This is a genomic window from Treponema sp. OMZ 788 (assembly GCF_024181245.1).
Taxonomy (GTDB): Bacteria; Spirochaetota; Spirochaetia; order Treponematales; family Treponemataceae; genus Treponema_B.
Genome location: NZ_CP051199.1, coordinates 2,364,528 through 2,479,870, shown reverse-complemented (window position 1 = coordinate 2,479,870; position 115,343 = coordinate 2,364,528). Strand labels below are relative to the sequence as shown.

Below are 115,343 nucleotides of genomic sequence, written 5' to 3'. Positions count from 1 at the left end.
GCTTTTGAAAAGTTCCTGTTTTTTTGCAGAGGGCTCTTCGTCTATTGCCTTTTCAAAAAGCATAAAGTTTTCAAAGATTACATCCTCGTCTTCGATGTTCTTTTTTAAGATATGAATTTGCTCTTCTTCTTTTAATTCGGCTGCGACAGCCTCTTGGTGCAGGTTTAAAAGATAGGGAAATTTTTGCTGCAAGAGGCTCATCGGGCTTTGAATAACGGCAGAGCCTGTGAGGTTTATTTCTAAAAAATCATCTTTGTAGGCATCGAATTTATCCGTATTAAAAAAATCGAAAAAACAGCCTTCTAAGCGGGTCATTTTGCGTAAGGGTGTAATCGGAATTTTTTCTACCCGTACAGGAAAGACTTGACTCTTGCAGTCTATGTCGACGGATAAAACAACCTTTTCGGCTGAACATTCATCGAAGGCATAGGTTAGAGGGGCTCCGGAATAGTACATTCTGCCGGTTACTTTTTGCATTTTGTGTAAGTGTCCCAAGGCCGTGTATGTAAAAAAAATTGAAGAGGGCAGGCGAGACATATTCCGCAGTACCTAAAAAGGCTCTTTCGGATGAGGAGCTTTCTCCGTTTAAGGTAAAAAGATGGGCAATCAAAACCGAAGGAATTGCCGGATCTACAACTTCTTTTAAGCGGCGGGAGGCTTCTTGAGCCATCTCGGATTGAGATGTCAATTTTAACTCCTCATTTTGGCCGGAAAATGAGCCTAAATGTAAAAAAGGCATTAAAAAAAATTGAACTTTTTCTCCATTTTGTGATATAATAACGGGTGAGCATAGTTTGCCGGTGTCTGAAGCAATGTGAATATTACTCGCACTTAAAATTTTAGAACCGAAGGCAAGCCTTTCGGCAGAATCATGGTTTCCGGGTATGATGAACACGGCTGTATCAGGACAATCCTTATGGACGGCGGATAAAAATGAATCGAAGAGGGCTACATATTCTGCAGGGGGAATTGAACGGTCGTATACATCACCTGCAATAATAAGAGCTGCATAAGCGTCTTTTAAAAGAATTTTATGAATATCATCGAGCATTTTTTTCTGTCTTTCGAGTTGAGGGGCTTCATATAGGCTTTTGCCTAAATGCAGATCGGCGGTATGCAAAATTTTCATACTTCTAATGTATGGGTATTTAAGGATTATGTAAAGGACCTTGTAATGAAAAACTACATAAAAATTGTTTTTGCTTTGTGCGGTATTGCTTTGGCGATCGGGATAGGAGGTGCAGCTTTTTTTATTGCTTCAAAACCTTCTTCGGATTTTCAGCTCAGAACAGATTATTTGCTTGAGTACAGATTCTATCTTGCAAGTTTAAGGGCGGATATGTACAGGACTGCAAGCAAGGATGGTGAATTTTCGGTTCAAAATCTTAAAGCAAGAATAAAAGAAACTACAAATTCTTTTGAAAATTTAAAAAAACTTTCTACAGCCGATAAAAACGATTCTAATTTAAAGTCCGCTTATAGTGATTATGAAGCTTCAAATAATAAGCTTTTTAAAAGCATAGAGGCTTGGAGGCAGGAGTTTGAGCTTACCGGCGATTCATCGGCTAACACTTTTTTGCCTGTTTTAAAAGAATTCGATGCCGTTCAAAATAGTTTTGAAAAACTGAAAAACGAATATAAAAACGGATTTACCCGTCAGGAAAAGCGGGCTAAGACCCTTGCTGTCCTTTTAATAGTTTTAGCCTGGGTCATCGGTGTATTTTTGACATGGCTCCTTTCTTCGGTCATATACAATATTTATATTGAAAAAGAAAAGGCAAAAAAAACCAACCTAAGACTTCATGCAGGGCCTAAAACAGCCGACAGGCAAATTTCTATTCCGGATAATACAAAGCAGTCCCAAGAGGAACACGATAAAACTATATTACAAAATTCCGCTCAGCAAACTTCTTTCCAAAAATCTTCTTATACGCAAGCGGCTTCTTATGCACAAACCGCTTCTGCCGTTTCTATAGAAGAATCTCCTGTTTATATAAAGCTGCAAAACGATTATAACGAATTAAAAGAAATGTCGGATGAGTTGAACGGCGCTTATAATGAGCTTCAAGAAAAGCATACTGAACTTGTTGAATCATATAAAGAACTTCAAACCGCTTTAAAGCAAGGCGATGAAAAAAAGGCTGAAAAATGCGAAACGGTAAAAGCCTTTTTAACCGATATACAGATGGATGCTGCCGAAGCTCAAGAAGATGCACAGGCGGCACAAGAACTTGTAGAAACATTCCAAGGCGGCCATAAACTGTTCAAGTCTACTTACGAAAAAATTGTTCACATAAATCAAAGTATTTCCGACATACAGGAAATGTCTGAGGTAATTGCAGGCATTGCCGAACAGACAAAGATGCTCAGCATGAATGCGGCCATTGAAGCCGCCCATGCAGGAGATGCCGGAAAAGGATTTGCCGTTGTAGCCGAAGAGTTGGGCCGCTTGGCAGCAGCTTCTGTTGAAAACTCCGCCGACATAGGAAAGACCGTAATTGATGTTGTAAAGAGTATTTCGTTTATGGCAAAGAGCAGCGAAGATTTGGATAAGGCATTTAACGATATAAACATAAAAACAAATCAGGTTTATACAACCGTTATGAATTTCTCCGATAGGATGGTCCAAACCTTCCAAAAAACCGACAGTGTTTTGCGAGGCCTTGACACAGTATAAGAATTATAGTATTATAGACAGATAGAAGAGTCGTGATACTCAAAATTTGCGGAGGTTCCTTTGTTGTGAAAGTTGTATATGATCAAAATCGTCCTATATATTTACAAATAGTCGAAAAAATAAAATGTAAGATTGTCTATGGAGAACTTAACCCCGGCGATAAAATTCCTTCAATGAGCGATATGTCGGTCGAAATGGATGTAAATCCTAATACTATGTTTCGTGTGTACAAACAGCTTGAAAGTGAGGGAGTTACCGAGGCAAAGCGAGGTTTAGGCAGTTTTGTAGTAGATGAAAAAGGTCTGGTAGAAAGATTGACCGAAGAGATGGCCGATCAGATTATCGTACCAGCAATTGAAGGATTGAGGAATCTAAAATTTTCTGATGAGCAAATAATTGCCTCAATAAAAGCAAGATTAGAATAAGTTTTTATGGGAGAAAAAATGAGTACAATACTTGAAACGGAGCACTTAAAAAAAACATACTTAGGAAAGAAAACAGCTCTTTATGATGTCAGTTTAAAAATTGAAAGCGGAAGAATATACGGTCTTTTGGGACCGAACGGTTCAGGCAAAACAACCTTTTTAAAAATAATTGCAGGCCTTATAAAACCTACAGCCGGAAATTTTAAAATATGCGGAAAAGAATTTGGTATGGATACAAAAAAGATTGTCGCCTTTTTGCCGGATAAAAATGTTGTATATCCTTGGATGACCTCCAAAGATGCCGTCAATTTTTATTCAGATTTTTTTGAGGACTTCGATAAAAACAAGGCCTTGGATATGCTGAAATTTATGAAGCTTGAACCCAATCAAACTGTAAAAACCATGTCGAAGGGTATGATTGAAAAGCTTAATTTAACCCTTACATTTTCGAGGGCTTCTAAGCTTTATATTTTGGATGAGCCTCTTGGCGGCACCGACCCTGTAGCGAGAGAGCAGATTATTAAAACCATAATCAAAACATGGACTGAAGAAAGTGCCATCCTGATAACGACTCATCTGGTATCGGATATAGAGCATGTATTTAACGATGTTGCCTTTTTAAAAGAAGGTGAAATTGTTTTGGAAGGGGATGCGGAAGATTTACGCAGCACCCGAGGAAAATCTATCTATCAAATCTATCTTGATGTTTTTGGAGTGTAAAAATGGGAAGAATTTTTAAATATGAAATAAGACGAAGACTTACTACTATTTTGATTTTAAGCGGAACTATGATAGTTTTATCGCTGGGTTCGATAGCCCTCTTGGGGATTTTTAAAACTCCTTTCGGCACAATGGGCACTACAGGGGGCCTTTGGCTCGGCTTAACATTTTTTGCTCTTTTTTTTATACCTCTTGTAATGTTTTTTACATGCAGCAACGGACACATCGATGAGCTTTTGTACAAAGATACCAATTATCTTATGCTGACAATTCCCATACGAAGTGAAGCTATATTGGGGGGCCGTATCCTCGCAGGTTTTGTGGAGTATTTAATATACACCCTTATAGCTGCCGTCTTTTTTATAGTGATAGGGGCTCAGCAAACTGTTTTTTACGGGGCCTCAGGGCGGACCGTCATATCGGTTTTAGGGGATATATTTTATCAGATATTTGCACAGAATTTTCTTCCATTTCTTTACGGCATCTTACTATTGGTTTCATCATTTTTACTTGTAGGAACAGCCTTTATGTTTGTTAAGGCCTTGACCCGTTCTTTTATAAGAAAAAAGATGACGGCTCAAATTATTGCAGTCATTCTTTTTGTTTTAATTTTTGAAAGAATAATAGCTTTTGGTACTTATTTAAGCACGGAATGGGATCTTGTGCAGTACATAGATCTAAGATTTGTGGTCTCCCAATATCAGCCCCTAGGACATATCCAGCCGATACCTGTTCACTTGGTTACAGTCATTATGACCATGCTTATTTCAGCCGGCTTTTTTGCAGCGACCAGCTGGTTATTCAATAAAAAGGTAGAACTTTAGCCGTTGATCAGGTCAAGGGCGCAAAGGTTTTTTAAGCTTGCTTCTATGGCTCATTCTTTAAGGCCTTTGCGCTCTTTACTCGTTTTATAAAGCTTCTATTTCTTCGATAGAAAGACCTGTCATCTTTGTAATCATATTTATATCAAAGGCTTCCAGTTTCATCATTTTTGCAGTTTCAAGCTTATTTTGGTAAGCACCTTGTGATATGCCTTGTGCTACACCTTCGCGATAACCCTCACTTATACATGATGCCCTGTCGTTTTCATATTTCATGCGGGAGTCATAGAGCCATTTTTCTTTCGGGCTCATTTCCATTACTATAATTTTATCATTTGCTTTTGCCATTACTTTAGAAGTTTCTGCCAGCATCTTTCTTACCTCCGGATTATCAGTTTCGATAAATTTAAGCCAGTTTAATAAGCGTTTTGTTTTATTATCCTTACACTGACCTTCTTTTAACAGCCTTGCCTTTTCAAGGTTTAATATATGTATCTCAAGTTTTGAAACTAAAGGCTCTTTTGTGTCTTGTTCAAGAATAACGTACTTATTATGCAAACGCTTATTTTTATTAAAGCCTTCCCCTATTAAGTTTATTGTAATACACTTTGGAAGTTTTGTATAGTCTTGGCCTTGTTTTACACCTTCATTATACATCTTAGACCAATAATACAAGGTTCTTTCAGGGAAATCAAAGTGCCATCTGTTTTGAATCTCAATATCAACAAAAGTCCCATCTTTTAGTCTTAGTTTTATGTCCAAAACTCCTAACTTTTCACTTAAGAGTTCCTTATGAAACTCCTTATCCAGAAGTTCCAGCCCTGCGATGGTTTCAGGGGGAATGTCTAATATACATTCCAGTAAGTCCTGAAGTACATCCTTGTTTTCTTCCACTCCGAATACACGCTTAAAAGCATAGTCGTTGCGGAGGGTTATTTTAAACGGTTGTGTCATATCAACCTCCATAAAATTTATTTAGAAAAAAGAAAAATTTTCCCCTTTCATAATTATTGTATGAAAAGTTTGTAATAGATAGTAAAATTTTTTATAATTATTTAGTAAGTGATAGTTGACTTTATTTAAAAAGTATGCTTAAATATCCATATGTTGGATATTGCTAACATCGAATATAATTTAGCTTATTCTTGTGCTCCTTGTTTGGCGGGGCTAAAGCCGTCAAATTTGATTTCAATTTCGGCAGAAGATTTTAAGCAGTTTTTTTTGCTTGATAAGGACTTGCTTGAATCAAAGGGGTTTTATTTAAGAGTTTTGTGCGCTTGCGAAAAGGGTGTGCAAATTCTTCTATACAAAAAAAAAGGCCTTAGAAGAATTGATTAGGGATGAGAGGGTGCAAGCAGCTCTTTTAATGTTCGGTTATGAGCCGGGGATGAGTTTGGAGGATATGCTTAACCTGTTAGCTTTAAAAATGCACAGCTCGCAGGCGGACAGACACTGTAAAAGATGCTGCACATTTCCGCATGAAATAGGGCTTTTTTTAGGTTATCCCGTATACGATGTTTTGGAGTATTACAGACGAAGGGGCGAAGGGTGTATTTTTTCCGGATACTGGAAGGTTTATGCCGATGCAGAAAAGGCTGCCGAAACCTTTGATCAATATAATGAATGCAAAAAGCATTTTGCTTTGCAGATAGAAAGGGGCTTAAGTCTTTACGATTTGTTGAGTGCTTAAGGCTCGATTAATTTTTAACCATCGGAGGTTTTTTATGGCAAAAATTGCTGTTATTTATTGGAGCGGAACAGGGAACACTCAGTCTATGGCAGAGTCCGTTATGGAAGGTTTAAAAGCAGGCGGAGCAGAGGCTTCTCTTTTTACCGTTTCGGAATTCGGATCAAAGAGCATTGATGATTATGACAAGATTGCTTTCGGTTGTCCTGCAATGGGTGCCGAAGAGCTTGAACCGGATGAATTTGAACCCTTCTTTGCTTCAATCGAAGGAAAATTGTCCGGCAAAAAAATCGCCTTGTTCGGTTCATATGAATGGGCCGGTGACGGGGAAGGCGGAGAATGGATGAGAAACTGGGAAGCCAGATCTAAGGATAAGGGAGCCGATTTATTTGAAGAAGGCTTGATTATCTATGATGCACCCACTGCCGCCGGAAAAGATAAATGTAAAGAATTCGGCGAGAGATTTTCAAAATAGGTCCTAATTGTTTTTCTAATTAAAAGAAGTAGTTTAAGCAATTGCTTTTTTATGGCCTAAAGAGGCAGCAGTTAGACTGCCGCCCTTTAGGCCTTTTTTATTTCTATTTTATAACCAAGATTTTTCTTACCTCGTCAATTTCGGGGCCTGCAATTCTTACAAAGTACATACCGCTTGCAACGGGATTCCCTCCGTTGTTTCTGCCGTCCCATGTAACAAAGTGGTCGCCGGCCGGTTTGTAAGAGCGTTCCAGTGTGCGTACCACATTGCCGTCCAAGGTCATAATCTGAATTGTAAGTTTACCGGGCTTTTTCAAGTGGGCTGCAATTGTTGCCGATTGGCCCTTATGGGGATTAACAACATTGTCAAAGATCGAAGCTCCTCCCCTCTGCTTTTGTACCCCTACTATGCGGAAATTCCAGACATCAAAGGACAGTATATTATTGTCCGGGTTTGAGTCTGTGCCTTTTAACCTGACACAAGGCAGCCAGCCGTCATATACATAAATAAATTGTCCTATCTTTCCTTTGTGTATGTACAGATCAGTTTCAGGAATAATAAAGTTCAGAAGTCCGCCTGTCTGAATACCAGTATAATCTTTTGCTGCTTCTGTTAACCGAGTTGCAAAATGATATAAGATATTCGTTCCCGGAGGGTAAGGTTCCGGGGTCGGTAAAGTCGGCAGCGGCAAAGGTTTAGGCGGCATACTAGCCGGTTCTTGCATTGTATTCGGATACCAGAATTTATTAGGAGCGGATGCAGTTACAGAAATAAAGTATAGCTTAGGAATGCCTGTAGTTCCTTTTGCTTCTGTAGGTATTGTAATATCCAGAGTTGTTAGCGGAGGATTAGAATCGGTATCAAAATTATAAAGAACGGTTGAGTTAAAAGCTTTTAAGGGTTTTACCATGCCGATTCCGATATCCGAAATGTGGTCTTTTGTTATATTATAGTCCGTATGAAAATACTTAAGTTGAACCCGATAAGGTTGATGCAGAATATCATCGGCTTGAATAGTATTTTTAGAAGGATCAGTATCCTTGTTAATTGTAATCTTCCATAAAGAATGTCCTTCGGGAACTTTTCCTGCGTCTACCTTTACAACATCATTTGATTGCAGCTTAGAAGCATAAGTATTTTTGCCGGGTGCTATGATTTGAAAAGCATTTTCTCCCAAAGCGGCAAATTCATCCTTAGTTAATTCAGTATGATTAAATAAAAGATAGATGTGACTATCACCTGGTTTTGCAAATGAGTTGACGATTTTCAAACCATCTTTTAAGAATATCCAGCCGTTTTCACTTGAAAACTCTCCGCCGATATTTGAGCTTTTATCAACAACATAGAAGATTACTCCGGTTCCTTTTATTGCTACTTTCCCTGTATCTATTTGCAAATAAGATCCTCGTGCCCCATCAGGCGATTGAGCTGTTTTAAGATGAATTTCAGAATTACCTGAGTCAGGACCTGTGATTGTCAAAAATTTGGGCGAAGAGCCTGATGTACCTGATAGAGTTAAATCTCCTGCAACTGTGATTTTATTGAGAATTTTTAGAGTTTTACCCCCTGCGTTTTCACAAGATAGATTGTGGAATTTTGTTTTGCCTGCGTCGCCTGTGCCGGAGATTGTGATATAATTTGTACCCCCTAATGTTACCGTATAGCCTGTTGTATCTGAACTTGTTGCATCGAATGTTCCGTTATTGGTAAATTGAGAGTTAATCTTCATATCGGATTTTAATTTGACTTCGGCTAATGTTTGTACAGTAAATTCTTTTGCCTCAATAGTATTAGTAGTTGTTCCTGTTTTGGATTCGATGTTTAATTTACCCTCCGCTTCCAGCTTATTGTAGGGGCCTTTCCAGATGTTTATGTCTTGTTCTGTAGTTTGATCATTGTTATAGTATACAACAGTTGTTGTAGCGGCACCCATATCCAAATGGATTTTATTTGCATCCGAGGCTGTAAACCAGTTTTTTTGAGCAGGGGTACCCTTTAGTTTAAGGGTACCTGCCGTAGTAAGTTTGGCCGTGAGGGTGCCCGACGTATATATAACATTATCGGCTAAGTCGAGAGCTGCGGTACCGCGCACATCCACTTCTTTAGCGTAGTAAGTTCCGCTTCCCAATACGGGACGATTTACGGTTGTTTTTCGGATTGTTACATATTGATTTCCGGTAGGCGCGGCTGACGGACGGGGCCGCCAGTTTCCGGGATTATCCCAATCGGTATTTGTTTCTCCCGTCCATGCAAGGTTTTTTACATCGGTAAAAATCCAGTTTTTCGGGTGTCCCGCCATTAAAAGAGGAAGTATTTCTTCAAAGTTTCCCGTAGGAGCGCTTTCGCTTGCCGTACAGGTATAGGTATTTGAATCCAAAGATGCTATCGGAAGATTTGTCGCAACGCCCAGCCATTTACAATTGTCGGGCGCGGAAGGGTTTTTATTTGCATTGATATAAATGGTGCCGCTATGACTTGTGTTAGGTGTTATAGTATAATTTCCGGAATCCGGCGGGCTTTCTTGAGCTGTTGCAATAGGATTTGTGCCCGACAGATTAAGCACATTGTTTGCAGCAGAGCCTCTCAGAGTTAAGTTTCCGTATACCGAGATGTTTTTGTTAAATCGGATTTGCCTTCCGCCCGCATTGACACAGACGAGGTTGTAAAATTTGGTGCCGGCTGCGGCAGAACTTCCCGTAATGTCGTGATTGCTGTCATTAGTCAAAGTTACCGTATATCCGGGCGGACTTCCCGTATTTCTTGCGTCAAAGCTCCCGTTATTGGTAAAATTCCCCTTAATCGTAATATCCGAGCCGAGTTTTACGCTTGCATTTTGATTTATGACAAGGTTGTTTATTTTTGAATTGGCGGAAAGCGTCTGCGTTCCCGTTCCGTTAAATGTAAGATTCCCCTGGTTTTGAATAAATTTTGAAGCGGTAAAATCACCGGAAACAAGTATATCTCCTATGTCGGACTGCAATCCGCTTGAGCCGTTTACACTTATATTGCGTGCCGTAATTTGTGCATTATTATCCCAACTACCCGTTACCGTAATATTTGCTGCCGTAATATTGCGGTTTCCCGTATCCATTGTTGTCAACAGATTTGTACTAAATTTAAGGTTATTCCCGTTTCCGATTATATAACCTTTATAAGTTTGAGAAGCTGTTCCCGTGTCTATTTCAAGAGTTGCAGACGGTGTTGTATGAGAGAAGGTAAACGTATTGTTTACAGTGAGCGACACACTTCCCGTTACCAGCTTATCCCTGTTGCGGGCTTGCAGCCTGTAATACGGCCCTCCCCAGATGTCGGCAGTTGAATTATCATAGTATACAACGGTTGAACCGTTTTCAAGCTTAATTTTGTCGACAGCAGCCGAAGCTGTAAACCAATTTTTTTGGTCAGCCGTACCTTTGAGTCTCAGTATTCCGTGAACGGTGAGCGGACTTCGTCCCGAGCTGTCGTCTATAACAAAACCGGCTATATCCAAACTTGCTTTTTCATCTATCGTAATGCTTTTTGCCTCACCTGCTTTTCTAAGTTTTGGATAATCGTGGGAAGGAGGAGCCGGTGACGGTTTTCGAGGAATTGTTACAACAGTATCCTTTCCCGGAACCGCAAGCGGAGGATTCCAATTGCGCCTGTTATGCCAATCGCTGTCGACAGTTCCCGCCCATTCTAAGGCTCCGTAATTCGTGAAAATCCAGTTGTCGGGTTTACCGGCTTGTATGTCAGTTGGTAATCCGATGGGGATGCTGTCTTTGGCCGTGTAGGTGCCGCCTGTAATGGCAATATCGGTTTCAACATTAAGAAATTGCCCCTTTGCCGTGTTTGCGGCCGTAAGTGCAATGTGCGGGCTTCCCGTCCCTACACTCGTACCGCCCGCTACAGTCAAAGGTGAGGCAGCCGACTGCCCTTCAAGTTTCAAGCTGCCCGTTACCGAAATGTTATTATTGATAGTAAGCTTTTTTATATACGAATCGGTACAGTCCAAATCTTTAAATTGAGTGTTTGCCGCAGCCGATGTTCCGGTAATGGTGATTCTTGTTGGGACCGTAACACCGCTTCCTATCGGTGTCGCTTTACCCAAGGTTACGGTATGATTTCCCGCAGCGAATATACCGTTATTTGTGAGTATCTCGGTTATTTTTATGGGCGAACCAAGGTTAAGGATTGAGCTTGAGCCGATTTCCAATTCCCGAATTTCCGAATCGGCATGTTGAGTGAAGTTTAGGTTTTGCGAGCCGCTTCCGTTAAAGTATAATTTGCCCCAATCCGCAAGATGAAACGTATGTGCCGTCATATTTCCATGCACTGCTATAGTACCGCCTGTGGCTTTCATATTGTGTATTGTCATATTGCCTTCAGCGGTTATGTTACCCCAACACCTCCAGTCATTTGTCCCGTTTACGGTAATATTCCCTCCGGAGCCTGAAACTTTTTTTGCCCTTATGCTGCTGTTTACGGAAGCAATATCACCGCTTACATTGAGATCTCCGTTTACCGTAACGGTTGCGGAATTATTTTGATCCCCTGCGTTCCAATTCCCATTGACGATTAGATTTCCGGTTGTAACGGTATTTGATGTCTTTATCGTACCGGTTGTACCGGTTCCGGTATTGGTAAGGGTTAATTGATAGTATGATGCACCTTCAAAGGCCTGTACATTTCCGTGATAAGTTTGCCCCTTGGTTGTAGTTATGGTAACCCCTGTATGATCGGTAATAAGGTCTTTATTTACAGTTAGTTCTTGGGCTGTCAAATTGTTTCTTGTACCGCTTATTTTCAGCTTTTCATAAGGACCTTCCCAGACATCATTGTTTGTGCTGCCGTAATATTCGACTGTGGAGCCGGATTTTAATATTATTTTATTATCAGGCTCAGGCACGGAAGAGGAGGGATCCGGAAACCAATTTTTTTGTACCGGAGTTCCCGTCAGTTTTAAGGTGCCTTCAACAATAAGCTTGGGTCTTACAGACCCGGTCGAATCACTACTGATTACACGGTCTGCAAGGTCAAGAAAGGCACCGCTTTTAATCTCGACAAGTTTTGCCTTTGCACTATCATCCGTCAGTTTGGGGTATTTGGGAGTGCTCCCCGTCAGTTGCGGAATAATTACAAGGGAATTAGTTGACGGTACTGTGCCGGAATCCCAGTTTGCCGCTGTACCCCAGTTTTGATCTCCTGCATTTCCGTTCCATATTTTAAGCGAGGAAGGAATTTCCCAGTTTGTAGAGCCGGGTGCTGCACTCTCTGTAATATAAAATTTGGCTCCCTCCTTTATAGGAATATTTGACTGTACGTCTAAGTAGAAGCCTTTTTTCGGGGAACCGTTATTCGGAGTGTGCGTATTTGTAAGTTCAATTTCACCCGCACCTTGCACTGTCAATTTTGATGCAGTGGAAGTACCGCTTATATAGAGGTCGCTTACTTTAATGTTATTGACTATTTTCAGCGTTTTACCGCCCGCACCGGTTAATTGCAGCTTATTAAAGCTTGTTTCGCCGTGGGTATTTGCGCCGGTCTTGCCCGTAACGGTTACGGTATTGGATGGAGGAGAGGCTGCATCAGGAACTAAGGTTACGGTTTTACCGTTTGCATCGAAGCTACCGTTGTTGGTAAAAGCTTTACCGATTTTAATATCCTGCTCCAAAGTCAGCTTTTTGCCGGAGTTTATTGTAAGGTTTTCGAAAGTTGTTACTGTATTTCCTGTTATTTTGCAATCGTTTCCGTCAAAAATCACAGTCTTACTGGTCGCGCCGGAGGCAGGTTCAAAGGTTCCACCATTGTTTAATGTATGAGTAATGGTAATATCCCGATTAAATGTACATTTTTTTCCATTGGCGATTGTTAAGTTGTAAAAGGCTGTAGCGCCGGTGCCTGTAATTTGGCTGTTATCGCCGGTGAAGGTTACGGTATTGTTAATCCCGTTTGCAAATGTTCCGTTATTTTCTAAATTTCCGCTTATGTTTATACTCTGGCTAAGATGCAAACCGCCGCCGGACGCTATGGTTACATTTGCAAAACTTGCTGAACCACTGCTTGTTACGGATGCACCGGTTCCCGTAAAAGTTACCTTAGACGAGACATCTGAGGTAATTTCACCGTTATTGTTTATCTGTCCGCTCACTGTAATATTTTCGCCTGACAGATGAACAGCAGTGTGGTACGGTAAGGTCAGTCCGACAAAATTCGTGTTGCCGCTGCCTTCTACTTTAGCAGGCGATCCGGCATATCCCCCAAAAGATACGGTATAACCGTTTGCGTTAAAGGTGCCGTTATTTGTAGATGTTCCTTTATTGTTTAAGGATTTTTCTATTTTTATCTCGGAATTCAGCTTAAGCTCACAAATATCGCCAGGCCATGGAGAAGGTTCTATAACCGCATCTTCTACCGATTGTATATTCTGAAGTGTAACAGTTCTTCTCTTGTTTGAGGGTTGTTCTTCTGTTAATGTGATGTTCGCTCCCGAAACTCCGGAAGGTTTGACCAGAGAAACCAGCGGTTTTGTTCCGCTTCCTTCTCCCGGAGTGGTACTTGTGTGCTGAACAAGGATTTTTCCCGGCTCTGTTCCCGAACTTACATTTTCGCTTATAATTCCGTTTGTGCAGGTAAAGGAAAACTGAGTATCACGCAGTGTGAGTGTAAGAACCGCATTTTCTTTTAATGTTAATGTCTTTACAGTTCTGGTTGTTACCATCCCGCTGATATTTATATTCGGTTGATTCGTCGTAAAAGGAATCTCAACATCATCGCCCAGACCCGGTCTTCCCGAAGGCGACCAATTGTCCGGCGTATCCCAATCGGTCGGTTTAGTCAAGTCACCGCCGACCCATGTTTTAATTTCCGCAAATCCCACCGTTATCACAAAAAGAGTATATATCAACATAAATAGAGTTTTTTGTAGTTTCTTCATAGGACAATTATACATCTTTTTTTGTGAAAAATCCAGTATAAGCTGTGGGGAAATTCAATGGGTAATTGGTAATGGATAATGCGTGGTTTGAATTAAGCAATCACACAGTTTTTTGGACAGGGCCGACTTTGTACTTCGCCCTTTGTTACAGTTCTTCTATTTCTTGAATGCTGAGGCCTGTCCCTTCTGCTATTTTAGCAATATCAATACCAAGCCGCTTAAAGGCTGCAGCAGTTTCAAGCTTATTTTGGTAAGCACCTTGTGATATGCCTTGTGCTACACCTTCGCGATAACCCTCACTTATACATGATGCCCTGTCGTTTTCATATTTCATGCGGGAGTCATAGAGCCATTTTTCTTTCGGGCTCATTTCCATTACTATAATTTTATCATTTGCTTTTGCCATTACTTTAGAAGTTTCTGCCAGCATCTTTCTTACCTCCGGATTATCAGTTTCGATAAATTTAAGCCAGTTTAATAAGCGTTTTGTTTTATTATCCTTACACTGACCTTCTTTTAACAGCCTTGCCTTTTCAAGGTTTAATATATGTATCTCAAGTTTTGAAACTAAAGGCTCTTTTGTGTCTTGTTCAAGAATAACGTACTTATTATGCAAACGCTTATTTTTATTAAAGCCTTCCCCTATTAAGTTTATTGTAATACACTTTGGAAGTTTTGTATAGTCTTGGCCTTGTTTTACACCTTCATTATACATCTTAGACCAATAATACAAGGTTCTTTCAGGGAAATCAAAGTGCCATCTGTTTTGAATCTCAATATCAACAAAAGTCCCATCTTTTAGTCTTAGTTTTATGTCCAAAACTCCTAACTTCTCGCTTAAAAGCTCTTTATGAAACTCCTTATCCAGAAGTTCCAGCCCTGCGATGGTTTCAGGGGGAATGTCTAATATACATTCCAGTAAGTCCTGAAGTACATCCTTGTTTTCTTCCACTCCGAATACACGTTTAAAAGCATAGTCGTTACGGAGGGTTATTTTAAACGGTTGTGTCATATCAACCTCCATAAAAATTATTTAAAAAGAGAAAATTTCTCCCCTTTCATAATTATTGTATGAAGAGCTTGCAATGGATAGTAAAATTGAAAAAAGAATTTATATTTTTTTGATAGATAATGGCTGCCCCTACCTCTGCACCCTTCCCGAAGCATCTCCTTGTGCGAGTGTTAAAACCTCATCGAATGAAACTTGGTTAAAGTCTCCGTTTATGGAATGTTTTAAGCAGGAGGCTGCCGAGGCAAAGTCGATCTGGGCTTGGGGTGAAAATCCTTTGAATTCTGCACAGATTAGGGCTGCAGCAAAGCTGTCGCCGCCTCCTAAGCGGTCGACGACCTGCATTGTGTATTTTTTACTGAAATAGGCCTTACCTTCCGTGTAGAGCATTGCAGACCAGTTGTTTTCGCTTGCTGATGTTGATTCCCTCAAGGTTATTCCTACCTTTTTAAAGCCGAAAGTTTTACACAGTTCTGAAGCAACTTCCTCATAGCCATTTTCGTTCAGCTTGCCTGAATTTACATCAGTATTTTTTGAGGTGATTCCGAAAACTTTCTCAGCGTCTTCTTCATTTGAAATACAGATATCGACAAACTCGCAGATACGGCTCATTGTTTTTTTTGCTTCCTCGGTGCTCCACAGTTTTTTGCGGTAATTTAGGTCGCATGAAACGGTAATTCCCATTGTTCTTGCCGTCTTGCAGGCTTCAAGGCAAATTTCGGCGGCGTTTTTGCTTAGGGCAGGGGTGATCCCCGTAAAATGGAACCATGAGGCTCCTTTGAAAATCTCTTTCCAGTTAAAGTCGTTTGGCGAGGCTTCGGCAATTGCAGAATTGGCCCTGTCGTATATTACTTTGGATGCCCGCTGAGAGGCTCCTTTTTCCAAAAAATAGATCCCTACTCGGGTTCCGCCGCGTATTATGCCTGAAACATCCACCCCGTACCGGCGCAATGAGTTTACTGCTGCCTGACCTATCTCGTGTGTAGGCAGTTTTGTTATGTATGCGGACTCCATTCCGAAGTTTGCTAAAGAAACTGCAACATTGGCTTCTGCCCCTCCGAAGACCAATTCGAGGGTATCGGCTTGAACAAAGCGGTTAAATCCTGAGGGCGAAAGGCGGAGCATTATTTCGCCCATCGTTATAACCCTCGGATTTTTATTTGAGGATGAAGGCTGCGGCATCTTTGATGTTTTTGAATCGGAAGATGATGCTGTTGTTTTCGGCTTGCGGGCATCTTGTACCATTTTTAAGGCAGTTGCGGCCTCTTCTTCTATTTTCTTAAAATTACCTGATTTTATAAGCTCTTTTGAAACCATCCAGCTGCCGCCGCAGGCAATGACCTTTGGGAAGGCTGCATATTCTGCAATATTTTCGGCACTTATTCCGCCTGTAGGCATAAATTTTATGTTAGGATAGGGGGCTGAAATGGCTTTTATAAATTTTAAGCCTCCGGCCGCTTCAGCGGGGAAGAATTTTACTGTGTTAAGGCCGAAACTCATAGCTTGTTCTATTTCTCCTGCGGTGGAAACTCCCGGAATTACCGGATATCCTGATCTAACGCAGTGTTCTACAACCTTAGGATTTAATCCGGGGCTTACGATGAACTTGGCTCCTGCAGCTGCGGCTTTGTCGGCTTGTTCAGGTGATAAGACCGTTCCTGCTCCAACAAGAAAGTCAGGAAAGTTTTTTGAAAAAATTTGAATTGCTTTTTCGGCTGCTTCAGTTCTAAATGTGATTTCGGCACAGAGAAGTCCGGCTGCAGACAGCGCCTTCCCCAGCGGAAGAGCATCTTTTTCATCTTCTAAAACTATGACCGGCACTATGCCTATTTTTTCGATTTGCTGCAAGATTTTGTCCATAAAAGCCTCTTTAAGTTGTAATTTACAAAGTATTCTAGCATAAATATTGTGATTTGTCACTAAAATATAAAAAACTATAAAATATTTCAAAAAAAACGCTGATAATTATAAAAGCTGTGTTGACATAAGTATAAAAAAATGTTAGGAGTTTAATATAATTAACAATTTAAGGAGAGACTTATGAAGAAAGTTGCTTTAGTTTTATTTGTTGTACTTGCTGCTTTATTATTTGCATCATGTTCAACAATGATGCCTGTTGCAGGTGCTACAGGTACTGTAGGAAGAAAAAACAGGTGAAGCTTCACAAGCTTTTGTTTTTTCATTCCCGTTAAAAGGTGAGGGCGGTGTTGCTCAGGCTGCAAAAAACGGCGGTATTACAAAAGTAGGAACAGTTGATATTCGTGTCGATTGGCCTGCAAGCCCTGCTATTCCTTATTTTATTGTAACGACTGTTGTTACAGGAGAATAAGCTATTATAGTTTTAACAACCTCACTATTTGTGTAGTGGGGTTGTTTTTTTTAGTGTTATGAAAAAATATTTTTTTATTTTAATACCTTTTTTAATGTTATTTTCTTCGTGCTTGACCGGTCCTTCAGGAAAAGAGAAGGTTATAACGGCTTATATGGAATCCGGTAATATGAAATATTACATACGCCCGGCAAAAATGATTTTAAATGATGAGAAGGATACCTCAAGCAGTGTAATGGCTGATTTTACTTATCAAATGAGAAAGCGGGATTATGTCTCGGATGCTTATTTTAATTTTACCTTGCACAGTAAAATTGATTCTTTTATATCAAAAGCTTTTTTTGTATTAGACAGTAAAGAAACTATAGAGTTATTTCAACTTGAAACTCTTGACAGAAATCTTTCAATGGGTTATATACGTGTTTCCACAATTCTAAAACAAGAAAAACTTAAAACTGTTTTAGAAGGGCTGCATAACGGTGAGGCGGTATTGAGGGTTGTTCTTGATAATGGTGCCGCAATGGAATATATACCTTCGAAAGATTTAAAAAACCGAATCCAAGAGTCTTTTTATAAATAATTAACTCACCTATTGACAATATCCGTAATTATTGTATCATTTAAAGAATACCTATATAATTATGGATATTTTTGTTATTTGCGAGATACTTACTTGTGGAGTAAGTGTGTGAAAAAAGTTTACTCTGATTTTTATATGCATCCTTTTTTTATCGTCGTGTATAAAGCGGGCCGAGCCTCTTTTGGACACTGTTGTAAAGGGTGTATTTGATGCTGAAAATATCGGTGTAGGCGATATACAGGTGCTCGAAGGCGATTGGATTTTTATTCCGAACAAATTTGTAGATCCGGCTGAAGATTTTGAAAATTATACCCGTTACGAAAATATAAATATGTCTTGGAATAGGTATGGAGATAATCTTCCCGTTTACGGATATGGAACCTATGCCGTAAAAATAAAGCATCTTTCTGAAAATGGAGTATATGCTATAAAAACGGCCACCGTGTCTTCTGCATGTATTGCTTATCTTGAAGGCAAGGAAATTTATAGAAGCGGTGTTGTAGGTACATCCCGCCAATCTGAAACTTTTGATTGGGATGCCCCGTTTATTACTCTTCCAACTATGGGAAAGGAAGAGGTAACATTGGTGTTCCATGTTTCTAACTTTAGCGATAATAAGACAGGATTTTTAAAGCCTGTAGAATTCGGTTTTTACTCTACATTACTAAACGCAAAAAATGCAAGTGTTTTAACTTTAACTATATTGGCCGGTATCCTTTTATTGGCTGCTGCATTTTTTATTTCGTTGTATATTTTTTATCCTAAAGAAAAACATTCTCTTTATTTCGGTTTGTTGGCGGCTAATTTTTGTTTAAGAATTTGCTGCTATGATGAGTTTTTACTTGCAACAATAATACCCGGCATGAGCGGTGAAGTTCTTTTTAAAATAGGTTATATCACTCTTTCTTTGGGCCTTATCTTTGCAGCCTTTTTTATACATAACCTTTTCAGCAAAATCAAAAGCCGATATTGGGTTCTTATGCTGTCTCCTGGAGTATTATATGTTATCATAAATATTTTCGCTCCTATGAGAGTTTCCGCAATGCTGCTTCAGCCGGCTCAAATATATGTTTTAGTTTTTGCTATTTATAATATCTTAGTTGTACTTAGGGCAGCTTTAAAAAAAGATACTTCTGCAATTCTGTTTTTAACAGGTTTTTCAATCTTCTTAATTTTAAGTGCAAGAGATATTTTAATTTCGAATAGGGTTATACAAGGATTTTTCTTGTCACATATCGGGGTCTTAGTTTTGCTTATTCCAATGGCTATTGTTGTTTTGCATAATTTTAGAGACAGCTCCAACAGAGTTATAAGAATTACAAAGCAGATAGAAGCTACAAACGAAGCCCTTGCTAAATTTGTTCCTAACGAGTTTATGAATTTTTTTAAGAAAAAGGCATGTCGATATTAAGTTGGGAGATAATATTTTAAAAGATATGTATATCGCCTTTATTCATTTAGGTATTTATACCGGATTGGAAACCGAAAAAGAAAGGCTTGAGCTTCTTAAAATTTATAATGAGACTCTGGCAAAGATTAATCCTGTTATTCAGACTCATAACGGGTTTATTGATAAGTATTTAACTGAAGGCTTAATGGTTCTTTTTCATGGCTCTGCATATGATGTAATCAAATGTATGCTTGAAATTAAATCCATTATTCAATTTGAAAATATGGACAGAGAAATAAGTAAGCTGCCTAAAATAGACCTTGCTGTCGGCATTCATTATGGAAGACTCATGCTGGGCACTATCGGAGAAGAAGAAAGAATGGACAGTACGGTTATATCCGATGTTGTCAATGTTGCTTCAAGACTTCATTTTTACGCTCTAAAAAAAAGGATCAATATTTTTATCAGTGAAGCAGTCAAAAAAAATGCGGTTAACCAGCCTTTAAATGAGGTTAAATTTGAATATAACGGCTTGGTAAGGTTTAGGGGAAAGGATGAGCCGGTTAGAATATACGAGGTAAAAAAATTATGACGGCCGAAAAGAAAAAGATTATTTTTAGGTTCGATTCCTTTTTGTTTTTTATTTATTCTTTTGTATCTAACTAATTTGCTTACACCTGCTTATAAACAAAAAATTATAAATTTGCAAGTAACAAAGGGTAAGGTTTCTATTCCTAGTACGGCTTCATCGGATTTGTCGCTTTTTTCTTTAAGCGGTGATTTTTATTATACTCCCAATCAGTTTTACTCCTTAAAAAACAGCTCTGAAGAAATGTATGCCAAAGTTCCGGGAGAGTTTTCGAGTAAAGAGTTAGGAAATGCTTTTGGTTACGGATCTTACGGCTTGGAATTATCCGGTCTTGATCCGGAAAGTCTTTACGCTGTTCATATTCCTCAAGTTTTTAACAGCTGCGGTATTATAATAAATGGAATTGATCTTGAAAGTCAAGGTCAGCCCGGTGTCAATAGGGAAACTGAAACCCCGGGGACTCGGTTTTCCCAAATAGCTTTTAGATCTTTAAAAGACGGCACGGCCAATATAGTAATTAATGTTTCCAATTTTTTTAATAGTAAAGGATATATTTCGGCTCCGATTATTTTGGGAAAGGCATCGCAAATAGGGGCTATGTTTAGAGGCACCCTGATTTTTTACGGTATCATATTTGCCATAACTTTTTCGGTTGCCTTATTTTTCTTTATGCTTTCTTTTTTTCATAAGCATTCTTCTTTTGTAATTTGGTTTTCTTTAACATCCATGGTGCTGGCTGTAAGAGGTATTTTCTTTTATCCTCATATTTTTATGATTTTGTTTCCTAATTTTCCATGGCGTCTTAATTTTATTATGAGGTATATTACTGTTCCTTTACCTATAATTTTATTTACTGTATTTATAAGCAAGGCGTTAAAATTAATATATAAAATTCCTTATATAATTATATTAGCAGTTTCAATTTTATATGCAATTTCTACTGTAGTTCTTCCGCCTGAGATTTCGGCTTTTTTATTATTTTATTATCAGGTCTTTGCTTTATTTTGTGTAAGCTATGTTATAATGCTCGCAATAATAGGTTTGAAAAAAAAGAAAAGAATTTTCCGTGTGGATATTTATTTCAACATCGGTGTTGTTCTTGTTCGGTGTTTATGACTTATTGGTTTCTTTAGGCATCATACCGGGAGAATTTTTTATTCAGATAGGAACGGTTTTTTCTGTTATTATATTGTCGATAATGGTATTGGATGATTATTCAGGTTCAATAAAAAAGATAGAAGATTTAAGTGTAGAAATGAAGCTTATAAATAAGTCTCTTATCCGTTTTGTTCCGGATCAAATTGTAGAGCTATTGAATAAAAAATCTATAATTGATGTTAAGCTGGGCGATAATGTTGAGCTTACAATGCCCATCCTATCTATAGATATAAGGTCTTTTACTCATACTGCAGAAAAACTGACACCAAATCAAGTTTTTGAATTATTGAATGAGTATTTTGCCTTGGTGGCTCCTGTTGTCCGCAAATATAATGGTGTAATAACTAAGTATTTAGGCGACGGTTTTTTTGCTCTATTTCCTGATGGAGCGGATTCGGCTCTTTCTTGCGGAATAGCCATACAAAAGGTAATTACCGATAACACTATTGCAGCTCCTAATTCTTCTCCTTTAAGGATAGGTATAGGAATCGATATGGGAGATATTCTTTTAGGAACCATAGGTAACTCTACCCGTATGGATAGTATTATTATTTCCAATTCTTACCATGTTGCGGAAGTCTTGCAGGAGTCGACAAAAAAGTATTCTTCATGTATTATTATTTCCGATAGAATTTACGAGGCCCTGAGTGATGGTTCAGAGCATTATATAAGGCCTATACAAAGAATTAAAAATTCATCCAGTAAGGAAACATTCTTGTATGAAGTTTATGACTGTGATGATGATTTGATTAGAGATTTAAAATACAGCACACAGTATTATATGGAAATTGCTTTAAAAACCTTATCGGCTCAGGGGGTGGAAGCCGCCGGTAAATATTTTGATAAGGTTCTGGATATATTCCCAAATGATTCTGTTGCTTTATATTATAAAAAAATGTTTGAAAAAATAAATGCACGATAAATTTTATTTTAAGGAGTAGTTTATGGCAAAGAAAGTTGTAATTGTAGGCGGCGTTGCAGGGGGTGCTTCCGTTGCTGCAAGAGTTAGACGCTTGGATGAAAATGCTGAGGTCATTATGTTTGAAAAAGGCCCTAATGTATCTTTTTCAAATTGTGCCTTACCTTTTTTCTTAAGCAGGATTGTTCCGGAAAGTGAAGATCTTGTTTTGATGACTCCGGAACAGTTTAAAAAGCAATATAATATTATTGCAAAAACATCCCACGAGGTTCTTTCGGTAGATCCGTCAAAAAAGACTGTAAAGGTAAAAGATTTAAATGCCGGAAAAGAATTTGAAGAGTCTTATGATGTGTTGGTGCTTTCACCGGGTGCTGCTCCTGTTGTTCCTCGGGCCATCCTTGGACATGATAAGCCCCATGTTTTTACCGTAAGAAATGTTGTGGATATTAAAAAACTTGATGATTATGTTACCGCTCACAATGTAAAAGACATAGCCGTTATCGGTGCAGGTTTTATCGGTATTGAAGTTGCGGAAAACTTTAAGCTTGCAGGTAAAAATGTTTCTCTTGTAGAAAAACTTCCTCAAGTTATGGCTCCCTTCGATTATGATATGGCCCAAATTCTTCATAAAGAAATACACGACAAGGGTGTAAACTTGGTTTTAGGTGACGGAATAAAAGAAATCGGAGATAACTTCATTGTTCTTGAGAGCGGCAAAAAACTTGATGCCGGTGTTGTAGTTATGTCTTTGGGTGTGCGTCCCGAAATTGCCTTAGCTCAAAGTGCAGGTGTAAAGCTAGGAGATTCCGGGGCTATTTTGGTTGATCATAATTACCGCACCAATATAGAAGATATTTATGCTGTAGGTGATGCTATCGAAGTAAATCATTTTATAACAAACAAAAAGACAAGGCTTACTCTTGCCGGTCCTGCTCAAAGACAGGCTAGGGCTGCTGCAGACGATATGTACGGCATTCCCCATAGAAATACCGGAGTTATCGGTTCTGCCGTTATTCAATGTTTTGATTATAATGCCGCATGTACAGGTCTTAATGAAAGAGAGTGTCAGGCTCAGGGAATTAACTATGACTGTTCTTATGTTATTCCGGGAGACAAGGTTGGCCTCATGCCTGATGCAAATCCCCTCTTCTTTAAGCTGATCTTTGCTAAGCCTTCAGGAAAAAATTTTAGGTGCACAGGCCATCGGTAAGGGAAATGTAGATAAGCGTATAGATGTTATAGCTTCGTTTATCATGCTGGGCGGAACTTTGGAAGATCTAAAAGAGTTGGAGCTTTGTTATTCTCCTATGTTCGGTACTGCAAAAGATATTGTAAACCATGCAGCTCTTGTAGGTTTAAATATTTTAAACGGTGTTTATAATCAGGTTCCGGTTACAATGGTGAGAGAGCTTGTCGAGTCAAATGCCTTTATTGTTGATGTGCGAGAGCCCAAGGAATTTGATGCAGGTCATCTTGTAAATGCTGTAAATATTCCTTTGAGTCAACTGCGTGAAAGAATGAATGAGATTCCGAAAGATAAACCCGTATATGTACATTGCCGATCCAGTCAAAGAAGTTATAATGCTCTTTGTGCTTTGAAGGGCAAGGGTTATAAAAATATAGTAAACATTATGGGCTCATTCTTAGGCATCAGTGTTTACGAATATTTTAATGATGTTAGTCAAAATAGAAAGCCGATAGTGACTAAATATAATTTTAAATAGGAAGAAGCTTTTGGAAGAAAAAAAAATACCGGCAAATGTAAAGGGGTTATCAAAATTCGATGTTTTAAATCTTGTAATAGGTTCTATTATCGGATGGGGCTCCTTTATTTTGCCGGGGACTCTTTTTTTACCTACTTCGGGGGTTATAAATACCGTCCTCGGTCTTGTGATAGGCGGCCTTTTTATTATTGTTATACAAAAGGCCTATCAGGTTATGCTGTATCATCATGTGGGCGAAGGAGGTGAGTTTTCCTATACCTTGGCAAATATGGGAAAGGTTCATGGGTTTATTGTAGGCTGGTCGTTAAGTCTTTGTTATTTGAGTATGATTCCTTTAAATGCAACCGCCTATGTGATTATACTGCGTAAGATTTTTGGGGAGGTGATTTTATGGGGCTATATGTATGATTTCGGCCCTACAAGTGTTTATCTTGCCGATATTCTTATCGCCTCCGCTCCCATTATTATTTTTACTATAATCAATTTAAGAGGGCTTTCATTAAGTGCAAAGATACAAAATATTATGAGCTCTGCCCTTGTGCTGATTGTTATAGTATTGTTTTTTATAATTATGGGTAAAAGCGATTTAAAGGTCTTTTCGGATAATTACTTGGGATTGGATAAAATATCCTTGGCAAAAACCGCATCGATAATAGCTATAATTCCTTTTTTGTTTGTGGGCTTTGATGTGGTTCCGCAAGTGTCCTGTGATTTGGGTTTTCCGCCATCTAAGACGCATTTGCCTACGATTATTTCCATAGTATTCGGCATTTTGCTGTACAGCCTTTTAAATATGATAGGAGCTTTTAGCTATGGTCCTGAGGAAGCGGCTAAGGTTGAGTGGGCCGTTGCCTCATCGGTTACAAGTACGACAGGCTCTATCGGTTTTTTCTTTTTGCTTATCGCAATTTTTTCGGCTGTTACCGGCGGTATAAACGGTTTTATGATAAGCAGCAGCAAATTGCTTGGTGCCTTATCCAATGAAAAATTGTCTCCGGCATTTTTGGGTAAAAAGAACGATAAGAATTTATATCCGAATGCAATTTTGTTTATTGCCGGGATAAGTTTAATAGGTCCGTGGATAGGAAGAGAAGTAATTATTTTGATTGTGGATATGGCCTCTGTATTGGCTGCCTTGGCCTATACCTATGTCGGTACGATAGGAATTAGAAAAGGCAAAAACTTATTTGAAAAAATAATGTGTGCTTTTTCGGGGCTTATCGGTTTGGTATTTATAGGCCTTCTTTTAATTCCCGGGTCTCCTGCACAGCTGACAAAGGAGTCAATGTTTTTTTTGATAGCTTGGACGCTTCTGGGCTTTTTATTTTATAGATTCGGTACTCGCCGAAATGAAAAAAGTAAAGAATAGTTTATAAGGAGTTACGTATGAAAAAAATCGAAAACATTATCGGTTTTGCAGTGCTTATTTTGAGCATTGTTTTGGGATCCGCTCTATTGAAGACGGATATGTTATTTTTTAGATGGGTTATAGGAATGGCCTTCGGTTATGTTTTGACCCGTTCTTTTTTCGGCTTTGCAGGAAGTATCAACAGAGCATATCGAACCGGCTCGACAAAACTTATGAGGGCTTTGATGCTGATGTTTGTACTTTCTGCAATTCTCACTTCAGCCTTTCTTATGTTTGGCGATGTTAAGGTTTATAACCTTTGGATTAACCCTATTAACTTGGGGCTAATTGTCGGCGGTATTCTCTTCGGTTTTGGTATGAGTTATTCTTCTTGCTGTGCTACAGGAACTCTTACTGACTTGGTTACAGGTTTACCGCGAGCACTTATTACTCTTCTATTTTTTGGAATAGGTGTTTTTGTGGGCTTCCCCCTTCAAGCCAGACAGTCTTGGATTAAGGAATCTTGGTTTAAAAGCGGAACAGGCCGCGGCGTTTTTTTACCGGACTTGTTTGCTTCTGAAGGAAAGAGCGGTTATTTAGGTGCAATTATTTTAACAGCCTTGCTTGCCGGTATTGTTGTTGTCATTTCATACATGTATGAAAGCAAAAGAAAAAAGAATAATCAATATTCAGGTGTAGGTTCAGAACAGGATCAGGATGCTGTAAAGGAACTTGATACTCATAATTATAAATTGTTTAGTGAAACAACTTATAAAAAAATCTTTGTCGAGCCCTGGTCTTTAACTATGGGTGCTGTTTTGCTGTCTGTTTTGTTTACACTTTTAATGGGAGTTACAAAGGCCGGTTGGGGTGCTTCAGGACCTTTCGGTTTTTGGTTTGGAAGATTGTTAAAGTTTTTTGGAATGAGTGTTGATTCCATTGTTGCCTTTACAGGAGGTAAACCAGGCCCTTATACAATGCCTTTTTTTGAGAATCCTTCTTTTGTACAAAATATAGGAATCATTGTAGGAACATTGATCTGCCTTCTTCTTGCAGGAAGCTTTACTGAGAGCTTTAAGTCCGAGTTAAAAATTAAGGCTAAAGATGTTTTGATTTTTGCAATCGGAGGTTTTGCAATGGGCTTCGGAACAAGGTTATCAAACGGATGTAATGTCGGTGCCTTGTATACCCCAATTGCAAACTTTTCGCTTTCAGGATGGATATTCTTAATTTGTCTTGTTGTGGGCGGTTCTTTAGGAAACTATACTCTCACAATGCTTAATAAAAAGAAATAAGTGAAAAAACGCTTTAGAATTTTTCTAAAGCGTTTTTTTTATAAAATTTTAATTTGGGTCGATAAGGGATTCTGCTAAAATTTTTAAGGCTTGGCGTGATACATTCCCATCGATTGAAACAGCTTCCAAAAAAAGTTTTTCCGGAACAACAGCTAGAAGGCAGTCAGTTACCGCTATGCTGTACCTGTTCTTTTTCCGTTTAAAAGACAAGCAAACTCTCCGAATAAATCTCCTTTTCCCAAATCTAAAATTTTATTTGATGTTGTAACTCTTACCGAGCCTTCTATTATATAATAGATTTCGCTGGATTCATCTTCGTAATTAAATATTACTTCTCCGGCTTTTATTTCGATCGCTTTTTTTCTATACTCTTTTGGCGGTTCTATAAAAATATGCCGTAAAAGTTGATTAAAAAATCCGGGAGCATCTTCTTTAGGTAATCTGTAAAGTTGCGAAATAACAAAGCTGTTAAAAAATTGATTAACATACATAAATTGGGCAAAGAAGACAAAGAAAAAAAAGAAAAACCAGACTTGGATTAAAACCAAGATCACATTTGTAAATATTCCGTAAACAATTGTAAATTTTGCAGTGGATCTAAAAAAAATAAAAAATATTTTTATAAAAAAATATGATAGGGTACAGCCCAGGGCTGAAATCCAAGCATTTTTAAATGAAGGTTTTACCGGAGGCATAAAATAATAAATTAAGCAGATAAAGAACTGCATAAGTAAAAGCGGAATAAAAATAAATAAATTTTTTAATAAAAAAACAATGTTGTTAGAAAAAACCGATTGAACTATGTTTATTCTAAAAACTGCGGAGCCCGTACTTAAAAGTATAAACAGCATAACTAAAAAAATAACTACAATCACCTCTCCTAAAATAACCGTTAGACTTGTTTTTATGGCTGTCTTTTTTGCTTTTTTACGGTATATTTTCCTTATGCTGTGCTGTATTGTTGTCAAAAAACGCCTTGCCATCCAAAGAACAAAAATTGTAACAATAAAATCGAAGGCCGAAAATGTATTGATGTTCAAAAGCAAGGAGAAAAAACGGTCTATATCCACCGTGTTTTCAAAAATCGAAAGGGCTCGGATTGCTGCTTTTACCTGTTCAGGAGTTTGCCTTAAAACTCTTAGTAAGATTGTTAATGTTAAGATAAAAAGAGGTATGGCCGACATTAAAAAGTTATAAGCACCTGCGGCTGCGTTTGTTAAAAGATCATTATTTGAGAAACTGACTATTGTGATGTATATTTTTTGATTAAAGTCATAGAGCCCCTTTTTTTGTGCTTGCACAACTCTTGCATACCAAGCTAAAAATTTTTGACTACCGCTTATTCCTCTTTTCAATTAACATTCTCCTATTTGGTATAATAATAAACTACTAACTGAGTTCTATCCCGCAAATTTAATTTTTCCAATATTGAAGAAACATAATTACGGACTGTTCCTTCACTTAAATTAAGGCGATTTGATATTTCTTTATTATTAAGTCCGTCTGCAACCAATTCCAAAATATCCGTTTCCCTATCATTTAAATCTTCCTTAAATTGTGCTCGTGCCGGTTTTGTTTGCGGGATTTTCGATATTATTTCCGAGTCGAAGACGATGCTCCCTGCACCGACTGCATTTAATGCAGGGATAAGAGAGTCGATGTTTTGTTTTAATATATAACCCTTGCATCCGAAGTTAATAGCCTTTGTAATATATTCTTCATCATTAAAGGTTGTAAGCAGTAATATTTTTGCATCCTTATGTTCAGCTAAAATTTTTTCACTTGCTTCTATGCCTGTCATATTTTCCATTCTTATATCCATTAAAAGAATGTCCGGTCTGTGCTCGTTAAATAAAAATACCGCCTCGCTTCCGCTTGAGCCTGTCGCAATAATATCGAAACCGTTAGCTTTTAATATTGTTTTTAGAGAAGAAACTACAAGAAAATCATCATCAACTATTATTATCTTCATTTTGTTTATCCTTTTTTATTTTCGGAAAAGTAATGTGGGTTTTAAATCCGTCTTCAGAATAAAAATTAACTGTACCCATATGTTTTTCTACAAAATCTTTTATAACTTTTAAACCTATTCCGTCATTAACGGGTTTACCTGAAAAACCGCATCCGTTATCCTGAAGTACAAGGGTGTAAAATGCAAGATGCTCCAATAAACTGATTCTGAATTCGGTTGCACCGCTGTGCTTTATTGTGTTTGAAAGGCTTTCTTTTACTATTGAAAAAATATCGTATTTTAATTCGTAAGGTATGGACTCCGCCTTATATGTTAATAGTATCTTAGGCTTTTTTGTATTTTCAGCAAGCCCTTCCAAACCTGTTTGTAAATTAAAAGAATCATTGTGCATATTATGCAGACACTCTCTTATTTCGGTCATTCCGTTTTCTAAAGCATTTTGTAAAATATTTAAGTTTTCTTTAACTTCTTGCTGGTTTGATATATACTTTAAAGCATTTACCTGTAAAATACCTGCACTAAGTGTATGTCCTATAGAATTGTGCAGGCTCCCGGAAATTCTATTTCTTTCGGCTAAAATTAAAACTTCAGCATTTTTTAAAACATCATTTTGTAAAATTCTTTCCCGTTTTTTTGCGTTTATTTTGCTTTCTGCTAATTTATCTTTGAGGTTTATTACTTCCATGGTTTTGGAAAGATATTGTCTTTGAACTTCGGAATAAAAAAAAGATTATAAGTGAAAAAATAAAAAAGATTAAATCAAAATTAAAAAAAAGACAGGGGATAAGAAGATATTTAAAAAATTGTTTTTGTGAGTTTTTGCAATTCGGATAATCTTCAAAATTTATAGTCATAATTATGGGAGAAAAAAATACAAGGTTTTTATCGAAGACTACTATCGAAAAAATAAAAATTAATAGAACAATGAATTTAATTTGCTTGCTCTGTATCATGTTATCCCAAAGCCCTATGGAGAAAAAAATAATAAAATATGGAATAGCATTAAAAGAATTTGTTTTTATAAATAAAAAAAGAGAACAAAAAAGACTTACCAAAAAAAATTCTAAAAATAAAAGCATATTACATCAAGTATCAATATTATGAGTATAATCTAAAATTTTTAAAAAATCAAGAAATCTTGATTTTATTGTTGACAGAATAAAAAACTAGTGCGATAATTATAAAATGCTAGGAGGTCTAAGTTGGATAAATATAATATAGTTAGCTTGGTTAAACAAAAAGAAGCTAAGATTATTCAAATCAGACGAGATTTACATCAGATTCCTGAGTTGCAATTATCCTTGCCTAAGACTGTAAGTTATGTCTGCAAGCAGCTTGATGAGCTGCAAATACCATATCATAAACTTGTTGACGGCAATGCTATTGTTGCAACTATTGAAGGAAAAGAAAAGGGCAAATGTATTGCAATAAGAGCAGATATGGATGCTCTGCCCATAAAAGAAAATACGGGATTGAGTTTTGCATCAAAGCATGAAGGGTGTATGCATGCTTGCGGGCATGACGGCCATACAGCTATGGCCCTCGGTGCATGTATGGTGTTAAAGGATCTGTCATCCGAATTTAAAGGCTGCGTTAAAATTTTGTTTCAGCCCGGTGAGGAGTATCCCGGAGGTGCTCTCCCGATGATAGAAGAAGGATGCTTGGAAAACCCAAAGGTTGATGCTCTCATAGGGCTTCATGCCGGTTATATTTATCCGGGCGTCGAAAAGGGAAAAATAGGTATATGTCCGGGTGCTTTTTTTGCTTCAATGGACCGTTTTCAAATTACGGTAAGAGGCAAGGGGGCTCATGGTGCATATCCCCATATGTCTGTAGATCCTATCCCGATAGCCTGCGAAATAGTTTCTGCTCTGCAAAAGATTATAAGCAGGGAACTTGCCCCTACGTCGAATGCTTTAATTTCGGTTTGTCAAATACATAGCGGTACTACTCAAAACATAATTCCGGATGAGGTTTTTATGGAAGGAACTGTACGTGCTACAGATGAAGATGTGAGAAAGTTTATGGCAAAGCGAATTGATGAAATTGCTTCAGGCATAGCAAAGTCATATAGGGCAGAAGCAGAAACCGTTTATGACTTTAAATATCCCGTCTTAATGAATGATAAGGATTTTACGGAATTCTTTGCTGAAAATACAAAAGAAATTTTGGGGGAAGATTGTATTCATGAAATTTCAATTCCGACAATGGGCGGAGAAGATGTTGCTTTTTTCCTTCAAAAAGTTCCCGGTACTTTTTTCGTTTTGTCAAATCCGATTATACATGATGGAGGAAAAATTTATCCTCATCACTCGGATAAATTTGACATTGATGAAAGTTTATTCTATAAGGGTACTTCAGCGGTGCTGGCTACCGTTTTAAAATATTTAGACTTAGGAGGTTTAAAATGAAGAATATACGATTGCACCTAACAGTTCTTGTGTTGGTTGTTATTTCGGAATTCATCGGAAAGTTTGCATTTAAGGTTGGGATAGGAACTATAGTTCTTTTACCAATGCTTTATGCTTTAATTCTCGGAATTTTAACGACATTAAAAAAGGTTAAAATATCCGGTGATAAAGAGATTAAAGATGCAGGAAGTCTTATAAGTGTTACTCTTATGCTTTTGATGGCTAAGTATGGAACAACAATAGGTCCAAGTATCTTGACAATTATAAAAGCAAGTCCGGCTCTTATTTTGCAGGAATTCGGAAACCTAGGAACAGTTATCTTGGGTGTTCCTATTGCCGTACTACTCGGACTTAAGAGGGAATCTATAGGAGGTGCACATTCTATTTCGCGAGAGCCCAATGTTGCTATTGTTGCAGAGCGTTATGGTCTCAATTCTCCTGAAGGTGAAGGTGTATTAGGTGTTTATCTTGTAGGAACGGTGTTCGGCACCATATTCATTGGTCTTATGGCAAGTATTTTGGCCTCAGCAACATTCTTACACCCTTATGCTCTTGCCATGGCTTCAGGAGTAGGTTCTGCTTCTATGATGACGGCATCAGTCGGCTCTCTTATAGAATTATTCCCTGATATGGCAGAAAATATCAAGGCTTTTGGTGCAGCAAGCAACTTGCTTTCGGGATTAGACGGAGTTTATATGTCGATATTCCTTGCACTTCCTTTCTCGGAATGGCTATTTAAAAAATGCTATAAAATGAAATATAAGGAAGATGCTCCTCTTCCGTCAGTTCCGGTTGAAGTTAGTGACGATCATTCAAATTAAGGAGGTTATTATATATGAAATTTAAGAATGCATTAATTGTTTTGCTTATAACGGCTTTTGTTTCTTTGGTAGGTAACTTCGTAGGCCCTAAAATAAATCCTCTTACCGCTCTACCCGGAATGCTTATTCTTGTGGGTATAGCTGCTGTAGGTATAGTGTTATCAAAAGTGATTCCCGGAAAAATACCTGCCGTAGCATATATTGTTACTATTGCTGCGATTATGACTATTCCCGGTGTTCCTTTTTCAAAGGAAGTATATGAATATACTGCAAAGGTAAACTTTCTAGCTCTTTGTACCCCGATTTTAGCCTATGCCGGTATTTATACCGGTAAAAACTTAAGTTCTCTTAAAAATACGGGATGGAGAATTTTTGTTTTGGCTGTTGCAGTTATGCTGGGAACCTATATCTTCTCGGCTTTAATAGCACATTTTATATTAAAAATTATCGGACAAATATAACAGGTATAAGTTTATAATCAAAATGTTTGGTGCTCCAATTCGATAGATTTGGGGCATTTTTATTACTTTCTATCCCATGTAAAGAACCTCATCGGCAAGGGCAGCGGCCTCGTCCTTGTCGTGGGTAACATAGACGGCCGTGTATCCCAAACTCTCCTGCTTGGCCCTAAGTTCTTTTCGTAAGTGCAGGCGGAGATCTGCATCGAGGGCCGAGAGGGGTTCATCAAAGAGGATGAGGGAGGGGCTCACTGCAAGGCTGCGTGCAAGAGAAACCCTCTGCTTTTCTCCGCCCGAAAGAAGATCGGTTTTGCGCTTTTGTAAGGCTTCTAAATGAAAAAGCTCGACAAGAGGGGCGATTGTTTTGCGGGCTTCCTTTTTGGACATGCCTTTAGAAACCAGCCCATAGAAGATATTTTCTTCAACATTGAGATGAGGGAAGAGGGCATAGTCTTGAAAGACCATTCCGATTCCGCGTTTGCCCGGAGGGATTCGGCTTATATCCTTTCCGTCTAAAACAATCTCCCCCGAATCCGGGGCGATAAGACCTGCGATTATTTTTAAAACCGTTGTTTTGCCGCAGCCTGAGGGCCCGAGGAGGGCAAGAGCTTTTCCCTTTTTTAATTCAAAGGAAATGGAAATATCTTTTTCGGTAAAATGTTTTTTTATATTTTTAAGCTGTAAAAAAGCTCTTTCGTGTTCCAATATCATTTTAAATTTATTTCTCCTGTAAAAAGAAAACAAAGCCGGTTATAAGGCTTAAGACGACTGCAACTGCAGAAGATTCTACAAAGCGGTATGAAGAAGCGTAGTCAAAAATCAGTAAGGCCAGATTGTTAAAACGCGGGATGTTTAAGACTATCGGCAAGGATGCATCTCCTGCACTTATGGCAAAGACAAAGGCTAGACTTGAAAAAATGCCCTTTTTGCACAAGGGAACTATCACCTTAAAAAAGGCCGTTTTTTTGTCGGGTGAAAGCAAGACTGCCGCATTGATAATATTTTGAGGAATGCGTAAAAGCGAGGTTTGTATCTGAGTCCATGCAAAGGGCCACGCAAGGGAGCTTTGTGCAAAGATTAAAATCAGTTCCGTTCCGTTAGGTCTTAACAAGAGCCAGCCGAAGCCGAGCATGACCGATGACACGGCCAAGGGCAGGTACGGAAGAAGGGCGTATATTCTTCTCCATTTATAAAAGACTGTAATGTATGCAAAGAACAAGGAAGCTGCGAGGCTTACAAAGGCTGTAAGAGAGCCGATTTTGATACTTGCCCAAAGAGCCGTCCAAAAGGTTCGGGATGAAAAAACGTTTTTCCATGCCTTAAAATAAAAAAATTTGTTAAAGATAGAAGTGTAATTTACATTATATGTGGAATGTAAAAAAATAGAAAACAGGGGCGCTATTAAAAAAAGAATAATTATAAAAATTGTAAGGCTGAAAAAGATTTTTTGCCTAAGGCCTTTTATTGCGGTGCGTTCCCTTATTCCCTTTAAGTTTTCGTTTTGTACCCTCATTTTTTTTTGTAAGTGAGAATAGATGAGGATTAAAATTAAGGCCGCAGATATTTCGGTAAGGGCTATCTTTGCTGCAAGGTTCATATCCAATTTTGTGCGGGCTGCCTTGTAAAGCTCGACCTCTAAGGTTGTGGTCGCAAGACCTCCGAAAAGAAGGATTATTATAAAACTAAAAAAGCAAAAGAGGAAGATAAGCAAAAAGGAAACGGCTATCGAATTTAAAAGGGCAGGAAAGGTTATGGTTTTAAAGATTCTAAATTTACTTGCTCCTAAAAGGAGGGCTGCATTAGGCTCATCTTCGCTTAAACGTTCCCAAACTTGGGCGATTGTTTTCATCGCAAGGGGAAAGTTATAAAATCCGTGAATTATGATTACCCCCGGCATCGAAAATAAAAAATTAATGGGAGGCTCATCTTGGTTTAGTAGACTCTTTAAAAACGAGTTGAGGATTCCGTTATTTCCAAAAAAGATTATAAAGGAAAGGGCGACGATTATTGCAGGCACGCAGAGGGGAACACTCGACAGGGCCATTAAAAATTTTCTGCCCCGAAAGTTTTTTCTTGCACAAAGGTAGGCCGCTGCAAAACCTACGGTGCAGGCAAGCAGGGCAGAAAAAAAAGCCTGAGAAACCGTAAAAACCGTTATCCTAAAAATATGCGAAAAATCAAAGGAGCTTTTTACTCCCGTAATATGCGAAAAATCAAATCGTGAAGAAAATAAGGGAACAAAGCTCAATATTAACGGAAGAAAAAAAGAAAGAAGTACAAGAAAAAAGATAAGGCCGCCGAGCGGCAAAACAAGGCCGCCTATCTTAGATAGGCGCTCTATCAGAGATAGGCTGCCGCTCGGTCTAAGGCCTTCTTGCTTATTTTTGTAAAACATTAATTACGGCGTTGACCGATTCGGTTTGATCTTCTGAAGGAATGCGCAAGATTTTTGCAGGTTTGGGAACATCCTTGTAAGAAACAGGAAGGGGAAGCCCCTTGATGACCGGATACATAAACTGAGTTTCGGGAAGAAGGCTTTGAGCTTCTTCAGTCAGCATAAAGTCGATAAAGGCCTTTGCTCCCTTAACATTAGCAGCATTAGCGGCAAGACCCATGCCTTCAATTTGAATGACATGGCCTTCTTCGAAAACCAATGGCCGGAAGCGGTCGGTCTTGTCATACAAAACATGGGAAGCCAAGCTGCTTGTATACGAGATAGCCATAGGTGCTTCTCCGGCTGTAAAATAGCCGTACCCTGTGCTCCACTTGGGGGCCATTGCAAAGATATTCGGCTTGAGGGACTTCCAAAAGTTGAGGTACTCATCACCAAAAACAGCCTTTGTCCACGCAACCATGCCTAAGCCTGTTGTACTTGAACTCGGATCCAAAACTACAATCTTTTTTGCATAGGAAGGATCGGTTAGTTCTTTTAAAGATGAGGGCTTTTTGATTTTGGCCCTTGTGTCGAACATAAATGCAAAATAGCCGTAATCAAAGGGGGTTAAAAGCCAATCTTCTGAGATAAGAACATCCGACTCTATCTTGTTTGCGGCCGTAGGTTTATAGGCTTTTAAAACATTTGCCTTGCGGGCTTTTTCGATAAGATGGTTATCGATACCAATGAGCACATCGGCTGTAGAAGTCTTACCCTCCAATATGGCCCTGTTTAAAACGCCTTCTTTGCAGACGACATATTCTACATCCTTGCCCGTTTTTGCCTTAAAGAGCTCTGCAATTTTCGGGCCTGGACCGTAGTCCGCAGCAAAGGATTTTGTCGTATAAACCACAACCTTTGTTCCGTCAGATTCTTTTGCACCGCCTGCAAAAAGAGCGGTACAACCGATAATTAAAAATGAGAAAATTAAAATAGAGCGTAAATGATTTTTCATAAGCTCCCTCCGCCGGTATTATCCGGATCAGGTAATAGGGCATCCGTGCGGACAGCCCTTTGCGGGTATGTTCTCAGCTTGTATAAGCACCCCGGCGAAAGCGAGTGTAGCATAAGAAGAACAAAAATTCAAGAGGAGGGGAATTGATAGACTCAGTTATTTCTTTAATTGTCATAAACAGCGGGATTGTTTTCCTGCTGCTGTCACCGTATCTCTATCGGGAGTGTCGGCGTGCCGATACCCTAAGCTCATTGTCGAGTGTATTTTCGATGTAGTCTATCGTCCTGTTAAATAATTGAATACTGTTCATCTTTTCTCCTGTATTATTATGGAAATTATATAAACAAAATACCTTACCGTCTCGATATTTTTTGTACAAATTTTATGGGATCAAACAAGTTTTATAAGTTAATTTTGCAGGTTAAAGCGGGTGTTATACGTTTATAAAATATAATAATACCAATTACTTTCATAGTTGGTATCAAAATTTTCTTTAGTGTCAAATTCAATATTTATTTTGTCTACATTTAATTTGTTATTAAAATCAAATTCTTTCAATGAAGAATAAATATAATTTTTTATCATCATTTCAATTCTATATTTTTCTAGTTTATTCGGAATTTGTACATTTGAATAAAAAAATACAACAACACGTGTATAAAATACTTTCTTTATTATCCAGATATTTTTATTATTTATTTCTTTTTTTAGGAAATTCAAATCTTCTGGTAAATTTTTATATATTCGCTCTAATTCTTCTCGTTCAAATGATGAAAAATAGGTGAAAAATCTTGCCTTATATTTATTTTGCAATTCAAATTCTTTTTCGGCTATATAAAAAGTAATTTCATTTTTTTTCTTATTATCAAATTTAATATTTTTTTCTTGAGAGTTATTTTCTAATTTTACTTCAAAACGAATCAGATTTTTGTTATTAGAATTTTTTATTAATGTAAATAAAATTTCATGTATATCTATGTTATATGTTTTAGAAATATATTCTTGAATTTCTTGATAATCTTCTTCTTTAATTTCACTGGTTATCAAAATTTCTTGCTTTACTTTATATTTTTTATAATAAATAACAAAAAAAATCGAAAGTACAATTAGAATCACTAAAAAATACATTTTTATTCCTAAAATCCAACGCACTGCGTTGTGCGTATAATGGGCGGCGGATAAGCTGCAAGAAGCTTTCAAAGCCTTTAGGCTTTTGAGCTTCGCTGTCAGCTTAATTCACGTGTTGGACGGCGCTGTGCGCCGGACGACACGCGGAGATTCCGCCGCCCGTTGAACGGGCGCGTATTTACCCGTTTGGGGTTTTCAGCGTGTTTTTGCGCAAAAGACGTATCGTTTGCGCCCTTTGTTTGCTGTTCCGCCCGCGGAAAAACAGCCGGTCGGCAATGGGCGTTTTGCATATCGGCGCTTTTGTGCATCTTCGTCGTCTATATAGTCTTTTAAGACTGCGCCGAATCGGTCAAAAAGATTTTCCGTTTCCATTTTTCGTGTACTCGGTTAAAAAAAGCGAATAAGCAGTTACCGCAATGTATTCAATATCGATATTTTTATAAAAACTCCGTTTTTTTCATCGTATATCCAATAGGGCATCTCTAAAAACCTTGTTGGATTTTTAGAGATGCCCGACGAGTTTTTCATAAGTCTTTATATATTAATGACTTATGAAAAACATCGCAAATTAAATTAAAGGGAGCCTCTAAAAAACTGATGTTTTTAGAGGCTCCCTTTAATTCTTCATTTTTAAAATCATCTTCATTAATTTCTATTTTAAAATACTCATAGTTTAAAGACCAACTATTTTTGTTGAAATTAAACTCCTCTTTTTTTAATGAATGCTGCATTAAGTTAGCTACTTTTCAATCTACCTCCTAGTGAGAAAATTAGAAAATTAATCAGAATTTGCAATCTCATCTGCATTCTCTTTCAAATAAACAAAGTCTAATTGTCTCGCCGCTTCAATATATTCGCTTAATTTATCTGATTTTATTTTATAAAGAACACTGAGTGCCATTATTTTTTGATACTCTTCAGCATAGGTATCACCCTTATATTTGTCTCTTTCCCAAAATTCAATCGCATACTGTTCTGCTTTTTTATAATCTATCTCACTTAAAGCACTTAAAGACATTCTCTGTGTATATTCATCATCTACATTTATATACTTGAATACCCAATCAGTAACTGAACTATCATCTTTATAAACTGGCAATCTTTTTACTAGCTGCCACTTCGCAGTTGTATAAATTGAATCTATACATCTTTCAATCAAATATTTAAACCATTCTTTATATGACGAAATAAAGTCAGCCAAATATTCGCATTCATTGTCCCTGGCTACACAATAAAGTATAGATTCTAAATCAGTTTCGGTAACATCTTTTACTTCTACATTCTTTACAAATGAGATTGCAGATTCTCTCATTCTATCAAAAGAAGGACCTAGAAATTCTCCATTATCAGTATCTTCAGTCATCTCAGAATAATGCTTATAAACCCATTCTTTGTATATTCTCACTTCTTTATTTAGTATTCGGCTGTATTTATTCAAACGCCCACCCCTAACATTTATTTGATATGAATTTTTTCATATTCTTCTCTTTAAAACTTAAATTTGTAACTATCATTTTTTTCTCTTCTTCATTTTCAATCTCTTTAGCTACAACACCAATTAACTTTCCCAATCAATGGATATGATTTTTGCATCTTCACCGAATTTTACGCAGAGTATTTCATCGCTTTCATCAGGTGCAATCATAAAATCCATTGCGATGTGCGGCTGTTCACTGTCAATCCATAAGTCTACATTCGTTACCGTCATTTTACTTACAAACTCGGTAATATCGCTCGGCAAATCTTCCAGTCCGCATTCTTCAATATGAAAGTCGATATAGTAGCTGTCATCTTTTAAATATGCTATAAGTGTTTTTCTTGCTTCTTTTATTTTATCATCTATGTTCTCAAGAAACTGTGCATAAAGGTCGAGTATGCCGGCCGGTACTTCTCCATTTTTATCGAACCAAAGACAGGTATCTATCCCCTGAATCTCTTTTTCCCAAATTACTTCCGCATCGTCTGTTATCGCAAGATTCAACTGACCGAAGTATTGATGTTCCATTTTTTTCATAACTTAATCTCCTATTATTTAGTATATCATGGGCACCTCTAAAAAGCTGTTTTTTAGTAACCATAACGGGCGGCGGATAAGCTGCAAGAAGTGAGAAAGCCTTTAGGCTTTTGAGCTGCGCCGTCAGCTTAATTCGCATGTTGGACGGCGCTGCGCGCCGGACGACAGGCGGATATGCCGCCGCCCGTTGAACGGACGCACTGCGTCCGTTCAACATTCGCTTAACCTGCATTTGCGGCTCCTCCGCAATGTCAGGTTGAAGCGGCTGTTAGGATATCTTATGTTCTTAATAAAACTTCCTCTTTTACTTTTGAATTAGTTAATTTAGGATATATTTTTATTTCTAGTCCCATTCCAATACTATCAATATAATCAATAAGTGTTGATAGCTTTATATCCTTTCTTTTTTCTAATCTTGAAACAGATGATTGACTAAAATTTGCAATCTCGCTTTGAGTAAGTTCCTGTAATTCTCTAATCCTAGCTAATTTGATTGAAAAATTTTCTCTTTCTGCTTTCAATTTTGCTTTATTTACTTCTTCCTCACTCATATATCTTTCCATCATTTCAAACGCATCTTTCATATTAACCTCCTAAATATATCCATATTTTTCAGCAATTTCTTCCGATCGTTTTATTAAATCTTTATAAAACTTCTTTTCATTTACACCTTTTTTATCCTCACCTATAAGCAAAATTGCTTTTCTTTCCTTATCAAAGAAAAAAGAAACTCTTAAAACTGTTTCAGAAGTTCGGCCTCTTAATTCTTTTAAATTTTTTATCTTCTTTGAACCATGGATAATATCCGCATATGGACGGTTTAATTCAGGACCATTTAATCTCAAAAGTTCTGTCAAATAGTACAACTCTGACATACTATCCTTATCCAAAGATTTATACCATTCTTCGTATTCTTCTGTCACATTAACTTTCCACATGTTTATATTATATGCATTACAGTGCATATTTGTCAATAGATAAATAAAAATATTTTAATATATCAAATAATTGTCTTTTATTACCGAATACCCTCATATACCTAAATTTTTATAAATTAAAACTTATATTATTGCTATTGTTATAGAATCTGATAATTTATAAATAAATGTTAAGTTTATTTATTAGTAATATTATACTCCATTCTTTCCATTGCTTTTGCATGAATTCTATCATGCCAGATCAATCGCCTCAGCACTTTTCTAATAGACCAATCTTCTTCATTCTTAAATACTCTATTTCCCTCTTCTTTGTATTTTTTTATTAATTCATCAATACAATTTTTTCTTCCTTTTATGATATCAAGATCAATATCGGCTTCTAAATCTACTTGTCCTAAGTAATATTTTTGTACATTACATATATGTTTATATTGTTCAAATATTGTAGAATATACATTTCCATAAAATGTTTTTCTTACTTTACTATCATCGATTACATTTTTGTTCTTACATTTGTTATATACAGCATCAACTTTTTTTGCGGATAAAAATGCTAACTCACATTCATGATAAAAATCATTCTCATTCTCATACTCTTTCTTCTCTATCTCAAGAATAATATCACTATCAGCGTCTTCAATCATTAAATCACTATGTACAATTACTTCCTCAATTTTATCAATCTCACTAACTTCTATATCCAACCATTGTTCATATTCTTTAATTTCTCTTTTGTATTTATTTCGTGCTTCTTCTATTGTTTTTCCTCGAACATAGGCACCAGGGAGATTTTCTATCCAACCAAGAAATCCTTTTCCATTAGTTTCATATACTACTTTCATATAAATATTTCTTTGCATTTAATATGTTTTTCTTTTTTGCGCGCGTTAGCGCGTCATCCTAACATTCGCTTAACCTGCGAGGCGTATATTGGCGCGAAACTTGCCGAGCGAAGCGACAAGCAAGTTTCGTGACAATAGCCGAGTCAGGTTGAAGCAGTTGTTGGATGCTCTTTATTTTGTATTCTATTCAAACTATCAATTATGAACCAAAGATTCCAAATCGCAAAAATAGTTATGATACAGACATTTATATATTTATTTAATAAGTACGGATATGCTTCTATAATTAATAACAGACCAACAAATAAACTCATAACCTTTTTAAGAATATTATTTTTTTTATTAAGACTCAGTATTATCACAATTGCTCCAATAATAAGAAATAATATATGTTGTGAACCAAAATATATACTTAATAACAATGTAATATTTGATTCAATTAATACTAAATTGTTTATTTGATAAACCAACCTTCCTTGAATAATCATTATGAATAATAATATTGGTATACATAAAAGAACTAATGCTAATAGTATAAGGTTTTTCTTACTACGATTAATTATTGGATTACAGATACTTAAAACAAAAAAGATACATAACGAAACAGTTGAAAAACATAAAGATTCATTTGAAAGCTGGATTGACAATTTATTATTTATTAACCATGTATCCATACTACTAGTAAAATCATACATAAAAAGACTATTAAACAAAAACGAAAATGTAAATAATGTTACAAAAATGATATATGCAATCACTAATTGCTTGATACTTTTCATTTCTTATTCCTTTATTTTCCTCTGCGCGAAGCGTCCATCTAACATTTGCTTAACTTGCGAACCGCAGGTGAGTCAAGTTGAAGCAGTTGTTGGAAGTCTTTTTTCTTTAATCAATGCTAAGACTAAATCATCATCAGCTCTAACGCTACTGAAATACTTGACATAATTATCATTATAAATGATTCCATTGCCATCTGGAATATAATTCCTTTTACAATATAATCTTTGTGCTTTTCCATAATTTTTTGTTAATCCAACACTAATACCAATTTTAGAATAACTTGCAAATACTAATTTTTCCGCCTCATCCATTAAACTGGAGGCAACACCTCTACCCTGATATTTCTCTAAAACATTCAAGTCCATGATTTCCGGAATATCATTTTCCCTAAAATAGGAATAATAGGATTCCCATTTAACCGTGAGATATCCAGCAAATTTATCATCAATCCAATACACCAAAACTATTCTTTGTTTATTAGTTTGTTCAACTAAATAATTCTGATATTGCTTTACCGGCTTATCCCAATTCTGTTTTTTAAATTCTTCGGAAATTAATTCACAGTCCTTGTTCTCAAGTATCGTTATTCTTGTTTTCATATATTTTCCTATTACTCTGCGCCGAAGGCGTCCTTCCAACATATATTATGCGTATCTTGATAATAAACCAAAAAAGAAGTTTTTTCAAGTATGGAAAGCGGGATATTTTTACTTAATTGGAGATAGTTAATTTTATTTACCCTTTGCGAATCTCAAGAGAGAGCTTGTGTGTCTTTGCGTTCCTTACGGTTAATTTTTGATTGGATTAACCGCTAAGATCGTTAAGGCCGCAAAGAATGTTGGATTTAATTTGTATATCATGCCTTTAATTAGACCTTGGTAATGTTTTTCGCACATTCTCTTAAAGTGCAACAAGGCTTGTCGCAATGTCAGGTTGAAGCGGCTGTTAGGACAAAATTTTTAAACCGTATTTTTTATAATTTGTAATCTGATTATCAACAGATAAAAAATAGTAATCAGACTTTATTGATTGCCAAATCATAATTCTATCAAATGGATCTTTATGCTCTATTGGTAATTTATAAAAAGTAATTAGTTCATCGTTTTGAAAAGACCTGCATTTAAAAAAACTATTTTCTACTTCTGCGTAGAATTCTTCCGGTTTTATTCCGTTTAACGATAATTTTCCCATATTAAATTTTATTGATATTTCCCATAAACTAGCCTGACTATAAAAAACTTCATTTTCATCGGCTAATAATTTATTATAAACCGACCGAGATATTTTACTTGTATCAATAAATGACCATAATAAATAATGTGTATCTAATAGGATTTTCATAAATTAATAAACTCTTCATCCGTAATAGCCCAATTTTCACTAAATTCAACTGTTGCTTTCCCTTCCAATGTACCGAGTTTCCTCATTTTTATCCTTTTATACTCTTCAATTGGAACAATTACCGCTATTGTTTCTTTTTTTCGGCCAAATGCTATTCCGATTTCGTTACCTAATTCCACTTCTTTCAAAAGTGCAGAGAAATTTGTTCTTATTTTCGCTACGGACAATGTTTTCATATAAGTATAGTACCATATATGTATAACATAGTCAAGTTGTACATGTTTTAAGAAATGCTATTTCAATGTTACATAGAGTTTTCTAACCGCTGTAAACAACAACTGCCCTTTGAAAATCTCTTAATCTATGTTATAATGCAATCATAAAATGTCCGCAAGGTTCCGGCAAAGAAGAGGTGATTATTTTGAGTTTCTTAAATATTTTTAATAAAACAAATAGAAAGGTAATTCCGTTAGCTTATTATTTGGATTATGAGCAAGATGGAGAGTACATTGAAGAAAATTTCAATGATGTAACACTTGCGGATCCTGATGACTTTCCGGAAGAGCTTTTTGAAAAAATAATAATTATGACAAAAAGACTGCACGAAATGGGTGTATATGAAGAAAAAGAGATTGTCAGATTTATCATTCCTAAAATGCTTGAAACTCTTGAAACAGGCGGAATTTTGTCGGGTGTTTCCATATCGAGTTTTGATACGGCAGGTATTGTTTTCGGAGAAAATTATGCAGGCTGGATATATAAGGGTGAAACAAAAAAAAGGGATGAACTTTTTTATAGAGTGCCGTATCAGTTAATTTTTTATCATAGCAAAAAAGAAGATAACTATTTTATTTGTAAAACAAAAGACAGACTTGAATTAAGACAAAACAAAGTGTCCGTTACAAATTCGGAAAACAAAGAGCATATTATAAAAAATACAAAAAGCATAAACTTAACCGAAATAGAGATGAAAGAATTAAAAGCTTCGTTTTCTATATTATTTATGTATATCAAAATGAATATTTTATTGAAGATGAAAAAGCTCGGCTACTCGGCATTTGCAGAAAAGATAGCGGAGCATTTTTGTGCTTCGACAACAAAAGATGAATTTATATCCTGTGTCAATAAATATTTTTCTTTAAGTATATCGAAAGAAGATGAAAATAACTTTGTGTATGAAAACCTCTCCTTTAAGGAATTTTTATCCGATCTTTTGATTAGAAACAATGACAGTTCGCCCTTGAGCTCTTCCTATGCAGGTATTATTAAATGGGCGGAAGAAAAAACCGGTATAAAAATCCGTCCTAAAAAAGAGTATCATGACCATATGGAATTTATAAGTCATCTTTCCGATATTCTTGCAGCTAAAAAGTACTATCTTTATTTTCTGATGAAAGAAGATGTTTTGCATAAGACTCATCTTTTAATTGCAAAACAAAAGCATATTTTTGAAAACAATTCGAATTTCAGTTATGAAATTACAGCCCTTAGTGAGGATTTAATAGACCGCTATGCTGAAGATATTTCGATCGAAAGAAAAGTAAGAGAAAGCGCGAAAATCTTTTATCATATTATCGGAGTAGAAAATATAGATACTATGATGATGAACATTATAGGAAACCGAGTATTGGATTATGCACTTTTTCAAAATTATTATTTATCGGTGGTTTGTTCCGATGAAGACATGGATATTTATGATATTTTGAGTGAACTTTTATCAAGATACGATATGCCCGATTTGATAAAAAATGCATCAGATTGTGATAGTACATTGGATGATCTTTATTTTTTAGAATTTGAAGCTGTGAATCCCGTGGACAGAGCTATACTTTATGCAGGTTTAATCAGACAAAATAAAAAGCTGCTGTATTCATTTGAAGCAGGAGATTATTTCTATCTTGGAATTATTGAAGATAATATCGAAACAAAAGAAAGCTTTATAAAATGCGTGGACAATCTTTTAGAAATGAAAGAAATTGAAAATTACGTTATCTATGATGGTGAAGACAAAGAAATGCCTGTAAATCTTCTTTCCGGAATGGACATAACAATAGACGGCGAACATATTTATACACAAGAAGAGTTAAAAGAAAAATTTTATAAAGAGAATGCAGAAAATATAAGCCAAGAAGAAGCTGATAAATATCTATCAAGAATTGCGATTAAAAAGCCTGAGGTTAAAATATGTGTTTCAAATTATGAGGAAGAACCGGAGTTTACAATAAAAGCGGAAAACGGGAAGTATTTTACAAATCTGGATTTGCTTTTTCAAATACACAAACAGTTGGTTGAAAAAATAGATTTTGCAAAAGTATTCGACGATAAGATATGTATTTTAAGTTTAAGATTAAGATTAAGCGTAGAAAGGGATAAATACTATCTTTTTTGGGATGCCGCATAGATGATGGACGATGATTATTTTGCGAATGATATTGAACTCGTATGCCGAATTGCAGGAGAACCGGATTGATAAACATATCCGGTTCTAAAAAATTAAGCTTCCGCCCAGGTTTTTCCGGCGTATTTCGGTTTCCGCTTTTGGTCTTCCGTCATGTCGAGGCCGAGGGTTCCGCCCGGGTTCATTATGTTGTTCGGGTCGAAGTGTTTTTTTAAGGCCTTAAAGATTTCAAAATTGGTCTTGCCTATGGACTCTTCAACCCAGGCTGCCGTCATCTTGCCGACACCGTGATGGTGGCTCATGGCAGCCCCTGCCTTCATTATATTGTCGAAGATGCCGTACTGGTATTCTACATATTCTTCCTTATTTTTAAAAAGGCCTATAAAGATAAAGTAGAGGTTGGCCCCTTGAGGATAGGCGTGGGAAAGATGGGTCATGCAGACCGTGTGAGGGCGGGATTTGGCAAATTTTCTTACCTCTTCGTGAACCCGAGGCATCATATCCCAGGTTACGCTGCATTCCATTGTGTCGATTATTACGCCGTAATCCTGCAAGGATTCCCTTAAATAGGGATCGGTAAAGCGGCCGTGCTCCCAGCCGTCCACCGGTTTGCCGGTTAAAAAAAGTCCGCCGTTTTGTTTGCATATACGCTTTACCTTTTTGAAAAGCTGCTTTGAAAATTCCTTATCGCCTTCGCTCCAGCCTAAAAAGAGGCAGCGCTTCATCGGCTTATATCCCATGAGGTTCATTGCGGTTTCTGCTATGGTGCCCTCTACTCCGTAGAGCTTTAAAACCATGTCGGTTTCTTCCGCATCCGAAAGCCTAAACACCGAAGGAAAGCCCGATTCGTTTTGCATAATCTCGCGGCAGGCCCTCATTCCGTCTTCCCAAGTTTTAAATATAAAGCTGAACTTTTTGCGGGTTTCAGGTCTGTATCTAAAAAACCGCAAGGTAACATTTGTAAGAATTCCAAAAGAGCCTTCGCTTCCCATCATAAGCTCATCGATATCGGGGCCGACAGCATGGGCCGGAAGTCCGTAGCTTTTAACTATACCGGCAGGCGTTACATAGGTTTGTTGGAATACAATATCCTTTATATTTCCGTAATAGGTGGAATTTTGGCCTGCTCCGCGGGTAACTACCCAGCCCCCCACGGAGGAGTACTCAAAGGACTGCGGGAAGTGTCCGCAGGTGTAGGCCATCCTTGCGTTGAATTCTTTTTGTGCATTGTTTAGGTGAGCTTCCAGTTGAGGTCCCGACATTCCGGCTTGAACCGTGATTGTCTGGTCTACCTCATTGAAGGCTAAAACCTTGTTAAAGTTTTTACGCATATCGAGGGAGATGCCGCCCTTTACAGCCTCAACACCCCTTGTAACGGAAGAACCGCCTCCGTACACATAGAGGGGAATCTTATGTTCATTTGCGTATGTTACGAGCTTAACGATTTGCTCATGATCGGAAGGGTATACAACAACATCGGCTATGTTTTCGAGGATGCCCTCACGGAGGCGGTAGGCATCGTACATGGTTTTTCCGTAGGCGACAGATACCCTGTCCTTAACGGCCGTGCTCACATCTGCCTCTCCGAAAATTTCTTTTAGGGCTTCAATGTGTTTTTGTTCTAGGTTTACCGGAAGGTTTTCGGGCAGGGCTTCAAGCCCTTCAAAACGCTTTTGTTTAAAGGCCTCATCTCCTATACCGAAGACGGTTTTCATATATTTATAAAGCCTTTCGTTAGGTTCTTTAAATTCGTTGGGGTTGCCCCACTTTGCCGCCTCTCTAAAAGAGCCCTTAGGCGGAGGTACCTGTTCCCAAACAGGTTTAAAATCCTTGTACCCGTATCTTTTTCCCATAAGTCATTCTCCTTTACTCGTTCATTTTTTTTGTTTCGGGATAATTTGTTACTCTTTGAATATCCTTGTAAATATCTTTTAGTGCAGGATATATTTTTTTGTATACGCCGAAGAGACCGTCATAAAGGGAGCGGTGCTCGGGGTTCGGTGTAAATTCTTTTTCGGATAGGACCATTTCCTTTACGGCCTCTTTGATTGAAGCATACTCGCCTATTCCTGCTGCCGTTATGATGGCTGCTCCTAAGGAGGAGGCTTCAGGTGTTTTTCCCCGCACAAGCGGCCGGTTTAAAATGTCTGCGGTAATCTGACAGATAGCATCACTTTGGGATGCTCCCCCTGAGGCAGCAACTTTTTCACATCTCAACCTTCCCTTGGCTTCGATTAATTCCAAGCCTTCACGCAAAGAGTACGCAAGGCCTTCGATAATTGCCCTGTATAGGTCATCTCGGCCATGGACATCGCCGAAACCTATGATGCTTCCTTTTGCATAACGGTCAAAGACGCTTGCTCCCCAGTAGGGCTGGAGCATAAGGCCTCTTCCGCCCGGCGGAGAAGCATGTAAAAGCTTATCCAAAATAACTTCAGGTATTATACCCTTAGATTCGGCGAGCTTACATTCTTCTTTGCCGAGTTCTTCCTTAAACCAGCTTATCATCCAATAGCCGCGGAAGATTTCCAATTCCGAAAGCCATGTATCTGGAAGAATGCCGCAGTAGGCAGGAAAGAGTTTTTTATATTCAAAGTATTTTTTTGAGCAGACTTCGATTGTGGCGGTTGTGCCGAAACTTAAAGAGGCCAGAGATGAATCTACTACGCCCACTCCAATAGTTTCACAAGCCTTGTCGCTTCCGCAAGCAACAAGGGGAATACCTTGAGGGAGTCCCAATTCTTTTGAAACTCCATCCGTTAGGGTGCCGATTATTTTTCCGCTTTCGGTAAGGTCATGCCGTTTTTCGTTTTCCAGGGGCATAAGAGTTTCTTCGATCGAATGTTTTTTTGCCCACGCTCTTTTTCGATTCACGAATGGAACATAACCGACCATCGAGGAGACGGCATCGCAGGCCTTTCCTGTGAGCTTATAAATAAACCAGCCCGAAAGAAAAAACATCTTCCATGTTTTATCCCAGATTTCAGGTTCGTTTTCCCGAAGCCAGTTCATCTTACAATTTGACTGAACTGTAACTATAGGATCGTAAACTCCGGCTGCATGAAATGCTGTTCGTACAAGAAAGTTGGGATGATAGGGACCGTGGGCTGTCCTGTTGTCGAGCCATACAATTGCGGGCCGCAAAACTTTTCCGTCTTTATCGACCAGAACTGTAGTAGCCCTCATTGAAGAGATGCCCATTCCTGCAATGTTTGCAAAAGCATCCGGGGCTTTTTCTTTAAGATTGGAAAGGCCTTCTTTTAAAGCATTCCAGTAAATTTCTACATCCTGTTCGGCCCATGCAGGTTGAGGGCTTGTGTGGGGTTTATAGGAAATACGGCTTGCCACCAAGATATTCCCCTTTAAGTCAAAGAGCATTGTTCGTAAACTTTGGGTGCCGCAATCGACCGTCAAGATGGTTTTCATTGGGATCCTCCTGCTGCGATTAAATCGGCTCCGCTTTCGGCAAAGTTTTTTATGATTATGTCGCCGGGCTTTTTTGAAGAGTCTGCTTTAAGCTTTCTGATAAGGTGCATATATTCTGCAAAGTTTTTTAAGGGAACTTCTTTGCTTGTTTTTACGGGGAGCCTAGGGAAGCCTTCTACCGAAGAGGCTATCGTGCTTGTAAGAATTCTCATCGGGCAGACGGCTTCCGATTTTCCGTATGAAAGCCCTTTAGGGCATTTATTGCCTGTAACGCTGATATTTTCTCCTTCGATTTTTACGCTCAGGCGGCAGCCCCTGGGACAGGCTGTGCAGATAAGGCTTTTAGTTTCCATTATTGACCCCCTTATTTTCCAATGAGGTTTTGATGCTATCCGGTGAAGTTTCGCTTAAAACTATTTCAAGCTTTTCGGCCCCTCTTAGTTTTTCGCAAGGCAAAATAAAGCGCTCCATTTCGGGAGGTTTAAGCTCTTCGTATTTACGCTCAAAGACGGTTTTGCCGCCACTCGTAGTTTCCGCCTCAGGGCTGTCCTCAAAGCAGACTTTAAGACTCACCGTAACATTTTGCATTTCTTCTGAGGCTCTAAAATAAAAGATGATAGAGCCCTCTGCCTCTGTGTCGATTTTTTGCGGAACAACATAGAGGATTTTTCCTCTGATATTTAAGGGCAAAAGTTTTTCCGCCCCGGTGCTAATATTTAAAGGGCAAGTTTTTTCTTCCCCGGCCCTCATGTTTAAAGCAAAATCGGCAGCGGCTTCTCCCGCAATTTTTCCCGATTCGGAAACGTAATCGACAAGGTCGTTTACATGCAGGGCGTTTCCGCAAGAAAAGAGACCCGCAATTTCCGTGTGCATAAATTGATCTACGATTGGTCCCTTTGTTCTTCCGTCTATAGGAACATTGAGGCTTGACAGTATATCGTTTTCGGGGATGAGGCCTACGCTTAAAATCAGGGTGCCGCAGGGAATTCTTTTTTCGGTGCCTGCAATCGGATGCATATTTTTATCCACTTGGGCAATCTTTACTGCCTCGACCCTTTCCCTGCCTTCAACCTCAATAACTGTTGTTGATAGATGAAGGGGTATGCCGTAGTCGTCAAGGCATTGCACGATGTTTCGGCTGAGGCCTGAGGGGGTGGGTTTGATTTCGTAGACCCCCTCTACCTTTGCGCCTTCAAGGGTGAGTCGGCGGGCCATTATAAGACCTATGTCTCCCGAACCCAAGATTACGCATTTTTTTCCCGCCGTAAGCATCGGCATAAACCCGTGAAGGTTTATGAGGGCCTGTGCCTGTCCTGCAGTAAAAATACCTGCCGGTCTTTCCCCGTGAATGTTTACCTGCCTGTCAGTCCTTTCACGGCAGCCCATAGCTGCAACAAGGCTTCTTGCTTTAAGCTCAAAAATTCCGTATTCGGGATTTGTAAATTCCATGCAGAATAAATCATTTTCTTTTTTTAGTTTGGTTAAAAAGGTAAAAAGAAAAATATCGATATTTTCTTTTGCCTCTGTCATTTCCTTATAACGCCATGCGTATTCGGGGCCGGTCAGCCTTTCCTTAAAACGGATTAGACCGAAGCCGTCATGAATGCACTGCTTTAAGATGCCGCCTATCTGCCCCTCTCTTTCTATAAGGGCGATTTTTAACTCAGGACTTTTTTCTGAGGCAGCCAAGGCCGCCGCCATTCCGGCAGGGCCTCCGCCTATAACGATGACATCATAGTCGTTAAATGCAAGTTGTTTCATTTTTCGCCTCCGCTAAAGGCTTCAAAGTTTTCTATCGGCTGAACAAGCGCGGAACCCTCTCCCTTCTTTGTGATCTTTTCAACGGGGATGCCTTTTTCTTCTGCAATAATTTTTAAGATATGGGGAGTACAAAAGCCTCCGTGACATCTGCCGGCTCCGGCTCTTACCCTTCTTTTAATTGCATCAAGGGTGAATACATTTAGAGGATTTTTTACCGCATCCCTTATTTCGCCCTCGCTGACCTCTTCACAGCGGCAGATGATTTTTCCGTATTGAGGATTTTTTTCGATTAAAGCTTTTCTTTCCTCAGTTTCCATTTCGGAAACAGGCTTCATAGCTTTTCTGATCGGCGAAAAATTCTCTTTTAATTTTACGTCCATTTTTTTCTTTAAAATTGAAACGGAAATCTTTACGATGTCCTCTGCAATAGCAGGAGCCGAAGCAAAGCCGGGGGACTGAATTCCTGCAGCGTGAACCAAGTTATCGACCCTCTCGGAAGCCTCGATAATAAAGTCTTCTTCCCATGTGCAGGCCCTTGTTCCGCTGTAATAGGTTATTATGTCGGAAGGTGAAACCTTTGAGTTTAGCTTTAAGTGTTTTTTTATTTCTTCAAAGGCTTCGGGCCTTGTAGAAAAATCCTCCCTATCCATAACCTCTACAGCATTCGGACCTATGAGGAGGTTGCCTTCAACGCAGGGCATTATGCCTCCTCCTTTTGAATGACCTTTCCGAAGCCTTAAAAGGCTCGGCATGGCGGAGCCTGTTTTTTGTAAGCCCTTTAGCCTCTTATCGAGAATGGCATCCGTTCCCTTGCGTGCATGGATCGAAAAAAATCTGTCGCCTGCAAGACCTGCAACCTTGTCTGCCCAAACTCCGGCAGCGTTTATTAAAAGTTTTGTACGGCAGGTTCCGCGGTTGGTTATAAGTTCTGTTACGGCAGTGCCTTCTTTTTTGACACCGATTAGGGCTGTGTTAAAAAAGAATTCCGCTCCGTTTTCGCAAGCGTTTTCGGCATAACAAACGGTAACCTTCATCGGAGAAGCAACTCCGGATGATGGAAGCCAAAAACCGCCGTAGTTTTTATCGGTCATAAAGGGATCTATTTTTTTTACTAGCTTGCGGGAGCGGTAGCCGTAATCTCCGTCCACTCCGTTTAGGCGGCATCTTCTTTTCATAAGCGGAACGAGCAATTTAAAAACCGGATGATAAAAAAGAAAAAAACTGCCGCAGCGGTTTATTTCAAAGCCCAGCTCTTCTGAAACCTTTGTGTACATTCTGTTGCCGCGTATGTTCAGCTTGCCCTTTATCTTTTTAGGACTATCTGCAAAGCCCGGATGAATCATTCCATCATTGTGCCCCGAAGCCTGCATTGCAACATCGCTTTCTTTTTCAAAGAGGGCGATTTTTAAATCATAGCGTGATAATTCTCTTGCGATGGCACAGCCTATTACTCCTCCGCCTATGATTACGGCATCAAAGTTCCTGTCCTCTAAAAGAGAATCTTTTATTTTCGGCAGGTGCATGGGTTTTTCCCCCTTGCCGTTTATAGTTAGATCGTTTACGACTCCCTTAAAACCGCAGCGGGCAGCAGCATAGCCTGCCGCAATCCTTTCTTCCATCGAGGAAACATCTCCTTCTAAAACAACGGATTTTACATCAAGGGAAATTTTAATCTTTTCGCCTAGCCTAAGCCTCTTTAATTTTTTTTGTAATGTTAAAAGTTTCTTATCAAAATTTTTGCTGTCCATGTGTACTCCTAGCTAAGATAAGCTCCTTCTCTATATGTTTCAGGTTTTGTTAATTGTATCATCATTTTTATCGCGGCCTCTTCATTTGCAGAATTTAAGGCGTTAAGAAAAAGTTTTTTGTATTCCGGAATTTTATCCGCATAAGAAAGCTTTTCACATAAGAATTGTTTAAATTGGTGTTTATAAATTTCTTTTGATGTTTCAAAATTAAGTAGAAAAATAGGACTATCGGATAAATCTATTAGTGTAAGGTAAAATTCAAAATCTTCAATTGCTGAGGTTTCAATGTTTTCCGGACTTGAAAAATGTATCTTATTATTTAAAGGTAGAAAAAAATGATAGCGTTCTTTTACCGATAAATTTGAAATTCTTTTTATAAGTTTTTTTATTATATGAGTTAAAATAAGCTGTCTGAATTCTACAAGTCCTTCTTCAATTTTTTCAGGCTCGGATATTTGCTTATTGCGATAGAGTTCGGTTAAAAGTCCGATAGATATAAATGAGGTAAAATCGTTTACTGTACAGCCGTGCCGCGGTCTAATTGTGATAAGCCCCTTGGTTTGCAAGCTGAGCAGGGCCTCATGTACTACCGGTCTTGAAACGCCAAAGCGTTCTGCCAATTCTCTTTCAGGAGGGAGATATTCTCCGGCTGAAAAGATTCCGGTTAAAATTTCGTCCTGAATAACCGATGCGATTTTTTCTTTTTTTAAACCTTGTTCCTCCGTTTTCATAACATTCCTCCCATAAAACTTTTTTTAGTCGTGGCCTTACCACCAATATGCTAGCACAGAGGTTTAAATTTGTCAAGTTTTATTTAGAAGATTTTAATAAAAAAGCGGCAGAGGCCTATAAAGACCTTCCTGCCGCCTTAATTATATTTTATTCAAATGCCTAAAAAACGATACCTTCGACAATCAATTTTTCGGAGAACAATACTTTCTTGTATTTTACAAAAAGAGTATCGTTGGATGCATTGATTTTATTTTTCACATAAACATCAATATCCCCCGATTTTATCAATTTGAAGTCTTCTTTATCTTTTTTAGGTTCTACCGGTGACACGACCGGCTGGGGTTCCCCAACGCCTCAGGAAGCACAACCTATTAGGTCAATAGTTATTGCCTTAGAATCGATTTTCTTTAAATAGTCCAATACCTTGGAATCAATATTTATTGTCATATAATCACTCCTTATTCAACGATGATTTCTTTTCTATTGTAAATTGTATCATCCAGCTCGCCTGTTCTTTTTGCGGCAATTACACCGGAAAGAAGAGAGTCGCTTACATTTAAGGCTGTTCGGCCCATATCGATGAGGGGCTCAATAGCAACAAGAAGACCTGCAAGTGTTATCGGAAGTCCCATTGAGGACAGGACTATGATTGCAGCAAATGTTGCACCGCCTCCTACACCAACGATTCCGAAGCTGCCTAAGGCTGTAATTAGGATAAGCTTTACAAGGAAGACTGGTGCCAATGGATTTATTCCCAATGTGGGTGCAATCATAACTGCCAACATTGCGGGATAAATTCCGGCACATCCGTTTTGTCCGATACTTGTACCCAAACTTCCTGCGAGGTTAGCGATTCCCTCGGGAACACCTAAGTTGTTTACTTGGTTTGAAATAGTCAGAGGAAGGGTTCCTGCCGAAGATCTTGAAGTAAATGCAAACATAAGGTTTGAAAAACTTTTCTTAAAGAATGTTATGGGGTTTAATCCTGCTGTAAGCAAGTATAATCCATGTACGATAAACATGATTATGATAGCAATGTAGCTTGCTCCGATAAATCCGATAAGTCTTAAAATTTCAGAGAAATTTGAAGTTGAGGTTATATTGATCATAAGGGCTAAAACGCCGTAAGGTGTAATACGGAGGACCATGCGTACAAGCCTCATTACTACATCGGAACACGAGTTAAGCCATTTGATAAATACATCTGCACTTTCGGAATTACTTCTCTTTAAGAATAATGCTGCAAAACCAAGCATTGCCGAAAAGAAAACTGTAGCCAATGTTGCGTTTGTTCCTTGACCTGAAAATGCGTAAAAGGGATTGATAGGGATAATTTCAAGGATTTGCTGCTGAATAGGCTTTGCCTCAAAGTCATGAAGCCTGCCTTCCATGGCCTTTCCTCTTGCAATTTCGCTTTCACCGGCTGTAAGATTTTCTGCTGACAAGCCGAATGCAGAAGTTGTAAGAGCTCCAACGAGTGCAGATATTGCAACGGTTATCATAAGAACAGCTAAAATTCTTCCTGCTGCTTTTCCGATATTTTGTTTTTGTGTAGCAATGGATTTTGTAATACTGACAATAATTAACGGGTAAACAATCATCCTAAGCAATCTTACATAACCGCTTCCTACTAAAGTAATCCAGCTCATAGCTTTTTTTATCAAAGCTGTATCTTTAATAGTAAGCTGCAATATTGCACCAAAGATGATACCAACTGCGAGGGCAGTAACAACACGGACATTAAAGCTCATATTAAGTTTCTTCATGTATCTAATTCCATACATGAGTAAGAGTGCTGCGGCAACAATGCCGACAATCCAGACTGTGTTCATAAAAAACTCCTAAGTGCGGTATTTTATCATAAAATAATACTTTTTTCTAGGCAATTTCAACTATTTTTTACATTCTATTGACAGCTTTTTTATTTTTTGATAAAATCCCTCCCGATATGGGCGGTAAGATCCATTTCAATGGAGGTGCAAGATGATTTATTCCTTAGTTACTACAAGCTGCAAATTTTGCCTTCCTCGTTTATTTTGATAACATCGGTTTTTCCGATGTTTTTTTTTGCATTTTTGTTTTTAACAGGAGTTTAAAATGGAAAACAAATTTATGGGGCGTTCATTGACGGTTATCGATGATCTATCAATCGATGAAAGAAAGTACCTTTTTGACAAAACAAAGCGTCTAAAAAAAGCCATTCAAGAAGATGATCAAAAGGTCATGGATGAATTTAGGATTAACGACAAAGACTTCGGTATCTATGAGGTTTTTTTGGAGCCAAGCACCCGTACAAAGGAATCATTTAGAAATGCAGCTAAATTTCATCAAGTAAAATTAAGCGATCTTGCAGTAGAATCATCCTCCTTTAACAAGGGAGAAAGCTATGCCGACACATTTAATACCCTTGCCGGTTATCAAAACAGCATCTTCATTGTCCGCAGTAAGGTAGAGGGTGTCTGCCGCTGGCTTGAAGATGAGGCTCAGGCCTTTTATCAAAGAAACAACTTAAAAAGAAAGCCTGCCTTTATAAATGCCGGTGACGGAAAACACGAACATCCTACCCAGGAGCTACTTGATGAATTTACATTTATCGAAGACAACAACTGGTCATTCGATAGTATTCACATAGCCTTGGTCGGCGACCTATACCACGGCCGTACAGTCCATTCAAAGGCCGACGGACTCAAAATTTTTAAGTCGGTAAAGGTTGACCTTATAGCTCCTCCTGAGCTTGCTATGCCCGATTACTACAAGGTAAGAATGCAGGAAAACGGTTTTACCGTAAGAGAATTCTCCTCCATAGAGGAGTACCTTGAACAATCCGAGACAGCTCTTATCTGGTATTTTACACGCCCCCAGCTTGAAAGAATGGGTGAACAGGTGTTAAAAAAACAAGACGAGCTGCGCCGCTCCATCACTTTCCGAAAGGAATTTATCGAAAAACTTCCTGAAAATACCCGCTTTTATCATCCTCTGCCAAGGCACCGCGTTCATCCGACTATTCCTACATTCTTAGATACAACTCCGCTTAACGGCTGGGAAAGGCAATCTATAAACGGAATGTATGTCAGGATGGTTCTATTGTCAATGATAGCAGGTAAAATAGGCAGCGACTATAATGGGCCTGAAGTTAAAAAATCATCAGCTTTTGAAGATGAAGATTATATTGTTGAAGTACCTGTCGGAAGCTCAAACGAAAGTAAGGTAGAAACCTTTTCTGAAGGAGTACGGCCTATCCAAAACGGAATAGTTATTGACCATATTTGCCGCGGAGATAAGCCGTCCGTAATAAGGCACCATATGTCCAAGATAATAAATGTTATGGGGCTTGAAGAGGGCCGAGGCGGAGAGTGGGTATCCACATCTACAAAGGATAAGGGCATCTTTAAAGGTATTATTTTCAGGCCGGGTGAGTACAATTTTTCAAGGGCAGACTTGAAGAGGCTGTCAGCTGTTGCTTCAAGCTGTACCCTTAATCTCATAAAAGACGGAAAGATTCAAGCAAAATACCGCACACATTTGCCGCCCCGAATTTACAACTTTGAAGATCTTATTTGTAAAAACGAGGCCTGTGTTTCACATCCTGCACAATCCGAAGGCGTTCCGGCTATTTTCTACCGCACTATCGACAATAGATATGCCTGCCAATACTGCGGAACAATCCATACCTTTAAAGAAATATGGGGCGAAAAAAAGAACTAAGTCCTATATCCGTTCCTATCGGCTCGAGGCTTTATAGCCTCCATGATAGGAATAGGTTTTTGGAAGGCATACCCCTGTCCGTAATCTATACCTATATCTTTTAAAATTGAAACTATCTGCTCATTCTCTGCATATTCCCCGATAGTATAAAGTCCCAAGTGGTAGCACATATCCCGCATTGTCTTAACCATTGAAAAATCTATGTAATCTTTATCTATGGATTTTATAAAAGATCCGTCTATCTTTACATAATCTATCGGAAGAGTCTTTAAATACGGGAAAGAAGAAAAGCCCTTTCCAAAATCGTCCAACGAAAAAGAAAAGCCTTGTTTTCTTAATTCGGTAACAAATTGAGATGTAGCTTCCAAGTTTCTTACTGCACAGCTTTCAGTTATTTCAAAACAGAAGTTGTGGGCGGGTACATTTAATGCCCTGCGGCTTTCAGCTATAAATTCTACAAGATCATTTGAAAAAAACGAGTCTGCCGAAATATTTATTGAAAATATTACATTGTTGTCCAATTGCCCCTTACTTAATGCATCTGCAAAAAAGGCAAAGGTATTTCTTATAACCCATTTATCTATTTCATATACGAGATTATATCTTTCGGCGATAGGAATAAATACATCCGGCATAATAATATGATCATCATGAGTTTTAAGTCTAATTAAAATTTCATACTTATGATGATGGAATGTATCTTTTAAAGGCATAATTGCCTGTGCATATAAAACAAAGTTGTCTTCTTTAAGAGCTTTTTGTATTGTGTTTAACCAGAATGAGATATTTCCTCTAGAAAAATTCGTTATGCCTGATGAGGACAAAAGTTCGTAACGGCCGCCTCCGTTTCTATAAGCTGTTGCACAAGCATCGTATGCATTCGATACTATCTCTTGGGAGTTTTGAGGTATCTTAGGAATATTTACGACACCCACACTAATTGAAATTGTCAGCTTTTTTTCGTTCCAAATAAAGTATTCACGGTTTATTTTGTCGATAAGGTTCTGCGTAAAATTACGAACATTCTCTTCGCTTCCGAAATAAAATATTGCAAATTCGTCACCTATTACATGCATAAGGGAATCTTCAGGCATGTTTGCCGATTTTATATGATTTAAAATCATAGAATATATATGCTGTATCAAGGCGTTTCCGGCGTAATATCCCCAAAGCTGATTTATTGTTTTAAATTTATCTATATCCAAATATAGAATGTAAACTTCCTCATCTTCAGTCATTTCAAGTGTGATTCTATCTATCTTTTGCGTCATTGTAAGAGAATTCAAGCTAAAATTTGCTTCGCCTTGAAGATGCGATTTTGCATTTTTTACTACAGAGTTAAAACTCATTGCAATTCTTTCAAGCTCATGACTTTGCACATCTAAAAAGTCGAATTTAATAAGCTCATTATTTTTTGCAGCCTTTTCCAGACGGTTTGTAATAGTTTCGATGGGTGATGCCAATCTTTTTGCAATCAATAGTGATAGAATACTTACAAAGATGATAAATATTGATGCAAATAGTATGGCTCTAAATTTCAATCCGTTTATGGGAGAGTACAAATCAGATGCCGGTATTGTAAATCCGACGATCCAGTCGGCTGTATCCGATTTTGCAAAGTAGAAAAATCTTTCGTTACCGTCATAATCTTTTACGGCCGGTAAAAATTTATTGTGTTCGCCGTTGAATTTTAATTTAGCTATATATTCTATAAAATCGTTTCCGCCTTCAATATCGTAAAGCTCTGTAAAGCTTTCTATGTTCATTTGGTATTTTTCATTAGGATGAGATAATATTTTGTAATCTTTTCCAATCAAGAAAGAGTAGCCTCCGTCATTGGTTTTAAATTTTTCTATAAGAGATAAGAGTTCATCTATCCTTATTTCTCCTAAAAATACCCCATCAATTCCTTTTTTTGTGGTAAATTGTTTCAAAACAGAAAAAGCTATTGAATCAGGTCTTGAGCTTATGCTGTGATACGGATTAGTGATTATGGTATTTCTAGTACTCTTTGCCTCTATATACCAAGGCCGTTTTCTGGGATCATAGGAGGAATCAGGTTTCCAACCTTGACCATTTGCAAAAACTCCCGTTTCAAAAAATACCGCATAATCGGTTTCCGGATTTAGTCTATTTAGGTTTACCAAAAATCCTGTGCATGATTCCTGATCCGTAATATCCATATAAACCAGTGTTTCTATAGTCTGCTCGATTACTGTCATTTTTTCAACCAGCCATTCGTCTATCTCTTGAGCTATAAGTTTAGCCTTTAATTTGTTTTTTTTGTTGAGATTTGTCGAAAAAATATTTGCTGCATAAAAAAAATTGAGGAATACCGAAATAATTATGAGAGCACTAAATACTATTGCATTTGAGAGCAAAATTTTTTGTTTTAGTCTCATGCCTGCCTCCTTCAATGGATGCTAAATTTTTTTAGCGTATCTATTTTATAAAAATTTGACATTAAGGTAAACAACTTAAACTGCTTTTCGTCATAACATTTGATTTAAAATAAATATGCTGTATTATTCTTGCTCAAACTATAACTAAATTTCAAAGTAAAAGTTACTTATTATCTTTAATTAAAGCAAAATCATTGATTTTTATCTAAAGACTCATGTTTGAGGCAGCCTAATGTATGTTTTTTTAATAAGTTATTCAAATCTTTGATAAGTTCTGCATGGCGGCCTGCTATTATCGTTAAATCTTCTTGACTTATATCATCTGTAAGAAATAATTCATAAGGAGTTGTATTGAGTGCATCCGTTATTTTTGATAAGGTTGCGGCTGATACCCATTTTTGCTTATTTTCAATTGCATTGATAAATGCAATTGAAACATCTGCCCTGAGAGCTAATTCCATCTGGGATATGTCCAACTTATGCCTAATCCTTTTTATATTTTTAGCTAAAATAGATGCATAGTCATAACTCATAATTAATAATACCCCAAAATTTGATGACAGCAAACAGCTAATGGTGTAATAAATTATTCTATCGGTTGAAAATGAGTTTGCGGTCTCTTGAAAATAAGCATAATTTTTGGTAATATATCGCGTGTCAATATTATCTAATTTTATTCGGTATATAAAAGAATTCTTTTATTCCTTGTTTTATTCAAGTGAAGAAGATGCGGGCTCTCAAAAAGCACTCCGGAATATCATTCAGGAACTAAAGCGGTGTAAGTATCCGGTATACCGTCACGATAATACCATCTTGGCCGGTTTACCCATCATCATCTATGAGCTTTACAGGATAAGCCTAACTTTTAAACATATTCTACGGGAATCCATATGCTCCAACGACATAAGACTTTCAGGCTTTTTTTTGGATAAACTTGTAGAATCTGCATTTACCGATAATCAAAAAATTCTAAAAGAGAATGTATCTTTCAGCAGCCGTATGGACAAAATTTCGGATCTGATGAGAGAGGATTTTGACCAAAAAATTAAGGAACAGACAAACGAATTAGACGAGCTTGTATTCTCGTTGACTGATCCTGTTTTTAAGGCTGTAGATTTAAAAATCAATAAACTGTTTGCCTTTTTTGATTTTTGCAGTTTTCAATTTAATACTTTCTTTGCTTATTTTGATCCGGGTTTTAATACCATCGTAAATACGGACTCCGTTCGTGAACATTATAATTTTGAAAATGTAGATGGCATGACGGTGCTGCAAGAGATTCTTGATTTGGATTATCTTATCCGTAATATATCTATAGATGAGCACTTGATAGATGGCATTTTATTCCTTAATGAAAATCTTCCTTCAGATAAACAGGTGGATGAGATTTTTATAAAAAAGAATTTAAAGAGTTTTTCTTCAAAGCTTGAAAACAGTCTGGGTAAAGATACACTAATAAATCTTGCAAAATTGATTAAAAAAGATCCTAAGTTTGAAGATAAAACAAAGTCGCCTCGTGTTTTTTCAGAAATAGAAGAATATAAAACACGGCTTATAACAAATTTTGGTGCAGATACAAAAAAAATTCTTAAACTAAGGCAAGATGTTCAAATGGCGTCGCTTATCAGCGGCCTCTTCGGCAATATCGACATCTTAAGGCTGGAGGTTTATAATGAAGAACTAAATACCAAAATTCAAGCCTTAACCAGTCTTTCGCTAGATTGGATACAGCCGTTGGAAATTTTAAAAACATATACAAAGAATTTTTTTGAGCCTGCCATAGAGCCTTTTTTGAGGGAGCTTTTGGTAGAGGGGCTTTTTGAGGACAAGAAAATGAAGTCGGACTTTGCGGCTGACTACTATTATTGTTCGGCTGTAGCCGAAAAAATAAATGAACTTGAAAAAGTGATGTACGGTAAAAATGAGTCCTCGATAGAACTCGTAAGAGGTTATTTAACAAGAATCGAGGCCGGGGGTGATTTCGAAAAACCCTTATCGAAAATTCTGGATGAGATTAACCTGCGTGCAAAAAAAATTTTTAGAAGAAGCAGGTAAGCATTATTTGAACTTACTTAAATTTTGTAATATAATAATAAAAGACACTTATAAGACAGTGCCGGAAAATGTGCATAATATAACGGCAATGATAAATTCTACAAAAAATAAAGATAGGTTTGCAGCATTTGCAAATGGAATGGAAAATTTTGAAAAGATGATAGAACTTTTAAAAAGATATGTTGTGATAGATATATCGGAGTTAAATGAAAAGGCAGGTAAAAATTATGAAACCCACTCCAAATGAAGATAAGATTTTGCATCAAGAAAAAGAAATTTTTGATTTAAAACAGCTATTGCAAATTTCAAAGAGCTTGAATTCCGTTTTGCAATTTGATCGTCTTATTGAAGCAATATTATATGTAGTTATGGCTCAGTTAAAAACCTTTGGAGCGGCAATTTTTACAAAAAAATCCTTTGACGATAATCTTTTTGTATTAAACAGAGATCATCACGGTTTTGATATATCTAGGGATATTCAATATTCTATAAATGTAGATCATCCTCTGATAAGTTTTTTGGATAAATCCGATTCGGGACACACACCGGATGAAATAAGCCGGCACATAAAAATAGACAAAATAGTAAAAGACTTATTTAGCCTAAGACCTTCGTTTTTTGTACCTTTAAAAGCAAAAAATAGAATGATAGGTTTTTTACTTTTAGGCGAGAAAATAGAAAGCTCCCATGAATTTACCGATTATGAAAAAAGCATTATCGAAAATATCGCATCCTTGGCTGCCATTGCCATAAATAACTCTCAGCTTTTAGAAATGACTACGACCGATATAATGACTCATCTAAAATTAAAGCATTATTTTTTTACATTGCTGATGGAGCGTTTGGATACTATTAATTCTTCAAGTTTTAAAAAAGACGCTCTATCTATTTTGATGCTTGATATAGATTTTTTTAAGCAGGTAAACGATACCTATGGCCATGCTGCAGGCGATATTGTTTTGGAAGAAGTGGCAAGGGTTATAAAATCTTGTACAAGGAATGCAGATACGGCTGCAAGATACGGTGGTGAAGAATTTGTAGTGATGCTTAATAATACGCCGTCCAATGCAGCTATGGCTATAGCTGAACGGATTAGAAAACTTGTAGAAGATAAGGTTATACTTTACAATGGGCAAAGCATCAAAGTCACCATTTCGATAGGAGTATCAAGTTATAATTTTGATCTTGAGCCTGCAAAGTCCATAGTTGAAAGAGCAGATAAGGCCCTATATGAATCCAAGCAAAACGGCAGAAATCGTGTAACATTATCCAAAAACAACTTGCCGAAATGTTAATAATTCTCGATATTTTATGGTATGAACTATTTACGAAAACCTTTTAAATATACTTATAAGAATGCCGTATTTGCCATAGCTTTGATAAATGCTGCCGTTTTTGTACTCACAAGCCTTTTTAGAAATTTAAGTGCATATTTAGGCTTGGTTCCTGTTCTTGTAATTTATGCACAAACATATTGGCAGTTTTTTACTTATCAATTTGTTCATGGTGACTTTTTTCATTTAACATTTAATATGCTTGCTCTATTCTTTTTCGGTGCTCCTGTAGAACGAAAAATAGGAACAAAAGAATTTCTACTTTATTATCTTTTAATCGGAACTATAGATGGAGCTTTGAGCTTTTTTGTCTATGCTGCAACCGGATTTTACAATATTACCCTTGTAGGTGCTTCAGGAGCAATTTTCGGGGTTTTGCTTTTTATATGCTGTAATTTATCCCAATTCCGTTATCTACCTTTGGGGACTGGTTCCTATTCCCGCTCCTCTTTTGATTTTAGGTTATGCCGTAATCGAGTTGATCAGCATCTTTTCTGTAGGCGATGGAATTGCGCATTTGACTCACTTTATCGGTCTCCTTGCAGGATGGGCTTATATAAGAATCCGTTTCGGAATAAAGCCTCTTAAAGTCTGGAATTCAATGGGAAGATAAAACCATCCGATAAGTAATCTATGAGAAAGATCATTGCAGTGCTTATTTTTTTTATAAGTTTTTCTCTATATGCGGATACTTATTCCGGGGCTTCCGGTAGTGATGCCCTTATTGTAAGGGCTCCTGTATGGGTTTTTGTAGATGAAGCTCCTAAATTAAAGGATGATGATAATAAACCGAAATTCACTCCGCCTAAAGAAGCCTTGCTTGAGCTTTCAGCCTATGTTCTTGCAGGTATGACCTACGGTTTGGAGTTTGTATATACTCCATCAGACAAAAAAGCGTAATGTAGAAGAGTACTTTGAGCTTAAAACAGTGTTTAAACCAAGTTCCGAAAACATAAAAGTTACCGACTTAAAGGTTCAGTATCCATATTGCTATTCGTGGGCCGAATACGGCATCCCTGAATCATATGCAGGACATTTTAACCTTTGGACAAAAAACGCTCATAAGACAATAAAGGGTAGGGGACATGGAGACCGATTTGATGAACTTCAAGGTGTTTATGATGCCTATACTGAGGCCGTGAAAAATGCTGTCCGGCAATATGCAAGAACATTTTTAAAAAATAAACCTAAGGAAATTCGAGGGGCTGTTTTGATAAAATCTCCTCCTCGTCTTTTTGTAGAATCCGGTCTGTTTAAGGCCGAGCTTGAACTTTACATCCAAATAGATGAAGTTATAAAATATACGGTTTTTTAACTTATGAATTTGATATCCGCACCAATGGCTGCAATAACTCATTCCGCTTTTAGAAGGCTGGTTGCCTGTTTTAAGGAGCCGGATGAGTATTTTTCCGAAATGATACATGCTCCCTCGGCTATATCCGGCGGAGGTTTTGAAAAATGGTATTTTAGGGCAAATCCGTCTCCTGAAAAACTCATCTGGCAGATTACAAGCCCTGAGGAGGAAGCCGCAGCATCCTGTATTCCTATTTTACTTCAATACGGAGGTTTAGGAATTGACCTAAATATGGGCTGTTGTGCACCTCAGATTGTGAATAGCGGGGCAGGTTTTGCATGGATGAAAAAGCCTATTTTGCAAACAGCTTCTTTGGTAAGAAATATCAAAAAAGCTGTTTTGATGTATGATGAACAAAAGTCCGGGCCTCAAACTGAACCAATCCGTTTTAGTGTAAAACTTCGTTTGGGTGAAACTGAAGATTATGAGCGGCTTTTGTCATTTTGTAAGATGTTGGTTTGTGAAGGTGTCGACCTGATTACCCTCCATCCGCGTACTCAAAAGCAAAAATATTCAAGGCCCTGTAAGCATGAGTACACAGCCCGTCTTTCCTCCGATTTACCGATTCCTGTATATGGGAATGGAGATATAAATTCCCTTGAAGTCTTAGAAAAAAATGCAGCACAATATCCTTGTGCGGGTTGGATGATAGGCCGTGCGGCAGTGCAAAAGCCGTGGATTTTTTATGAGCTTGCAAAGGGGCATTTAAAAAATGGAACAGCTGCCGAAATAGAAGAAAAAATCGAAATCGACTTATTAAAAACAGCGGAGTTGTTTTTAAATTTTTTACAGGAAGAGCAGCCCCAAGAATTTTATCTTACAAGGGCTCAAAGATTTTTTGCCTTTTTTTGCGATAATTTCAGCTTTGCCCATCACATAAAAAAGCCGGATTTTAAATTGTAAAAACCTTGATGATATGCTCCTTAATTTAAAAGCTTATTTTGAAGAAGTGCCTGAGGACAGACTGATAATGGTTTAGTGTTTTTTCATCAGTTGTTCTTCATAAAATATTGAGCGTTTTTCTATTTCGGCATTCAGTTTCTTTAACCCCTTTTCTTCCAGCAAAGTTTTTTCACCTGAAAAAAGGGAGCGGCCCAAACCGAGCCCGTTTGCATTGAATTCGATACCGAGACTTTCGACAACTGTTGGAAAAAGATCAAAGGTTGTAAAAAGCCGATTTTTGTTTTTGTCCGTTGTTTTTGCAGAATTTATAAAGGCATTGTAGGCATGTCTATCTTGTAATTTTACTATCGGAGGATACAGGTCTCCGCCCATGTATAAGTGATCTCCCAAAATAATGATTGTCGTATTTTCATAAAAAGATTGGGTCTTAGCCCATTCCACAAAGTCATGTGCTTTTTTTTGATGCTCCGGCATAAACATTGTGTATTTTTTCAAAATAGATATTAGGACATTTTTCATCTGCATACCCCCCGGGTGAATGTGTGTCGGCAGTAAAAAAGATATAGGCGAAAGGCTTATCTTCCTTTGAAAGTGCAACAATATCTTCCCTTGCAAATTGGTAAAGTTTTTCGTCCTCAAAACCCCACCATACATTGTACCCCTTAGGTATTCTTCCGGCTTCGACAAAATAAGAATAATCTTGAATCTTAAAATTTTTATGGCCGGTTAAAAAATTACCCAGACAGCCGAACCCCTTGTCGGCAGCCATACTGAACACAAGGTTATATCCGTTATCGTTTAAGAGGTCGCCAAGCCCGTAACCGCCTTCCATAAAATTATCTATTTTTATTGAGGTTGTGTTTAAGGATGAAATTTTAAAAGAAGATGAATCAAAAGAATGCAGATTTAAGATTAACGGCACGCCTAGGTTTAATGAGGTTAGGGAGGCGATTGAGTGGGATGTTCCGGTTACTTGTGTAACGCCTCCCAAATTTTCACTATGACTGAATGAAAGGTTTTGTTCGGCTATTTGCCGTAACTCAGGAATAAGATCATAGCGGGATAAGCCGCCGAATTCCTTTGATACGGCGCTTATTTCCATTGATTCAAGATAGAGTATGATCAGATTTCTCTTTTTTTGAGGAAAAGAAAATTCTACTTTTGCCGGGTCGATATAATTTTTTTCATAGAGGTCGGTAGGCGGGCTTAATTTGTAATAAGCATATTGAATATAGCCGAATTTATATTGACCATATCCTAAGAAAATTCCTAAATAGATCCATAAATAAAGACGAGGTCTCCTTATCAAAATAGGGAAGATACGGTAAGATTTTCCTTTCTTTGTTTTTAAAATAAATTTTACTTCTTTTAAGATGAAAATAATGTTTACCAGTGATATAACTAGCGGAATTACAATGGCTTTTAGGTAAAAGCTTAAAAGAACTTCGCTGCTTGTGCCGTCAATTGGTGTTACGGCGGTAAAGATTAGCTGATCTATTTGTGCATGAGGGAAGATTCCTAAAAGCCAAATTATCAGCATTATAAGAAAGGCATATAGAAGCACGAATAAGCTGCCTAAAAAAGCCTGTTTTTTCTTTTCTTTTTTATTTGTGAATACGATCTTTTCTCTTATAAACATAACACATCTTCAAAGTAAAAGACTAACCCGTATATTTGTCGAAATATCCTTGTATAAATATTATAGGTGTTCCCTTATCTCCGCTTCCCGATGTAAGGTCTGAAAGCGAACCGATTAAGTCGATCAGCCTCCTAGGTGTAGTTCCTTGAGACTCCATAGAGTCGATATGCGAGGAAGTTTCCTTTTGATGCTTTTCAATATATTCGGCAATTTTTTGCTTTTGTTCTTCTTCACTTAAGTCTTTAAAATTGTTGTCGGCAAGATATTTTAGTTTTACCTCATTCGGTTTTCCGTCCAAGCCCTTTGTGTAGGCGGGGGACACAACCGGATCGGCAAGTTCCCAAATTTTACCTATAGGATCCTTGAATGCTCCGTCGCCGTATACCATAACTTCAATTGTTTTGCCGGTTTTTTCTTTTATTATATTCTGTATCTTATCGACGATCACTTGTGCATTATGAGGAAAGAGTTTTATTCTGTCATCTCCCGACTTATTTGAACCAAGGAGTCCGTATTCCGAGTTAAAGCCGCTTCCGTTGACGGAGCTGCTTAAAATATCATCAAGGCCCAAAACGGTTTTCGCTCCAGCCTTTTTTAAAAGCTTTTTTGTTCTGTTCCGGGTATGAATGTCGCAGGCTAAAACCGAATCTGTGTATTCTATTATTTTTTTAGGATCATTGGATAGGATTACAAAAGATTCAGGATTGTGTTTCTTGATTATCGAGTCATAATATTCTATATAATCCATTCCTGTAAATTTGTGTTTGTGGTCGCCGAATTTGCTTCTAAATTCTTCACGAGTGAAAGAATTTGTCCACGGGTTTACATCGGAATCTTCAAAAACATCGGGATCAATCAGATGGTTGCCGACCTCATCACTCGGATAGCTTAACATGATGATGAGCTTGTTTTTTGAGCGGGCTATTCCTTCCAAACAAACAGAAAAACGGTTCCGGCTCAAAATCGGAAAGATTAAACCTATGCATGAGTCTCCGAATTTTGACCTTATGTCGGATGCTATATCATCAGCTGTTGCGTAGTTTCCCTGTGCTCTGGCAACTATGGACTCTGTAACGGAAAGAATATCTTTGTCATTTATCTTAAATCCTTCAGCCTTTGCCGCATTTAAAAGAGTTTCTGCTGCAATTGCAGCAATATCGTCGCCTTCCCTGATTATCGGAGCAATCAGCCCCCTCGATGTAGTTCCTACAAATTTCTTCATTTTGAACCTCAGTTAAATATTATATGGTCTTTTTTTTTGTTTGTCAATAAGTTTTCTAAAGACCTTGTTCTAAATACCGATAAGTTTAGGAGACACCTATTTTTATTTTTGGAGGGGGTATGAGTTATAATAGTCAGGCTGCAGCAGCCTATAAGGAAACAAGTGTTAAAACGGCAAGTCCGGGTTCTCTTATTCTTATGCTTTATACTGAGGGGATAAAAGAAATAAATTTAGCAATTTCTAAAATGCGTGTACCTAAAATTCCGGCAAAAGATATTGAACCAATCAATAATCACATAATCAAGGCTCAAGAGATTATAACTGAACTCATGGCTGCGTTGGATATGGAGATAGGAGGAGAAATAGCTGCAAACCTTCTTTCAATTTATTCATATTTTAATCAACAGCTTTTAACTGCAAATCTAAAAAAAGACTATAAACCCTTGCTGGATGTAAGCTCTATGATGCAGGAATTATATGATGTATGGAAACAAATTTTTTCTCAGTCTATACCTCAAAGGTCTGAGGTTTCTGTAGGCGTGAACATAGCCGGATAGAGGGGGTCTTATGAAACAAGCATTAAGCCGTCAAGAAATCGATCAGAGGGTGGCTGTTCTCAAGAGGTTTAAGGCCCTTTTACAAGAACAAAGGAAAAAATTCAGCGACTATCTTGTTGTACTTGAAACACAGGAGCGAAGCATCCATGAAGATAATATAGATGCCCTTGTACATCACACAGAGTTGGAGCAGTCAATAATCGGAGATATTTTTACAATTCAAAAAGTAATAGATCCGATAGAAGAAATGTACCGCTTCGGTATGCCCGATAAGGGTGATACCGAAGTTGTAAGGCTTAAGTCGGATCTCGATAGGCTGCAATCCCAAGTTATCGATCAAAACAAAAAAAACAGAGAGCTTTTGCAGTCAAGAATGGCAGATTTACGCCAAGAGATGATATCGATAAAACCGGACTACCGATATGCTTCACAGATTCTTACAAAGAAAGATCCTTCTTCAAGTTTGGTAGATATAAGTATTTAATTCTTATTCTTTAAGTATTCAATGTCTTCTTTTATGGTTTCTGCTCTAAAAGAATTAGGTGCTTTTTTTAAGGCCGCTTCAAGGTGCTCCAGTATGGTTTTAATAGGAGGATTTGGAAGGCGGGCATAAAATGTAGCTATATTGCATAAGGTAAGCTGCTCCTCGTCGGGGCTTAAAAGACCTGTTTGCAAGGTCTTTTTTAGCTCGGCGATTATTTCAGTGTACTTTTGCTGTTTTAATAAGGGTTCAATATTTAAGCTCATTCTTGCAAGTATAAATGAGCCCAATAAACCGCTTTCATTTGAAGGATCGCTTTCTATTCCTTCGTCAAAAAAGCTCCTGTATTTTTCTGAATCGACAAGATAAATTTTTTCAAAAAAAAGTATTGATGGCTTTTATTTTTTCAGGGCCGCTTACCTCATTTATATTTTTTCGTAAGGTTTCTACCGTTAGACTCTTTTCCCGCAGCTTATTCAGATGCTCTAAAAATGAAGAGGAGTTATTAATTTGCTCGGGAATTGTATCCGAATGATAAACATCTCCGTATTCGTTTATCAGACAGAGGTAAGGTACTTGTGTAATATTATAATCCGAAAAAAGAACATAGTTTTTTGCTAATTGGACTGAATCAGCCGAACTTTCTTCCTTTACTATATCTATATTATAAAAAATAAAATCCTTGTTTATCTTTGAAAACAGGTATCCGGTAAAAACATTCTCCAGCAATTTTTTACTTTGCGGATCGGTGTCTGAGGCACTAAAGAACATGAGTCCTTGCTTTTTTGATAAGACTAGGTCTTTTTCGATAGTGGAACCGTCTGTTTTCCAATCCTGTTGTACGCTTGAGCAGCTTCCAATAAGTATCACAAAAAAGACAAAGAGGTAAATTCTCATAAGATTTATAAATTTCATATTAACTCCCGCAAAGTAAATTTTATTTTAACATTCTAAACAAACTTAGAATAAAAGGCAAGGCCGTTTTTAACGAAATGTAGAGTAAAAAGCCGTATGCTCCGATTTGAAGAATTGAACCGGTTATGGCTACTAGTCTTTCTTTATTTTTCAGTCTGTAAAAAAGACCTGTTCTGCCGGCCCATGCTAAATATCCCGATGCTATTATCGGAATACTCATACCTAGAGACATGGCTATCGCTGCAAAGATGCCCAAGGCCAAGATATCAAGGCTTACGGCCAGCACCAAGACAAGCATGGCAGCCGGGCAGGGATAAATGCCGCTTATTAAAATAGCTCCGAGTTTAAGCTTTTTATGGTTTGAATCTTTTTTTGTATTTATATCCTTTACAGCATCTATTATTCCGTAAAGGGATAAAACTATTAAGATTAAAAAGGAAATTCCTTCCATGTATATCATTGCATTATTTGAGCGTGAGAGTATGGCTCCCGAAAGCCCCTTAAAAATCATCATGAGGATGATGGCCGCTCCTCCATGCATTCCTGCCAGAGCAAGTCCGGTAAAAAGAGGCTCCAAACCATTCGATTCTTTTGTAAGGTAAAAAGAGAAGATGATCGTTTTACGGTGTCCCGGGCCTGCAGCATGTACCAAGCCGTATAAGAATGAAATAGCCAGAATGGATACTAAAATATCAAAATTTTTATTTTCTTTCCAAGAGCTTATATAATCTCCCAGCTTTTGGTTCAATATACGCTGTCCATGCAATATGTTTTCTGAAGGCTGCCCTTGATATACGGGCACGGGAGAATTCTTTTTTCCTGTAAAGGGATTTGCAAATAAGAGGCTTATGTTAAGAGTAAAAAATACGATAAAAATTAAGCTTTTTCTCATAAGCGCTTTAGAACCTGATTCTTACTTCTTTGGGATAATAGGTATTAAGGCCGGGTGCCCATTTATAATATATTCTATTGTCATCCATTGCTCCCAAAGGGTTATAGTATACAGGATAGTTTTTATTTTCGATAATAGTGTATGAGGGCTGCACCAGGCTTTCATCATATATGAATTTTACGGCCGCATTTTTAGGATAAGTTATATCGCAATAAAAAGTATAATCGTAGCATGCTAAAAATATCTCTCGGCTTTTAAATTCACTTAAATCGATAAAAAACCTATAAGTAACAATACCGTTTTTTTGCCAAACGGAAAAAGATGCCTTTTCGATATGCTCAGGGGTTGTACGCCTTTCTCCATGCCTTATAAATGTAAAATAATAAAAATTTTCCGAATAACTAAAGGCGTTTTCATAAACATCGGCTGTTTCTGCAGCACTGAATACACCATCTCTGTTTATATCATAACCGCTGATTACATCTGCACTAAAAAATCTGTCAAAGGTCCATGTAACATAGGCTCCTTTTAAGTTTTTTCCTGCGAAAACAACTTCAAGGGAGCTTGTAAACCACATATGAGGATGAGTAAATGTGTTAAAATTTATAAAAATTAAAAATATAAATAACAGTATATTTTTTTTTGATTTTATCATATTTTTATTTTGCCGCCAAAACATAAAATTAGAACAAATATTCTTTGATATATGATACAAAAAAGTTCTTGTTTTGTCAAAGGAAATAGTGTATAATATCACTATGAATAAACGAACACATGTAGCAGGAACTATTACTTCCTCAAAAGAAGATTATCTTGAACGGATTTATGATCTATCTTTACTTGATGAACAAGTAAGGTCTATTGATGTTGCCCGTGCATTAAATGTTTCACGAGCGAGTGTTAATAAATCTCTTGGCGGTCTAAAAGATGACGGATATATAGAGCAAGAGCCTTATGGAACAATTACTTTAACAAAAAAAGGCAGAGCAATCGCAAAAGAAGTTCGTACAAGGCATAATGCTCTTCGAACATTTTTAACTGAAGTTCTTAATGTAGATTATGAAATTGCAGATATCGATGCATGCGAAATGGAACACGCAATCAGCAAACATACTGCAGATAAGCTTTATGCTTATTTAAAAAAATTGGGTATAACCGAAAAAGAAACCGATAAATAATTTATCTTACTTGCCACTTTCCGCCGATATTGACTATCCGTTTTGAAGGTAGTGAAAGTATACGGCCGTCTTCTCCCAATAAGGAGACCATTTGGGTAAGAAGGTTTACCTCGGTAATTTTAAAGACGGTGCCGTCATAGGGGAATCTAGCTCCCTCAGGCGGCATTGCCTTTCGGGCTTCTGCATACCAATCATATTCGTAAGAAAGACAGCATAAGAGCCTTCCGCACTGTCCCGATATTTTTGATGAATTGAGCGAGAGGTTTTGCTCCTTTGCCATCTTAATTGAAACAGGTTTTAGTTTATCGGTTACGCTATGACAGCAATAGGGCCGTCCGCAGCAGCCTAGGCCTCCTATAATTCTGGATTCGTCCCGAACGCCTATCTGCCTTAGCTCAACTCGCACCTTAAAAACTGCAACAAGATCTTTAACCAATTTTCTAAAATCTATACGGGTGTCTGCACTAAAAAAGAATAAAACCTTTGGTTCATCAAATAAAAAATGACAACCGATAAATTTCATTTCCAAATTATTTAATGCAACCTTTTCTTTAAAAATTTTGGCCGCTTCTTTTTCTTTTTTATGGTTTTCTTCCAAAATAATCTCTTCTTCAGCGTTGATTTTTCGGATAATTTTTACAACCTCATCAGGATTGGCATTGATTGGAGTTTTGACCGGGCCTCCGAAACGAGCAACATCATTACCGTATCGTGTAGGTACAAGAACAAAGTCTCCCGTATTAAATTCCTGACTCTCGGAAGCTATTGCATAGAAGCTTTCCTTCGAATAATCCAAATTAAGCTCATATAGGGGCTGAGGAAAATCGTTAGGATTCGAGCTTGTCTTTACAGGCCGTTGGTCATTATCTTCAAGAGATTCAATATCTTCTATATTTTCATTAATATCATAATCCATTATTACCCCGCTATGTAGTCAAGTTGACCAAAAGACCTTTTATTTCATCGAGTCTGTCTAAAATTTGCAGCTTTTCAAGTTGATTAAATAAAAGCTCTTGTGTTAGTTTATTTATTTTTTCATCAATAACCTTTACAATTACATAACTCTTCTGTTTTAACGGATTTAATCCGCCTGAAGTTACCGCTTTAACATTAAGCGAATGTTGAAGTGCAAAGTTTACAAAGCTTTTAACGGCTTTTTTATATTTGTTTATTGTTTCCGCATTTACATTTTCGGCCAAATTTGAGCCGCTGGAATAAACATCGTCCTGTAAAACGGCCAAAATATCGTCTACCGCTTTTTTTCTCTCTTCAGGCGTAAGACCTTCCAGTTTTTTTTCATAATCGGATTCTTCCGTCTCCTGAACATTATTGTCTAAAATTGCTTCCAAAAAAGTTTTAGGCTTTTTTAGCTTAGCCTCTTCAGTTTTGCGTGCTTGATTTTTTTGAATGTACGAATCTTTGGCGATTAGAGGTGCGGCAGTATTAAGAGCGGAAACATAGTTTCTTGTATCCACAGAGTTTCCCATGGGCTGCCTCACCTGGAATGAACAAGGGCCGAGGCTGCAAGCCCCTGCCTGTTTTTATATTCTTTTTCTGCCTTTTCAAATTCGGCTTGATTATCTACGGCAAAGCAGTAGCCATGTAAAAATACATCATCATCCAATCGTATTTTTTTTGTCAAAACCGAGCCTAAAATAAGGCCTGTTGACAAGACAACAACGCTTTCCGGAGCTATCACATCACCTTGAACCATTCCGCCTATAGTTATAGATTTTGCATGTATGTTTCCGCGGACTCTTGCATTCTCTGCAATTATAACCCTTCCGGGAGTTTTTATATCCCCGTTTATATCTCCGTCTATACGCAAAAATCCAGGTACACTTAAACTTCCGTTTACAAATGTTCCCGGGCCTATGATTGTGTTTATGGAAATATCGTCAATAAAATCGGCCATGACTATTTTTTTCTTCCGGTATTTTTTATGTTAAGATATTTCATAGGATCTACAACATCGGAACCTATGTGAACCTCATAGTGCAAGTGGGGGCCTGTAGAAATACCCGTGTTTCCTACATAGCCTATAACCTGACCTTTTTGTACATGCTGTCCTCGCGTAACTCTAAACGAACTTAGGTGAGCATATCTTGTAAAAAAACCGTGCTTATGTTTGATGATAATGTAGTTTCCCCAGCCCGAATCGGTTTCTACCGTAATAACCTGTCCGTCAGCCGTAGCCATAATGGGATCACCGGAGCGTCCCGTTGCAAGGTCTATACCGGTATGAATGTACCATTGACCCGTAAAGGGATGACGGTTTTGACCGAAGGCCATTGTTATATGTCCTATACCGCCCTTAATAGGCCAAAGACTGGGAATATCCGAAAAGAGGGCTGTTTGAGTGTCCATCAGCTTTGCCATTTCTTGAACCGGCTGAATTGTATCCTGCAAATATGCTGAAAGTTTTTTAAGCTCGCTGACTTCCCTTGCAGTTCCTTGGGCTTGCTCTTGTACATTGAAGAGGAGAGAAAGATCGCTTGAGTCATCGTTTTCAGCACCTGTTTCCATAATGGACTGTAAACCCAATGAGGTTAATGTAGAAGAAAGTGTAGACTGAAAATTCTTTGCATTTTTTAAAAGGTCGTTTGTTTCGTTTTTCAAAATATTAAGACTGGCCTGTGTTTTGCGTGTTTCTTCCTTTAAATTTGCGAGTTTTCTGGCTGAAGCTGCTGATTCTGCCGTAAACCAAAAAAATGAGGCTAAAATACCTACAAGAAGTATGGATACAAAAACAAGCGAAAAAATGCTTGCCTGAAAATTTACAATCCTTTTTTGAGAATGCGGAACAACCATGATGGTCAGCTTTTTGCGTCCGCCATTGATGAATTTCATTACACCCTTAGATACGCTTGTACAAAAAGCCTTAAAAAGCTCGTTAAAATAGCGTACCAAGTTGTTTTCTGCCCGTTTATATGTTCGTGTTCTTGACACTTTAAACTCCTCTTTTGACTATACCATAATTAAATAAAAAAAGTACAAATCAACATTCCAAAATTACAGGTACTGTCTCTCTCTTATCGGCTTTTTTGCCCAAAATATTTAGCACACAACCGACACAGTATTATATAATATGTAAGATTTTTTGTAAAGTCCTAAAAAATTATATAAGCCTAATTGTGTACAAAGACTTAAAAATATGCTATAATCTTCTATCTTTTTTTAGATAGAATTTCGGAGTAAATTATGGATATCAAAAACATTATCAAAAATCTTCATCCTCTTGAGGTTAAGGTTTTAAAAAATTTTAAAATAGGCGAGTATCTTGATAATAAAAAACTTGAGCTTAAACTTTCATATAAAGAAGGTCATGCAAATCAGGTTTTCTCGTGGCTCAAAATGAAGGGGCTTATAAAAGAAACCGACCGCAAAAAACATATATTTTTTGAACTTACAAATATTGGAACAGATTTTGCCGAGCACGGAACTCCGGAACAAAGAATTTTGCAGCTTTTAAAAGAAAAGGGCGAGCTGAAGCTTCCTGAAATTGCCGATGCCCTTAATTTGGAAAATAAGGATGTGGGTTCGGCCTTCGGTATTCTTTCAAAAGAAGGCGCCGTTAAGATGAATGAAGAAAAAAAGGCTTCCTTTGTGCAAGAACCTCAATCAAAGCGCTTTAAAATAACCGTAGAATTGCTTAAAAAAGGGCTTAAAACAGAAGGCCATATCATAGCTGAAGAAGACCTTGATGATGAAGAGCGGGAAATAATCAACTCAATCGCAAAAAAACGCGGAGCTTCTGACAGCCCCTATAAGATTGTAGAGCGGGACTCTGTTGTTTACGGGTTTACTGAAGATGTACCTTCGCTTCAGGAAGAGCTTGAAGCCGAGGGTATAACAGGGGATGAAACAGGTCAACTTACAGCCGATAGTTTAAAAACCGGCAGCTGGAAAAATCAAACATTCAGAAGCTACAATATCAATCTTCCGCCTGCGAGAATAGTTGCAGGAAGAACAAATCCTTACTGCGATTTTTTGGAAGGTGTAAAGGATAAGCTCGTAGGTTTGGGCTTTGAAGAATTTGACGGTCCGCTCGTAGAAACAGACTTTTGGAACTCGGACGCTCTTTTTATGCCGCAATTTCATGCAGCCCGCGATATTCACGATGTTTATTACATAAAAAATCCGACCCATGCAAAAAGCATTGAAGAACCATTTTTATCCCGCGTTGCCGAAGCCCATGAAACGGGCGGAAACACAGGCAGCCGAGGCTGGAATTATTCCTTTGACAGAAATTTTACAAGGCGGCTCTTGCTCAGAAGCCAAGGCACCGTTCTTTCAGCCCATCAGCTTGCAAAGGCAAAAATTCCCGGCAAATATTTCGGCATAGCCCGATGTTTCCGTTATGATAAGGTCGATGCAACCCACTTATCCGACTTTTATCAAACCGAGGGTATAGTCTTAGGTAATGAGGTTAATTTAAAAACCTTATTGGGAATACTCAAAATGTTTGCCGTCGAAATAGCAGGGGCTACCGAGGTAAAATATGTAGGCGGCTACTTCCCCTTTACGGAACCTTCTATTGAAGTACACATAAAGCATCCCGTTCTAGGCTGGTTTGAGCTTGGCGGTTCAGGAATTCTCCGTCCTGAAGTATCGAGAACAATGGGCGTTGATGTCCCCGTCTTGGCATGGGGAATCGGCATAGACCGAATGGCCCTCATGGCCCTAGGTTTAAATGACCTAAGAGAACTGTTCAGCTCTGACATTGAAGGAGTCAGGCTGAGAAAGTAAGAAAGATGTTTCTATGCAAATTTTTTATGATATTGATAAAGATTTTTCGGTAAATTCTTTTATCTCTTTTTCAAACATTAGAATCATTTTTTGCAGGCAGGCATCATGAGCGAATTCTTTACCGTATTCTGCGTATTTGATTTCCTGCCTTTTTCTTTCATCACTGTTATCCAGCCAATAGTCTATTTTTTTAGCAAGATCATCGGCATCTCCGGCAATAAACAGGCTTCTTTCATCCAAGGCAAACTGAGGTGTTGCCGATTGGGGGCTGTTTGCAATTATTGGAACTAAACCGCAAGAAAAAGCTTCTATACAGGATATTGCCTCAATTTCGGCATCGGCTGTATGTACATATAAATCCGAATAAGATATGATTTTTATCAGTTCGTCTTGTGTGCAAAAAGTAAAAATCGGCTTATTTTTAAGATGTTTTGATAGTTTTTCATATTTTCTTTTTTGAGGTCCCTTTCCCGCAAAAATTAACTGTATTTTTTCCGCATATTTAGATTTTGCTGCTGCGTGAATTAAAATTTCTTGTCTTTTTTCTTTTGATAGTCTTCCTATCATCAGTATTACGAATTTATTTTCAAACTCTTTAGGTTTAGCTGTTTTTTTATATGTAAATTGTTCTGCAACTCCATTCGAGATAACATGAGTTTCAGCATCATAACCATGTTCTTTTATCTGATTTGCAATAAACATAGTTGGACAGTGGATATGCCTGAAATGCTTATAAAAACTATTTTTCATAAGATAGTATAAAAAATCATTTGCTAATTTTGATTTGCCTAAACCTATGGAATAAGTAATATTTTGAGGCTGCACATGAAATGCTGCAGTGTGAGGTTTGTTAAGTTTTTGTGCTATCTCTAATCCTTTAACTGACAGGAAAAAAGGCATAACAAAATGAACTAAATCGGCCCATTTTATGGCCTCATACAGAACATCCGCATCGGGTTTAGCGAACATCATCCCTTGGCTTTTTATAAGCTTATCAAATACAGGAAATTTTAACTCATTGACTGTAAATTTATCCTCAGATTTTTTTCCTGTACTTATTACTCTTACATTACAGCCCATGTTAATTAAGCCGCTGACCAGTCTCCGTGCAGTAATTGTAGTTCCATTATTTTCAGCATCGTATTGATCTAAAACAACCAGTAGTTTATAGTCAAATTTTCGGGGGGGGGGTAGTATATATATTTTTTGTATTCATGTCTATAGCCTCTAAAAAATCAGGATTAATACTTACGATAAAAAAGCGATTTTGTCAATAGCATAAAAAAGCTGCCTATCTTTTTGAAATATATCTTAGTTAAATATAGACAAATCATAAAAAACAATTAGAATATAATTAGCTAAGATTATTTAGGAGAGATTTATGGAATGGTGGAATAAAAGAGTAATTTATCAGATATATCCCAGAAGTTTTTGTGATGCAAACAATGACGGGATGGGCGATATTCAGGGTATTATTTCAAAATTGCCTTATTTAAAAGATTTGGGAATAGGAGCAATTTGGCTTTCACCCGTAACGGCCTCCTCCGACTATGATAACGGCTACGATGTTTCCGATTATTGCGATATTAATCCGAAATTCGGCACAATGGACGATTTTAAGGCTTTATTAAAAGAAGCGGACAAGCTCGATATAAAGATTATTATGGACCTAGTTATAAACCACACAAGCGATCAGCATAGATGGTTTATCGAATCCAAAAATCCCGAATCTCCCTACCATAATTACTATGTTTGGCGGGAGCCTAGGATTGTAAAGGGCAAAAAACTACCGCCCAATAACTGGGACAGTCTTTTTTTGGGCTCCGCATGGAAGTATTGCGAAGAAAACGGACTCTATTATCTTCATCTTTTTACCGAAAATCAGCCCGATTTAAACTATAATAATCCGGCGGTAATTGAAGAAGTAAAAAAAATATTGAAATTTTGGCTTGATATGGGCGTTGCAGGTTTCCGCTGCGATGTTATAAACTGTATTTATAAAACTTCCTATGAAGATGCAAAAAAAAGGAGAATGAAGACGGGTAAGGAGTTTTACCTGTCTCAAAAGGGCTGTCACGATATTTTAAAAGAACTAAATAGAGAAGTTTTAAAACCCTACAAAGCCTTTACTGTCGGCGAGACCATGGATGTTTCACTGGAAGAAGCCAAGGATTTTACGCAAGATGAGTTGACTATGGTTTTTCCGTTTGAGCACCATACGGGTGTAGACTGCTGGTTTCAAATTCCTGTTTTTAAACGGAAATATAAACCCTTCCGAATGATTAGAATCTTAAAAAAATGGCAGACCAAGATGCCGTGGACACCTCTTTTCTTTGAAAACCACGATCAGGCCCGCTCCGTTTCACGATTCGGGGATGAAGGAAAATATTATAAAGAAAGCGTCAAAATGCTTGCAACCGTGCTTTTAACTCAAAAAGGAACGCCCTTTATTTATCAGGGGCAGGAAATAGGCCTACCCAATACCGATTTTAAAAGCATGGAAGAAATTGACGATATAGCCACAAAAAATATTTATAATATGCTTAGGTCTTTTAAATTCGGCAAAACAAGGGCTTTTAAAATGACTATGAATTATGCTCGAGATCATGCAAGGACTCCCATACCTTGGGATGATTCCGAAAATGGCGGCTTTTGTACTGTTAAACCTTGGCTTCGTCTGAACGAAAGATATAAAGAGATAAATGTAAAAAAGAACCTCTCCGAGACGGATTCTTGCTTTAACTATTACAAAAGGCTGATAGCCTTGAGGAATTCCGAAGAGGCCTTGCAGTTCGGCGATATAGAATTTGCCGATTTAGGAAAGGATGTTTTTGCTTATTACCGCAAAAAAGACGATAAAACCTTTTTTATTATTTCCAATATGTCGGGGAAGACTCAGAAGATAAGGGAAGAGGTTAGAGGCCTTCCGATTCTATTTAATTATAGGAATTTTAACCCTCAACAAAAGATGCTTCGCCCCTTTGAAACGGTTATTACAAGAATTTAAAAAAAATTTAAAATTTTACTATAAAGTCTAAAAAAAAACTACAAAATAGGTAGGAGGTCTTTTATGACAAAAAGATTTTTTTTGCTTGTTTTGTTGGTTTTGAGTTTATCCGCTTCTTGCAGCGGAATGATTGAACAGCCGGGTTTTGTTTCAATTTTTCTTGGAAATGATGAAAGGCTTATTCTCAAAGAATTTGAACAGTCTCAAAATAATGAGATAGGCCTTGTTTTTGAAGGAGCCGTTTCAGATTTACAGGTTTATGCCTTAAAAGAAAATAATCCTGAAGAAATTTTGTGTACGGTTGAGAAAGTTGAAGCTGCCGAATCATTTTCGGCTTTTAAGATTAGGCCTAGTAAAAATTTTACCATAGGCGAAGATTTTAAAATATGCGGAAAGGTTTCCGGAGGCATGAGTCAAATTCTTGATTTTGAGCTTCCGTTTAAGGGTGCAAATACCAAGCCTGCCGAACTGTCTTTTTCTTCCATGAAATTAGGCTCCACATCTAAACCGGGTTTTATAAAATTTGATGTAAAATCGGACGGAAATTTATTCGGGATAAAACTTGTAAATGCAGGGAATTCAAAGGAGCCGGACTTTGCTTTCCCTGCATTTGAGGTTAAAGCAGGAAACATCATTGTATTCTATTGGTTCTTACCTTCGGACGGCTCAGAGCCGGAGGACGGAATTTTAGTGTCTGCAGAATCTTGTGCAGCCCTTGAAGCCGGAGAAAAAGCTTTTTGTTTTTGGGGGCGTTTGCAAAAGTTTCAGCCTAAAAGAACAAATGCCGTTCTTATCAGGGAACCTAAAACCGAGGCCTTACAGGACGCGGTTTTGTTTAGACATCCCAAAGATGAGGATTGGGGGGTTAATGAAATCGAAAATGCCGTTTTAGAAGCTGTTGCAGCCGGATTATGGAAACCTGATGGAGATATTTTAAATGCGGTACAAGCAAATATCTCTCCCGCAAAGATGCTGAAAAGGCTTTCATACGAAAAAATCAATCGCAATGCTGAGGACTGGACTTTGACAAAATAAATTTAAAAAAAATGAATAAAAAACTTGACGGCTGAATATATGTATGATACAATTTTATCCGGCAGTTATCGGGTGTCTACTTTGCATTAATTAAGAATAAATTTTATAGTATGTTAATTAATCAATGGACAAAAAAAGCTGCAAGTTTTTAATATAGTTTTCTTAATAAATGGAGGTTTATTTATGAAGAAGAGAACATTGGCATTAGGTGTTTTGCTGATAGCATTATTTGCGTTTATTGCAGGCTGCAGCAAAACCGAAGAAAAAGGAGCTGCAAAAGCAGAAACAAAGGGTCCGGCATACCATATTGGTATTATGACCGGAACAGTATCGCAATCTGAAGATGATTTGCGCGGAGCTGAAGAGCTTATCCGCCTTTATGGTTCTGTAAAAGACGGCGGAATGATTCAGCACATCACCTATCCCGATGATTTTATGTCACAGCAGGAAACAACAATCTCCCAGATTGTAGCTCTTTCCGATGATCCCAAAATGAAGGCGATCATCGTAAATCAGGGAATCCCCGGAACAGCAGAAGCCTTTAAGCGTGTTAGAGAAAGAAGACCCGACATTCTCTTATTGGCCGGCGAGGCTCACGAAGATCCGCTCGTAATTCAGGCTGCTGCCGATATGATCGGAAGTCAGGACTTTATTTCCCGCGGTTATACAATTCCTTGGGCTGCAAAACAGCTTGGAGCAAAAAATTTCGTTCATATTTCCTTCCCCAGACACATGTCCTATGAAACATTGGGTCTTAGAAGGCAGATCATGGAAGAAGCTTGTAAAGATTTAGGCATTAACTTCTACTTTGAAACAGCTCCCGATCCCACAAGCGATGTCGGCACAGCCGGTGCCCAGCAGTTTATTCTTGAAAAAGTACCGCAGTGGATCGAAAAGTATGGAAAGGAAACAGCCTTCTTCTGTACAAATGATGCTCACACAGAGCCTTTGTTAAAGCAGCTTTTCGCTTACGGCGGTATGTTTGTTGAAGCAGACTTACCCTCACCTTTAATGGGTTATCCCGGAGCTTTAGGTATTGACCTTGCTGCAGAAGCAGGAGATTTCCAGAAGATTCTTAAGAAGGTTGAAAATTCCGTTGTAGAAAAAGGCGGTGCAGGACGATTCGGAACATGGGCTTACTCCTATGGATTCACCGTTTCGGCAGGTTTGGGCGAGTATGCTCGACGCGTTATCGACGGCGAAGCTAAGAAGGGTAATATGGCCGACTTAGCAAAAGCCTACGGAAAATTTACACCCGGAGCAAAATGGAAGAGCGGTGCTTACATTGATGCCAGCACAGGTGTTAGATCAAAGAACCAGGTTCTCTTGTTCATGGATACCTATGTTATGGGTCAAGGTTACTTACCCGCAACAGAGCAAGATATACCTGAGAAATACTTCAACATCAAATTTCAAAAATAAGACTTTGTAGTTGAATTTTAGGGAATCCTAACGGAGGGTCGGGACAAAGATCCCCGCCCTCCGTTTTTATTTTAAGGAACAATGCGGATTATGGACAATAATGAATTTTTTTTAGTTCTTGAAAATGTGACAAAAGAGTTTTCCGGAACACAGGTTCTTCAAGGTGTAAATTTTTCTTTAAAAAAAGGAGAAATCCTTGGCCTGGTCGGGGAAAACGGGGCAGGAAAGACTACCTTGATGAAAATCTTATTCGGTATGCCCGTTATAAATGAAACCGGCGGCTATGGAGGAAAAATTCTAGTCGAAGGAAAAGAGGTAAAATTCTCAAGCCCCTTTGATGCTCTTGATGCCGGTATCGGAATGGTTCACCAAGAATTTTCACTTATACCCGGTTTTTCTGCAACGGAAAATATAATGCTTAACCGGGAGTTGCAAACCCCTTCTATTCTTTCAGATTTATTTACCCCAAGATTAAGTTTGTTAAAGAGAAAGGAAATGAATGAAAGAGCTCAAGCCGTTTTAAATGAGCTTGGAGTTTCTATAGATGCACATACATTGATTTCGGAAATGCCTGTAGGACATAAACAATTTACCGAAATTGCGCGTGAGATTGATAGAGATAATGTAAAACTTTTGGTTTTAGACGAGCCTACAGCCGTTTTAACCGAATCTGAAGCGGATATTCTTTTAGATGCAGTAAAAAAACTGGCAGCTAAGGGTATTTCCGTAATTTTTATTTCTCACAGATTGCAGGAAGTTATAGATATATGCGATAGAGTCGTCATCCTAAGAGACGGAAAAACGATTCAAGATAAGAAAACAAGCGAGATTACAATTCCTGAAATTGCGGCAGGCATGGTAGGCCGCGAAATTTCCAATACGGAAAAAAAGGATAATGATAAAAAAATCGGGCCGGTGGTTTTTGATGTAAAAAATCTCTGGGTTGATATGCCCGGTGAACTTGTCCGAAATGTAAACTTCTCGGTTAGAGAAGGTGAAATCTTCGGTATCGGAGGTCTTGCAGGACAAGGAAAGGTAGGTATTCCAAATGGAATTATGGGTATCTTCCCTGCCGGAGGAACCGTAACTTTTAAAGGAAAGGAGCTGACTTTAAACAATACCAAACAGGCCTTGCAGGACGGTTTGGCCTTTGTGTCGGAAGACAGGCGAGGTGTAGGTCTCCTGCTCGATGAAAGTCTTGACTGGAATATTGCCTTTACGGCTATTCAATCTAAGAGAGCTTACTTAAAAAGCTATTTAGGCGGCTTGCTTAAACTTAGAGATGAAAAGGCAATGAAAGCTTTGGCAGATAAGTACATAGATATGCTTCAAATTCGCTGTACGGGAAGTCATCAAAAGGCAAAGGAGCTTTCAGGCGGTAATCAGCAAAAGATTTGTTTGGCTAAGGCCTTCTGTCTTGAACCTGAAATTCTTTTTGTTGCAGAGCCCACCCGCGGTATTGACGTAGGTGCAAAGGCCCTTGTTTTGGATGCTTTGCGAAAAATCAATAAAGAGCTTGGAACTACTATTGTTATGATTTCCAGTGAGCTTGAAGAGCTTCGTTCTATCTGCGACAGGGTTGCAATTGTTTTCCACGGAGAGATTTCGGGAATTTTATCGCCGGAAGAAAAGCCGGCCGAATTTGCTTTATACATGGCGGGGGTAAAATAATATGGAAAAGTTTAAAAAGATAGTTGCTGATTTCGGTATACCTAGAATAATTATTCTCTTATTCCTTGTTACCCTTTTTATAATTGCTCCCTTTGTTAAGGTAAGCATCGGTGCTTCGCTTTCGGATGTTGCAAACCGTTTCGGTATGAATGCCTTGATGGTTTTGGCCATGGTTCCCATGATTCAAACAGGCTGCGGCTTAAACTTCGGTCTTTCATTGGGAGTTTTGGGCGGTCTTTTAGGGTCGACTGTTGCTATGCAATTCGGGCTTGTCGGCATCTTAGGTTTTTCTACTGCCGTAGTTTTAACAATAATTTTTTCCGGAATAATAGGCTTCGGTTATAGTCAGGTTTTAAATAAGGTTAAGGGCGAAGAGATGACGATAGCCATGTACATAGGCTTTGCATCCGTCACATTTATGGCTATTTTGTGGATAGTTCTTCCTTATTCAAATCCGAGTATGGTCTGGGCTTATTCGGGACAGGGCTTGCGTACTACAATAACTCTTGAAGGGTATTGGGTCAATATTTTAAATAACTTTTTGGCTATTGAGATAGGCTCATTTAAATTCCCGACGGGTGTTATCTTATTCTGTGCTGTATGTATGTTATTGATGAAGACTTTTATGAAGACAAGAACAGGAACTGCTTTGACGGCTGTCGGCTCCAATCCGGATTTTGCAAGGGCTAGCGGTGTAAGCATAGACAAGGCAAGGACCATCAGTATAGTTCTTTCGACTATATGCGGAGGAGTCGGAATCTTGTTGTATCAGCAGAGCTTCGGTTTTATCCAGCTTTATAAGGCCCCGCTCTTTATGGCCTTCCCCGCAGTAGCCGCTATTCTTATAGGCGGTGCCTCGGTAAACAAGGCTTCAATTTTAAATGTTGTCCTAGGTACTGTTCTTTTTCAGGGAATCTTGTCAATGACTCCTTCAGTTATAAACAGTATTTTACAGACCGATATGTCTGAGGTTATCCGAATCGTACTTTCAAACGGTATGATCCTATATGCTTTGACAAGAAAAACGCAAAAGACGAGGTAATTGATTATGAATAAAATAACGGAAAAATTAAATAGAAAATTAAAGAAATTTTCGATGCTCGATTTTTTGGCTGATAATCTTGTTTCACTTCTCTTCCTATTAATTTCCTTTGTGGCCATTCCCGTGTCGGGGCTTTCGGCTCATCACATTATCGGTGAGATTTTAACCCGAATAGGAAGAAACTCCTTTTTGGTTTTCTCCCTTATCTTACCGATTATGGCCGGTATGGGTATAAACTTCGGTATGGTCTTGGGTGCAATGGCAGGACAGATAGGCTTAATCTTTGCTATGGACTGGGGTATCGGAGGTATTTACGGATTGGTTTTTGCTGCCTTGATAGGAATGCCTCTTTCAGTTTTGTTGGGCTATATAGCCGGTTCCATCCTCAATAAGGCAAGAGGCCGGGAAATGGTAACAAGTTACATCTTAGGTTTTTTCTTCAACGGTGTATATCAGTTCTTTGTTCTGTACTTGATGGGTTCTGTTATTCCGATGCACAATAAGGCTATAAAACTATCCCGCGGCTTCGGAGTTAGAAACACCCTTGAACTTGCTCCTGTAAGGCAGGTGCTCGATACGGCCTTCTCGTTCAATATTGCAGGCTTACGTATACCTGTTTTGTCCTATCTTATCATCATTGCCCTTTGTTTCTTTATCGTATGGTTTAGAAAAACAAAGCTTGGACAGGATATGAGGGCAATCGGTCAAAATCAATCTGTTTCAAATTCGGCCGGTATTGCTGTTGAACACACAAGGATTATTTCGATAATAATTTCGACGGTTTTGGCCTGTATAGGACAGATTATATTCTTACAGAATATGGGAAATATGAGCACCTACAATGCTCACGACCAGACCGGCTTCTTTGCTGCAGCCGCGATCTTGGTCGGCGGTGCTTCTGTGAGCAGGGTAAGTATAAAGAACGTTTTTATAGGCGTTGTTCTCCTTCATTTCTTGTACATTGTTACCCCCATGGCAGGGCAACAGCTTCTTGGTTCTGCAATGATCGGAGAGTACTTTAGAGACTTTGCAGGCTATGCAGCTATAGCCCTTTCCTTGGTACTTTACGCTGCAAGAAATCAGAGAAATGCGGAAAAGAAACGTTCCGAATTGCGTTTGCAAGCTGAAGGAGAAAAAAAATGAGAATACAATCTAAAAAAACGGTCTTGGCAATAAGAATAATTTTGCCTATTCTTTATGTTTTGCTGATCGCTCTTATGTTTACCCTAGGCAGAACTCATGCGGTTTTGTTTGAAAATAAAAAGGCTGCCGACGGAAGTTATAAGGCCTTTGATGCAATTGAAGTTACCTTTAATAACGAAGAACCCTTGGAGCTTTTTAAGGGCGATAGGGATAAGATTCTTTTGCGAGGTCAAAAACACAAGGTTGTTATAAGATTTACAGACGGAAGAGAAGACTTTGTCGGAGAATTTAGAATTCCGCTTTTTCAGGATACCATCCTTTTGTCGCTTCCGGCCTTGGTAGAAGGTCTACCTTCGGCAGTGATACCTTTCGAGTTATATGCAGAGCCTGCAAAAGAGTAGAGTTGTAAATATTTTATAATAAAATCAACCGCCTTGTAAAACTTTAAGGTTTTATGAGGCGGTTTTTTGTTTATGCAGCTTCTTAATATGTCAAGATATAGAATAATCTCCTCTTTTTATGCTATAATCTTATCAAGGAGGCTTGATATGGACTTTGATTTTTCACGCAAGATACCGATCGGGGTACAGAGCTTTGAGGTAATGCGTAACGATAAATTTCTCTATGTCGATAAAACGCCTTTTTTGTTTAAACTCGCTCACTCCAACCGAGTCTACTTTTTAAGCCGCCCACGCCGCTTCGGTAAAAGCCTCTTCCTTTCGACCTTGAGGTCTTACTTTTTGGGTCAAAAAGAATTATTTACCGGCTTATACATCGAAAAGGCCGAAGAAAAAAAGAGCCGAAATCGAAAAATCTGCCGCTTGGGTAGAATATCCTGTATTCTACTTGGATTTTAATATAGGCAAATACGATGAACCGCACTCCTTAAAAAGTCATTTAAACCTTGCCTTAACTCAATTTGAAGAAATTTATGGTTCGCACAAACAGGAAGAAGAACCTGCCCAACGCTTTGCAGGTGTAATAAAGCGTGCTTACGAAAAAACCGGCCGGCAAGTTGTAATCCTTGTGGATGAATACGATAAGCCTCTTTTACAAACTATGGGTGTAAACGAGGCATTAAACGAAGAGTACCGTAACACGCTAAAAGCCTTTTATTCGGTAATAAAAACCTGCGACCAATACATCCGTTTTGCTTTTTTAACAGGCGTAACAAAGTTTAGTAAGGTTAGCATATTCAGCGATTTAAACAATTTGCAGGATATAAGTCTTATAACCGAGTACAGCGATATTTGCGGTATAAACGATTCAGAGTTAAAACTTAACTTCGAACCTGAAATAAAGGCTTTAGCAGATCGTAAAAAGAAAAACTTTGAAGAAATTTTGTGTGATTTAAAGAAAAAGTATGACGGGTATTTATTTGCAAAAGAAGGAGTGAACGTATATAATCCCTTTAGTGTTTTAAGTGCTTTTTCTGCAAAGGATTTAGGTAACTACTGGTTTGCGACCGGAACTCCGACCTTTTTGGTAAACTATTTAAAAGATGCTTATTACAATGTGCCCGATTTGGACGGAGGAGTCGAAATAAACGAAGCGGGAATCGATCTATATCGTGCCGATGCGAAAGACCCTTTACCGATACTTTTTCAATCGGGGTATTTAACGATAAAGGAATATTTAGAAGAAGCAAATATCTACCGCTTGGGCTTCCCTAATGATGAGGTGCGTTACGGCTTTTTAGAAAACCTTGTGCCTGCCTATTCTTCACTTAGGCCTTATGAAACGGCTTCATCCGTGTGGGAATTTACAAAGGATATTCGGGCAGGGAATGTAGACGGGTTTATGGAGAGGATGCAGGCAATAATAGCGGGAGTACCTTACGATAATCTTCCAAAAGACAAGCTAAAGTTAAGAGAGCAAAACTACCAGACGGCTGTCTACTTAATCTTTAAGCTTATGGGTCAATTTGTTCAAACCGAGATACACTGTGCAAGGGGCAGGGCTGATTGTATAGTGCATACTAAAGACACGATATACATCTTTGAGTTTAAGCTGATGAGTGCAGGAAGCCCTGAAGATGCAATCGCACAGATAAGAGAAAAGGGCTATGCCGGTCAATTTAAGGCAGAGGGCAAAAAGATAATACTGATAGGTTCCAGCTTTGATGAAGAAGAAAGAACTATCGGCGAATGGAAAACGGAAGAGTTTAAGCTGATTTAAAGTGACATAAAATCTTTAAGCCATTGAAAAACCGATGGGCTTTTGCTAAAATATATTCCGTTTATTTTGAATTTTAAAAGAGGTTGATATATGAAGATAGGAATTTTCGGTGCCGAAGAGCAGGAAGTTAAACTTTTAAAAAAGTATTTAGTAGGAGAAGTCCGAAAAGTTGCCGGTCTTAGTTTTTTTACGGGAACTATACATGGAAAGAATGTTGTTCTTGTGCGCAGCGGGATAGGCAAGGTAAATGCTGCACTTTGCTGTCAAATTCTTATTTCGGAATTTAATGTTGATGCCGTAATAAACACAGGGGCTGCCGGCGGCTTGATAGAGGACTTAAATGTTTTTGATATTGTTGTATCATCCGAAGCTGTACAGCATGATGTGGATGCAACGGCCTTCGGCTATCCTCTTGGGCAGGTACCTATGACAAAGACTCCTTTTTGGCCTGCCGATAAAAAGCTTAAAAGTCTTGCAGTTAAAGCCTTTAAGTCAATGCAAAAAGAAGATGACGATGAGCACATAAAAAAATTAAAACTGATTGAGGGCCGCATTGCTTCGGGTGATGTATTTGTTTCCGATGAAAAAATTAGGGCAAGGATTATAAAGGAATTTAATCCTGCCTGTGTTGAAATGGAAGGTGCCGCTGCCGCTCAAGTTTGCAGAATAAATAAAATTCCATTTTTAATTTTGAGAAGCATTTCGGATACTGCGGGCAAGGATGAAACGGCTAAAATTTCTTATGATGTTTTTTCGGCACAAGCAGCAAAGGATTCATCTCTTTTGGTATTGCAAATGCTGAAAATGCTTTAAAATTATGACAATTATGGATAGCTTTTCTTTTACAACGGTTCAAGGAAAAACTGAAGTTTTTTACTGTGATGAGCCTTCTTTACCGCCTGTAGGCATATCGGGCGGAATGTACATTGCCGATTCCAATACGGCTCCTATCGCAAGAGAAGCAAAGAATTTCCGTTCCGACCTGCCGCTGGTTATTATTGAAGCCGGAGAAGAACATAAAAATTTTACCTCGCTTGTGCTTATTTTAAAAACAGCCCTCGATGCAGGATTAAGCCGGAATTCGGTTTTTATCGGAGTAGGCGGCGGTCTTGTTTGCGATTTAGCGGCTTTTGCTGCTTCGGTCTATATGAGGGGAGCCGGATGCAAACTTGTTCCGACCAGTCTTTTAGCTATGGCTGACGCTGCCATCGGCGGAAAAACTGCAATAAATTTTGACGGCTATAAAAACATGGTGGGAACTTTTTTTAAGGCTGACGAGGTCTACATAAGCCCGAAGGTCTTAAAGACTTTGAGCGAATCGGAGTATCTTTCAGGTCTGGCGGAGATATTTAAGATGGGCCTTTTGTATTCAAAAGATATTTATCAAGCCTTTAAAACTCAAAGAGAAAATATTTTGGAAAGAGATGAAAGACTTTGCTTAACTCTTATTAAAATTGCAGTTGAAGCAAAGGCTCAGGTTGTAAGCCGGGATTTTGACGAAAAAAATGAAAGGGCATTTTTAAATTTAGGTCATACCTTCGGTCATGCACTTGAGTCGGTTTTAAATTTTTCTATAGTTTCGCACGGAGAGGCTGTCGCTTGGGGAATATCCAAGGCCTTGCTTGTAGGCAAAAAAATGGGCTTGACCGAGTCTTCTTATGCTGATGAGGTTATAGATCTTATCAAGGCTTACGGCCTTCCCGATAAATCGGTTTTGCCTGATCCTGATGAAATCCTTTTGGCAATGAAAAAAGATAAAAAAAATATAAACGGTAAAATCCGTTTAATTTTGCAAAAAAATATTTGCGAAACCTTTACCTATGAGGTTTCTGAAGAAAACATTCGGGAGGTCTTATGATTTATTTGGATTGGGCAGCTACAGCCCTTCCTCAAGAGGATATAATTACCGAGACGCTAAAAAAATCTTTTAAATATTTTGCAAATCCTTCAGCAAAACATTTTTTTAGGTAAGGAGGCGAGAGCTGCCCTAGAAGAAGCCCGCTCTGAAGTTGCCGGACTTTTAAATACTTCCCCGGAGAATATTATTTTTACATCAGGCGGGACAGAGGGCGATTACATACCCATGCTCTCCCTTTTGTCACTGCCTTCTACATGTTCCATTGCGGTGAGCAATATAGAACATTCTGCTGTTAGAGAACAGGCTGCCGCTATGAAGGCCCGCGGTTATAAAATTTTACAAATTCCGGCTGATAAAAACGGCCTTATAAGTGCCGATGCGGTTTTAAATACTATAGATTCCGATACAGCCTTTGTTTCCGTTATGGCGGTAAATAATGAAACCGGAGCGATTCAGCCGATAGCCGAAATAGGAAAGGCTCTTGAGGAATATTCTAAAGGAAAAAGGAAAATTCATTTTCATACCGATGCGGTTCAGGCTATAGGTAAAATTCCATTTGAGTTGTCAAAGTCGGCTGTTCATTCCGCTTCTTTTAGCGGGCACAAAATAGGGGCTCCCAGAGGAATCGGTTTTTTGTATCTTACAAAAAATATTGAATCCTTTATACGCGGCGGAGGACAGGAAGGCGGGATAAGACCCGGTACCGAAAACCTTGCAGGGATTTTAGCCCTAGCCGGCTGCCTTAAAAAATATTATACAAACTTGGAAAACTATGTTTTGAATGCGAAAAAGTTAATGGATTTTTTGATTGATGAACTTTCAGCCATTGAAGCTATAAGTTTTATTCCCGCAATGAGGCCTCAGTTGAGGGATAGTTTTTCTCCTTGGATTTTACATTTCGCAGTTAAAGAATTAGCTGGTGAAGTTTTGCTAAGATGCCTATCGGATAAGGGGATTTGTATTTCCACAGGATCTGCCTGCTCTTCAAGAAAAAAGGTAAGACCTATTTTGGAATCCATGAAAATCGATGCTAAAATGCAGCAAAATTCCGTGAGAGTTTCGATAGGGCCTTCAACACAAAAAAAGCGAGCTTGCGGAATTCTTAAAAATTTTAAAAGAAACTTTAAAAGAGTTCAGTTAAATTAAGCCTTATTCTGTCTCACATTTACAGTTTTCTTGTTCTTCTTTTAATTTTGCCGTAACCTTTGATTGGCGGGCTAGACGGTTCGCCAATAGACGCGACAAGAAAATGCCGTAATGCGGATATTCTTCTATCAGTTTCATAAAATTCATCTTAGGAATTTTAATGAGAGAGCCTTCGCCTATTGATACTACAGTTGCAGATCTTCTGTCGTTCATTAAAAAAGCCATTTCGCCTATGAATATGTCGGCAGGTGTTAAGACTGACATCAGTTTATTGTTGACATAAACTGCATATCGTCCTGAGCTTATATAGAAAAGATCGCTTGAGTCTTCGTTTTCTCGGCAGACAATCTGCATGTGTTTAAAACTTAGAAGCTGCTGAGATTTTAAAATAGCAGGTGTAAGGTTTGCTATGTGTCTTTGGTTTTTTACTTCAAAAGAAACTTCGTTGCCTATGTTATTATAGCGTATGTTTTTGACAAGCGTTTGAGAAAGTTTAATTCCCATACCATGCAGCCCTGCCTCAAAGTCGGCTTCGAGATGACTCCTCCAATCAAAACCGTTGCCTTCATCTTTAATCGTTATTTTTGTTTTTTCGGGATCAACCGCATATGTGATATAGACTTTTTTCTTTTTTATTTCGGGTTGTTGCTGTTTTTCGGCAATAAGGTCCAGCATATTTTTTCCGCTTCGCAGCCATTTGTTTTTTTCATTATAGGAAATATTACAGTTTCCATGCTCGACAGCATTAAGTAAAAATTCCATCATTGCCGTTTGTAATGAAGATCTTTCTTCTTCATTAACTCTGTCTGTATTATATAGATAGGTACCGATTAGGTTAGCATAAAAAACAATTTCGAAAGGATCCGTATCGCTTACAAAATGTCCGGTTTCTTTTTCGTCAGGTCTTTGATGCATTCCTCGGTTGAATAAAAAGTGCTGATGCTGATTTAAAATCTTGATTATCTGATTAGTGTTTTTTTCAAAGTCCTTTCTTGTACAGACAAATAAAAAGTTAGGTTCTTTTATTTGTTCGAGTTTTGCCTTTTCATGACGGGTGTCCGTAATTGCTATAATTCCTCCGAATAAAAGCCATGGGTCGTCTTTTATGATTTTTAAGCAGGCCTCTGCATCGATATTGGGATCTGCAAAATCGATAATTTTAATTTCGGGCATTTCATATTTAAAGAATGAAACGATGTTTTCATATTTATCGAGAACGGCAATATCGACGTTTTCAATATTCTCCGCAGCAGCTTTTAATCCGTTAACTGTAGTTTTTATTGTGCTTATTATAGGTACCTTTTTCATCATTATTTCCTTTAAAATATAGTCAGCATTATAGCATAAATTTGAAATACATACTATACTTTAAGGATGAATATGAACGATTTATCTTTTTTTCAAGGAAGATCCGCTCCTTTAGGGGCTCAATTAGGCCCTGATGGGGTAAATTTTAGTGTTTTTTCTCGGAATGCAAAAGAAATAGTCCTTCACTTATTTGAAACAGTAGAGGATTCTGAGCCTATAATATCATATAAACTGGATCCCCAAATAAATAAAACAGGCGATGTTTGGCATGTTTTTGTTGCCGGGCTTAAGACTTGGGCCTTTTATTTGTATACGGCTGATGGGGATTTTTTGCCTTCGGTCGGCCGCTTGTTTGATCCAAATAATTACTTACTTGATCCTTATGCAAGGTTAATAAGTGCACATTCAATTTTTAATTCGGAGCAAATTTTTAATCAGATAAAGAGAAAGGAGCAGGGCGGTAAAAATCAATATAAAAGAACGGCAACCGGTTTTCCGAAGTGTGTGGTTGTCGATGAAAGAGAATTCGATTGGCAGGGCGACAGGCCTTTAAATATTCCTCTTCAAAAATGCGTAATCTATGAGGCCCATGTAAAAGGATTTTCTTTTTTAAACGATAAGATAAGCCCGTCCAAACGGGGTAAATATTCAGGACTTGTAGAACTTATTCCATATTTAACGGATTTGGGAATTACCTCTCTTGAGCTATTGCCGGTTTTTGAATTTGATGAAAATGAAAATATGAACGTAAACCCGAAAACGGGTCTCAGGTTAAAAAATTATTGGGGCTACAGCACGATTGCTTTTTTTGCACCTAAGGCTCTCTATGCTGAAGATCCTGGAAATGCCGTAAACGAGTTTAAATTTATGGTAAGGGAATTTCATAAGGCAGGTATCGAAATAATTTTGGATGTAGTGTTTAATCATACCGCAGAAGGAAACGAACACGGCCCTATTTTTTCTTTTAAAGGATTTGATAATTCTATTTACTATCATCTTGAAGATAATAAGCTTTATTATAAAAATTTTTCAGGCTGCGGCAACAGTATAAAAACTTCGGAAACTCCGGTAATAAAATTTATTCTTGACTGTCTGCGTTATTGGGTCAGCGAAATGCATGTTGACGGATTCCGTTTCGACTTGGCTCCTGTCTTGGCCCGAGATAAAGCCGGAAATATAGATTTAAATTCTTTTATGATACAGGCCATTGCAGATGACCCCGTGCTTCATTCCACAAAAATTATAGCTGAACCTTGGGATGCAGGCGGTGCGTACATGGTTGGAAAATTCCCCGGACGATGGGCCGAATGGAACGATTTGTTTAGGAATTCTGTTAGACAGTTTTGGCTTCAGCCCAATCCCGATATAAGGCATTTGGCAAGCCGCATCACCGGTTCTTCCGACTTGTATTCTCAAAATGGAAGAAGACCTTATCAGTCAATAAATTTTGTGTGCTGCCATGACGGTTTTACTCTTTGGGATTTATTAAGCTATTCCGAAAAACATAATGAAGAAAACGGTGAAAACAATCGGGACGGTTCAAACGAAAATTTAAGTTATAATCACGGTATAGAAGGCAGGGCTTCTAACGAGGTTGAGCTTATGAGAATGAGGTCTGCAAAAAATATATTAACAAGCCTTATCCTTTCTGTGGGAACGCCTATGCTCAATATGGGAGATGAAGTATTCAGGACACAAAACGGAAATAATAATACCTATTGTCAAGATAATGAAATGTCTTGGTTTGATTGGGAACTTGTTGAGGAAAATAAGGATTTTTTTGAGTTTACAAAAAAACTTATAAATTTGCGAAAGACTCATTTTTCATTTTTACGGAAGAGTTTTTTTTCCGGCGTTTCAAAAATTACGGGAGCTCCCATCGATATAGCTTGGTTTGATCATCAGGCACAAAAACCCAACTGGAATTCTTCTTCAAATTTTTTGGCTTTTTTAATAGACGGAAATAAAATTAATTTGGAAAGCGACGAAAACGATAATGACTTTTATTTTATGGCCAACAGTTACAACAACGATATAACGGTAAAACTTCCTCCTCCGTCTTCCGGCGGAAAAGTTTGGCATCGGCTTATCGATACTTCTTATACCGGCGGAAAAGATTTTTTGGACGAGGAAAATACCGAGCAAATTATGAACCAGCAAGTATATGTTGTACTTGCAAGGACTATTGTGGTTTTAATTTCGAAATAGAATATCGGTATTATGCCTTTAAAAGCCTGCTAATCTATGCTATAATATCGTTAAGAAATGTACAACCTTTCGCCATCCGTGGCGGAATATAAACGCAAAGGAGGAGATGGCTGTGAGTACTTCAAACAGAAAATACAAAGACTCGGTTTTTGTAGACCTTTTTGCAGAAGACGAAAAAGCAAAAGAAAACTTTTTATCTCTTTACAACGCCTTGCATGGTACAAACCTGCAAATGTCCTGTCCTGTAGAAAACATAAGGCTTGATAATGTTATGTATATGAACATAATCAATGATGTTTCCTGCCTTGTAGACAATAAGATTATTATTCTTGCAGAACACCAATCCACTATAAACGAGAATATGCCCAGTCAAGGAATGTACTTCCGTGTACATTACTTGACTTCGAGTTTTAGGCTTACAGCCTAAAACATCGTGTACTTGCGGCTTCTACGGTGTCCGTGCCGTAATCTTAATTAAAGAAGACCGGGTTCTTAGGGCGGAGCCCTAAGCAGTGCGGGAAGAAGAGAGAGGGTTTTAGGGAGAGAGAGGAAACCTTGCTCTGAACGAGGTGTCCTCTCTCTCTCTAAGAGAGCGGCTTTACCAATGCAGTAAAGATATGTATAGAAAAAGGAATCTTAAAAGAATACTTAATGAGAAAATCACGGGAGGTAATCAATATGTTGGTAGCAGAATATGATTATGATACGGATATAGCAGTCCAAAGAGAAGAAAGTCTAATGATTGGAATAAAACAAGGCATTGAACGTGGCTTTGCAGACGGCTCTTACCAAAAAGCTCTTGAAACAGCAAAAAACTTGATTGCAATGAATTTACCTATTGAAAATATTGCCCAAGCTACAGGTTTAAGCATTGAAGAAGTGAAAGCATTATAAGAATCAGCCTTTTTGAAAATAGGCGGAGCAGATTCAAGGCCGATGAAAAATGTATCTCCTTATACATTTTTCATCTTCGAGTTTTGAGCACAACTCAAAACATCGTAAAGTTGAAACCACCGCCATCCGTGGCGACCGGAGGCGTATCGGGTATACGTCGAGCTCATTTTACGTAGCGACGCAGGAGATGCCCGTTTATTTTCAAAAGAGGAGGTATTGAATATGTTAGTAGCTGAATATGATTATGATACGGATATAGCAGTACAAAGAGAAGAAAGCCTAAGGATTGGTATACAACAGGGATTTTCTGACGGGGTATACCAAACAAAGCTTGAGACGGCAAGGAATTTATTCTGGTTAGGGCTGTTGATTAAGAATATAGCAGAAGCTATCGGTCTTCCTATTGAAGAAATAGAAAAACTGTAGCAAAGATAAAATTTTGACATTCAACATTTGTAACCTTGACAGCATCTCCCCTTTACCTTATAATATTGAGTATGGTACAGCACAGTATTCTATTAGATAAAAAATTAATTTTTTACTCAAAAACCCCTAGACAAAGATTGGGAAAATACTGAACTGACCCCATATTTTAGGACAGTTTAAGCAGATTTTTTCGACTGGCGGCTGCCAGCCGAGATTCTTTTGAATACGCTCATTATTGTAATATTTTATAAAATTGTCAATCAGTGCTATCACTTCTTGTTCTGTCGGAGTTCTGATTTTTATTAGCTCGTTATATCCGCTTTCGACTTTGAGAGTTCCGAAAAAATGTTCCATACAGGCATTATCCCAGCAGTTTGCCCTACGGCTCATACTTTGAATGATTTTCTTTTCCCTAAGGCGATTTGTATATGCTTTGGAAGTATATACTGCGCCTTGATCGGAATGAAGAAGTGCTCCGGGTTCAAGGCATGGAAGTTTATCCAACATATCCATAACCAGTTTTTCATCATTATGAGTCGACATGTGGTAGGCACTAATTTGATTTCTATATAAATCAAGCACAGGACTTAGATACAACCATCCTTTTGTAGTACGAAAATACGATACATCTGTACAGAGTTTTGTAAGCGGTTCTGCTGCACAGAATTGACGATTCAGAATATTATTGGGCAGATTTTGCTTGTTTTGCTTTTGTTGCTCGTAATAATGTTTAGGAAACTTTCTTCTCCTATTCTTCGCAAGAAGGCCGTATGCACGGCAAATGCGCTCTATGCGCTTGTGATTTACAATTACACCGAATTTTTGTCTGAGAATGATTGCTTTCGCCTTGTTTCCTCGTCGTAATATGATTTCCTTGGGCAGTTTCTTAAGCAAAGTTATGATTTGTGCATCCTTTTGTGCTTGACGGTCATTGTTCCGGTTATAATAGAATGTTGACTTTGAAACTTCTGCAACTTTACACAATTTCCGTATCTTCGTCCGCGGTGTTATTGATAGGCAGTCCTGAATCGTTTTCAAAACGAGTTTTTTTTTACCTTGTTTTGCAAGTTCCTCTTCGATATTCTTTGCGTACGTTTCCCAAAAAAGAGCTGCCGTTTTATAATATTCAAGGTCGTGCTCTTCGTTGTTAATTTTCTTTTTCCGAGCCATAGTTGTTATTTCATGCAGACGTGGATTTAGACACCAATCGCGTACGGTATCTCGAGAAAGCCCATATGTTCTGGCGAGTCTTTTGTAGCCGCATGTTCCTCGTTCATATTTTCCTACAACTTCTAGTTTGAAGTCAATACTGTACTTCTCTATTTTTCCCATCTGTACACCTCCAAAAGGTGTCCTAATTTATGGGGTCAGTTCATACTGTATAGTACCCCCCCCCCCCCGAAAAATAGTTAAGAGTGATGAATGCTTAATTAAGAATTATTTCGGCAAATTCAAATATCTTACACAAATTTTATTCTCACACAATTATTTTAGTCTCAATAAAAATATATCTAAAATTTATGCGGATAATATCTGCAAAAAGGAGTTTATATGAAAACTAATTATGTAAAAACCGGTTTATATTCCCGATATATAAACTTAGGTTTCTTTGTATTGATGGCGGCGCTTTTGTTAAGCAGCCTTGTTACCGGTTGTAAGCAAAATGTAATAAAGAAAAAAATCCCTTACCCCGATCCTCAGCCATATCCTAACGCGGCTGATTACAAGGTAGAGCATTGGCAGCAAAATATCGAAGGCTCTGGCTATACCTTATATGAAAAGGAAACCTTAGAAGGCAAAGTGGGTGAAAATACAAAGGCCCAAGCAAAAAACTATGCAGGTTTTACGAACTTGCCCATAGTCCAAAAAAAGATAACAGATGATAACTCCACTGTAGTACAAATTAAATATAATAGAAAAGAAATAACCCTTACTCTTAATTTAAATGGCGGAAGTACCACTACAGATCTTATTGAAAATAACAAATTAAAGGGACGATTCGGTGCACCTGTACCTGTGGTAAATACTCCCACAAAGACTGGAACCCTTTTTGGGAACTGGAATCCTGATATTCCTTCTACTTTTCCTGCCGAATCTACAACATACACTGTTGTTTGGACTGACTCATCATATCGCATTATCATAAAAGGTGATGAACGAACAAACATACAGCAAGGAACCTTTATCGATATTCCCCTTGCTGAAAATAAAACTTGGTCAAATATAAAAGAGCAAGCTAAGGCTAAGGTTACTCTAAAATCTGAATGGAATAACGGTGATTATGAAGTTTACGAATGGAGGTTTAATAATGAGAACGGAGAACTATTGACCGAAACCGAACAAATGAATAAACCTCTTACCGTATATGCCGTAACCAACTATAATAAGTTTAATATTGAAGATAACAAAATTAAACTTACGGCAGACGGCAAGGGTTATACCGGAAGCAAACCCAAGGGTAAAATAATAATCCCTGATGGTATTACTGAAATAGAAGATGGTTTTTTTTTCATACTGAACTATCAAAAGGCAGCTTTTATGCAGTGTGACGGAATAAAATCGGTACGCTTTCCTGCAGGTCTTTCCACAATAGGCGTGGATGCTTTTTCTCAGTGTGAAGGCTTAACAAGCTTAGACCTATCAAGCTGTACAAACCTTACCACAATAGGCGATAATGCTTTTTCTAAGTGTGAAGGCTTAACAAGCTTAGACCTATCAGCCTGTACAAGTCTTTCCACAATAGGCAGGGATGCTTTTTCTTGGTGTGAAGGCTTAACAAGCTTAAACCTATCAAGCTGTACAAACCTTACCACAATAGGCAGGGATGCTTTTTTTCAGTGTAAAGGCTTAACAAGCTTAGACCTATCAAGCTGTACAAGTCTTACCACAATAGGCGATAGTGCTTTTTCTTGGTGTGAAGGCTTAACAAGTGTAGACCTATCAGGGTGTGCAAACCTTATCACAATAGAGAAATATGCTTTTGACTCTTGTACAAATTTAGAAGTCAAACTACCTAAAAACAGAGCAACAATAGAAGAAAAGGCTTTCGGTTCTCCTGGCTCTCCCGACCTTCCTCCTTCCGGTTGGCCTCCATCTTTCTGCAAAAAAGTCCTTATAAAATCAGGTGATAATTTTAATCATATAAAACAACTAGTAATAGATTCAGGCTATCCTGAAGATAGGATAGGATCATACTAGTTATTTACTTCCCTTATCCGGCTTTTTTAAGTCGTATAAGGGGATAAATATAAAATTTTATTATTGCGGAAAATTAAGAACCACGCATAAAGGAGAAGTATAAATGAGCGAAAATACAAATTCTAAAAGCCGTTATGAGCTGCTTATAGATGCAAGGAACTTTCATTATAAAAATTTTCACACATGGATGGCTTTCTTTTATATTGCCATAGGTGCAATTTTCGTAGGTTATTGTAACTTATTAACATCTCAAGGTGAGTTTGCTTTTGAAAAAATAATTTTATTGATATTTGGTTATGCGGTTTCTCTTTTTTGGTATTGGTCATGCAAGGGTTACTATTATTGGGTAACACACTGGATAAGACTGCTGCATGAGTATGAAAAAGACAAAGATGTTAAAGAAATGGTTTACCTACTTTGTCCGAACAAACAAAATAATCATAGTTATTGCTGTATTCTGTCAGGTGCGAATATCTCAACTTCAAAAGTAGTTTTATTGTTTGCTTTTGTTACAGTCCTTGCTTGGGGGACATTATTGGCATATCAGATATTAGGAAAGTTATGTTTTTGTAAAATATATATTCAACTTTCTAATTGTGATAAAAATACAAACCTTAATATTTGTTTTGGAGTTATATCTTTTATATTCTCTATAGCGATAACTAACATATTAAAGTGTATTCCTAAATGGTGCTTACAAAGCAAGTTAGACGGTATGAAAGAGTATCCTCAGGAAGGAACTCAAAATAAAAATTAAACAACAAGCGATGTGAAAAGGTTGTGTCTTTTCCATACCTATAACTCCTGCAATTACCACCCTCCTCCCCTTGTTCAAACTTCTCAATAGTGTTATAGTAATTTAGCAAGAATATTTGAGGAGAATTTATGAAAACAATAAAGTTGGACGATTTTAAAAATTACTCATTTTTAAGCAATGTTAAATTTTCGGAAGACGGAAAGTATGCGGCCTACGTGTGTGCCCATGCCGACCTAGCCGAAAACGATTATAACAAGGCCCTTTTTCTTTTGGACATGGAAACAAAAAAGACCAAACAGCTGACGGGCGAGGATGTAAATTCTTTTTACGGCTTTGACGGTGACAGGCTTCTTTTTTCTGCAAGAAGAACAAAAAAGGAAAAGGAAGAAAAAGAGAAAACCTTTGTTTATTCTATTCCCGTGTCGGGCGGTGAAGCCTTGCTTGCCTACACCTTTCCCCATCCCGTTTTAAAAATGGAATTTGCCGATAAAAAGACGGCTGTCGTTTTACACTCATGGAAGGATGACCCTTTTAAAAAGCTGCCTAAAGAAAAGGCCGAAGAAGCAAAAAAAGACGAGGCTGATTATGAGACCTTTGAAGAGATTCCCTTTTGGAGAAACGGAGGCGGCTTTACTTCACGCAAGAGGAACAGGCTCTTTGTTTATAATCTTTCAAACATGAAGGGGACGGCCCTTACCGATGAGTTCACTCAGGTTGACGGCTTTGACTTTGATAAAAAGACCCAAGAGATTTTATTTACAAAGTCTACTTATACAGATAAGATGCCCATCTATAACGAGCTCATGCTCATGCCCTTAAAAACCAAAAAGGCAAAACTCTTAAATGCCGGTCAAGATTTTATGTATGCCGATGCCAAATTCTTCGCAGACAAAATTCTTTATACGGGTGCCGACGGAAAAAAATACGGCGTTAATCAAGATGCCGATATTTATCTTATCCCCAAAACCGGAACCGGAGCCAAGATGATTTCGCCCAAGGATTACGACAAGAGTTTATGGAATTCCGTAGGTTCAGATTCAAGGTACGGGGGCGGTGCTAACTCCCATGTCAAAGACGGAAAATATTATTTTATTACAACCGAGGATGATTCTTCTTTTGTAAATGTCATTGACGAAAAAGGAAACTTAAAACAAGTTATTACAGAAAAGGGCTCGGTAGATTGCTTTGCCGTTAATGAAGAAAAAATTCTTTTTATCGGGTTTAGAAAGCAGGAATTGCAGGAAGTTTATCTTTTTGACGGCGAAAAAGAAAACTGTCTTACAAAGCACAATGCTTACGCTTCAAAACTTCAAAAGATTGTTCCCGAAGAATTCGAGTTTACAAATGACGGCGTTAAGCTTCACGGCTTTGTTTTAAAGCCCTTAAACTACAAGGCCGGAAAAAAATATCCCGGTATTTTGACCATCCACGGCGGGCCTAAGACTGTTTACGGCTCAATCTTTTATCACGAGATGCAGTTTTTAGCCCAATCAGGCTACTTTGTGTTTTATACAAACCCTCGCGGTGCCGACGGAATGGGCCGGGCCTTTGCCGACATTCGGGGCAAGTACGGTACAATCGATTACTCCGACTTAATGAAATTAACCGATGAGGTTCTAAAAAAATACAAGGATATCGATAAGGATAGGGTAGGCGTTATGGGAGGCTCTTACGGCGGCTTTATGACCAACTGGATTATCGGCCACACAAACCGCTTTGCTGCAGCCTGCTCCCAGCGTTCTATTTCAAACTGGATTTCCAAATTCGGTACGACCGATATCGGTTATTATTTTAACTCCGATCAAAACGGAAATGCTACTCCTTGGAACGGCTTTGAAAAAATGTGGGATCACAGCCCCCTCAAGTATGCCGATAAGTGCAAGACTCCGACCCTCTTTATTCAATCCGATGAAGACTACCGCTGTTTTGAAGCCTGTGCCTTCCAAATGTTTACGGCCCTTAAATATCACGGCTGTGAAGCAAAGTTTGTCTTGTTCCACGGGGAAAATCATGACCTCTCCCGAACAGGAAAGCCCAAGCACCGAATCCGCCGCTTAACCGAGATCTTCAACTGGTTTGAAAAGCATCTTAAAAAGTAGGAGGATACTCTCCGCTTAATTCCAAATACTTGAAAGCGAAAGTTTTTTCCGGGAATCGTTTTTGGATTAGGGCGGAGGTTCTTATAATTCTTTCCCTGCCCAGTTCGGCTATCGTTTTAAAGCCGGCTTTGAGGGCAGGGGAGTCCTCGGGGCAGGGCTCGTCCTTTTGTACCAAAATAAATTTTCGCTTTTCGTTAAATTCTGCGTTTAGTTCCATCACGGCATGGGCTGTTGATGCCGAGCCCGAAAAAAAATCTAAAATAACCGCATTCTCCGAATCGGGAACCAGTTTAAAAAGATATTTTAAAAGACTTACAGGTTTTGCGTAATCGAAAAGCTTTGCTCCGAATAAAACTTTTTGTTCATAAGCACTTTGTATATTTGTTTTAACATACTCCGTTGGGAGAATCGATTTAGGAACGGTTTTTTCTTCTTTTTCAAGATAGGTTTTTACCCAAACCGTCCACTGAGTAGGATTACCGTTTATTTCCGTAAAAACGGACTTGTCTGTTTTTTTAAATACGATTAAATTTTTTTCTAAAAGGTTTAAAAAACTTTTTTCGACAAAGCGGTAAATATAACCTTCTTTTGGAATTATAAAATTACCGTCGGGAGTTTTTATCGGATATCTTTGATTTTTTGCCTGCGTCTTATTTTTCCACGCAAATTGCTGATACCTAAAAAGCCGGCCGTTATCGTCCTTGTATTTATACATTTTTTTTGCCTTTTCAGGCATCGGGGCTGTCATGGGTTTTGCCTTAGTTTTATCCTTGGCATATAAGACGATGTACTCATGAGATGTGTTGATATGTTTTTTCCTCAAGCCTCCGCCTGTCGAGTTATTCCAGACAAGGGTAGAAATAAAATTTTCCATACCGAAAATTTCGTCAAGGATGATTCTTAAATAAGGATAGGCCTTATCGTCAATGCTTATAAAAATAAGCCCGTCACAAGCCAATAAATTTTTTGCAAGGTTTAATCTTATATAAAGATAATTAATCCATTCGGTCATGCTTCGAAAATTATCGGCATAAGTAAATTTTTTACCGGTATTATACGGAGGGTCAATGTATATTATTTTTATTTTTTCTTTATAATCTTTTTGTAAAAAAAAGAAGAGCGTATAGATTATCTGATTCTATATAAAGATTTTCTGCAATATCTGTGTTAAAACTTTTGCGCTTGTTTTCGGTAAAGATAAATTTATTTTGATTTTTTAATAGATTTTCTAATTTTTGGGCGGCCAGATCTTTTCCTTCCCATGTAAAAAGTTTCATGTCGATAACACGCATAAATAACTATATAATAAAAAGAATTTTTATGCAATAATGTATAGGGTAAATAAGGATTACTTAAAATAATAATTAATTATACATAATACCAAAATAATCCAAACATTGTTTCATTAAATCCTGTCCGGTAAGACATGTATCTCTTAAATAACCTCTTTCATTTTTCCAATTTTTAATTCCTCTGTAATAGTAAATTTTTAGTTCTTCAGTAATTATGAAAGGGACGATATTATGTTTAAGACATTCCTTAAACATTATTAATCTTCCAATACGGCCGTTACCGTCTTGGAATGGATGAATAGCTTCAAACCGGACATGAAAATCTAAGATGTCATCAAAAGTGATCGCCGACTTTGAATTATATTCCATTAATAATGATTTCATCTCTGATGCAACATCAGAAGGTTTTGTAGTTTCATCGCCGCCCGCTTCATTTTCCAGCATTTTATAATCCCCAACCTTAAACCATGATTTCCGGCTGTCAGTTGTGCCGTACTTTAGAATATAATGAAGCTGTTTTATAAAACTTTCTGAAAGTTTCGTATGTGCACCTTCGATTATTAAATCAATACAGTGGAAATGATTTACTGTTTCAACAATATCATCAACTCTAACAACCTCATCTGTAACGCCAAGAGTTCTCGTTTCAAAAATAAATCGAGTTTGTTCGTGGGTAAGTTTTGAACCTTCAATGTGATTTGAGTTATAAGTAAGGTCAATCTGAATTTTGTGATAAATTCCGCCTTTCAATCCGGCATCCTTTTCACGTTTAAGAAATGATAAGAGAGTATCTTGTTTTGCTGTATGACGAGTTTTTCGATGAGGCTTTTCTACATCAGAAGGGATTTTCCATGTTTTACCTTCTAAAAGAGCCCCCGCAATTCTACCCTGCAAGCAGTAATTTCTTACACTACGTTCACTAATTTTCCAGTGTTTTGCAGTTTCTTTAACAGATATGTATTTTATCTTATTCATAGGTAATATTATAACACATTATCGGCAATATATAAAGCGGATTTATGTATTTAAATTCAATTTTATTTTGCCGACAATAAAACGGTTTATTCGCTATTATCATTTTCATTTGGAAATAATTCTAAAGTAATATCTTTGGTGAAGGTACAATACTTTTGTTCACAAATATTGCATTACCCCATTCTGAACCATTATTTTTTGAACCGGCGTTTTTTGATGTATGACTTTCTGTCCAAAAATATTAACATTTAATTCTGTTTCATCAATTGACTTTTAAATTTACACCAATACTCTGCAGCCATTAAATTCCAAGTAGCCATCTTCATTTTTCCTCCATCATATGATGATATGTAATTTACAACTATTACCTAACTGCTAGACTCTGTGTAGTTAAACTAACACATATTGTACGGCTCGTTTAAAATTACAAGCCGTACAAATTGTTAAAACTTATTTTGCTCCCAATGCAGCCATTGTTATATAATTATACGGTTTATTGAAGTGGGGTAAAAAGAAGATGTCCAAGAGTTTAAGTTTATCAATAGTAAGTTTTTCTTGGATTGCAAGGGAGAACATATGGATGCCCATAGACATATCATAGGTCGAAGCCATTTGAGCTCCTATTATAACCCTTGTTTTTTTGTCGTATACGATTCTCAATTTTACGGGCGGATTATCGTGTTCCATAAATTCGGGGCGCTGCAAGTCTTCAAAGTCGGTAAAGTCAACGTCAAGGCCGAGTTTTTTTGCACGCTCTACAGTAACACCGCTTGATACCATCTTCAAATCATAGATATTGATCCCGTTAGAACCTTGAACGCCGATGCTTTCTAAGGGTACGCCTGCTGCGTTATGGGCGGCTACAATTCCGCTTCTTACTGCATTTGTTGCAAGAGCGATGTATGATTTTTCTCCTAAAGAATTATCGAAAACGGTTGCGCAGTCCCCTATGGCGTAAACATCCTTCATGCTTGTTTCTTGTTTTAGGTTGACCGAATAAGCTCCGTTTTTAAAGGTTTCAAGCCTATCCTTTCCGAGGTCGGTGTTGGGTCTAAACCCGATGCAGACCACTACCATATCGGCAGGATATTCTCCCTTGTCGGTAACAACGGCTTCTACCTTTGTTGTTCCCTTAATCTCTTGAACGAGTTGATTGTATGCAAGTTTTATTCCGTGATCGCTTAGATTTTTATCCATCAAATCGGTAAAGGGCTTATCGTAATAGTTGGAAAGGCTTGAGGGCATTGCATCGATTAGGACTACATTTTTTTGATGGCGTTGGAAGGCTTCGGCAAGTTCGACACCGATGTAACCGGCTCCCACTACAGCAATATTTTTGATTTCGGGATTTTTTAGTTTGTCGATAACCTCTTGGGCGTTTTGAAAAATCTTTACCTGCTGAACATTTTCCAAGTCCATGCCCTTAATCTTAGGCATTATGGGAATTGAACCTGTTGCAAGGATTAATTTATCGTAGGATTCTTCAATCGGCTGTGAGCACTTTACCGTTCCGTATACGATTTTTTTATCGAAGTCGATTCGGGTAATATCGGCTTCCATTGTAACCTTAGCTCCCTTTGCTTCCAGTTTTTCCTTATTGGAATAAAAGAGACCTTCTGAGCCCCTGATTTGATTTCCTATCCAAAGGGCCATTCCGCAGCCTAAAAAGCTGATATTGGTGTTTTTGTCAAAAACAACTACTTCATTTTCTTTTGAAAGATCCGTTAAAAAATTAATGGCCGATGTTCCCGCATGATTGGCACCTACCACTACAATTTTGCTCATCTTAGCTCCTTTGCTGCCTTAAAATGCAGCCCTTATATTTTACACATAAATTCTTATTTAGTATAGGGTGCAGATTGTATTGTAAAAAAACGCAATCCATGTTATTATATATACGAAAAAAAAGGTGGAAATACACCTAAATTTTTCGACTGAGGTGCATGTGATGATTAAAAGAGATTATTATCTAGAACAGCTGATCCGTAAAAAAGACAATGGCCGCGTTAAAATAATTACGGGTATTAGGCGCTGTGGAAAATCTTATTTGCTATTTAAGTTATACCGAGAATATTTGTTATCGCAAGGCATAAAAGAAAATCAGACTATCTCAATCGCCTTAGATGAGATTGAAAATATAGAATATAGAAACCCATTTAAGTTGAATGAATATATAAAAGATAAGGCTAAGAATAAAAACAAAAAATACTATATATTTATTGACGAAATTCAATTATCAGAAACTGTAAAAAACCCTTACATTGAAAATTCTGAAAACAATATTACCTTTGTTGATGTACTTCTTGGTTTAATGAAAATTGAAAATTTAGATATTTATGTGACGGGCAGTAATTCAAAAATGCTATCTGGTGATATTCTGACACAATTTAGGGATCGAGGTGATGAAATCCATGTAAATCCCTTATCTTTTTCTGAAATATACGATTTGTATGAAGATAAAGTACAGGCTTTTCAAGATTATGCTATTTATGGAGGTATGCCCTATATTTTTTCTTTGGAGAGCGATGAAGAAAAAAGTAAATATTTAAAGGATTTGTTTTATGAAACATACTTAAAAGATATTCTTGAAAGACATAAGATTCAAAATGAAAAAGAAATTTTTGAAACCTTGTTGGACTTTTGTATCATCTGCCATCGGATCTTTAACTAACCCGAATAAATTAGCAAAAAGATTCTTATCCGAAAAAAGGATAAAGATTTCTTCTTTAACAATTTCTAAATATCTTGCATATTTTGAGGAGGCTTATGTATTGTATTGTGCAAAGCGTTATGATGTTAAGGGAGCACGATATTTTAGCACACCGGTCAAGTATTATTTTGCCGATGTAGGCCTTAGAAATGCCAGATTAAATTTTAGGCAAGTGGAAGAAACTCACATTATGGAAAACATTATATATAATGATTTGAGGAGAAGAGGTTATAATGTTGATGTAGGAGTGGTAGAGCATGAAGTGAATAAGGATGGATCTAGAAAAAAAATACAGCTGGAAGTTGATTTTGTCGTAAATAAGGGACATATAAGATACTATATTCAATCGGCATTATCTGTGGCAGATGAGGAAAAAAAAGAGCAGGAAACAGCATCTTTAAAAAAAATAGGAGATTCATTTAAGAAGATAATTGTTGTAAAAGATAAGATTGTTCCAAGGCATGATAATACAGGGATTTTATATATAGGTCTGGAACAATTTTTATTACAAGAAACTTCTTCAGATTTAGATATATTATAGAAATTATTATGACAGGCAAAAGACAAAAAAAGACCCGCTTTCGCGGGTCTTTAGTTTTATGGATAAATCTTTACCTAAAGATTTTATAGCCTAAACAATGTTTACAAAATTAGATTGTAAAGTAATTGCTTCCTACGTGAGCCTTCCAAACAAGGGCCTGTTCGTGGACTTTGTCTTGGGGTGTTAGTATTTCAGATCTTTGAGGGATTCCGTTTTTTCTGTTTGACTTAATAAGTTTAAATAATGTTTTCATCTTTTTCTCCTTAAAGACATTGTCAGTTTCATCTGCTTTTGATGTATCTAATATACATAAAAGTAAAAAAGAAGTCAAGTGAATTTAAAAGAATTATATGTATTTTTATGTAAAATTAAAGAAATGATTGCGATAATTTACGGTTTAATGCGGTAAACTCTAAAAACTCTAACTCCAATCTCCTGCAAAAATAACTTCAGGTTCAAGTAAAAAGCCTGTTTTATCTTTTACAGTTTCTTGAACCTTCTCTATCAAAATTTTCACATCTGAAGCAGAGGCTCCATCCTTGTTAATTATAAAATTCCCATGCCATGGAGCGACCTGAGCCCCGCCTTCGCAAAGGCCTTTTAAGCCTGCATCCTCTATCAGCTTGCCGCTGGGCACCCCAAAGGTCCGATTATTTTTAAATGTGCTTCCTGCAGAAGGTGCCTTAAAATGCCCCTTTGAAATTCTATCTTGAATTTTTTCCTCGGTTTTTGAAGTAATTTCTTCTTTTATTCCATATGTCAGAGTAAAAACGGCTGAAAGCACTATTTTTCTATCTTTTGTAATTTCGGTACTTATGGAACTAGGCTGAAAAGGCGAAACCTTGTAGTCCCAATCCGCAGCCTTGTATTCATATTCTTCAAAGCGGGTTTTTTCATCATCTTCTAAGATATATTTTACCGATTTTACCCTATCCGAAATTGAAACATCATAACAGCGGGCATTCATAAATAAGGCTCCGCCTACAGTTCCGGGAAGGCCGCCAAAAGCATCCAAGCCCGAAACGGAATTGTTTGCGGCCCATTTTGTTAGATCATCAATCAAAACTCCGGCCCCGGCTCTTACAAAAATCTTGCCTTGGGATTCGCTTACAATTTCTATCTTGTTTAAGTTTTTTAGACTTATTAAAACGCCCTTAAACCCCTTATCCGAGACAAGAATATTTGTTCCGCCTCCGATTAAAGAGGCCGGAATCTTATTTTTACTAAGGAAAATCAGGGCTTCTTTTAAATTTTCTTCAGTTTTCGGAAAAAAAACTGCCTCTGCCGAGCCCCCGATCTTATATGATGTAAGAGGTTTTATAGGTTTATCGAATTCTATAGTTCCCTCTTGAAATAAAGGGGTATTATGAAGTATACTAAATAGATTATTCATTAAATGTCAGTATACTTTATTATGTATTGAAATAGCAAGTGATATAGAAGGAGACTAGGTATGAGCTTAAAATTGTATAATACTCTGGGTAACAAAAAAGAAGAATTTGTTCCCATCCATGAAGGCAAGGCCGGTGTTTACGGATGCGGACCTACCGTTTATGACTATGCACATATAGGAAACTTACGCACCTATGTTTTTCAAGATATCCTTGTTAAAACCTTGAGATTTTTAGGTTATGATGTTACCCATGTTATGAATATAACCGATGTAGGCCACCTTACTGATGATGAAGATTCGGGCGAGGACAAGATGGTAAAATCTGCAGAAGAACGAGGTAAGTCGGTTCTTGAAATTGCAGAATTTTATACCAAGGCCTTTTTTAATGATACTGAAAGACTGAATATTGAAAGGCCTGGTATTGTCTGCAAGGCTACCGAGCATATAAACGAAATGATAGAGCTTATAAAAAGAATCGAAGCAAACGGCCACACATACATGGCCGGAGGAAACCTCTACTATGATATTTCTACATTCCCCAGTTACGGTGAGCTGGCCAACATAAAACTTGAAGATCTTAAAGCCGGAGCCCGTATCGAAATAGATAAAAATAAACGCAACCCCCATGACTTTGTTCTTTGGTTTACAAAGAGCAAGTTTGAAAATCAAGCCCTTGTTTGGGATTCGCCTTGGGGACGAGGCTATCCCGGCTGGCATATTGAATGCTCTGCCATGAGTATGAAGTACTTAGGAGAGCAAATAGATATCCACAAGGGCGGGATCGATCATATAAGGGTGCATCACACCAACGAAATAGCTCAGTCCGAGGGAGCTACGGGGAAAAAATGGGTAAAGTATTGGCTGCATAACGAATTCCTTGTTATGAACAAGGGTAAGATGTCCAAGTCTGCCGGTTCCTTTATCATTTTGGAAGATGTTATCAAAAAAGGTTTTTCTCCCCTTGATTACCGTTTCTTACTTTTGGGCGGGCATTACCGAAGCCAGCTTACCTTTTCATGGGAGGCTATGGAAACGGCAAAAAACGGCAGAAAAAACTTGAATATGAGGGTATCTAAACTGATGGAAGGTTTATCCGAAGCAGAGGTCAAGGATTATATAGCCTTAACGGAATCCGTTGATCTAAAAACTGCAAAGGAAAAAATTACCAATCAGATAGTATGCGGCTATTTTGATGATTTTACGGCCGCCATGGAAGATGACTTATCCACTCCAAAAGCTCTATCGGAACTACAGCTTTTGATAAAGGAAAAGGATATTCCGCAAAAGGATGTTTTAACGGCTCTTGCTGTTATGGATTCGGTTTTAGGTATCAAACTGATTGAAGAGGCTTTTAACATTCTTAACCATAAACATTCTCTTGAGATAGATGAGGCTGAAATTATCAAGCTCATTGAAGAGAGAACTTCGGCAAAACTTGACAAAAACTATAAACTGGCTGATGAAATTCGGGATAAGCTGAGGGGCATGGGTATCATCCTTGAAGATCAGGCCGGGAAAACAACGTGGAAAAAATTATAAATTAAATGATTTTTTAATAAAACTGTAACGTCTTGGAGTTCAGAATGTTTAAGGAGAAAGGTGTTTTGAGGGCAACATCAGATGAAGACTTTAGATCTATGTATGAATCCCTCATGCCCGTTATTTATAAAGTAGCTTACAATATAGTCAGAGAAGGGGACATAGCAGAGGATATATGCCATGATTCTTTGATCAAAATGACCGAAAAAAAGATGGAATTTCCGTCTATGGATGATGCTAAGTATTGGCTGATTAGGGTTACACGAAATGCATCTCTTAACCATGTAAAAAGGTGCGGTCGGGAGCGAAAGGCTTATGCTAAAGCATTAAAGGAAGATACTCGAAAGGTCGATACTGGAGAAGAGATAGTCTTGAAGCAGGAATCTATAAACTCTGTTCAAGCTGCTCTTGAAAAATTGCCTAAAAACTTGAGGGCTGTTTTACAGCTAAAAGAATACGGCAGTTTGAATTATAAGGAGATAGGGAGTATCCTCGGAATAAGTGAAGGTAACGTGAAGGTTCGAGTTTTTAGAGCTCGAGAACAATTAGCGAAACATATAGGAGAAAGCGATGTCTACATGCCCTGATAAAGATTTATATTCAGCTTATGTTGATGGAGAGTTACAATCCCCTTGGAAAGAACAAATAGAAGCTCACTTGGCTTCGTGTGAAAAATGTAGTATTGTTGCGGACTCATATAAAAAAATAAGTCTAAAGCTGTCTGAAAATTCTTTTCCTGAACTGGATCTTGACGGCTCTTTTCTTAAGCTTTATGCCAAAAGGCAGGATTGCTTAAAAAGAATGGAGATCAACAAGAACAAGCCGACAAGCTGGTTTTATAAATCGAATAAGATACCAATTCCTGCCTTAGCAGCGGCTGCCTTGTTTCTTTTTGTTCTTACACCGGTTATTATGCTTAGTACCCGAAAAACCTTAGCTCCATCAGACTCTGTTGCTGAAGGACAGCTTAAGCCTATTGACCACATCGTTAGTGATTTTAAACTAGGTAATGATTTAAAACCGGTAAATAAATTCAAGTTAAATGTGTCTAATGTTTTGGGTATAAATGAAGATGTTTTAATTTTTGAAGGTAAAAAGCAGGGAATCAATTTAAGCAAATATGCAAATTTATATTTACCCTCTTTAGGTAAAGAGGAATTTGATATATTAAATCAAAAAATAGAACCTGAGGCTTTATTTTTTAACGCTCAAAAAGCAACAACTCTTACTTCATTAAAAAATGGGCAATAGATTTAGTTATTTATTTAGAAAGTTTTTTATTTTTAGATTTTTTGTATTTCTGCTTATATTTTGCGGTCTTGCGGCTTTTATTTTATATTTAAGTTCTCTGACATCCAAGTACCCTTTGATAAATAAAATTACACCTCCTATCGCTTCTGCCGGCGAAGAAATAATCATAGAAGGTTCTTATTTTGGGGACGAAATAGACTCATCGTGGATTGAAATTGGAGATGCAATTATCCAAGCAGAAAATTGCAGTATTTGGACCGATACAAAAATCGTTTTTAAGTATCCTGAATATCAAAACGGCGGCATAGTATATGTTGCCGTTCAAAACAAAAAATCTCAGCCGTCATTTATGGCTTCAGTTTCATCAATTCCCTTAATAAAAGAAAAGGCATATTCAGGCGGTATTCCTTCAATTATTGCTTTGGACAAGGATTTTGCCGAGGTCGGCAGTATCATAAAAATTTCAGGCGAAAATTTTGGAGAAACAAGAGGCAGCTCTCAAGTTTTGTTTGTTTCCGATTTTAATTCTTCAATGATTGAGCAAGTTGAAAAAAAAGAAGACATAGAAGCAGCCCGATGTTCAGACTATGACTATGATTTTGTGCTTTGGTCAAACGAGGAGCTTCATGTAAGAGTTCCGGATGGAGCTGATTCGGGAATGCTTTTGGTTGTAACGGCATCCGGTGCCAGCAACTCTGTTCCATTTAGAGTAAAAAACAAGATAGGCACAAAAACCTACTCCAACAAAAAAGAATTTTGCAGTTGCTGCTGAAGTCGATATTTCGAATGTCGAGGCTGCAGAAAAAAATTCTCTTTTTATAAAGGTTCCGCTGCCGATTCAATCCTATTCTCAAAGGGATGTTAAGGTCTTGTCGATTTTGCCGGCTCCCTTTGTTGCCGACTATCAGGGGGCTTCAATTCATCAATATGAAAATGTAAATTCTTCTACAAAAATTCACATACGGCAAGAGTACGGCCTAAACACCTATGAGGTAAATACAAGGATTAATCCGGTTAATGTAAGAGTAAACTCTCGGCAAAACAAGGCTATCTACGATAATTATGCCATAGCTACTGAGCTTATACCCTCTAATGATCCTGTCATTCAAAAGACCGCATCGGAAATTGTTCAAAATGAAAAAAATCCTTACAATAAGGCTAGACGCATATATAATTATTTATTGAAAAATGTAGACATCATTCCGGCTTCTATATTGAATTCTGGGTCATTACCTGTGAATGCTTTGATAGAAAAAAAAGCCGATACCTATGATACAGCCATTTTGTTTGCAGCTCTTGCAAGGGCTGCCGGCATACCTGCACAACCGATTGCCGGTATTATAACTGATGTTTCACAAACTGTTTATCTTCACTGGTGGGCAGAGTTTTATTTGGAAGGCTTCGGATGGGTTCCTGTAGACTTGGGGTTGGCCAAGTCGGTTCCGTTTGATATGGGCGTTTCCCAAAGCGAAAACTGGTACTTCGGTAACTTAGATGCTTTTAGGGTTGCGTTTTCCCGCGGGGAAAATATTCAGTCTCCTATGGCTTCCAATAGTACAATGGTATCGAAAGAACGAAGTTATGCCTTTTATAACGGCTGGGAAGAATTTTCGGGTCTTACAAAATACAATTCCGTTTGGCGTACGCCGAATATAATAGCAATTTATTAAGTTTAAAAGCCGCATTGTAAAGGCGGCTTTTTATCTTTTCCAAAAGGCCGGCATAAAATAGATTATCATTGTATATAATTCCAATCGGCCTGCCAACATTACAAAAGAAAAGAAAATCTTTACCGGGGATGAAAAAAATGCAAAGTTTCCTGCCGGGCCCACTTTTCCAAATCCGGGGCCGATGTTACCTATCATTGCCAATGATGCGGTAATACTGCTCAATAAATCTGCTCCGTCAGCGGCTGCCGCCAGAGCTGCTATAAGAGTTAAAAGAAAATAGCAAAACATAAATCCTGCGACGCTGTATACTATGTCCTTTCTTCCCGGGCGGTTATTAAGCTGAATGCCGAAAACACCATGCGGGCTTAAAAGTCTTCTTGCTTCTATTCCTGCTTGCTTTCGCAAAATCATCCAGCGGATTACCTTGACGCTTCCGGCCGTTGAACCTGAACAACCGCCGACAAACATCAAAAAAAACAGAATCATCTTTGCAAATTCCGGCCATGTATTATAGTCGGCCGTAGAAAATCCTGTTGTTGTGATTATGGATGCAACCTGAAAAAAGCTTTGCCGCAAACCTCCGCCGATTCCGTAAATTGGATAGATAGAAACTGTAATTAATACGGTTGAAACGGCGACTATTTTTAAATATGATTTGAGTTCCGAATTATGGAAAAACTCTTCCGGATGACCCGTAAAAAGATGAAAATAAAGGCTGAAGTTTACACCGGCCAATATCATAAAGACAGCGCAAATAATTTCTACAGCCGGAGAATTAAAGGCACCGACGCTTGCATTTCTTGTTGAAAAGCCTCCTGTTCCTAAGGATGCAAATGTATGACAGAGGGCTTCAAGGAATGGGAGTCCTGCTGTCATCAAAAGGATAATTTGTACTACAGTCATTCCAAGATAAATAAACCAAAGGGCCTTTGCTGTGTGTGTTATCTTTGCCGTAACCTTTCCCTTGTCGGGACCTGTTGTTTCGCTTTTAATAAGTTGAAAGCCGCCTACGCCCAGGAGAGGAAAAAGGGCAACGGTTAGGGCGACTATTCCCATGCCTCCAAGCCAGTGCATTTGGGTTCGCCATACATGCATTGTCATCGGGCAGGCTTCCGCATCGGTAAGAATTGTTGCTCCCGTTGTTGTAAAGCCGGATACCGATTCGAAGACGGCATCTGCAAAGTTTGGGATTACGCCTGAAATAAAAAGAGGTATTGCTCCCAAGATACCTGCCGATATCCATGCTGCAGCAACGAGGATTATTCCGCCTGAAATTGAAAGTTTAACTTTTTTGTTCCTTAAGAAAAAGAAAAATCCTGCCGCAATTAAAAATATAAAGGCTGTAGGAATTAAAAAAGACGGAATCAAATAAGTTTCGTTTTCATATACGGCAGTTGCAATCGGGATTATAAAGCTGATCGAGATAATTGCCAAAATCATAAAAATTATTCGGATATATTGAAGTGCTTTCATTTTAGAATCTAATTTCCTCCGAACATTTTTATAATTTCATCGCTTCGCGAAGATCTTACTATAAAGACAATTTTATCTCCGGCTTCAAGTTGAGTATCTCCTGTAGGAATTTGTTCGCCGTCTTTATCGGTAACAAGAAGAACAAGATATACACCATGCTGAGATATATCTTTTAGTTTCTGTCCAAGCGCCGGACTGTTTTCGGATACTTGCAATTCTATTATTTCAAGTTTTCCGTCACCCATCGTGTGAACGCCTGTTACATTTTCACTTGTAAGATGGCTCATTATAGAATCAACAACTACATCTTTAAAAGAAACGGCAACATCCACTCCGATTTTATATGCAACATTTTCAAGTACGGCACTTTGTACGAGGGATATTGTTTTATAAACACCGAGTGTTTTTAAGTATGCACACGCTATCATATTGAATTCGTAGTTAGGTGTTGTGCATATTACCAAGTCGAATGAGTCAAGACCTATCTCGTCTACAAAGGCTTCGTCTGTTACATCGGCCTTATATATAGATGCTTCGGGGAATTCGGCTGCAACTTCTTTTGCTTTTTTATCGTTCGGTTCTATAATGGAAATTTTCCATTTTTGGTTTAAGTTTGCAGGTAAAAGTTTTGAAAGAAATGATTTGCCTTTTGAATTTTTGAGCAAATATTCTGCAACGCTTTTTCCTATCCGTCCCATTCCGACCAAGGCAATTTTTTTAAATTCTTGTGTTTGAAATCCTGAAAGCTCGTAGAATTTTTTTATGTGTTCAGGCTTTGTTAAAATTGAAACCCTTGTTCCAGCTGTTAAAATTGTGTCTCCTGATGGAATTTTATTTTTTCCGTTTTGCTCAACACTTACTACAATGAAGGGAATGTCGACATATTTTCTGATATCGAAAACGGCAAGGCCGTCCAAGGTGCTTTTTTCGCAAACATTAAAGCGTGTAAGTTCATAGCTTGAATCTTCAAAAGACAAAATATCGCTGACAGCTCCGTGTTCAATCGCCTGAATAACTGCAAGGGCTGCTTCTTCATCGGGATAAACAAGGGCGTTTATGCCTAGGGTTCTTTCTTCCGAAAAATTAAGAGCTTTTACATAGTCTTCATTTCGGACTCTTGCTATTTTTATAACTTCGGGAGCAAGGCTTTCCGCGATGCCGCAGATTATCATATTGAGTTCATCCGAGTCGGTTACGGCTATCATTGCTTCGGCTTTTTTTATACCTGCATCCAAGAGGATTTGAGTATCATTTCCTGCGGCCTGCACTACCATACAATCCAGTCTGTTTGCTGCATGGCGGGCAGTTTCGTCATCTCTTTCTATTAGAACAACATCATGTTTTTTTCTTATCAGCCTGCGGGCTAATTCGGTTCCGGTAACACCGCCGCCAACTATAATTATTTTCATATTTTTATACTACTACAAATTTGGGTTTTTGAAAAGAGCATAAATATTCTTCTTAAGGTATTCTTAAATTAAAGAGAGACAAGCTATTAAT

The 115,343-nt window shown here is 37.8% G+C and carries 102 protein-coding genes, 9 pseudogenes and 1 riboswitch (1 of these 112 only partly in view); of the genes and pseudogenes, 55 read left to right on the top strand and 56 right to left on the bottom strand.

The window, feature by feature from the left end; all coding sequences use genetic code 11:
* On the bottom strand, positions 1-456 hold the 5' portion of the coding sequence (locus tag E4O00_RS12325; RefSeq protein ID WP_253677649.1) for a hypothetical protein. The gene continues 27 nt to the left of window position 1, outside the view; only the first 456 of its 483 coding nucleotides appear in the window; it begins with the start codon at positions 454-456; its stop codon lies off the left edge, out of view.
* Positions 416-1,129 carry an exonuclease subunit SbcD gene (gene sbcD / locus E4O00_RS12320; protein WP_253677648.1) on the bottom strand — a complete coding sequence of 238 codons (714 nt, stop codon included), beginning with the start codon at positions 1,127-1,129 and terminating at the stop codon, positions 416-418. Before sbcD ends, E4O00_RS12325 begins: the two co-directional genes overlap by 41 nt.
* Before the next feature lie 45 nt (positions 1,130-1,174).
* Between sbcD and E4O00_RS12315 the strand changes: the two genes are divergently transcribed.
* The 4 genes from E4O00_RS12315 (at position 1,175) to E4O00_RS12300 (ending at position 4,646) form a co-directional block, all read left to right on the top strand.
* Positions 1,175-2,677, top strand: a complete 1,503-nt coding sequence (locus E4O00_RS12315; protein WP_371922734.1) for a methyl-accepting chemotaxis protein — start codon at positions 1,175-1,177, stop codon at positions 2,675-2,677.
* Positions 2,678-2,742: 65 nt separating this feature from the next.
* Positions 2,743-3,102, top strand: a complete 360-nt coding sequence (locus tag E4O00_RS12310) for a GntR family transcriptional regulator (RefSeq protein WP_253677646.1) — start codon at positions 2,743-2,745, stop codon at positions 3,100-3,102.
* 18 nt (positions 3,103-3,120) lie between these two features.
* Positions 3,121-3,822: an ABC transporter ATP-binding protein gene (locus E4O00_RS12305; RefSeq protein ID WP_253677645.1), complete on the top strand. Its 702-nt coding sequence runs from the start codon at positions 3,121-3,123 to the stop codon at positions 3,820-3,822.
* Positions 3,823-3,824: 2 nt separating this feature from the next.
* Positions 3,825-4,646 (top strand): hypothetical protein, encoded by an 822-nt coding sequence (locus tag E4O00_RS12300; RefSeq protein ID WP_253677644.1) that lies wholly within the window; start codon positions 3,825-3,827, stop codon positions 4,644-4,646.
* An 84-nt stretch (positions 4,647-4,730) separates the two neighbouring features.
* Here E4O00_RS12300 and E4O00_RS12295 read toward each other — a convergent pair whose 3' ends face one another.
* Positions 4,731-5,597, bottom strand: coding sequence for an Rpn family recombination-promoting nuclease/putative transposase (locus tag E4O00_RS12295; RefSeq protein WP_253677643.1), 867 nt, complete (start codon positions 5,595-5,597; stop codon positions 4,731-4,733).
* A gap of 150 nt (positions 5,598-5,747) precedes the next feature.
* Between E4O00_RS12295 and E4O00_RS14365 the strand changes: the two are divergent.
* Positions 5,748-6,333 (top strand): annotated as a pseudogene (locus E4O00_RS14365) (DUF3793 family protein).
* 34 nt (positions 6,334-6,367) lie between these two features.
* A complete protein-coding gene (locus E4O00_RS12280; protein WP_253677640.1) occupies positions 6,368-6,805 on the top strand; it encodes a flavodoxin in 438 nt (145 codons plus the stop codon).
* A 103-nt stretch (positions 6,806-6,908) separates the two neighbouring features.
* Here the strand turns inward: E4O00_RS12280 and E4O00_RS12275 are convergent, their stop codons facing one another.
* The 3 genes from E4O00_RS12275 to E4O00_RS14050 all read right to left on the bottom strand — a co-directional run bounded on the left by E4O00_RS12275 (position 6,909) and on the right by E4O00_RS14050 (position 16,590).
* A complete protein-coding gene (locus E4O00_RS12275) occupies positions 6,909-13,721 on the bottom strand; it encodes a FlgD immunoglobulin-like domain containing protein (protein WP_253677639.1) in 6,813 nt (2,270 codons plus the stop codon).
* Between the two features lie 145 nt (positions 13,722-13,866).
* Positions 13,867-14,733 carry an Rpn family recombination-promoting nuclease/putative transposase gene (locus E4O00_RS12270; RefSeq protein WP_253677638.1) on the bottom strand — a complete coding sequence of 289 codons (867 nt, stop codon included), beginning with the start codon at positions 14,731-14,733 and terminating at the stop codon, positions 13,867-13,869.
* A gap of 129 nt (positions 14,734-14,862) precedes the next feature.
* Positions 14,863-16,590 carry a KHG/KDPG aldolase/sugar kinase fusion protein gene (locus tag E4O00_RS14050; RefSeq protein WP_305880169.1) on the bottom strand — a complete coding sequence of 576 codons (1,728 nt, stop codon included), beginning with the start codon at positions 16,588-16,590 and terminating at the stop codon, positions 14,863-14,865.
* Positions 16,591-16,933: 343 nt separating this feature from the next.
* On the opposite strand from E4O00_RS14050, the pseudogene E4O00_RS12255 reads away from it, so the two are divergent.
* From E4O00_RS12255 to E4O00_RS12210, 8 genes and pseudogenes are all read left to right on the top strand, one after another.
* A pseudogene (locus E4O00_RS12255) lies at positions 16,934-17,059 on the top strand (hypothetical protein); the annotation flags it as partial.
* A gap of 154 nt (positions 17,060-17,213) precedes the next feature.
* A complete protein-coding gene (locus E4O00_RS12250) occupies positions 17,214-17,639 on the top strand; it encodes a hypothetical protein (RefSeq protein WP_253677637.1) in 426 nt (141 codons plus the stop codon).
* 181 nt (positions 17,640-17,820) lie between these two features.
* Positions 17,821-19,050, top strand: coding sequence for a 7TM-DISM domain-containing protein (locus E4O00_RS12245; protein ID WP_253677636.1), 1,230 nt, complete (start codon positions 17,821-17,823; stop codon positions 19,048-19,050).
* Between the two features lies 1 nt (position 19,051).
* Positions 19,052-19,621, top strand: coding sequence for an adenylate/guanylate cyclase domain-containing protein (locus E4O00_RS12240; protein ID WP_253677635.1), 570 nt, complete (start codon positions 19,052-19,054; stop codon positions 19,619-19,621).
* Positions 19,622-19,654: 33 nt separating this feature from the next.
* Positions 19,655-21,698 (top strand): annotated as a pseudogene (locus E4O00_RS14360) (adenylate/guanylate cyclase domain-containing protein).
* A gap of 22 nt (positions 21,699-21,720) precedes the next feature.
* A pseudogene (locus E4O00_RS12225) lies at positions 21,721-23,419 on the top strand (FAD-dependent oxidoreductase).
* Between the two features lie 10 nt (positions 23,420-23,429).
* Entirely contained in the window at positions 23,430-24,788 is a 1,359-nt protein-coding gene (locus E4O00_RS12215; protein WP_253677630.1) for an APC family permease, read from the top strand.
* 17 nt (positions 24,789-24,805) lie between these two features.
* Positions 24,806-26,062: a YeeE/YedE family protein gene (locus E4O00_RS12210; protein WP_253677629.1), complete on the top strand. Its 1,257-nt coding sequence runs from the start codon at positions 24,806-24,808 to the stop codon at positions 26,060-26,062.
* 48 nt (positions 26,063-26,110) lie between these two features.
* Here the strand turns inward: E4O00_RS12210 and E4O00_RS12205 are convergent, their stop codons facing one another.
* The 4 genes from E4O00_RS12205 to E4O00_RS12190 are packed head-to-tail and all read right to left on the bottom strand — an operon-like array spanning position 26,111 to position 28,719.
* A complete protein-coding gene (locus E4O00_RS12205) occupies positions 26,111-26,272 on the bottom strand; it encodes a hypothetical protein (RefSeq protein WP_253677628.1) in 162 nt (53 codons plus the stop codon).
* On the bottom strand, positions 26,236-27,417 hold the full coding sequence (locus E4O00_RS12200) for a YhjD/YihY/BrkB family envelope integrity protein (protein ID WP_253677627.1): 1,182 nt from the start codon (positions 27,415-27,417) through the stop codon (positions 26,236-26,238). The genes E4O00_RS12205 and E4O00_RS12200 overlap by 37 nt, the downstream gene beginning before the upstream one ends.
* Positions 27,418-27,428: 11 nt before the next feature.
* The gene (locus E4O00_RS12195; protein WP_253677626.1) at positions 27,429-28,034 is read right to left on the bottom strand and encodes a response regulator transcription factor; all 606 of its coding nucleotides are present in this window, start codon (positions 28,032-28,034) and stop codon (positions 27,429-27,431) included.
* Positions 28,015-28,719 (bottom strand): sensor histidine kinase, encoded by a 705-nt coding sequence (locus E4O00_RS12190; protein WP_253677625.1) that lies wholly within the window; start codon positions 28,717-28,719, stop codon positions 28,015-28,017. The genes E4O00_RS12195 and E4O00_RS12190 overlap by 20 nt, the downstream gene beginning before the upstream one ends.
* 173 nt (positions 28,720-28,892) lie before the next feature.
* On the opposite strand from E4O00_RS12190, the gene E4O00_RS12185 reads away from it, so the two are divergent.
* From E4O00_RS12185 to E4O00_RS12170, 4 genes are all read left to right on the top strand, one after another.
* Positions 28,893-29,138, top strand: coding sequence for a hypothetical protein (locus tag E4O00_RS12185; protein ID WP_253677624.1), 246 nt, complete (start codon positions 28,893-28,895; stop codon positions 29,136-29,138).
* A gap of 98 nt (positions 29,139-29,236) precedes the next feature.
* Complete coding sequence (locus tag E4O00_RS12180; RefSeq protein ID WP_253677623.1) at positions 29,237-30,445, top strand: M20 metallopeptidase family protein; 1,209 nt, start codon at positions 29,237-29,239, stop codon at positions 30,443-30,445.
* On the top strand, positions 30,442-31,266 hold the full coding sequence (locus tag E4O00_RS12175) for a DUF3100 domain-containing protein (RefSeq protein WP_253677622.1): 825 nt from the start codon (positions 30,442-30,444) through the stop codon (positions 31,264-31,266). The genes E4O00_RS12180 and E4O00_RS12175 overlap by 4 nt, the downstream gene beginning before the upstream one ends.
* A 14-nt stretch (positions 31,267-31,280) precedes the next feature.
* Positions 31,281-31,727 (top strand): DUF340 domain-containing protein, encoded by a 447-nt coding sequence (locus E4O00_RS12170; RefSeq protein WP_253677621.1) that lies wholly within the window; start codon positions 31,281-31,283, stop codon positions 31,725-31,727.
* 69 nt (positions 31,728-31,796) lie between these two features.
* Here the strand turns inward: E4O00_RS12170 and E4O00_RS12165 are convergent, their stop codons facing one another.
* The 14 genes from E4O00_RS12165 to E4O00_RS12100 all read right to left on the bottom strand — a co-directional run bounded on the left by E4O00_RS12165 (position 31,797) and on the right by E4O00_RS12100 (position 42,392).
* Positions 31,797-32,429 carry an ABC transporter ATP-binding protein gene (locus E4O00_RS12165; RefSeq protein WP_253679727.1) on the bottom strand — a complete coding sequence of 211 codons (633 nt, stop codon included), beginning with the start codon at positions 32,427-32,429 and terminating at the stop codon, positions 31,797-31,799.
* A gap of 13 nt (positions 32,430-32,442) precedes the next feature.
* Positions 32,443-34,119 carry an ABC transporter permease gene (locus tag E4O00_RS12160; RefSeq protein WP_253677620.1) on the bottom strand — a complete coding sequence of 559 codons (1,677 nt, stop codon included), beginning with the start codon at positions 34,117-34,119 and terminating at the stop codon, positions 32,443-32,445.
* The gene (locus E4O00_RS12155) at positions 34,103-35,113 is read right to left on the bottom strand and encodes a thiamine ABC transporter substrate-binding protein (protein ID WP_253677619.1); all 1,011 of its coding nucleotides are present in this window, start codon (positions 35,111-35,113) and stop codon (positions 34,103-34,105) included. The genes E4O00_RS12160 and E4O00_RS12155 overlap by 17 nt, the downstream gene beginning before the upstream one ends.
* Positions 35,101-35,217, bottom strand: a riboswitch (TPP riboswitch). Its footprint overlaps the gene before it by 13 nt.
* Before the next feature lie 337 nt (positions 35,218-35,554).
* The gene (locus E4O00_RS12150; RefSeq protein WP_253677618.1) at positions 35,555-36,313 is read right to left on the bottom strand and encodes a hypothetical protein; all 759 of its coding nucleotides are present in this window, start codon (positions 36,311-36,313) and stop codon (positions 35,555-35,557) included.
* Positions 36,314-36,436: 123 nt separating this feature from the next.
* A complete protein-coding gene (locus E4O00_RS12145) occupies positions 36,437-36,613 on the bottom strand; it encodes a UbiA family prenyltransferase (protein WP_253677617.1) in 177 nt (58 codons plus the stop codon).
* 152 nt (positions 36,614-36,765) lie between these two features.
* The gene (locus E4O00_RS12140) at positions 36,766-36,972 is read right to left on the bottom strand and encodes a hypothetical protein (RefSeq protein WP_253677616.1); all 207 of its coding nucleotides are present in this window, start codon (positions 36,970-36,972) and stop codon (positions 36,766-36,768) included.
* A gap of 47 nt (positions 36,973-37,019) precedes the next feature.
* Positions 37,020-37,679, bottom strand: a complete 660-nt coding sequence (locus E4O00_RS12135) for a hypothetical protein (RefSeq protein ID WP_253677615.1) — start codon at positions 37,677-37,679, stop codon at positions 37,020-37,022.
* A gap of 120 nt (positions 37,680-37,799) precedes the next feature.
* Positions 37,800-38,255: a DUF2004 domain-containing protein gene (locus E4O00_RS12130; protein WP_253677614.1), complete on the bottom strand. Its 456-nt coding sequence runs from the start codon at positions 38,253-38,255 to the stop codon at positions 37,800-37,802.
* Between the two features lie 278 nt (positions 38,256-38,533).
* Positions 38,534-38,839 (bottom strand): helix-turn-helix domain-containing protein, encoded by a 306-nt coding sequence (locus tag E4O00_RS12125; RefSeq protein WP_253677613.1) that lies wholly within the window; start codon positions 38,837-38,839, stop codon positions 38,534-38,536.
* 9 nt (positions 38,840-38,848) lie between these two features.
* Positions 38,849-39,178, bottom strand: a complete 330-nt coding sequence (locus E4O00_RS12120; RefSeq protein ID WP_253677612.1) for a type II toxin-antitoxin system RelE/ParE family toxin — start codon at positions 39,176-39,178, stop codon at positions 38,849-38,851.
* Positions 39,179-39,369: 191 nt separating this feature from the next.
* Entirely contained in the window at positions 39,370-40,035 is a 666-nt protein-coding gene (locus E4O00_RS12115; protein WP_253677611.1) for a hypothetical protein, read from the bottom strand.
* 851 nt (positions 40,036-40,886) lie between these two features.
* On the bottom strand, positions 40,887-41,414 hold the full coding sequence (locus tag E4O00_RS12110) for a GNAT family N-acetyltransferase (protein WP_253677610.1): 528 nt from the start codon (positions 41,412-41,414) through the stop codon (positions 40,887-40,889).
* A gap of 346 nt (positions 41,415-41,760) precedes the next feature.
* Positions 41,761-42,156 carry a type II toxin-antitoxin system VapC family toxin gene (locus tag E4O00_RS12105; RefSeq protein ID WP_253677609.1) on the bottom strand — a complete coding sequence of 132 codons (396 nt, stop codon included), beginning with the start codon at positions 42,154-42,156 and terminating at the stop codon, positions 41,761-41,763.
* A complete protein-coding gene (locus E4O00_RS12100) occupies positions 42,153-42,392 on the bottom strand; it encodes a type II toxin-antitoxin system Phd/YefM family antitoxin (RefSeq protein WP_253677608.1) in 240 nt (79 codons plus the stop codon). Before E4O00_RS12100 ends, E4O00_RS12105 begins: the two co-directional genes overlap by 4 nt.
* A 185-nt stretch (positions 42,393-42,577) precedes the next feature.
* Between E4O00_RS12100 and E4O00_RS12095 the strand changes: the two genes are divergently transcribed.
* Positions 42,578-44,557 carry a hypothetical protein gene (locus E4O00_RS12095; protein ID WP_253677607.1) on the top strand — a complete coding sequence of 660 codons (1,980 nt, stop codon included), beginning with the start codon at positions 42,578-42,580 and terminating at the stop codon, positions 44,555-44,557.
* A 92-nt stretch (positions 44,558-44,649) separates the two neighbouring features.
* On the opposite strand, the gene E4O00_RS12090 is transcribed toward E4O00_RS12095, so the two are convergent.
* The 8 genes from E4O00_RS12090 to E4O00_RS12055 form a co-directional block, all read right to left on the bottom strand.
* Positions 44,650-46,407, bottom strand: a complete 1,758-nt coding sequence (locus E4O00_RS12090) for an FAD-binding oxidoreductase (RefSeq protein WP_253677606.1) — start codon at positions 46,405-46,407, stop codon at positions 44,650-44,652.
* Positions 46,408-46,420: 13 nt separating this feature from the next.
* Positions 46,421-47,980, bottom strand: a complete 1,560-nt coding sequence (locus tag E4O00_RS12085; protein WP_253677605.1) for an FGGY-family carbohydrate kinase — start codon at positions 47,978-47,980, stop codon at positions 46,421-46,423.
* Positions 47,977-48,333: a DUF1667 domain-containing protein gene (locus E4O00_RS12080; protein ID WP_253677604.1), complete on the bottom strand. Its 357-nt coding sequence runs from the start codon at positions 48,331-48,333 to the stop codon at positions 47,977-47,979. The genes E4O00_RS12085 and E4O00_RS12080 overlap by 4 nt, the downstream gene beginning before the upstream one ends.
* Entirely contained in the window at positions 48,323-49,741 is a 1,419-nt protein-coding gene (locus E4O00_RS12075; protein WP_253677603.1) for an NAD(P)/FAD-dependent oxidoreductase, read from the bottom strand. Before E4O00_RS12075 ends, E4O00_RS12080 begins: the two co-directional genes overlap by 11 nt.
* A complete protein-coding gene (locus E4O00_RS12070) occupies positions 49,738-51,489 on the bottom strand; it encodes an NAD(P)/FAD-dependent oxidoreductase (protein WP_253677602.1) in 1,752 nt (583 codons plus the stop codon). Before E4O00_RS12070 ends, E4O00_RS12075 begins: the two co-directional genes overlap by 4 nt.
* 8 nt (positions 51,490-51,497) lie before the next feature.
* Positions 51,498-52,220 (bottom strand): FadR/GntR family transcriptional regulator, encoded by a 723-nt coding sequence (locus tag E4O00_RS12065; RefSeq protein WP_253677601.1) that lies wholly within the window; start codon positions 52,218-52,220, stop codon positions 51,498-51,500.
* A gap of 160 nt (positions 52,221-52,380) precedes the next feature.
* Complete coding sequence (locus E4O00_RS14355) at positions 52,381-52,668, bottom strand: CC/Se motif family (seleno)protein (RefSeq protein ID WP_371921864.1); 288 nt, start codon at positions 52,666-52,668, stop codon at positions 52,381-52,383.
* 11 nt (positions 52,669-52,679) lie between these two features.
* Positions 52,680-54,053: an L-cystine transporter gene (locus E4O00_RS12055; RefSeq protein ID WP_253677599.1), complete on the bottom strand. Its 1,374-nt coding sequence runs from the start codon at positions 54,051-54,053 to the stop codon at positions 52,680-52,682.
* A gap of 265 nt (positions 54,054-54,318) precedes the next feature.
* On the opposite strand from E4O00_RS12055, the gene E4O00_RS12050 reads away from it, so the two are divergent.
* Complete coding sequence (locus E4O00_RS12050; protein WP_253677598.1) at positions 54,319-55,926, top strand: bifunctional aspartate carbamoyltransferase catalytic subunit/aspartate carbamoyltransferase regulatory subunit; 1,608 nt, start codon at positions 54,319-54,321, stop codon at positions 55,924-55,926.
* Here the strand turns inward: E4O00_RS12050 and E4O00_RS12045 are convergent.
* Both E4O00_RS12045 and E4O00_RS12040 read right to left on the bottom strand, forming a co-directional pair.
* The gene (locus E4O00_RS12045) at positions 55,923-58,328 is read right to left on the bottom strand and encodes an EAL domain-containing protein (RefSeq protein WP_253677597.1); all 2,406 of its coding nucleotides are present in this window, start codon (positions 58,326-58,328) and stop codon (positions 55,923-55,925) included. The two genes, E4O00_RS12050 and E4O00_RS12045, sit on opposite strands and share 4 nt — an antisense overlap.
* Before the next feature lie 191 nt (positions 58,329-58,519).
* Complete coding sequence (locus E4O00_RS12040) at positions 58,520-58,861, bottom strand: helix-turn-helix domain-containing protein (RefSeq protein WP_253677596.1); 342 nt, start codon at positions 58,859-58,861, stop codon at positions 58,520-58,522.
* Between the two features lie 172 nt (positions 58,862-59,033).
* Between E4O00_RS12040 and E4O00_RS12035 the strand changes: the two genes are divergently transcribed.
* The 7 genes and pseudogenes from E4O00_RS12035 (at position 59,034) to E4O00_RS12005 (ending at position 64,050) form a co-directional block, all read left to right on the top strand.
* Positions 59,034-60,383 (top strand): hypothetical protein, encoded by a 1,350-nt coding sequence (locus tag E4O00_RS12035; RefSeq protein WP_253677595.1) that lies wholly within the window; start codon positions 59,034-59,036, stop codon positions 60,381-60,383.
* Positions 60,384-60,390: 7 nt separating this feature from the next.
* Entirely contained in the window at positions 60,391-60,630 is a 240-nt protein-coding gene (locus E4O00_RS12030) for a hypothetical protein (protein ID WP_253677594.1), read from the top strand.
* Positions 60,590-61,678: a diguanylate cyclase DgcA gene (gene dgcA, locus E4O00_RS12025; RefSeq protein ID WP_371922695.1), complete on the top strand. Its 1,089-nt coding sequence runs from the start codon at positions 60,590-60,592 to the stop codon at positions 61,676-61,678. The genes E4O00_RS12030 and dgcA overlap by 41 nt, the downstream gene beginning before the upstream one ends.
* Positions 61,679-61,699: 21 nt before the next feature.
* A pseudogene (locus E4O00_RS12020) lies at positions 61,700-62,330 on the top strand (rhomboid family intramembrane serine protease).
* Positions 62,331-62,350: 20 nt separating this feature from the next.
* A complete protein-coding gene (locus E4O00_RS12015; RefSeq protein WP_253677592.1) occupies positions 62,351-62,617 on the top strand; it encodes a hypothetical protein in 267 nt (88 codons plus the stop codon).
* Entirely contained in the window at positions 62,586-63,032 is a 447-nt protein-coding gene (locus E4O00_RS12010) for a hypothetical protein (protein WP_253677591.1), read from the top strand. The genes E4O00_RS12015 and E4O00_RS12010 overlap by 32 nt, the downstream gene beginning before the upstream one ends.
* 3 nt (positions 63,033-63,035) lie before the next feature.
* A pseudogene (locus E4O00_RS12005) lies at positions 63,036-64,050 on the top strand (tRNA-dihydrouridine synthase family protein).
* Here the strand turns inward: E4O00_RS12005 and E4O00_RS12000 are convergent.
* The 3 genes from E4O00_RS12000 to E4O00_RS11990 are packed head-to-tail and all read right to left on the bottom strand — an operon-like array spanning position 64,047 to position 66,835.
* Positions 64,047-64,448: a sulfatase-like hydrolase/transferase gene (locus E4O00_RS12000; protein ID WP_253677589.1), complete on the bottom strand. Its 402-nt coding sequence runs from the start codon at positions 64,446-64,448 to the stop codon at positions 64,047-64,049. The pseudogene E4O00_RS12005 and the gene E4O00_RS12000 sit on opposite strands and share 4 nt — an antisense overlap.
* Positions 64,420-65,613 (bottom strand): LTA synthase family protein, encoded by a 1,194-nt coding sequence (locus E4O00_RS11995; protein ID WP_253677588.1) that lies wholly within the window; start codon positions 65,611-65,613, stop codon positions 64,420-64,422. The genes E4O00_RS12000 and E4O00_RS11995 overlap by 29 nt, the downstream gene beginning before the upstream one ends.
* 22 nt (positions 65,614-65,635) lie before the next feature.
* Complete coding sequence (locus E4O00_RS11990) at positions 65,636-66,835, bottom strand: coenzyme F420-0:L-glutamate ligase (RefSeq protein ID WP_253677587.1); 1,200 nt, start codon at positions 66,833-66,835, stop codon at positions 65,636-65,638.
* Positions 66,836-66,954: 119 nt separating this feature from the next.
* Here E4O00_RS11990 and fliS point away from each other — a divergent pair, with 119 nt between their 5' ends.
* Both fliS and E4O00_RS11980 read left to right on the top strand, forming a co-directional pair.
* Complete coding sequence (fliS, locus tag E4O00_RS11985) at positions 66,955-67,392, top strand: flagellar export chaperone FliS (RefSeq protein WP_253677586.1); 438 nt, start codon at positions 66,955-66,957, stop codon at positions 67,390-67,392.
* A 10-nt stretch (positions 67,393-67,402) separates the two neighbouring features.
* Positions 67,403-67,876 (top strand): flagellar biosynthesis protein FlgN, encoded by a 474-nt coding sequence (locus E4O00_RS11980; RefSeq protein WP_253677585.1) that lies wholly within the window; start codon positions 67,403-67,405, stop codon positions 67,874-67,876.
* On the opposite strand, the gene E4O00_RS11975 is transcribed toward E4O00_RS11980, so the two are convergent.
* The 4 genes from E4O00_RS11975 to E4O00_RS11960 all read right to left on the bottom strand — a co-directional run bounded on the left by E4O00_RS11975 (position 67,873) and on the right by E4O00_RS11960 (position 70,335).
* Entirely contained in the window at positions 67,873-68,163 is a 291-nt protein-coding gene (locus tag E4O00_RS11975; protein WP_253677584.1) for a hypothetical protein, read from the bottom strand. The two genes, E4O00_RS11980 and E4O00_RS11975, sit on opposite strands and share 4 nt — an antisense overlap.
* A gap of 85 nt (positions 68,164-68,248) precedes the next feature.
* Complete coding sequence (locus tag E4O00_RS11970) at positions 68,249-68,788, bottom strand: hypothetical protein (RefSeq protein WP_253677583.1); 540 nt, start codon at positions 68,786-68,788, stop codon at positions 68,249-68,251.
* A 22-nt stretch (positions 68,789-68,810) separates the two neighbouring features.
* Positions 68,811-69,680 (bottom strand): nickel/cobalt transporter, encoded by an 870-nt coding sequence (locus E4O00_RS11965; RefSeq protein ID WP_253677582.1) that lies wholly within the window; start codon positions 69,678-69,680, stop codon positions 68,811-68,813.
* Between the two features lie 7 nt (positions 69,681-69,687).
* Complete coding sequence (locus tag E4O00_RS11960) at positions 69,688-70,335, bottom strand: DUF1007 family protein (protein WP_253677581.1); 648 nt, start codon at positions 70,333-70,335, stop codon at positions 69,688-69,690.
* Positions 70,336-70,438: 103 nt separating this feature from the next.
* Between E4O00_RS11960 and E4O00_RS11955 the strand changes: the two genes are divergently transcribed.
* On the top strand, positions 70,439-70,858 hold the full coding sequence (locus tag E4O00_RS11955) for a metal-dependent transcriptional regulator (RefSeq protein WP_253677580.1): 420 nt from the start codon (positions 70,439-70,441) through the stop codon (positions 70,856-70,858).
* Position 70,859: 1 nt separating this feature from the next.
* On the opposite strand, the gene E4O00_RS11950 is transcribed toward E4O00_RS11955, so the two are convergent.
* Genes E4O00_RS11950 through E4O00_RS11935 form a run of 4 tightly spaced genes read right to left on the bottom strand, consistent with a single transcriptional unit; the run spans position 70,860 to position 73,807 of the window.
* Positions 70,860-71,774, bottom strand: coding sequence for a PSP1 domain-containing protein (locus E4O00_RS11950; RefSeq protein WP_253677579.1), 915 nt, complete (start codon positions 71,772-71,774; stop codon positions 70,860-70,862).
* A 10-nt stretch (positions 71,775-71,784) separates the two neighbouring features.
* A complete protein-coding gene (locus tag E4O00_RS11945) occupies positions 71,785-72,345 on the bottom strand; it encodes a YaaR family protein (protein ID WP_253677578.1) in 561 nt (186 codons plus the stop codon).
* Positions 72,346-72,353: 8 nt separating this feature from the next.
* Positions 72,354-72,773, bottom strand: coding sequence for a bactofilin family protein (locus E4O00_RS11940; RefSeq protein ID WP_253677577.1), 420 nt, complete (start codon positions 72,771-72,773; stop codon positions 72,354-72,356).
* Positions 72,774-72,775: 2 nt separating this feature from the next.
* The gene (locus E4O00_RS11935; protein WP_253677576.1) at positions 72,776-73,807 is read right to left on the bottom strand and encodes a M23 family metallopeptidase; all 1,032 of its coding nucleotides are present in this window, start codon (positions 73,805-73,807) and stop codon (positions 72,776-72,778) included.
* A gap of 252 nt (positions 73,808-74,059) precedes the next feature.
* On the opposite strand from E4O00_RS11935, the gene E4O00_RS11930 reads away from it, so the two are divergent.
* Entirely contained in the window at positions 74,060-75,607 is a 1,548-nt protein-coding gene (locus E4O00_RS11930; protein WP_253677575.1) for a phenylalanine--tRNA ligase subunit alpha, read from the top strand.
* 24 nt (positions 75,608-75,631) lie between these two features.
* Here the strand turns inward: E4O00_RS11930 and E4O00_RS11925 are convergent, their stop codons facing one another.
* Positions 75,632-76,723 (bottom strand): glycosyltransferase, encoded by a 1,092-nt coding sequence (locus E4O00_RS11925; protein ID WP_256484010.1) that lies wholly within the window; start codon positions 76,721-76,723, stop codon positions 75,632-75,634.
* Between the two features lie 265 nt (positions 76,724-76,988).
* On the opposite strand from E4O00_RS11925, the gene E4O00_RS11920 reads away from it, so the two are divergent.
* The 11 genes and pseudogenes from E4O00_RS11920 to E4O00_RS11870 all read left to right on the top strand — a co-directional run bounded on the left by E4O00_RS11920 (position 76,989) and on the right by E4O00_RS11870 (position 90,104).
* Positions 76,989-78,614, top strand: coding sequence for an alpha-glucosidase (locus E4O00_RS11920; protein WP_253677573.1), 1,626 nt, complete (start codon positions 76,989-76,991; stop codon positions 78,612-78,614).
* A gap of 63 nt (positions 78,615-78,677) precedes the next feature.
* Entirely contained in the window at positions 78,678-79,649 is a 972-nt protein-coding gene (locus E4O00_RS11915) for a lipoprotein TP_1001-related protein (protein WP_253677572.1), read from the top strand.
* A 183-nt stretch (positions 79,650-79,832) separates the two neighbouring features.
* A complete protein-coding gene (locus E4O00_RS11910; protein ID WP_253677571.1) occupies positions 79,833-81,071 on the top strand; it encodes a DUF3798 domain-containing protein in 1,239 nt (412 codons plus the stop codon).
* Between the two features lie 90 nt (positions 81,072-81,161).
* The gene (locus E4O00_RS11905; protein WP_253677570.1) at positions 81,162-82,742 is read left to right on the top strand and encodes a sugar ABC transporter ATP-binding protein; all 1,581 of its coding nucleotides are present in this window, start codon (positions 81,162-81,164) and stop codon (positions 82,740-82,742) included.
* A 1-nt stretch (position 82,743) separates the two neighbouring features.
* Positions 82,744-83,784 (top strand): ABC transporter permease subunit, encoded by a 1,041-nt coding sequence (locus tag E4O00_RS11900; RefSeq protein WP_253677569.1) that lies wholly within the window; start codon positions 82,744-82,746, stop codon positions 83,782-83,784.
* 6 nt (positions 83,785-83,790) lie between these two features.
* Complete coding sequence (locus E4O00_RS11895) at positions 83,791-84,927, top strand: ABC transporter permease subunit (protein WP_253677568.1); 1,137 nt, start codon at positions 83,791-83,793, stop codon at positions 84,925-84,927.
* Positions 84,924-85,328, top strand: a complete 405-nt coding sequence (locus E4O00_RS11890; RefSeq protein WP_253677567.1) for a DUF6672 family protein — start codon at positions 84,924-84,926, stop codon at positions 85,326-85,328. Before E4O00_RS11895 ends, E4O00_RS11890 begins: the two co-directional genes overlap by 4 nt.
* 147 nt (positions 85,329-85,475) lie before the next feature.
* Positions 85,476-87,105 (top strand): annotated as a pseudogene (locus E4O00_RS11885) (ATP-binding protein).
* 90 nt (positions 87,106-87,195) lie between these two features.
* Positions 87,196-87,918, top strand: a complete 723-nt coding sequence (locus tag E4O00_RS11880; protein WP_253677566.1) for a 5'-methylthioadenosine/adenosylhomocysteine nucleosidase — start codon at positions 87,196-87,198, stop codon at positions 87,916-87,918.
* A 13-nt stretch (positions 87,919-87,931) separates the two neighbouring features.
* Positions 87,932-88,963: a 3-dehydroquinate synthase gene (locus E4O00_RS11875; protein ID WP_371922733.1), complete on the top strand. Its 1,032-nt coding sequence runs from the start codon at positions 87,932-87,934 to the stop codon at positions 88,961-88,963.
* A pseudogene (locus E4O00_RS11870) lies at positions 88,960-90,104 on the top strand (cysteine desulfurase family protein). Before E4O00_RS11875 ends, E4O00_RS11870 begins: the two are co-directional and overlap by 4 nt.
* Before the next feature lie 8 nt (positions 90,105-90,112).
* Here E4O00_RS11870 and E4O00_RS11865 read toward each other — a convergent pair.
* Positions 90,113-91,417 (bottom strand): cyclic nucleotide-binding domain-containing protein, encoded by a 1,305-nt coding sequence (locus E4O00_RS11865; protein ID WP_253723018.1) that lies wholly within the window; start codon positions 91,415-91,417, stop codon positions 90,113-90,115.
* 72 nt (positions 91,418-91,489) lie between these two features.
* On the opposite strand from E4O00_RS11865, the gene glgX reads away from it, so the two are divergent.
* The 3 genes and pseudogenes from glgX (at position 91,490) to E4O00_RS11845 (ending at position 94,945) form a co-directional block, all read left to right on the top strand.
* Positions 91,490-93,625 (top strand): glycogen debranching protein GlgX, encoded by a 2,136-nt coding sequence (gene glgX / locus E4O00_RS11860; RefSeq protein WP_253677562.1) that lies wholly within the window; start codon positions 91,490-91,492, stop codon positions 93,623-93,625.
* Positions 93,626-93,737: 112 nt separating this feature from the next.
* A pseudogene (locus E4O00_RS14350) lies at positions 93,738-94,519 on the top strand (hypothetical protein).
* A gap of 222 nt (positions 94,520-94,741) precedes the next feature.
* Entirely contained in the window at positions 94,742-94,945 is a 204-nt protein-coding gene (locus E4O00_RS11845; protein WP_371922694.1) for a hypothetical protein, read from the top strand.
* A 126-nt stretch (positions 94,946-95,071) separates the two neighbouring features.
* On the opposite strand, the gene E4O00_RS11840 is transcribed toward E4O00_RS11845, so the two are convergent.
* Positions 95,072-96,277 carry an IS3 family transposase gene (locus tag E4O00_RS11840; protein WP_253677561.1) on the bottom strand — a complete coding sequence of 402 codons (1,206 nt, stop codon included), beginning with the start codon at positions 96,275-96,277 and terminating at the stop codon, positions 95,072-95,074.
* A gap of 219 nt (positions 96,278-96,496) precedes the next feature.
* Here E4O00_RS11840 and E4O00_RS11835 point away from each other — a divergent pair, with 219 nt between their 5' ends.
* The 3 genes from E4O00_RS11835 to E4O00_RS11825 all read left to right on the top strand — a co-directional run bounded on the left by E4O00_RS11835 (position 96,497) and on the right by E4O00_RS11825 (position 100,999).
* Positions 96,497-98,143 carry a leucine-rich repeat domain-containing protein gene (locus tag E4O00_RS11835; RefSeq protein ID WP_253677560.1) on the top strand — a complete coding sequence of 549 codons (1,647 nt, stop codon included), beginning with the start codon at positions 96,497-96,499 and terminating at the stop codon, positions 98,141-98,143.
* Between the two features lie 103 nt (positions 98,144-98,246).
* The gene (locus E4O00_RS11830) at positions 98,247-98,900 is read left to right on the top strand and encodes a RipA family octameric membrane protein (protein ID WP_253677559.1); all 654 of its coding nucleotides are present in this window, start codon (positions 98,247-98,249) and stop codon (positions 98,898-98,900) included.
* A 128-nt stretch (positions 98,901-99,028) separates the two neighbouring features.
* Positions 99,029-100,999 (top strand): alpha/beta hydrolase family protein, encoded by a 1,971-nt coding sequence (locus E4O00_RS11825; protein ID WP_253677558.1) that lies wholly within the window; start codon positions 99,029-99,031, stop codon positions 100,997-100,999.
* On the opposite strand, the gene E4O00_RS11820 is transcribed toward E4O00_RS11825, so the two are convergent.
* From E4O00_RS11820 to nox, 4 genes are all read right to left on the bottom strand, one after another.
* Positions 100,989-102,068, bottom strand: a complete 1,080-nt coding sequence (locus tag E4O00_RS11820) for a site-specific DNA-methyltransferase (RefSeq protein WP_253679725.1) — start codon at positions 102,066-102,068, stop codon at positions 100,989-100,991. The genes E4O00_RS11825 and E4O00_RS11820 overlap by 11 nt on opposite strands.
* A gap of 22 nt (positions 102,069-102,090) precedes the next feature.
* Entirely contained in the window at positions 102,091-102,291 is a 201-nt protein-coding gene (locus E4O00_RS11815; RefSeq protein ID WP_253677557.1) for a hypothetical protein, read from the bottom strand.
* Positions 102,292-102,363: 72 nt separating this feature from the next.
* A complete protein-coding gene (locus E4O00_RS11810) occupies positions 102,364-103,266 on the bottom strand; it encodes a Fic family protein (RefSeq protein ID WP_253677556.1) in 903 nt (300 codons plus the stop codon).
* A 450-nt stretch (positions 103,267-103,716) separates the two neighbouring features.
* Positions 103,717-105,051, bottom strand: a complete 1,335-nt coding sequence (gene nox, locus E4O00_RS11805; RefSeq protein WP_253677555.1) for a H2O-forming NADH oxidase — start codon at positions 105,049-105,051, stop codon at positions 103,717-103,719.
* A 163-nt stretch (positions 105,052-105,214) separates the two neighbouring features.
* Between nox and E4O00_RS11800 the strand changes: the two genes are divergently transcribed.
* The gene (locus E4O00_RS11800) at positions 105,215-105,937 is read left to right on the top strand and encodes an ATP-binding protein (RefSeq protein WP_253677554.1); all 723 of its coding nucleotides are present in this window, start codon (positions 105,215-105,217) and stop codon (positions 105,935-105,937) included.
* On the top strand, positions 105,873-106,517 hold the full coding sequence (locus E4O00_RS11795) for an ATP-binding protein (protein WP_253677553.1): 645 nt from the start codon (positions 105,873-105,875) through the stop codon (positions 106,515-106,517). The genes E4O00_RS11800 and E4O00_RS11795 overlap by 65 nt, the downstream gene beginning before the upstream one ends.
* 109 nt (positions 106,518-106,626) lie before the next feature.
* On the opposite strand, the gene E4O00_RS11790 is transcribed toward E4O00_RS11795, so the two are convergent.
* Entirely contained in the window at positions 106,627-106,770 is a 144-nt protein-coding gene (locus E4O00_RS11790; protein WP_253677552.1) for a hypothetical protein, read from the bottom strand.
* A 168-nt stretch (positions 106,771-106,938) separates the two neighbouring features.
* Positions 106,939-107,910: a UDP-N-acetylmuramate dehydrogenase gene (gene murB, locus E4O00_RS11785; RefSeq protein ID WP_253677551.1), complete on the bottom strand. Its 972-nt coding sequence runs from the start codon at positions 107,908-107,910 to the stop codon at positions 106,939-106,941.
* 60 nt (positions 107,911-107,970) lie between these two features.
* On the opposite strand from murB, the gene E4O00_RS11780 reads away from it, so the two are divergent.
* From E4O00_RS11780 to E4O00_RS11760, 5 genes are all read left to right on the top strand, one after another.
* Entirely contained in the window at positions 107,971-109,449 is a 1,479-nt protein-coding gene (locus E4O00_RS11780) for a cysteine--tRNA ligase (protein WP_253677550.1), read from the top strand.
* Positions 109,450-109,493: 44 nt separating this feature from the next.
* Positions 109,494-110,036: an RNA polymerase sigma factor gene (locus E4O00_RS11775; protein ID WP_253677549.1), complete on the top strand. Its 543-nt coding sequence runs from the start codon at positions 109,494-109,496 to the stop codon at positions 110,034-110,036.
* Positions 110,020-110,700 (top strand): anti-sigma factor family protein, encoded by a 681-nt coding sequence (locus tag E4O00_RS11770; RefSeq protein ID WP_253677548.1) that lies wholly within the window; start codon positions 110,020-110,022, stop codon positions 110,698-110,700. The genes E4O00_RS11775 and E4O00_RS11770 overlap by 17 nt, the downstream gene beginning before the upstream one ends.
* A gap of 115 nt (positions 110,701-110,815) precedes the next feature.
* The gene (locus E4O00_RS11765) at positions 110,816-111,472 is read left to right on the top strand and encodes an IPT/TIG domain-containing protein (protein ID WP_253677547.1); all 657 of its coding nucleotides are present in this window, start codon (positions 110,816-110,818) and stop codon (positions 111,470-111,472) included.
* Positions 111,473-111,569: 97 nt separating this feature from the next.
* Positions 111,570-112,370 carry a transglutaminase-like domain-containing protein gene (locus tag E4O00_RS11760; RefSeq protein WP_253677546.1) on the top strand — a complete coding sequence of 267 codons (801 nt, stop codon included), beginning with the start codon at positions 111,570-111,572 and terminating at the stop codon, positions 112,368-112,370.
* A gap of 30 nt (positions 112,371-112,400) precedes the next feature.
* On the opposite strand, the gene E4O00_RS11755 is transcribed toward E4O00_RS11760, so the two are convergent.
* Positions 112,401-113,843, bottom strand: a complete 1,443-nt coding sequence (locus E4O00_RS11755; protein WP_253677545.1) for a TrkH family potassium uptake protein — start codon at positions 113,841-113,843, stop codon at positions 112,401-112,403.
* Between the two features lie 8 nt (positions 113,844-113,851).
* Complete coding sequence (trkA, locus tag E4O00_RS11750) at positions 113,852-115,252, bottom strand: Trk system potassium transporter TrkA (RefSeq protein WP_253677544.1); 1,401 nt, start codon at positions 115,250-115,252, stop codon at positions 113,852-113,854.
* Positions 115,253-115,343 lie beyond the last annotated feature (91 nt).

Excerpts from the sequence above, each read along its gene's own strand:
- nox (WP_253677555.1), bottom strand. The coding sequence starts at position 105,051 with ATGAGCAAAATTGTAGTGGTAGGTGCCAATCATGCGGGAACATCGGCC.
- E4O00_RS12155 (WP_253677619.1), bottom strand. The coding sequence starts at position 35,113 with ATGAAAAATCATTTACGCTCTATTTTAATTTTCTCATTTTTAATTATC.
- E4O00_RS12190 (WP_253677625.1), bottom strand. The coding sequence starts at position 28,719 with ATGGAAGTAATAAACCTCAAAGATAAATTAGCAGAAAGCAAAATAAAC.
- E4O00_RS11950 (WP_253677579.1), bottom strand. The coding sequence starts at position 71,774 with ATGGATTATGATATTAATGAAAATATAGAAGATATTGAATCTCTTGAA.
- E4O00_RS12045 (WP_253677597.1), bottom strand. The coding sequence starts at position 58,328 with ATGAGACTAAAACAAAAAATTTTGCTCTCAAATGCAATAGTATTTAGT.
- dgcA (WP_371922695.1), top strand. The coding sequence starts at position 60,590 with ATGAAAAGGCAGGTAAAAATTATGAAACCCACTCCAAATGAAGATAAG.
- E4O00_RS12100 (WP_253677608.1), bottom strand. The coding sequence starts at position 42,392 with ATGAAAACATTGTCCGTAGCGAAAATAAGAACAAATTTCTCTGCACTT.
- E4O00_RS12140 (WP_253677616.1), bottom strand. The coding sequence starts at position 36,972 with ATGCAGCATTCATTAAAAAAAGAGGAGTTTAATTTCAACAAAAATAGT.
- E4O00_RS11845 (WP_371922694.1), top strand. The coding sequence starts at position 94,742 with ATGTTAGTAGCTGAATATGATTATGATACGGATATAGCAGTACAAAGA.
- trkA (WP_253677544.1), bottom strand. The coding sequence starts at position 115,252 with ATGAAAATAATTATAGTTGGCGGCGGTGTTACCGGAACCGAATTAGCC.
- E4O00_RS11835 (WP_253677560.1), top strand. The coding sequence starts at position 96,497 with ATGAAAACTAATTATGTAAAAACCGGTTTATATTCCCGATATATAAAC.
- E4O00_RS12270 (WP_253677638.1), bottom strand. The coding sequence starts at position 14,733 with ATGACACAACCGTTTAAAATAACCCTCCGTAACGACTATGCTTTTAAA.
- E4O00_RS12075 (WP_253677603.1), bottom strand. The coding sequence starts at position 49,741 with ATGAAACAACTTGCATTTAACGACTATGATGTCATCGTTATAGGCGGA.
- sbcD (WP_253677648.1), bottom strand. The coding sequence starts at position 1,129 with ATGAAAATTTTGCATACCGCCGATCTGCATTTAGGCAAAAGCCTATAT.
- E4O00_RS11930 (WP_253677575.1), top strand. The coding sequence starts at position 74,060 with ATGGATATCAAAAACATTATCAAAAATCTTCATCCTCTTGAGGTTAAG.
- E4O00_RS12170 (WP_253677621.1), top strand. The coding sequence starts at position 31,281 with ATGAAATTTAAGAATGCATTAATTGTTTTGCTTATAACGGCTTTTGTT.
- E4O00_RS11905 (WP_253677570.1), top strand. The coding sequence starts at position 81,162 with ATGGACAATAATGAATTTTTTTTAGTTCTTGAAAATGTGACAAAAGAG.
- E4O00_RS11960 (WP_253677581.1), bottom strand. The coding sequence starts at position 70,335 with ATGATAAAATCAAAAAAAAATATACTGTTATTTATATTTTTAATTTTT.
- E4O00_RS12210 (WP_253677629.1), top strand. The coding sequence starts at position 24,806 with ATGAAAAAAATCGAAAACATTATCGGTTTTGCAGTGCTTATTTTGAGC.
- E4O00_RS11755 (WP_253677545.1), bottom strand. The coding sequence starts at position 113,843 with ATGAAAGCACTTCAATATATCCGAATAATTTTTATGATTTTGGCAATT.
- E4O00_RS11840 (WP_253677561.1), bottom strand. The coding sequence starts at position 96,277 with ATGGGAAAAATAGAGAAGTACAGTATTGACTTCAAACTAGAAGTTGTA.
- E4O00_RS11815 (WP_253677557.1), bottom strand. The coding sequence starts at position 102,291 with ATGCGTGTTATCGACATGAAACTTTTTACATGGGAAGGAAAAGATCTG.
- E4O00_RS11830 (WP_253677559.1), top strand. The coding sequence starts at position 98,247 with ATGAGCGAAAATACAAATTCTAAAAGCCGTTATGAGCTGCTTATAGAT.
- E4O00_RS12160 (WP_253677620.1), bottom strand. The coding sequence starts at position 34,119 with ATGTTTTACAAAAATAAGCAAGAAGGCCTTAGACCGAGCGGCAGCCTA.
- E4O00_RS12085 (WP_253677605.1), bottom strand. The coding sequence starts at position 47,980 with ATGAAAACCATCTTGACGGTCGATTGCGGCACCCAAAGTTTACGAACA.
- E4O00_RS12145 (WP_253677617.1), bottom strand. The coding sequence starts at position 36,613 with ATGGAAACGGAAAATCTTTTTGACCGATTCGGCGCAGTCTTAAAAGAC.
- E4O00_RS11970 (WP_253677583.1), bottom strand. The coding sequence starts at position 68,788 with ATGAAATTTATAAATCTTATGAGAATTTACCTCTTTGTCTTTTTTGTG.
- E4O00_RS12105 (WP_253677609.1), bottom strand. The coding sequence starts at position 42,156 with ATGAAAATCCTATTAGATACACATTATTTATTATGGTCATTTATTGAT.
- E4O00_RS11920 (WP_253677573.1), top strand. The coding sequence starts at position 76,989 with ATGGAATGGTGGAATAAAAGAGTAATTTATCAGATATATCCCAGAAGT.
- E4O00_RS11980 (WP_253677585.1), top strand. The coding sequence starts at position 67,403 with ATGAAACAAGCATTAAGCCGTCAAGAAATCGATCAGAGGGTGGCTGTT.
- fliS (WP_253677586.1), top strand. The coding sequence starts at position 66,955 with ATGAGTTATAATAGTCAGGCTGCAGCAGCCTATAAGGAAACAAGTGTT.
- E4O00_RS12110 (WP_253677610.1), bottom strand. The coding sequence starts at position 41,414 with ATGAAAACAAGAATAACGATACTTGAGAACAAGGACTGTGAATTAATT.
- E4O00_RS12275 (WP_253677639.1), bottom strand. The coding sequence starts at position 13,721 with ATGAAGAAACTACAAAAAACTCTATTTATGTTGATATATACTCTTTTT.
- E4O00_RS11780 (WP_253677550.1), top strand. The coding sequence starts at position 107,971 with ATGAGCTTAAAATTGTATAATACTCTGGGTAACAAAAAAGAAGAATTT.
- E4O00_RS11945 (WP_253677578.1), bottom strand. The coding sequence starts at position 72,345 with ATGGGAAACTCTGTGGATACAAGAAACTATGTTTCCGCTCTTAATACT.
- E4O00_RS11895 (WP_253677568.1), top strand. The coding sequence starts at position 83,791 with ATGAATAAAATAACGGAAAAATTAAATAGAAAATTAAAGAAATTTTCG.
- E4O00_RS11865 (WP_253723018.1), bottom strand. The coding sequence starts at position 91,417 with ATGAAAAAGGTACCTATAATAAGCACAATAAAAACTACAGTTAACGGA.
- E4O00_RS12070 (WP_253677602.1), bottom strand. The coding sequence starts at position 51,489 with ATGGACAGCAAAAATTTTGATAAGAAACTTTTAACATTACAAAAAAAA.
- E4O00_RS12040 (WP_253677596.1), bottom strand. The coding sequence starts at position 58,861 with ATGAGTTATGACTATGCATCTATTTTAGCTAAAAATATAAAAAGGATT.
- E4O00_RS11795 (WP_253677553.1), top strand. The coding sequence starts at position 105,873 with ATGAAAAAGAAATTTTTGAAACCTTGTTGGACTTTTGTATCATCTGCC.
- E4O00_RS12015 (WP_253677592.1), top strand. The coding sequence starts at position 62,351 with ATGAGAAAGATCATTGCAGTGCTTATTTTTTTTATAAGTTTTTCTCTA.
- E4O00_RS12295 (WP_253677643.1), bottom strand. The coding sequence starts at position 5,597 with ATGACACAACCGTTTAAAATAACCCTCCGCAACGACTATGCTTTTAAG.
- E4O00_RS11910 (WP_253677571.1), top strand. The coding sequence starts at position 79,833 with ATGAAGAAGAGAACATTGGCATTAGGTGTTTTGCTGATAGCATTATTT.
- E4O00_RS11770 (WP_253677548.1), top strand. The coding sequence starts at position 110,020 with ATGTCTACATGCCCTGATAAAGATTTATATTCAGCTTATGTTGATGGA.
- E4O00_RS11790 (WP_253677552.1), bottom strand. The coding sequence starts at position 106,770 with ATGAAAACATTATTTAAACTTATTAAGTCAAACAGAAAAAACGGAATC.
- glgX (WP_253677562.1), top strand. The coding sequence starts at position 91,490 with ATGAACGATTTATCTTTTTTTCAAGGAAGATCCGCTCCTTTAGGGGCT.
- E4O00_RS11810 (WP_253677556.1), bottom strand. The coding sequence starts at position 103,266 with ATGAATAAGATAAAATACATATCTGTTAAAGAAACTGCAAAACACTGG.
- E4O00_RS12055 (WP_253677599.1), bottom strand. The coding sequence starts at position 54,053 with ATGAACACAGTCTGGATTGTCGGCATTGTTGCCGCAGCACTCTTACTC.
- E4O00_RS11825 (WP_253677558.1), top strand. The coding sequence starts at position 99,029 with ATGAAAACAATAAAGTTGGACGATTTTAAAAATTACTCATTTTTAAGC.
- E4O00_RS11915 (WP_253677572.1), top strand. The coding sequence starts at position 78,678 with ATGACAAAAAGATTTTTTTTGCTTGTTTTGTTGGTTTTGAGTTTATCC.
- murB (WP_253677551.1), bottom strand. The coding sequence starts at position 107,910 with ATGAATAATCTATTTAGTATACTTCATAATACCCCTTTATTTCAAGAG.
- E4O00_RS12130 (WP_253677614.1), bottom strand. The coding sequence starts at position 38,255 with ATGAAAAAAATGGAACATCAATACTTCGGTCAGTTGAATCTTGCGATA.
- E4O00_RS12065 (WP_253677601.1), bottom strand. The coding sequence starts at position 52,220 with ATGAAAACGGAGGAACAAGGTTTAAAAAAAGAAAAAATCGCATCGGTT.
- E4O00_RS11900 (WP_253677569.1), top strand. The coding sequence starts at position 82,744 with ATGGAAAAGTTTAAAAAGATAGTTGCTGATTTCGGTATACCTAGAATA.
- E4O00_RS11940 (WP_253677577.1), bottom strand. The coding sequence starts at position 72,773 with ATGGCCGATTTTATTGACGATATTTCCATAAACACAATCATAGGCCCG.
- E4O00_RS11955 (WP_253677580.1), top strand. The coding sequence starts at position 70,439 with ATGAATAAACGAACACATGTAGCAGGAACTATTACTTCCTCAAAAGAA.
- E4O00_RS11775 (WP_253677549.1), top strand. The coding sequence starts at position 109,494 with ATGTTTAAGGAGAAAGGTGTTTTGAGGGCAACATCAGATGAAGACTTT.
- E4O00_RS12195 (WP_253677626.1), bottom strand. The coding sequence starts at position 28,034 with ATGAAGATAATAATAGTTGATGATGATTTTCTTGTAGTTTCTTCTCTA.
- E4O00_RS11995 (WP_253677588.1), bottom strand. The coding sequence starts at position 65,613 with ATGTTTATAAGAGAAAAGATCGTATTCACAAATAAAAAAGAAAAGAAA.
- E4O00_RS12090 (WP_253677606.1), bottom strand. The coding sequence starts at position 46,407 with ATGGGAAAAAGATACGGGTACAAGGATTTTAAACCTGTTTGGGAACAG.
- E4O00_RS11965 (WP_253677582.1), bottom strand. The coding sequence starts at position 69,680 with ATGAGAAAAAGCTTAATTTTTATCGTATTTTTTACTCTTAACATAAGC.
- E4O00_RS11990 (WP_253677587.1), bottom strand. The coding sequence starts at position 66,835 with ATGAAGAAATTTGTAGGAACTACATCGAGGGGGCTGATTGCTCCGATA.
- E4O00_RS12050 (WP_253677598.1), top strand. The coding sequence starts at position 54,319 with ATGGAAAACAAATTTATGGGGCGTTCATTGACGGTTATCGATGATCTA.
- E4O00_RS12175 (WP_253677622.1), top strand. The coding sequence starts at position 30,442 with ATGAAGAATATACGATTGCACCTAACAGTTCTTGTGTTGGTTGTTATT.
- E4O00_RS12080 (WP_253677604.1), bottom strand. The coding sequence starts at position 48,333 with ATGGAAACTAAAAGCCTTATCTGCACAGCCTGTCCCAGGGGCTGCCGC.
- E4O00_RS11880 (WP_253677566.1), top strand. The coding sequence starts at position 87,196 with ATGAAGATAGGAATTTTCGGTGCCGAAGAGCAGGAAGTTAAACTTTTA.
- E4O00_RS12125 (WP_253677613.1), bottom strand. The coding sequence starts at position 38,839 with ATGAAAGATGCGTTTGAAATGATGGAAAGATATATGAGTGAGGAAGAA.
- E4O00_RS12280 (WP_253677640.1), top strand. The coding sequence starts at position 6,368 with ATGGCAAAAATTGCTGTTATTTATTGGAGCGGAACAGGGAACACTCAG.
- E4O00_RS12185 (WP_253677624.1), top strand. The coding sequence starts at position 28,893 with ATGGGAGAAAAAAATACAAGGTTTTTATCGAAGACTACTATCGAAAAA.
- E4O00_RS12305 (WP_253677645.1), top strand. The coding sequence starts at position 3,121 with ATGAGTACAATACTTGAAACGGAGCACTTAAAAAAAACATACTTAGGA.
- E4O00_RS12250 (WP_253677637.1), top strand. The coding sequence starts at position 17,214 with ATGGAATCCGGTAATATGAAATATTACATACGCCCGGCAAAAATGATT.
- E4O00_RS11800 (WP_253677554.1), top strand. The coding sequence starts at position 105,215 with ATGATTAAAAGAGATTATTATCTAGAACAGCTGATCCGTAAAAAAGAC.
- E4O00_RS12115 (WP_253677611.1), bottom strand. The coding sequence starts at position 40,035 with ATGAAAGTAGTATATGAAACTAATGGAAAAGGATTTCTTGGTTGGATA.
- E4O00_RS14050 (WP_305880169.1), bottom strand. The coding sequence starts at position 16,590 with ATGGACAAAATCTTGCAGCAAATCGAAAAAATAGGCATAGTGCCGGTC.
- E4O00_RS12000 (WP_253677589.1), bottom strand. The coding sequence starts at position 64,448 with ATGCCGGAGCATCAAAAAAAAGCACATGACTTTGTGGAATGGGCTAAG.
- E4O00_RS12300 (WP_253677644.1), top strand. The coding sequence starts at position 3,825 with ATGGGAAGAATTTTTAAATATGAAATAAGACGAAGACTTACTACTATT.
- E4O00_RS11875 (WP_371922733.1), top strand. The coding sequence starts at position 87,932 with ATGGATAGCTTTTCTTTTACAACGGTTCAAGGAAAAACTGAAGTTTTT.
- E4O00_RS11890 (WP_253677567.1), top strand. The coding sequence starts at position 84,924 with ATGAGAATACAATCTAAAAAAACGGTCTTGGCAATAAGAATAATTTTG.
- E4O00_RS12315 (WP_371922734.1), top strand. The coding sequence starts at position 1,175 with ATGAAAAACTACATAAAAATTGTTTTTGCTTTGTGCGGTATTGCTTTG.